This is a genomic window from Actinomadura napierensis, assembly GCF_039529375.1.
Taxonomy (GTDB): Bacteria; Actinomycetota; Actinomycetes; order Streptosporangiales; family Streptosporangiaceae; genus Spirillospora; species Spirillospora napierensis.
Genome location: NZ_BAAAMR010000028.1, coordinates 1 through 95,031, shown reverse-complemented (window position 1 = coordinate 95,031; position 95,031 = coordinate 1). Strand labels below are relative to the sequence as shown.

General features: G+C 73.2%; 89 protein-coding genes. 26 read left to right on the top strand and 63 right to left on the bottom strand.

What is annotated here, in order from left to right; translation table 11 throughout:
* Positions 1-121: 121 nt before the first annotated feature.
* From ABD296_RS18020 to ABD296_RS18010, 3 genes are all read right to left on the bottom strand, one after another.
* Positions 122-640, bottom strand: a complete 519-nt coding sequence (locus tag ABD296_RS18020; RefSeq protein ID WP_344267959.1) for a hypothetical protein — start codon at positions 638-640, stop codon at positions 122-124.
* Between the two features lie 74 nt (positions 641-714).
* Positions 715-1,518, bottom strand: a complete 804-nt coding sequence (locus tag ABD296_RS18015; protein ID WP_344267957.1) for an ArsR/SmtB family transcription factor — start codon at positions 1,516-1,518, stop codon at positions 715-717.
* A 95-nt stretch (positions 1,519-1,613) separates the two neighbouring features.
* Positions 1,614-2,183 (bottom strand): TetR/AcrR family transcriptional regulator, encoded by a 570-nt coding sequence (locus tag ABD296_RS18010; protein ID WP_344267955.1) that lies wholly within the window; start codon positions 2,181-2,183, stop codon positions 1,614-1,616.
* A gap of 54 nt (positions 2,184-2,237) precedes the next feature.
* Between ABD296_RS18010 and ABD296_RS18005 the strand changes: the two genes are divergently transcribed.
* Positions 2,238-2,696 (top strand): nuclear transport factor 2 family protein, encoded by a 459-nt coding sequence (locus tag ABD296_RS18005; RefSeq protein WP_344267953.1) that lies wholly within the window; start codon positions 2,238-2,240, stop codon positions 2,694-2,696.
* Positions 2,697-2,806: 110 nt separating this feature from the next.
* On the opposite strand, the gene ABD296_RS18000 is transcribed toward ABD296_RS18005, so the two are convergent.
* Positions 2,807-3,370 carry a TetR family transcriptional regulator gene (locus ABD296_RS18000; protein ID WP_344267951.1) on the bottom strand — a complete coding sequence of 188 codons (564 nt, stop codon included), beginning with the start codon at positions 3,368-3,370 and terminating at the stop codon, positions 2,807-2,809.
* A gap of 94 nt (positions 3,371-3,464) precedes the next feature.
* Here ABD296_RS18000 and ABD296_RS17995 point away from each other — a divergent pair, with 94 nt between their 5' ends.
* Positions 3,465-4,343: an SDR family NAD(P)-dependent oxidoreductase gene (locus ABD296_RS17995; protein WP_344267950.1), complete on the top strand. Its 879-nt coding sequence runs from the start codon at positions 3,465-3,467 to the stop codon at positions 4,341-4,343.
* 81 nt (positions 4,344-4,424) lie between these two features.
* On the opposite strand, the gene ABD296_RS17990 is transcribed toward ABD296_RS17995, so the two are convergent.
* Positions 4,425-4,901: an Lrp/AsnC family transcriptional regulator gene (locus ABD296_RS17990; protein ID WP_344267948.1), complete on the bottom strand. Its 477-nt coding sequence runs from the start codon at positions 4,899-4,901 to the stop codon at positions 4,425-4,427.
* 137 nt (positions 4,902-5,038) lie between these two features.
* Between ABD296_RS17990 and ABD296_RS17985 the strand changes: the two genes are divergently transcribed.
* Together ABD296_RS17985 and ABD296_RS17980 are read left to right on the top strand one after the other, a co-directional pair.
* Positions 5,039-8,515 (top strand): indolepyruvate ferredoxin oxidoreductase family protein, encoded by a 3,477-nt coding sequence (locus ABD296_RS17985; RefSeq protein ID WP_344267947.1) that lies wholly within the window; start codon positions 5,039-5,041, stop codon positions 8,513-8,515.
* 143 nt (positions 8,516-8,658) lie between these two features.
* Positions 8,659-9,186 carry a hypothetical protein gene (locus ABD296_RS17980; protein ID WP_344267945.1) on the top strand — a complete coding sequence of 176 codons (528 nt, stop codon included), beginning with the start codon at positions 8,659-8,661 and terminating at the stop codon, positions 9,184-9,186.
* Between the two features lie 29 nt (positions 9,187-9,215).
* Here the strand turns inward: ABD296_RS17980 and rpmG are convergent, their stop codons facing one another.
* Together rpmG and ABD296_RS17970 are read right to left on the bottom strand one after the other, a co-directional pair.
* Complete coding sequence (rpmG, locus tag ABD296_RS17975; protein WP_190854668.1) at positions 9,216-9,380, bottom strand: 50S ribosomal protein L33; 165 nt, start codon at positions 9,378-9,380, stop codon at positions 9,216-9,218.
* Between the two features lie 64 nt (positions 9,381-9,444).
* A complete protein-coding gene (locus ABD296_RS17970) occupies positions 9,445-9,894 on the bottom strand; it encodes an HIT family protein (protein WP_344267940.1) in 450 nt (149 codons plus the stop codon).
* 68 nt (positions 9,895-9,962) lie between these two features.
* Here ABD296_RS17970 and ABD296_RS17965 point away from each other — a divergent pair, with 68 nt between their 5' ends.
* Entirely contained in the window at positions 9,963-10,406 is a 444-nt protein-coding gene (locus ABD296_RS17965) for a MarR family winged helix-turn-helix transcriptional regulator (protein ID WP_344267938.1), read from the top strand.
* An 8-nt stretch (positions 10,407-10,414) separates the two neighbouring features.
* Here ABD296_RS17965 and ABD296_RS17960 read toward each other — a convergent pair whose 3' ends face one another.
* Positions 10,415-10,648: a DUF3040 domain-containing protein gene (locus tag ABD296_RS17960; protein WP_344267936.1), complete on the bottom strand. Its 234-nt coding sequence runs from the start codon at positions 10,646-10,648 to the stop codon at positions 10,415-10,417.
* 350 nt (positions 10,649-10,998) lie between these two features.
* On the bottom strand, positions 10,999-12,420 hold the full coding sequence (locus ABD296_RS17955) for an MFS transporter (protein ID WP_344267934.1): 1,422 nt from the start codon (positions 12,418-12,420) through the stop codon (positions 10,999-11,001).
* A gap of 67 nt (positions 12,421-12,487) precedes the next feature.
* Here ABD296_RS17955 and ABD296_RS17950 point away from each other — a divergent pair, with 67 nt between their 5' ends.
* Entirely contained in the window at positions 12,488-13,003 is a 516-nt protein-coding gene (locus ABD296_RS17950) for a winged helix-turn-helix transcriptional regulator (RefSeq protein WP_344267932.1), read from the top strand.
* Positions 13,004-13,022: 19 nt separating this feature from the next.
* On the opposite strand, the gene ABD296_RS17945 is transcribed toward ABD296_RS17950, so the two are convergent.
* The 14 genes from ABD296_RS17945 to ABD296_RS17880 form a co-directional block, all read right to left on the bottom strand.
* Entirely contained in the window at positions 13,023-13,715 is a 693-nt protein-coding gene (locus ABD296_RS17945; RefSeq protein WP_344267930.1) for a GTP-binding protein, read from the bottom strand.
* A complete protein-coding gene (locus ABD296_RS50595; RefSeq protein ID WP_407061484.1) occupies positions 13,696-14,298 on the bottom strand; it encodes a DUF742 domain-containing protein in 603 nt (200 codons plus the stop codon). The genes ABD296_RS17945 and ABD296_RS50595 overlap by 20 nt, the downstream gene beginning before the upstream one ends.
* A gap of 6 nt (positions 14,299-14,304) precedes the next feature.
* A complete protein-coding gene (locus ABD296_RS17935; RefSeq protein ID WP_344267926.1) occupies positions 14,305-14,724 on the bottom strand; it encodes a roadblock/LC7 domain-containing protein in 420 nt (139 codons plus the stop codon).
* On the bottom strand, positions 14,721-17,435 hold the full coding sequence (locus tag ABD296_RS17930) for a sensor histidine kinase (RefSeq protein ID WP_344267924.1): 2,715 nt from the start codon (positions 17,433-17,435) through the stop codon (positions 14,721-14,723). Before ABD296_RS17930 ends, ABD296_RS17935 begins: the two co-directional genes overlap by 4 nt.
* Before the next feature lie 150 nt (positions 17,436-17,585).
* Positions 17,586-17,933, bottom strand: coding sequence for a hypothetical protein (locus tag ABD296_RS17925; protein ID WP_344267922.1), 348 nt, complete (start codon positions 17,931-17,933; stop codon positions 17,586-17,588).
* A 116-nt stretch (positions 17,934-18,049) separates the two neighbouring features.
* Positions 18,050-18,562, bottom strand: a complete 513-nt coding sequence (locus tag ABD296_RS17920) for an ATP-binding protein (RefSeq protein ID WP_344267920.1) — start codon at positions 18,560-18,562, stop codon at positions 18,050-18,052.
* Positions 18,563-18,766: 204 nt separating this feature from the next.
* Complete coding sequence (locus ABD296_RS17915) at positions 18,767-19,348, bottom strand: PadR family transcriptional regulator (RefSeq protein WP_344267918.1); 582 nt, start codon at positions 19,346-19,348, stop codon at positions 18,767-18,769.
* Between the two features lie 59 nt (positions 19,349-19,407).
* Complete coding sequence (locus tag ABD296_RS17910; protein WP_344267916.1) at positions 19,408-21,231, bottom strand: fatty acyl-AMP ligase; 1,824 nt, start codon at positions 21,229-21,231, stop codon at positions 19,408-19,410.
* Positions 21,232-21,237: 6 nt separating this feature from the next.
* Entirely contained in the window at positions 21,238-22,986 is a 1,749-nt protein-coding gene (locus ABD296_RS17905; RefSeq protein WP_344267914.1) for an acyl-CoA dehydrogenase family protein, read from the bottom strand.
* Between the two features lie 113 nt (positions 22,987-23,099).
* Positions 23,100-23,513, bottom strand: coding sequence for a nuclear transport factor 2 family protein (locus ABD296_RS17900; RefSeq protein ID WP_344267912.1), 414 nt, complete (start codon positions 23,511-23,513; stop codon positions 23,100-23,102).
* 14 nt (positions 23,514-23,527) lie between these two features.
* On the bottom strand, positions 23,528-24,364 hold the full coding sequence (locus ABD296_RS17895; RefSeq protein WP_344267910.1) for an SGNH/GDSL hydrolase family protein: 837 nt from the start codon (positions 24,362-24,364) through the stop codon (positions 23,528-23,530).
* A gap of 44 nt (positions 24,365-24,408) precedes the next feature.
* Positions 24,409-25,032 carry an SGNH/GDSL hydrolase family protein gene (locus ABD296_RS17890; RefSeq protein WP_344267908.1) on the bottom strand — a complete coding sequence of 208 codons (624 nt, stop codon included), beginning with the start codon at positions 25,030-25,032 and terminating at the stop codon, positions 24,409-24,411.
* Positions 25,032-25,250, bottom strand: a complete 219-nt coding sequence (locus ABD296_RS17885) for an acyl carrier protein (RefSeq protein ID WP_344267906.1) — start codon at positions 25,248-25,250, stop codon at positions 25,032-25,034. The genes ABD296_RS17890 and ABD296_RS17885 overlap by 1 nt, the downstream gene beginning before the upstream one ends.
* Before the next feature lie 427 nt (positions 25,251-25,677).
* Positions 25,678-26,709 carry a sulfotransferase family protein gene (locus ABD296_RS17880; protein WP_344267904.1) on the bottom strand — a complete coding sequence of 344 codons (1,032 nt, stop codon included), beginning with the start codon at positions 26,707-26,709 and terminating at the stop codon, positions 25,678-25,680.
* 490 nt (positions 26,710-27,199) lie between these two features.
* On the opposite strand from ABD296_RS17880, the gene ABD296_RS17875 reads away from it, so the two are divergent.
* The 3 genes from ABD296_RS17875 (at position 27,200) to ABD296_RS17865 (ending at position 34,987) form a co-directional block, all read left to right on the top strand.
* On the top strand, positions 27,200-28,012 hold the full coding sequence (locus tag ABD296_RS17875; RefSeq protein WP_344267902.1) for a hypothetical protein: 813 nt from the start codon (positions 27,200-27,202) through the stop codon (positions 28,010-28,012).
* Between the two features lie 50 nt (positions 28,013-28,062).
* The gene (locus ABD296_RS17870; protein WP_344267900.1) at positions 28,063-30,084 is read left to right on the top strand and encodes a flotillin family protein; all 2,022 of its coding nucleotides are present in this window, start codon (positions 28,063-28,065) and stop codon (positions 30,082-30,084) included.
* A gap of 94 nt (positions 30,085-30,178) precedes the next feature.
* Entirely contained in the window at positions 30,179-34,987 is a 4,809-nt protein-coding gene (locus ABD296_RS17865; RefSeq protein WP_344267898.1) for a DNA repair ATPase, read from the top strand.
* A gap of 31 nt (positions 34,988-35,018) precedes the next feature.
* On the opposite strand, the gene ABD296_RS17860 is transcribed toward ABD296_RS17865, so the two are convergent.
* From ABD296_RS17860 to ABD296_RS17830, 7 genes are all read right to left on the bottom strand, one after another.
* Positions 35,019-39,530 (bottom strand): nSTAND1 domain-containing NTPase, encoded by a 4,512-nt coding sequence (locus tag ABD296_RS17860; RefSeq protein WP_344267896.1) that lies wholly within the window; start codon positions 39,528-39,530, stop codon positions 35,019-35,021.
* 4 nt (positions 39,531-39,534) lie between these two features.
* Positions 39,535-39,834 carry a trypco2 family protein gene (locus tag ABD296_RS17855; RefSeq protein WP_344267894.1) on the bottom strand — a complete coding sequence of 100 codons (300 nt, stop codon included), beginning with the start codon at positions 39,832-39,834 and terminating at the stop codon, positions 39,535-39,537.
* Positions 39,835-39,871: 37 nt separating this feature from the next.
* The gene (locus ABD296_RS17850) at positions 39,872-40,849 is read right to left on the bottom strand and encodes a TauD/TfdA family dioxygenase (protein WP_344267892.1); all 978 of its coding nucleotides are present in this window, start codon (positions 40,847-40,849) and stop codon (positions 39,872-39,874) included.
* Positions 40,850-41,379: 530 nt separating this feature from the next.
* Positions 41,380-41,541 (bottom strand): hypothetical protein, encoded by a 162-nt coding sequence (locus ABD296_RS17845; RefSeq protein ID WP_344267890.1) that lies wholly within the window; start codon positions 41,539-41,541, stop codon positions 41,380-41,382.
* A 1-nt stretch (position 41,542) separates the two neighbouring features.
* Positions 41,543-42,421 (bottom strand): hypothetical protein, encoded by an 879-nt coding sequence (locus ABD296_RS17840; RefSeq protein WP_344267888.1) that lies wholly within the window; start codon positions 42,419-42,421, stop codon positions 41,543-41,545.
* The gene (locus ABD296_RS17835; RefSeq protein WP_344267886.1) at positions 42,409-43,227 is read right to left on the bottom strand and encodes a DUF6084 family protein; all 819 of its coding nucleotides are present in this window, start codon (positions 43,225-43,227) and stop codon (positions 42,409-42,411) included. Before ABD296_RS17835 ends, ABD296_RS17840 begins: the two co-directional genes overlap by 13 nt.
* A gap of 469 nt (positions 43,228-43,696) precedes the next feature.
* Positions 43,697-44,389 carry an SDR family oxidoreductase gene (locus tag ABD296_RS17830; protein ID WP_344267885.1) on the bottom strand — a complete coding sequence of 231 codons (693 nt, stop codon included), beginning with the start codon at positions 44,387-44,389 and terminating at the stop codon, positions 43,697-43,699.
* A gap of 159 nt (positions 44,390-44,548) precedes the next feature.
* On the opposite strand from ABD296_RS17830, the gene ABD296_RS17825 reads away from it, so the two are divergent.
* Positions 44,549-45,481, top strand: a complete 933-nt coding sequence (locus tag ABD296_RS17825) for a helix-turn-helix transcriptional regulator (protein ID WP_344267884.1) — start codon at positions 44,549-44,551, stop codon at positions 45,479-45,481.
* Between the two features lie 86 nt (positions 45,482-45,567).
* On the opposite strand, the gene ABD296_RS17820 is transcribed toward ABD296_RS17825, so the two are convergent.
* On the bottom strand, positions 45,568-46,149 hold the full coding sequence (locus ABD296_RS17820; RefSeq protein WP_344267882.1) for a TetR/AcrR family transcriptional regulator: 582 nt from the start codon (positions 46,147-46,149) through the stop codon (positions 45,568-45,570).
* Positions 46,150-46,261: 112 nt separating this feature from the next.
* On the opposite strand from ABD296_RS17820, the gene ABD296_RS17815 reads away from it, so the two are divergent.
* Entirely contained in the window at positions 46,262-47,197 is a 936-nt protein-coding gene (locus tag ABD296_RS17815; protein WP_344267880.1) for an NADP-dependent oxidoreductase, read from the top strand.
* Between the two features lie 32 nt (positions 47,198-47,229).
* Here the strand turns inward: ABD296_RS17815 and ABD296_RS17810 are convergent, their stop codons facing one another.
* The gene (locus ABD296_RS17810) at positions 47,230-47,655 is read right to left on the bottom strand and encodes a cupin domain-containing protein (protein ID WP_344267878.1); all 426 of its coding nucleotides are present in this window, start codon (positions 47,653-47,655) and stop codon (positions 47,230-47,232) included.
* 371 nt (positions 47,656-48,026) lie between these two features.
* Here ABD296_RS17810 and ABD296_RS17805 point away from each other — a divergent pair, with 371 nt between their 5' ends.
* Complete coding sequence (locus ABD296_RS17805; protein WP_344267876.1) at positions 48,027-48,689, top strand: Uma2 family endonuclease; 663 nt, start codon at positions 48,027-48,029, stop codon at positions 48,687-48,689.
* On the opposite strand, the gene ABD296_RS50590 is transcribed toward ABD296_RS17805, so the two are convergent.
* From ABD296_RS50590 to ABD296_RS17790, 4 genes are all read right to left on the bottom strand, one after another.
* Positions 48,667-48,789 (bottom strand): hypothetical protein, encoded by a 123-nt coding sequence (locus ABD296_RS50590; RefSeq protein ID WP_407061485.1) that lies wholly within the window; start codon positions 48,787-48,789, stop codon positions 48,667-48,669. The genes ABD296_RS17805 and ABD296_RS50590 overlap by 23 nt on opposite strands.
* Positions 48,790-48,813: 24 nt before the next feature.
* Positions 48,814-49,368, bottom strand: a complete 555-nt coding sequence (locus ABD296_RS17800) for a TetR/AcrR family transcriptional regulator (protein WP_344267874.1) — start codon at positions 49,366-49,368, stop codon at positions 48,814-48,816.
* The gene (locus ABD296_RS17795) at positions 49,365-50,171 is read right to left on the bottom strand and encodes an alpha/beta fold hydrolase (RefSeq protein ID WP_344267872.1); all 807 of its coding nucleotides are present in this window, start codon (positions 50,169-50,171) and stop codon (positions 49,365-49,367) included. The genes ABD296_RS17800 and ABD296_RS17795 overlap by 4 nt, the downstream gene beginning before the upstream one ends.
* A 170-nt stretch (positions 50,172-50,341) precedes the next feature.
* On the bottom strand, positions 50,342-50,725 hold the full coding sequence (locus tag ABD296_RS17790) for a hypothetical protein (RefSeq protein ID WP_344267870.1): 384 nt from the start codon (positions 50,723-50,725) through the stop codon (positions 50,342-50,344).
* A gap of 98 nt (positions 50,726-50,823) precedes the next feature.
* Between ABD296_RS17790 and ABD296_RS17785 the strand changes: the two genes are divergently transcribed.
* A complete protein-coding gene (locus tag ABD296_RS17785; RefSeq protein WP_344267868.1) occupies positions 50,824-51,441 on the top strand; it encodes a TetR/AcrR family transcriptional regulator in 618 nt (205 codons plus the stop codon).
* Positions 51,442-51,687: 246 nt separating this feature from the next.
* On the opposite strand, the gene ABD296_RS17780 is transcribed toward ABD296_RS17785, so the two are convergent.
* The 3 genes from ABD296_RS17780 to ABD296_RS17770 all read right to left on the bottom strand — a co-directional run bounded on the left by ABD296_RS17780 (position 51,688) and on the right by ABD296_RS17770 (position 53,142).
* On the bottom strand, positions 51,688-51,951 hold the full coding sequence (locus ABD296_RS17780) for a DUF397 domain-containing protein (protein WP_344267866.1): 264 nt from the start codon (positions 51,949-51,951) through the stop codon (positions 51,688-51,690).
* A gap of 202 nt (positions 51,952-52,153) precedes the next feature.
* The gene (locus tag ABD296_RS17775) at positions 52,154-52,351 is read right to left on the bottom strand and encodes a DUF397 domain-containing protein (protein WP_344267864.1); all 198 of its coding nucleotides are present in this window, start codon (positions 52,349-52,351) and stop codon (positions 52,154-52,156) included.
* The gene (locus ABD296_RS17770; RefSeq protein WP_344267862.1) at positions 52,342-53,142 is read right to left on the bottom strand and encodes a helix-turn-helix domain-containing protein; all 801 of its coding nucleotides are present in this window, start codon (positions 53,140-53,142) and stop codon (positions 52,342-52,344) included. Before ABD296_RS17770 ends, ABD296_RS17775 begins: the two co-directional genes overlap by 10 nt.
* Before the next feature lie 138 nt (positions 53,143-53,280).
* Between ABD296_RS17770 and ABD296_RS17765 the strand changes: the two genes are divergently transcribed.
* A complete protein-coding gene (locus ABD296_RS17765) occupies positions 53,281-53,676 on the top strand; it encodes an ATP-binding protein (RefSeq protein ID WP_344267860.1) in 396 nt (131 codons plus the stop codon).
* A gap of 185 nt (positions 53,677-53,861) precedes the next feature.
* Positions 53,862-55,475, top strand: a complete 1,614-nt coding sequence (locus ABD296_RS17760; protein ID WP_344267858.1) for a CehA/McbA family metallohydrolase — start codon at positions 53,862-53,864, stop codon at positions 55,473-55,475.
* A 48-nt stretch (positions 55,476-55,523) separates the two neighbouring features.
* Here the strand turns inward: ABD296_RS17760 and ABD296_RS17755 are convergent, their stop codons facing one another.
* The 10 genes from ABD296_RS17755 to ABD296_RS17710 form a co-directional block, all read right to left on the bottom strand.
* Positions 55,524-57,674 (bottom strand): acyl-CoA dehydrogenase, encoded by a 2,151-nt coding sequence (locus ABD296_RS17755; protein WP_344267856.1) that lies wholly within the window; start codon positions 57,672-57,674, stop codon positions 55,524-55,526.
* Between the two features lie 102 nt (positions 57,675-57,776).
* Complete coding sequence (locus ABD296_RS17750; RefSeq protein ID WP_344267854.1) at positions 57,777-58,463, bottom strand: YoaK family protein; 687 nt, start codon at positions 58,461-58,463, stop codon at positions 57,777-57,779.
* Between the two features lie 38 nt (positions 58,464-58,501).
* On the bottom strand, positions 58,502-59,719 hold the full coding sequence (locus ABD296_RS17745; protein ID WP_344267852.1) for an AI-2E family transporter: 1,218 nt from the start codon (positions 59,717-59,719) through the stop codon (positions 58,502-58,504).
* Positions 59,720-59,785: 66 nt separating this feature from the next.
* Positions 59,786-60,625: an ABC transporter permease gene (locus ABD296_RS17740; protein WP_344267850.1), complete on the bottom strand. Its 840-nt coding sequence runs from the start codon at positions 60,623-60,625 to the stop codon at positions 59,786-59,788.
* The gene (locus ABD296_RS17735; RefSeq protein ID WP_344267849.1) at positions 60,622-61,614 is read right to left on the bottom strand and encodes an ATP-binding cassette domain-containing protein; all 993 of its coding nucleotides are present in this window, start codon (positions 61,612-61,614) and stop codon (positions 60,622-60,624) included. Before ABD296_RS17735 ends, ABD296_RS17740 begins: the two co-directional genes overlap by 4 nt.
* A complete protein-coding gene (locus ABD296_RS17730; RefSeq protein ID WP_344267847.1) occupies positions 61,611-62,162 on the bottom strand; it encodes a MauE/DoxX family redox-associated membrane protein in 552 nt (183 codons plus the stop codon). The genes ABD296_RS17735 and ABD296_RS17730 overlap by 4 nt, the downstream gene beginning before the upstream one ends.
* Positions 62,159-62,593: a lasso peptide biosynthesis B2 protein gene (locus tag ABD296_RS17725; protein ID WP_344267845.1), complete on the bottom strand. Its 435-nt coding sequence runs from the start codon at positions 62,591-62,593 to the stop codon at positions 62,159-62,161. Before ABD296_RS17725 ends, ABD296_RS17730 begins: the two co-directional genes overlap by 4 nt.
* Positions 62,590-62,859, bottom strand: coding sequence for a lasso peptide biosynthesis PqqD family chaperone (locus ABD296_RS17720; RefSeq protein WP_344267843.1), 270 nt, complete (start codon positions 62,857-62,859; stop codon positions 62,590-62,592). Before ABD296_RS17720 ends, ABD296_RS17725 begins: the two co-directional genes overlap by 4 nt.
* A 14-nt stretch (positions 62,860-62,873) precedes the next feature.
* Entirely contained in the window at positions 62,874-64,670 is a 1,797-nt protein-coding gene (locus ABD296_RS17715) for an asparagine synthase-related protein (RefSeq protein WP_344267841.1), read from the bottom strand.
* A gap of 86 nt (positions 64,671-64,756) precedes the next feature.
* On the bottom strand, positions 64,757-64,882 hold the full coding sequence (locus ABD296_RS17710) for a lasso RiPP family leader peptide-containing protein (protein ID WP_151544399.1): 126 nt from the start codon (positions 64,880-64,882) through the stop codon (positions 64,757-64,759).
* A 183-nt stretch (positions 64,883-65,065) separates the two neighbouring features.
* On the opposite strand from ABD296_RS17710, the gene ABD296_RS17705 reads away from it, so the two are divergent.
* A complete protein-coding gene (locus ABD296_RS17705; RefSeq protein ID WP_344267837.1) occupies positions 65,066-66,079 on the top strand; it encodes an LLM class flavin-dependent oxidoreductase in 1,014 nt (337 codons plus the stop codon).
* 4 nt (positions 66,080-66,083) lie between these two features.
* Here the strand turns inward: ABD296_RS17705 and ABD296_RS17700 are convergent, their stop codons facing one another.
* Positions 66,084-66,857 (bottom strand): AfsR/SARP family transcriptional regulator, encoded by a 774-nt coding sequence (locus tag ABD296_RS17700; RefSeq protein ID WP_344267835.1) that lies wholly within the window; start codon positions 66,855-66,857, stop codon positions 66,084-66,086.
* Between the two features lie 334 nt (positions 66,858-67,191).
* Here ABD296_RS17700 and ABD296_RS17695 point away from each other — a divergent pair, with 334 nt between their 5' ends.
* Positions 67,192-67,818: a helix-turn-helix transcriptional regulator gene (locus ABD296_RS17695; protein ID WP_344267834.1), complete on the top strand. Its 627-nt coding sequence runs from the start codon at positions 67,192-67,194 to the stop codon at positions 67,816-67,818.
* Between the two features lie 211 nt (positions 67,819-68,029).
* A complete protein-coding gene (locus ABD296_RS17690; RefSeq protein WP_344267833.1) occupies positions 68,030-69,478 on the top strand; it encodes an LCP family protein in 1,449 nt (482 codons plus the stop codon).
* On the opposite strand, the gene ABD296_RS17685 is transcribed toward ABD296_RS17690, so the two are convergent.
* Together ABD296_RS17685 and ABD296_RS17680 are read right to left on the bottom strand one after the other, a co-directional pair.
* Positions 69,479-70,918 carry a sensor histidine kinase gene (locus ABD296_RS17685; protein WP_344267831.1) on the bottom strand — a complete coding sequence of 480 codons (1,440 nt, stop codon included), beginning with the start codon at positions 70,916-70,918 and terminating at the stop codon, positions 69,479-69,481.
* Positions 70,915-71,658 carry a response regulator transcription factor gene (locus ABD296_RS17680; protein WP_344267829.1) on the bottom strand — a complete coding sequence of 248 codons (744 nt, stop codon included), beginning with the start codon at positions 71,656-71,658 and terminating at the stop codon, positions 70,915-70,917. The genes ABD296_RS17685 and ABD296_RS17680 overlap by 4 nt, the downstream gene beginning before the upstream one ends.
* A 115-nt stretch (positions 71,659-71,773) precedes the next feature.
* Here ABD296_RS17680 and ABD296_RS17675 point away from each other — a divergent pair, with 115 nt between their 5' ends.
* The 3 genes from ABD296_RS17675 to ABD296_RS17665 are packed head-to-tail and all read left to right on the top strand — an operon-like array spanning position 71,774 to position 74,360.
* Positions 71,774-73,132, top strand: coding sequence for a ferredoxin reductase family protein (locus ABD296_RS17675; protein WP_344267827.1), 1,359 nt, complete (start codon positions 71,774-71,776; stop codon positions 73,130-73,132).
* Positions 73,133-73,144: 12 nt separating this feature from the next.
* Positions 73,145-73,600, top strand: a complete 456-nt coding sequence (locus ABD296_RS17670) for an FMN-binding protein (protein ID WP_344267825.1) — start codon at positions 73,145-73,147, stop codon at positions 73,598-73,600.
* Positions 73,593-74,360 (top strand): FAD:protein FMN transferase, encoded by a 768-nt coding sequence (locus ABD296_RS17665; RefSeq protein WP_344267823.1) that lies wholly within the window; start codon positions 73,593-73,595, stop codon positions 74,358-74,360. The genes ABD296_RS17670 and ABD296_RS17665 overlap by 8 nt, the downstream gene beginning before the upstream one ends.
* 19 nt (positions 74,361-74,379) lie before the next feature.
* On the opposite strand, the gene ABD296_RS17660 is transcribed toward ABD296_RS17665, so the two are convergent.
* From ABD296_RS17660 to ABD296_RS17640, 5 genes are all read right to left on the bottom strand, one after another.
* Positions 74,380-75,747: a glycosyltransferase family 4 protein gene (locus ABD296_RS17660; RefSeq protein WP_344267821.1), complete on the bottom strand. Its 1,368-nt coding sequence runs from the start codon at positions 75,745-75,747 to the stop codon at positions 74,380-74,382.
* A gap of 145 nt (positions 75,748-75,892) precedes the next feature.
* Complete coding sequence (locus tag ABD296_RS17655; protein WP_344267819.1) at positions 75,893-76,828, bottom strand: formylglycine-generating enzyme family protein; 936 nt, start codon at positions 76,826-76,828, stop codon at positions 75,893-75,895.
* The gene (locus ABD296_RS17650; RefSeq protein ID WP_344267817.1) at positions 76,825-78,186 is read right to left on the bottom strand and encodes an MFS transporter; all 1,362 of its coding nucleotides are present in this window, start codon (positions 78,184-78,186) and stop codon (positions 76,825-76,827) included. Before ABD296_RS17650 ends, ABD296_RS17655 begins: the two co-directional genes overlap by 4 nt.
* A gap of 62 nt (positions 78,187-78,248) precedes the next feature.
* Positions 78,249-80,015, bottom strand: coding sequence for a sulfatase (locus tag ABD296_RS17645; protein WP_344267815.1), 1,767 nt, complete (start codon positions 80,013-80,015; stop codon positions 78,249-78,251).
* Positions 80,012-80,587 (bottom strand): PadR family transcriptional regulator, encoded by a 576-nt coding sequence (locus ABD296_RS17640; protein ID WP_344267813.1) that lies wholly within the window; start codon positions 80,585-80,587, stop codon positions 80,012-80,014. The genes ABD296_RS17645 and ABD296_RS17640 overlap by 4 nt, the downstream gene beginning before the upstream one ends.
* A gap of 210 nt (positions 80,588-80,797) precedes the next feature.
* Between ABD296_RS17640 and ABD296_RS17635 the strand changes: the two genes are divergently transcribed.
* Entirely contained in the window at positions 80,798-82,102 is a 1,305-nt protein-coding gene (locus ABD296_RS17635) for an HD-GYP domain-containing protein (protein WP_344267811.1), read from the top strand.
* Here the strand turns inward: ABD296_RS17635 and ABD296_RS17630 are convergent.
* A complete protein-coding gene (locus ABD296_RS17630; protein WP_344267809.1) occupies positions 82,093-82,704 on the bottom strand; it encodes a TetR/AcrR family transcriptional regulator in 612 nt (203 codons plus the stop codon). The two genes, ABD296_RS17635 and ABD296_RS17630, sit on opposite strands and share 10 nt — an antisense overlap.
* Positions 82,705-82,822: 118 nt before the next feature.
* Here ABD296_RS17630 and ABD296_RS17625 point away from each other — a divergent pair, with 118 nt between their 5' ends.
* Together ABD296_RS17625 and ABD296_RS17620 are read left to right on the top strand one after the other, a co-directional pair.
* The gene (locus tag ABD296_RS17625) at positions 82,823-84,226 is read left to right on the top strand and encodes an MFS transporter (protein WP_344267807.1); all 1,404 of its coding nucleotides are present in this window, start codon (positions 82,823-82,825) and stop codon (positions 84,224-84,226) included.
* A gap of 94 nt (positions 84,227-84,320) precedes the next feature.
* Positions 84,321-84,446, top strand: coding sequence for a hypothetical protein (locus ABD296_RS17620; RefSeq protein WP_344267805.1), 126 nt, complete (start codon positions 84,321-84,323; stop codon positions 84,444-84,446).
* 45 nt (positions 84,447-84,491) lie between these two features.
* Here the strand turns inward: ABD296_RS17620 and ABD296_RS17615 are convergent, their stop codons facing one another.
* Positions 84,492-87,752 carry an FAD-binding and (Fe-S)-binding domain-containing protein gene (locus ABD296_RS17615; RefSeq protein ID WP_344267803.1) on the bottom strand — a complete coding sequence of 1,087 codons (3,261 nt, stop codon included), beginning with the start codon at positions 87,750-87,752 and terminating at the stop codon, positions 84,492-84,494.
* A gap of 50 nt (positions 87,753-87,802) precedes the next feature.
* Positions 87,803-88,924: an enolase C-terminal domain-like protein gene (locus tag ABD296_RS17610; protein WP_344267801.1), complete on the bottom strand. Its 1,122-nt coding sequence runs from the start codon at positions 88,922-88,924 to the stop codon at positions 87,803-87,805.
* 166 nt (positions 88,925-89,090) lie between these two features.
* Here ABD296_RS17610 and ABD296_RS17605 point away from each other — a divergent pair, with 166 nt between their 5' ends.
* A complete protein-coding gene (locus ABD296_RS17605) occupies positions 89,091-90,893 on the top strand; it encodes a thiamine pyrophosphate-requiring protein (protein WP_344267800.1) in 1,803 nt (600 codons plus the stop codon).
* A 69-nt stretch (positions 90,894-90,962) separates the two neighbouring features.
* Here the strand turns inward: ABD296_RS17605 and ABD296_RS17600 are convergent, their stop codons facing one another.
* The 3 genes from ABD296_RS17600 to ABD296_RS17590 form a co-directional block, all read right to left on the bottom strand.
* Positions 90,963-91,601 (bottom strand): class F sortase, encoded by a 639-nt coding sequence (locus ABD296_RS17600; protein ID WP_344267798.1) that lies wholly within the window; start codon positions 91,599-91,601, stop codon positions 90,963-90,965.
* Entirely contained in the window at positions 91,598-92,434 is an 837-nt protein-coding gene (locus tag ABD296_RS17595) for a hypothetical protein (protein ID WP_344267796.1), read from the bottom strand. Before ABD296_RS17595 ends, ABD296_RS17600 begins: the two co-directional genes overlap by 4 nt.
* A 105-nt stretch (positions 92,435-92,539) precedes the next feature.
* Positions 92,540-93,853 (bottom strand): ABC1 kinase family protein, encoded by a 1,314-nt coding sequence (locus ABD296_RS17590; RefSeq protein WP_344267795.1) that lies wholly within the window; start codon positions 93,851-93,853, stop codon positions 92,540-92,542.
* 133 nt (positions 93,854-93,986) lie between these two features.
* Here ABD296_RS17590 and ABD296_RS17585 point away from each other — a divergent pair.
* Positions 93,987-95,031 (top strand): sensor histidine kinase (locus tag ABD296_RS17585; RefSeq protein ID WP_344267794.1); only part of this gene is annotated, 1,045 nt, incomplete at its 3' end.

The following is a 95,031-nucleotide window of genomic DNA, read 5'->3' as shown; positions in this document are numbered from 1 at the left end:
GAAGCGACGCCGAAGGCGCCCTTGACTTTGGAGGGGCGGCCCCGTACGCAGCGCCGCCCCCACCGCCCCTTTAACCCCATGCACGATGGGCCATGGGCCCGATCCGCCGTGCGCCAGGAAATCAGACGCCCACCCGCTCTGGAAGCAGAGCAAGAAGTTGCGCGGCATGCCCAGGCAATTCGTTCTCCGCGAGACCAGTGATCAGGTCTCTCAGCGGTACAGGCTGATCGACCAGAAGCGTGTTGTTGGAAACGAGCAAGGTAGGCACCGGCGTGTCCAGTTCGCTTTCGCTCAGCATCGGCCCAGCGAGTGCACAGAGGGCTTCCCCTTGCAGACGGGCGCGATCGCGGAGCCCTGCGTTGCCACCGGCGAGGGCGATGGCGCGGTCGATCGTCCAGTTGTCCTGGGCTATGCGGTTGTCATACGTCGGGTTCGCCCCCGCAGCGACGGCGGCAATGGCGGCGATGGTGGTGGCGTTGACGATCGTGACGTGCGCCAGGATCTGATCGGCGTTCCATTCCCCAGACGGCGGGACGGCGTCGGGCGCGGTGTCGGCCACAGTGGCAGCGGCGTCCAGCAGCGACCGATAGGCGTCCCGAAGCGGCGTGGTATCCATCTTCTTCTTTCTGCAGTCGTACACGGACCGCCAAGTGAAGGCGCTGAGCGAGGGCACCAGACGAAGGCACCAGACGAAGACGCGAGGAAACCCGACGATCAGGTGTGCGCGGGAGACATCTCCCAGGGCGCCTGCGGGAGGACCTCGCCGGTCTCCAGCAGCGACTTGAGGTTCGCCACCACGGCCGGCCAACCGCTCGAGATGCCATTGAGCATCTCCTGGTTGGGCAGGTTCTCATGGGTCACGGTGAGGCGGACGATGTCCTGGTGGGGCTCGACGAGGAACGTCACGACCGACGGTTCCCTCGTCCCCTCGACCTCCGGGGCGTCCTCGAAGGTGATGACCAGCCGCGTCGGAGGCTCCGTCTCGAGCACCCGGCCGACGACGTCGACGACGCCTGATCCGTCCGCGCGCCGGTGTTCCCAAGTCGAGCCCTGCTGCCAGTCCGAGACGTTCGCGTGGCCCCAGTAGCGCGCCGTCAGGTCCGCGTCCGTCAGGGCCCGCCACACCTGCTCCGCGCTCGCATGGATGTAGGTGACGTAGACGTAGCTCGGTACAGAACTGGTTGTGTCGGTCATGGCGTACTCCTCTGCCCGGTTCTTGATGGCACTGAGCGCTTGCAGGCGCGGCTTGTCGAACTCCGAGATCCAGCGCTCCTCGATCTCGTGGATCGGCGCGGGATTGAGGTAGTGCAGCCGTTCCCGTCCGCGCCGCACGACGGTCACGAGCTCGGCCCGCACGAGGACGTCCAGATGCTGCGTCGCCGACTGGCGCGCCATGTCCAGGCGGTCGCACAGCTCCCTCAGCGTCTGGCCGTTCTGCTCGCGCAGCCGGTCGAGCAGGAGCCGCCGGGTGGGATCGGCGAGCGCCCTGAAGGCCGCGTCCATCGCTTCGAAGCTCACACGACCCATTATGCAGGTAAATGCCTGCCTATTGTCAAACACGGCATCCACCTGGCACTTCAGGACGAGTTGAGGCCGCGCCGGGGCCTCGAGAACTACTCCCCGGCCCTCGTGATGGCGCGGACGGCGGGGCGGAGGATCTCGGCGATGCGGTCCGGGTCGGCGTCGGCCAGGTGGTCGAGCTTGATGAGATGGCGGCCCATGACGACCCCGATGAGCGCGGCGGTGACCACGGCGGCCCGCAGGTCGCCCTCGTCGTCGGGGATGGCCTCGCCGATCCGGTCCTTGTAGGTGCGGGAGGCGGACCGGAATTCGCGGGCGGCCTCCGGATGGGTGAGCATCGACCGCAGCAGGGCCAGCGACTCGACCGGCTCCTCGACCAGCGACTCGCGCAGGTGCGCGAGGAGTTGCTCGGCGATATCGCCGGCAGTGCCACCGGGCATCGGCGGCGCACCTGGCTCGATCGCCCGCGCGAAGAGCTTCTCCTTGCTGCCGAAGTAGTGCATGACCAGGCCAGGGTCCACCTGCGCGGCGGAGGCGACCGCACGGATGGTGGTCCGGTCGTAGCCGGATTCGGCGAACAGCCTGCGGGCCTGCCCGAGGATCCGGGCCTCGGTGCGGCGCCGCTGCTCCGCTCGGGACGTGGGCGCCGCCGGATCGCTCATCCGATCATTCTACGGACGTTGACCGGGACGGCCGGTTCGTTCTACGTTCGTTGAATGACTCATAGAACAGATGTTGAACGAACCGACGGACGGAAGGACCCGCTGGAGGTGCTGGAGCTGCGGCGGAGGCTGTTGATCGCCCGCGACATGGAAGGGTTCGCGGATCTGTTCACGGACGACGCAGTGATCGAGGTGCCGTTCGCGGGCGGCGGGATGCCCACCCGGCTGGCTGGCCGGGACGCGATCCGGGAGTTCTCCGTCCGCTCCGGATCCCTGCCGGTGGAGATCTCCGACCTGCACGTCCGCCACTTCCACCGGACCACCGATCCCGAGGTCGTGATCGTGGAACTCACGACGGTCGGGCGCATCGTCGCCACCGGCGAGCGGTTCGAGGTGCCGTGCATCCAGGTCTTCCGGATCAAGGACGGCCGGATCGCGCTGTTCCGCGACTACGTCGACACCGGCCTCCTTCCGGACCTGACCCCAACCGAGGACCGCCGCCCCGCGTCGTAACCACCCCCCGCACCCCCCGCACACCACAGCCCCCGCACACCACACCCATCACACCCACCCCGCGCACCACACACCACACCCACCGCAGGCACGTGAAAGCGAGCCACGCCTCAGGTCAGGAGGGCGGCCACCGCGTCGACGACGAGCCGCCGGCGCCGGGCCGGCGAGTCGTCCTCCATGAGCGCCACGAACTCGGGCATGCTCCCGCTCCACAGGCTGGACAGGTGGATGACGAGGCCGAGGAGTTCGGGGGCGGAGAAGCGGTCGGGAAGGGTGCCGTCGGCCTGGGCGGCGGCGATGGCCTGGACCTTCGCGGTGTTGCTGGCCAGGACGGCGGGTAGAAGGTCGGACGAACCGGCGCGTTCCAGGCGGTACCAGGTCGCGATGCGCTGCACCCAGGGGCGCTTCCGGTAGGAGTCGTAGAGGCGGCCCGCGTACTCGGGGAGGTTCGCGGCGTCGATGGGGACGTCGTCGAGCGTCTCTTGGACCATGGCGTCGAAGACGGCGTCGAACAGGCCGTCCTTGCTGCCGAAGTAGTGGTAGATCTGCGCCTTGTTGCTGCGGGCGGCGGCCGCTATCCGGTCGACGCGGGCTCCGGCGATGCCGTGCGCGGCGAACTCCTGCCGTGCCGCGTCCAGCAGCCGTCGCCGCGTGGCGTCCGCGTCCCGTGCCATGTACCGCACCCTATCAACTAACCGTTCAGTTGACATCCGCGCCGACCTGAGGTTCCCTTGAACTAATCAACCAGTTAGTTAGTAGGAGTCGATCATGTCCACCGCACCCACCCTCTCCTTCCTGATCACCGGAGCCTCTCGCGGTCTCGGCCGCGAGATCACCCAGGTCGCGCTTGAGGGCGGCCACCGGGTCGTCGCCGGGGTCCGCACCCCCTCCGCGCTGGACGACCTCGTCGCCGAGCACGGCGACCGGCTCGCGGTCGTGCCGCTCGACGTGACCGACGGGCAGGCCGCCGAGGCCGCCGTGCGGACGGCGGTGTCGCGGTTCGGCCGGCTGGACGTGCTGGTCAACAACGCCGGTTACGCCAACGTCGCCGCGATCGAGGACACCGACTTCGACGACTTCCGCGCCCAGGTCGACACCAACCTTTTCGGGATGGTGCGGATGACACAGGCGGCGCTGCCGGTGATGCGCGAGCAGCGGGCCGGACGGATCGTCCAGATCTCCTCGGTGGGCGGCCGGCTCGCCACCCCGGGGCTGGCGGCCTACCAGTCCGCGAAGTGGGCCGTCGGCGGGTTCTCCTCGGTGCTCGCCGCCGAGGTCGCGCCGCTGGGCATCAAGGTGACCGTGTTGGAGCCCGGGGGGATGCGCACCGATTGGGCGGGATCGTCCATGCGCATCGACCCGGTGCGTCCCGAATACGCCGAGACCGTCGGAGCGATGGCGGCCCGGCACGGCGACGGCAGCGTCACGTCGGCCAGCGATCCCGCCAAGGTCGCCCGGCTCGTGCTCGACGTCGTCGCGCTGGACGACCCGCCGCTGCGCCTGCTCGCCGGCGTGGACGCCTACACCTACGCGACCGCGGCGGGGCGCGCCCTGCTCGCCGAGGACGAGCGGTGGCGCGGGCTCAGCGAGTCGACGACCGCGGACGAGGCGACCGCCGCCCACCTCGACCCGCTAGGACGCAGCTGATCGACGGCGCTCAGCAGGCATAGCTGATCCGCCCGAACACGGCTGATCCGCTGGTCCGCTGGTCCGCGGCTGATCGGCGGCTCAGCGGGCGCGGCGTTCCTCGTCCTCCAGGAGCGGGCCGAGCCGGAACGGGACCTGCTCGGTGAGGACGATCGAGGTCGTGCTGCGGCGGACGCCGGGGCAGGCCAGGATCGAGTCGATCACCTCGTGCAACTGCTTGCCGTTCGGCGCGACCGCGCGCACCAGCAGGTCGCCCTGGCCGGTGATGCCGAGGACCTCCAGCACGCGCGGGATGGCGGCGAGCGCCTGGGCGGCCTCCCGGAGCCGGCCCTGCGCGACCTCCAGGGTGACGAACGCGGTGAGCTCGAAGCCCAGCGCGCCGAGATCGACCTCCCGGCCGCGGTGCCCGATGACGCCGTCCCGTTCCAGCCGTTCGACGCGGGCGTGCGCGGTGTTGCGGGCGATGCCGAGCTTGGCGGCCAGCTCGGTGATGCCGATGCGGGGCTGGTCGACCAGCCGGCGCAGGATCTGGATGTCGAGGAGTGCGACACGCGTCACAACGCTCACCTCCGGCGGGTAACCCGGTTCTGACTTGAGCAATCCGCTCAATTATGGCGCTGCCATCTTGCACCTCGCTCAGTACAACGTGCTGAATGTGGCTGAACAGCCCGACCGCCGGGAGAGGGGCACGCACCATGACCAGTACCTCGACGTCCGCGCTCCGCGACCGCCTGGAGCTGGAGCGGGGCCGGATCGCGCTGGGCGGCATCCAGGCGCTGGTCCGGCTGCTGCTCGACCAGCGGCGCGCGGACGCCCGGCGCGGCTGGACGACCGCCGGGTTCGTGTCCGGCTACCGGGGATCGCCGCTCGGCGGGCTCGACCAGCAGCTGATGCGCGAGGCGAAGCTCCTGGACGGCCACGACATCCGGTTCATCCCGGGCGTGAACGAGGAGCTGGCGGCCACGGCGGTGTACGGGTCGCAGCTGGTCGACCACCTGCCGGACCCGCGCTACCAGGGCGTCTTCGGCCTCTGGTACGGCAAGGCCCCCGGCGTGGACCGCTCGCTGGACGCGTTCAAGCACGCGAACTGGCTCGGCACGTCCGAGCGCGGTGGGGTGCTCGCGGTGGTGGGCGACGACCCGTCCTGCAAATCCTCGACGCTGCCGTCGGCGACGGAGGGCGCGCTCGCCGAGGCGTTCATGCCGGTGCTGGCGCCGGGGTCGATCACCGATGTGCTGCGGCTCGGCCGGCACGGGTTCGAGATGTCGCGGTTCAGCGGTGCGTGGACGGGGTTCAAGCTCGTCACGGACGTCGCCGACTCGCTGGAAGTCGTGGAGGTCGCTCCCGTCCCGGACCCGATCGTCCCCGAACTGGAGTGGCGCGGCCGCCCCTGGAAGCCGACCCGGCGCCCCGGCGTCGACCTGAAGGACACGACCTCGCTCGAAGCGGAAGTCCTGCACGGGCGGCTGCGCGCCGCGACGGCGTACGCGTCGGCGAACGGCCTCGACGTCATCGAAGGCGCGACCGGGGAAGCGGCCATCGGCCTCGTCGCGTCCGGGCGCACCTACCTTGAGCTGCGCGAAGCCCTCGACCGGCTCGGCCTGGACGACGAGGCGCTCGCCCGGCGCGGCGTCCGGCTGCTCAAGCTCGCCCTGATCCACCCGCTCGACCCGGCGCGGCTCCGCGAGTTCGCCGCCGGCCTCCGCGAGATCGTCGTTGTGGAGGAGAAGCGCGCGTTCGTCGAGACGCAGATCCGCGACCTGCTGTACGACGCGCCGCAGCGGCCCGCCGTGCTCGGCAAGAACGGCCCGGACGGCGCGCCGCTCGTCCCCGCCGACGGCGGCCTCACCGCCGACCGGATCGTCAAGGCGATCGCCCGGCTCCTCGCGGACCGCGTCGGCGAGGAGCACGTCGACCTGCGCGACCCCGCGCTGCGCCCCCGCAAGCCCGCGATCAACCTCCTCGCGCCCGCCCGCACCCCGTACTTCTGCTCCGGCTGCCCGCACAACCGGTCGACGGTCGTCCCGGACGGGTCAATGGCGGCGAGCGGCATCGGCTGCCATGTCATGACCGTCTTCCAGGACCGCAGCATCGGCACCTCCCAGATGGGCGGCGAGGGCGCGATGTGGGTCGGCGCGGCGCCGTTCACCGGCACCGAGCACATGTTCCAGAACCTCGGCGACGGGACGTTCTTCCACTCCGGCAGCCTCGCGATCCGGCAGGCGGTCGCCGCCGGCACGAACATCACCTTCAAGCTGCTCTACAACGCGGCCGTCGCGATGACCGGCGGGCAGGACGCCGACGGCGGCACCGACCCCGCGTCCATCACCCGGATGCTGCACGCCGAGGGCGTCGCGAAGATCGTCGTCGTGGCGGACGACCCGTCCCGCTACCCGCGCCGGACGGACTGGGCGCCGGGCGTCCGGATCCGGCACCGCGACGACCTCGACGCCGTCCAGCGCGAACTGCGCGAGATCCCCGGCGTGACCGTCCTGCTCTATGACCAGGCATGCGCGGCCGAGACCCGGCGCAAGCGCAAGCGCGGCCTCGTCCCCGATCCGCAGACCCGCGTAATGATCAACGAGGCGGTCTGCGAGGGCTGCGGCGACTGCGGCACCAAGTCCAACTGCCTCAGCGTCGAGCCGGTCGAGACCGAGTTCGGCCGCAAGACGCAGATCAACCAGACGTCCTGCAACAAGGACTACTCCTGCGTGGACGGCGACTGCCCGTCGTTCGTCACCGTGATCCCCGGCGAGAAGAAGGCCGCGCCGTCACTGCCGAAGATCGGCGATCTGGAGGAGCCCGCGACTCGGCCGGACGCGGCGGACGTCCTGCTGGTCGGCATCGGCGGCACCGGCGTCGTCACCGTCAACCAGGTCCTCGCCACCGCCGCGCTGCTGGACGGCCGGCACGCCCGCGCGCTCGACCAGACCGGGCTCAGCCAGAAGGCCGGCGCGGTCGTCTCGCACCTGCGGATCGGTGACGCCCCGGCCGAGCGCCCCGGCATGATCGGGGACGGCGGCGCCGACGCCTACCTGGCCTTCGACGCGCTCGCCGCCACGTCCGAGCCCAACCTGCGCCGCTGCGCGCCCGGCCGCACCGCCGCCGTCGTGTCCACCAGCGAGGTCCCGACCGGCCGGATGATCACCGACGTGACCGCCTCGCTGCCGCCGAGCGCGTCGCTCGTCCGGCAGATCGCCGCCCGCACCGACGGCGCCCGGCTCGTCGCACTCGACGCCCTTGACCTGGCCGAACGCTGGTTCGGCAGCACGACCACCGCGAACTTCGTCGTCGTCGGCGCCGCCTACCAGTCCGGGCTGCTGCCGCTGTCGGCCCGCGCGGTCGAGGAGGCGCTCGCACTCAACGGCGTCCAGGTCGAGGCGAACGTGCAGGCGTTCCGGGCGGGCCGGCGGCTCGTCCTGGAGCCCGGCTGGGCCGAGCCGCCCGCGACCACGCCCGTCCAGCGGCCCCTCACCACGGACGCGCCCGCCGCGATGAACCTCGTCGACGCCTCAGGCGCGGACGACGAACTGGCCCGCGTGCTGCGGATCCGCGTCCCCGACCTCGCCGCCTACCAGGACCTCGCGCTCGCCAAGCGGTACCTGGACACGGTCCTGCGGGTCGCCGCCGCCGAACGGGACGCCGTCGCGTCCGGCCAGCGCCTCGCCGTCGCGGTCGCCCGCCACCTGCACAAGCTGATGGCCTACAAGGACGAGTACGAGGTCGCGCGCCTGCACCTCGACCCGGCGCTCATCCGCCAGGTCGAGGAGCAGTTCGGCGCGGGCGCCACCGTCCGGTACATGCTGCACCCGCCGCTGCTGCGCGCCATCGGCGTCGACCGCAAGATCGCACTCGGCCGGACGGCCCGCCCCGCCTTCCACGCCCTGCGCGCGATGCGCCGCCTGCGCGGGACCCCGTTCGACCCGTTCGGCGCCACCGCGCAGCGCCGCACCGAACGCCGCCTGGTCACCGAGTACCTCACGGTCGTGGACGAACTGGTCACCGGCCTCGACAAGGACAACCACGCCCTCGCCGTCGAGATCGCCGAGCTGCCCGACATGATCCGCGGCTACGAGCACGTCAAGACGGCCAACATCACCCGCTACCACGACGAACTGCGCAACCTCCTCGCCACCTGGCGCGCGGAGCAGCCGCTCGCCGTGCGCGGCTAGAGACCGACCGGCCGCGGCCCGCACCCCAACGACGTGGTGCGGACCGCGGCCGGTTCCCTCCCCCACGGCCGTCGAACCGCTGCGCGGGCGGGCGGCGTACTCCTCGACATGGAGCGGCCGGTGCCGCTCGACCGGGAGGACGCATGGCTGCCGAGTCGGCGGGGAGCGAATGGCGCGCCATCCTGCCGCGGAGGCGGCGCCGGTCCTCGTTCCTCTGGCTAACCTTCGCCGGTGTCGTGGCGACGATCGCCGCCGCCGGCACACTCGTCCTCGGGCTCGGCGACACGCTCACCGGCCCGGATCGCACGCGCGGCCGGCTCCTCCCCCTCCAGGCCGCCTCGCCCACCGCCTCCACGACGACGCATCCCACGCTCCGCACGGAGGCGGCCCCCGACCCGGTGCCGTCCGACCCGGTGCCGTCCGTGCCGCTCCGCCAGGCGCTGCTCCGGCTGCGGTTCGCGGTGGGTCAGGGCGTCGCCGCCGGGGACGTCCGCGCGGACGTGGGAATCGACCTCACCAACGTCATCCAGGGCATGCTCGCCCACCCGCACCCCGACGCCGACGTCCCCGCCCTCCAGCACAAGATCGGCACTCGGACCCGCGAAGGCGCGATCACCGCCCCCCGCGCGGCCGAACTCCGCCGCATCCTCGCCCGCACCGCCCCACCCTGACGGTCGCTCCGCGAGGACGCGGCGTCGGCTCAGCGCTCTTCGCGGTACAGCACGTGCGCGCGCTCGACCGGGTCGTACTTGCGCAGAACCAGCCGGTCAGGGTCGTTCCGGCGGTTCTTGCGGGTCACATAGGTGTGGCCGCTCCCCGCGGTCGACCGCAGCTTCACCACCGGCCGGACATCGTTTCGTGCCATCGTGAACCCCCTTCGTGGAAATCGACATCGATAACCGTTTCCTCCGGAGGATTAATCCCCAAGGTCACAGCCGGCCGCGAATCGCCAGAGCCAGCTCGTCCCGCCGGGCCTCGCTGAGATCGTCCTCCGGCGGACGTCCAAGAAGCGCGAACACCCGGGGTCCGCGCAGGTCGGCGGGCAGATCCTCCATGCGCGGGACGAGGTGGAAGTGGACGTGCGCGAACCCCTCGGCCTCGGCGAACTGCGCGACGTAGGTCTTGCGGCAGCCCGTGACGGCGTGCAGCGCCCGCGAGAGCTTCACCTGCCAGGTCCCCAGCGCGGCGGCCTCCGCGTCGGTCAACTCGGCGATGGCCGTGACGTGCCTGCGGGGCGCGAGCACGAGCCACCCGGGCGTACCGGTGCCGAACGCGTGCGACACCCGCCAATGCTCATCGAACGCGACGGCCTCGCGGGGCGGGAGCGAATCCATGCGGGAGTTGTGGTCGCAGACCATGCATCCGGCGTGGGGCACCATGCCAGCGATACTAGGGAGCCCGTCTTGTGGACGATCGGTCGGCCGGGGCGGGGTCATAAACTCGGTTTGTGGACGGGGGGTCGTTGAACGAGCTGAGCCAGGAGGACTTCGCGTCCCTGTTGGCCTTCCGGACGGGGCTGCGCCGCTACCTGCGGTGGAGCGAGACGCGCGTGCGGGAGGCGGGGCTGACGCCCGCGCAGCATCAGCTGCTGCTGGCGGTCAAGGGGCACGGACCGCGGGAGGCGCCGACGGTGGGCGAGCTGGCCGGGTACCTGCTGCTGCGGCACCACAGCACGGTGGAGCTGATCGACCGGGCGGAGCGGGCGGGCCTGGTGCGGCGCGGACGCGATCCCGAGGACAACCGGGTGATCCGGGTGTCGCTGACGTCCGAGGCCGACCGCGTGCTGGCGGAGCTGACGCGGCTGCACCTGGCGGAGCTGCGCAGTCTCGCGCCGATCCTGGACCGGCTGAGCGCCGAGCTGAAGCATCTGGAGGGCCCGCAGGCCGGGTAGCGCCCCGGCTACCGCGAGACGAGGGCGGCGATCACGCCGATCGCGACCATCCCGACGAGCAGCAGCGCCGTCATCAGCCAGCACGTCCACCGGCTCGGTTCCACGCGCTCGCGGCCGGGCGGCGTCTCGGCCTCCGTCAGCCGGTTGAACATCGTGAACAGCGCGGCGAGCTCGTGATCGTCCTTGCAGAGGCCCATCTCGATGACCGCGAGGACGCGGCTCTCGTGCAATGGCAGGCTCATCGGCCCCTCCAGCCACTCCGCTCGTTCACCCCGGGCTCCGCTTCGCGTCCACGGCGTGTCCCCCTTATGTAACCGGAACGGCCAAGATCTATCGCCTCGCGATAGGCCGGTTGCGGCATCGCGCGGCCAGCCGCCGCCGGGGAGCGCGTCGCCGGGGAAGCCGCGCACGGGATGGATCGAGCCGGAGTGGGCTGACACAGCACGATGGGCGTCCCGTCCGGACCGGAACGCCCATCATGTGTTGGGGCGGGGGACGAACCGGGCCGCAGGCGGTCCGGGTCAAGGCTTCGTCCGTACCCTCGTCTCGCCGATGTCAAGGGGTCAGCGAGATGGCTGTGTCAAGCAGGGGGTTAGGTGCGGGCGACCACTTCCTTCTCGGTGTCGGGGACGGGGGCGACAGGGCGGTGGCGGCGCGGGGTCATGCCGAGGGCGGCGATCGCGGCGATGACCATGAACGCGCCGACCACCAGCCAGGTGTGCACGTAGGCGCGGTGGGCGCCCGCGTAGCCGTGGGGGGTGCCGAGGACGGCGACGGTGAGGCTGACGCCGAGGACGGTGCCGATCTGCCGGCTCATGTTGACGACGGCGCTGCCCGTCGCGAACCGGTGGTCGGGGAGGTCCGCGGCGGCGGCCGACAGGATGGTGGGGAGGGCGAGGCCGACGCCGGTGCCGCCGACGAGCCAGCCGGGGAGCAGTTCGGAGGCGTAGGCGGGCTCCGCGCCGAGGCTGTTCGCGATCATGACGACGCCGAACGCGCAGAGCATGCAGCCGACGGCGGTGATCAGGCCGACCGGGACGCGGCGCGCGGCCATCTTCCCGGCGATCAGCGCCATGACCGGGACCATCAGCGGCCCGGGGGCGACACCGAGGCCGGTGCGCACCGGGGAGTAGTGCCAGACCTGCTGCATCCACAGCACGCCGAGCAGCAGGTACGCGGCGAAGGCGACGGTGAACAGCAGGATCGCGGCGTTCGACCAGGCGAAGGTGCGGACGCCCAGCAGCGCCGGCTCGATCACGGGCGCGGGGTGCCGGCGGGAGCGGGCCCAGAAGAAGCAGAGGGCGATCAGCGCCGCGCCCACCACGATCGCGGTGCGCTGCCCCGGCCAGTCGTTGATCTTCACCAGGCCGAGCGCGAGCAGCGCGATCGCGCCGGTCAGCACGGCGGCGCCGGGCAGGTCGGGGACGCGGGCCGCCGCGCCGTCCCGGCTGTCGGGCACGAACCGCAGCGCCAGGGCGATCGCGAGCAGGCCGATCGGGACGTTCACCTCGAACACCCAGCGCCAGGACGAGTCGACCAGCACCCCGCCGACGGCCGGCCCGGCGGCGGCGGCGAGCGCGGACGCGGCGGACCAGATCCGCACCGCGCCGGCGCGGCGTCCGGGCGGGAAGGCCGCCAGCAGCAGGCCGAGGCTGGTCGGGATGAGCGCCGCGGCGCCGGCGGCCTGGAGGACGCGGAAGCCGACCAGCCACCACAGCGACGGGGCCGCGGCGCAGGCCTGGGACGCGAGGGTGAACACGGTGAGGCCGAGGACGAGCCCGCCCTTGCGGCCGTAGCGGTCGGCGAGCCTGCCGAGCGGGACGAGCAGCGCCGCGAACACGATCGCGTAGCCGTTCAGCACCCAGGACAGGTCGGCCATGGACGTTCCGGCGAAGTCCCGGCCGATGTCGTCGAAGGCCACGTTGACGATGAACAGGTCGAGGCCCGCCATGAAGGAGGCGACGGAGAGCACCGCGAGCAGCAGCCCCGGGCGCACCTGACTTTGTTTCACCATAGTCAGGGACGCTAACCCCGCCGCCTGACTTTGGTCAAGCGAAGTCAGCAGGTTTATAGTGGGCGGCGTGACGATCACGCTTGAGGGGCATTTCGCCGACCGCGACACCTGGTCGATGCAGAACTGCCCGGTCGCGAGGACGCTCGCCGCGCTCGGCCCGCCGTCGGCGGTGCTGGTGCTCAGCGAGGCGTACTTCGGGACGAACCGGTTCGGCGACTTCGTGAAGAACCTCGAGATGACCGAGTCGGCCGTCACCGCGCGCCTGCGCCATCTGGTGAAGGCCGGGCTGCTCGTCCGCGAGCCCTACCAGGAGCCCGGCCAGCGCACCCGCTACGAGTACCACCTGACCAAGATGGGCCTCGACCTCGCGCCCACCCTCGTCAGCCTCATGGAGTGGGGCGAGACGTACCTGCCGGGCGACGAGGGCCGGCAGGTCGCGCTCCGGCACGCCGGCTGCGACGAGGCCGTGACCGCGCAGGTCCGCTGCTCCGCCGGCCACGACGTCGCCGTCGACGAGATCGTGATGGGTTCGCCGTCGGACCCGCCCGGCGGCGAACCCGCCTACCGCTCCCCGCCCGGATGAGGCGGGCCGAGCGGAGGCATCAGTTCTCCGCCCGGGCGGGTGTGGGCCAGGGCCGCGGGCCCGGCTCGGACGGGGCACGGGACGACCCCGCGCCGGCGATCCGCAGCGCGTGCTCCACCAGCGCCACCAGCACCTGCTTCGCCGACCCGTTGCGCCGCGCGTCGCACAGCAGCACGGGCACGTGCGGCTCGATGTCCAGGGCCGAGCGGATCTCCGGCGGCTCGTAGCGGTCGGCCTCGTCGAAGCAGTTCACCGCCACGACGAACGGCGTGCCCTTCTGCTCGAAGTAGTCGATGGAGGCGAAGCTCGCCATCAGCCGCCGCGTGTCGGCCAGGACGACCGCGCCGAGCGCGCCGCGCGACAGCTCGTTCCACATGAACCAGAACCGCTCCTGCCCGGGCGTGCCGAACAGGTAGATCGCGACGCCGTCGCGCAGCGTGATGCGGCCGAAGTCCATCGCCACCGTGGTGGTGGTCTTGGCGGCGACGCCGTCCAGGTCGTCGACGGCGGCGCCCGCGTCGGTCAGCGCCTCCTCGGTCCGCAGCGGGCGGATCTCGCTGACGGCGCCGACCAGGGTCGTCTTGCCGACCCCGAACCCGCCGGCGACCAGGATCTTCAACGCGACGCGGGGCCCGTCGTCCCGCTCGTCGTGCTCGGCGGCGTCGTCGAGCGGGCCGGGCGGGGGCGGGGGATCAGAGCGCGCGGAGTTCATCGAGCACCCTCCTGAGCAGGTTCGGGTCGTTGTGCGGCTGGACGGACGGGGTGGCGGGGGCCCAGCGCTGCACGCTCACCAGACCCGAGTCGACCAGGTCGCCGGCCAGCACCCGGATCACGCCGAACGGCAGGTCCAGGTCGGAGGCCAGGTCGGCCAGGGCGTGCGGGCGGCGGCACAGCGCGAGCAGCCGCCGCTGGTGCCGCGACAGCCGGCCGGGCTCGGCGGGCGGGCGGCCGGTCGCGACGAGGATCGCCACGATGTCGAGCGGCTCGCCGCGCGGCCGGGTCCGGCCGCCGGTCACCGCGTAGGGGCGGACGATGGGGCCGGCGGCGGCGTCGATCCACCGCTCCCGCCCGGGCACGCCGGAACCGCCCTGCACACCGGGCGCGCCCGGACCGCCGGAAGCGACCGGACCGCCGGAAGCGACCGGGTAACCGAAGCTGTCGGAGACCCCGGGGTCGCCGGGGAAGCCTGGACCGGCGGCGGGGGCACCGGGCCCGCGGGGGCCCGGGGGTCCGCCGGTCCCGGGGGTGCCGGGACCGGCGGGTCCCCGGGGGGCGCCGGGTGCGCTGGGGGTCATGGCGGCTCACCCGGATCCGGGCCCCGGGCCCGGCTGTCTCAGGCCGGTGGACAGCTGCTTGCCGACCCGTTTGACCAGCATCGTCATCTCGTAGGCGACCAGTCCCGCGTTCGCCCCGACCTCGCTGAGCAGCGCCAGGCAGCTGTTGGCGCCGGCCGGGACGACGAAGAACAGCCCCTTGTCCATCTCGACCATCGTCTGCCGGACCTCGCCGGAGTCCAGCTGCGGCCGGGCGCCGATCGCCAGGCTGTGGAACCCGGCGGCGAGCGCCGCGAGGTACTCCGAGTCCTCCCGGGCAACGCCCCGGGACATGCCCATGACCAGGCCGTCCCGCGACAGCACGACGACCTTGCGGACCTGCGGGACCCGGTCGACGAGATCGTCGAGCAGCCAGTTCAGCTCGTTGGTGACTCCCTGCCGGCTCATGCCTGCTCCCTGCTGTCGGGTCCCTCGTCCTCGTCCCGGCCGCGCAGCCACCCCGACTGGAGGGCGGCGAACAGGTCGCGGGACGCCTCCGCCGACCGCTCCTCCCAGGCGACGAGCGCGTCGTCGGGGTAGGGCGTCGCCGTTCGCGGCGTCGCCTGCGGGTCGGTGTCGCGCAGTTGCGGCGCCAGGTTTCCGCCGCGGACGCGGCGCGGCAGCGGAGCCCGCCCGCCGCCCGCGGGCACCTCGCCGAACGAGGCGGGCGCCTCGTACGCCTGCGTCCCGACGGGGTGCGATCCGTAGCCCGGTCCGGGCGAGCCCGGTGTCTCCAGGCGCCAGGCCTCGTGGAACGGCTGCGTCGCGTCCAGGGCCGGCGGTGTGCCGTAGGTCGGCGGCGTCTCGTATGGCGGCGTGTCGTACGGCGGCGCGTCCTCGTAGGGCGTCCGGGGCACGAAGTCCGGCGCGTCGTCGGACGGGACGTTGAACGCCACCGGGCTCTCGTACGGTTCGGGGACGTCCGGCGCCCGCGGCTCCGGTGGCGCCTCGACGTCGTACGGGGTCGGCGCGTTCAGCATCGCGGTGCCGTTCGCCGGGGCGCTCCCGGACCATGGGCTCGGCGCCCCGTTCCGCATGCCGTTCACCGCGCCGTTCGCGGGCATCGCGCCGTTGCCGTAGGCGGGCGCCGCCGCGGCGGGCGCGTCGTCCTCGTCGTCGGGCTGGTCGGCGTCGACGATCAGCTCGCGCGGGATCAGCACCACCGCGCTGACCCCTCCGTACAGCGAGGGCTGCAACGCGACCCTGATGCCGTGCCGGTGGGCGAGCCGCCCGACGACGAACAGCCCGAGCCGGTCGGTGACGGCCAGGTCGAACTCCGGCGGCTGCGACAGCCGCAGGTTCAGCGCGTCCAGTTCGGACTGGTCGAGGCCGATGCCGCGGTCGATGATGTCGACCGCGAAGCCGTTGGCGCCCATCTCGCCGCGCACCATCACCTCGGTCGGCGCGGGCGAGAACACCGTGGCGTTCTCGATCAGCTCGGCGAGCAGGTGCACGATGTCGGCGACGGCCTCGCCGATCACCGCGGCCTGCCCGGACATCACCACGACCTCGACGCGGGTGTAGTCCTCGACCTCGGAGATCGCCGAGCGGAGCACGTCCTCGACGTGCACGGGCCTGCTCCAGCCGCGGCCCGGCGACGTCCCGGACAGGATGACCAGGCCCTCGGCGTGCCGGCGCATGCGGGTGGTGAGGTGGTCGAGCCGGAACAGGTCCTCCAGCGCCTTCGGGTCGGAGGCGCCGCGCTCCATCTCGTCCAGCATCCGCAGCTGCCGGTGCAGCAGCGACTGGCTGCGCCAGGCGACGTTGAGGAACACCCGGCTGATGCCCTGCCGCAGGTAGGACTCGCGGACGGCGGTCTCGATCGCGGTGTGCTGGACGCGGGTGAAGGCGTCGCCGACCCGGGACACCTCCCGGCTCTTGCCGATGACCAGCGGCGGGGCCTCCGCCTCCACGTCCACCTCCTCGCCGCGCCGCAGCCGCGCCACCACCCGGGGCAGCCGGTTCGCGGCGAGGTCGATGGCGGCGCGCTGCAGCCCCCGCAGCTCGCGGGAGAGGCTGCGCGCGGCCAGCAGCGACAGGACGATCGACGCGATCACGGCGAGCAGCCCGAACCCGCCCGCGACGACCAGCCGCATGATGATGCGGTTGCCGATCGGCTTGGCCATGTCGTCCAGCGCCAGGCTCGCCTGGGTGACCCTCTGGTCCCACGCCTGCCCGAGCAGCTGCGTGGTGGCCGTCCAGTCGCCCGCCTCGGCGGGCAGCCGGTCGCCGCGCGCGTTCACGATCGCCGACTCGGCCGCGCGGTACCGCTGGAAACCGGCGGACTGGGCGAGCTGCTGCAGCGGCGCGCGGATGCTCGCGTTGAGGTCGGCGAGCCCGGCGTCGAACGCCTGCCGGCCCTGCGCCGCGAACTGGACGAACGCGGTGTGCTCGGCCGGGGTGGACCGGCCGCCCCGCGCCATCGCGGAGATGACCAGCGAGTCCTCCTTCAGCAGCGCGGCGCGCGCGTTGCCGAGGCTGATCAGCGCGCGGCCCTGGGTGAAGATGTTGACGTCGTCGACCGAGACGAAGCCGTTGAACACGGAGACGAGGTCGTCGAGGACGGTGCTGTAGGAGTTGATGAGGTCGAGCGGCTCGGTGCGGCCGGAGTCGGCCTTGGCCCGCAGTTGCGGCAGTTTCGCCAGTTCCCGGACGGCGGCGGTGAGCCGCTGCTTCGTCTCGGGCTTCGCGGCGTCCTGCGCGTCCTTGGACAGCGCCGACCTCTTGAAGGCGGCCTCGAGGCCGTCGACCCGGGCGCGCTGCTGCCCGAGCTTCTGCTTGTACTGCGGCTGCCGGGTGACCAGCGCGGCGACGCTCAGGGAACGTTCCGCCTGGAGCTGGCTCACCAGGGTGATGCCGGGCAGCCCGATCTTCTCGTAGGTGGTGGAGAAGTCGTACTTGTCGAACGCGTCGCCCAGCGTGATGTTCGCGGCGAACGCCCACAGGGCTATCAGCGAGACCAGCGGGACGAGCAGCAGCGCGGTGATGCGCATGCGGATCGGCCGCCGTCTCCTTCTGCCGGCGCCTCCCGTGCCGGCGCGTTCCGCGGCGAAGCCGTCGCCGTCTTCCTCCCGGGCCGGGGCCGCGTGCGGGGCCGTCGGCCGGCCTTCGGTGTCCATCGGATCACCCACTCGTCGGGGTCGGGCCTGGTCTCGGCCCGCTGCAGGGTTCGTTGAACTCGGGTCGGTGCGGGCGGGACGGGGCCCGTCCGGCGCGGGGCACGCCCCGCCGGGCACGGGCCGGGCTCCGCCGGGCGCGGCGCGGGCCGGTCACGGCCGCGCCTCGTCCATCGCCGCGCGGGCGACCAGCCCGCGCAGCCGCCCGGTGATCATCGCCACCGCCTCGGCATGGCCGCGGGCCGCCTTCTCCCGCGTGCTGTAGCGCCCGACGTCGGCGTGCATCGCGAGGTCGGACACGATCGTCTGCCAGAGCAGGGGCCTCCCGTTCGCCGCGAACCCGAGGTCGATCACGGTGAACCAGGTGGACACGACGACCACGACTCCGCCGACGCGGATGACGTCCTGGGCGAGCAGCCTCGCCCGCACGTCCAGCAGGAGCCGCTGGGCCTCGTCCGACGTGGCACGTATCCCATCCGACCGGTAGTACTCCACGGACATGGCAATCCCCATCGCCGCCGGTTCAGGCGTCCATCCGGCGCCGTCGCGCGCGGGGTCCCGCCGCGGGGGCGGCGGGGCGGCACCGCACGGCGCCGCGAGGTGAGCGGGTGCTCGGGTCAGTGCGCGTGGCGCTCGTCGTGCGGCCAGCCGCCCAGCTCGCACCAGACCGTCTTGCCGGAGGCGGTGAGGTCGGTGCCGTGCCGGTCGGCGATCGCCGCGACGAGGAACCAGCCGCGGCCGGTCTCCTCCATGAGGTCGACGGGCCTGTCGTGCGGCAGTGCGGCGCCCCGGTCGTGCACCTCGATCCGCAGCCGGGTGCCGGCCCGCAGCAGCCGCAGGCCCAGCAGCGAGCCGGGGTCGCCGGCCTGCCGGACGGCGCCCGTGACCAGCTCGGAGACCAGGACCTCGGCGTCGTCGCGGACGCGCTCGGCGCCGGCGGAGCCGAGGACGGCGCGGCCGAACGCGCGGGCCCGCGGGACCGACGCGCGCTCGGCGGGCAGCGTCAGCTCGCCGAGCAGGACGGGGTCCGGCCCCTCCATCGTGCTGAGGCCGTGCGGGTGGGCGGGGACGGAGTGGTGGGGGGTGGCCAGGGTGCTAGGCAACTCGATGGTGCGGTGTTCGCCCGACATGTGGAACGCCTCCTTGACTAAGGCGTGGCGGCCCGTCCCGGCCCGGCCTTGACACCTGGCCGGGGAGGTCGCTGGGGGTGAATACCCGTATCGCCGCCCGGGCTCCCCGGAGGGGGACCCCGCGCCTCCCGGCCCGTTTCACCGGGACGGGTGCGTGCGGCGGTACGGCGTGCGAAGGGGCCGGAGCCGTGCGGCGGACGCCGGTCACGGCGACTCGCCCCCTTCGGCGTGGGCGCCCGCCCGGGCGCGCAGCAGCCGGGCGGTGCTGGTGAACCACTCGTGGTGCTCCTGCTCGAACCGGCGGCCCCGCAGGCAGGTGAGGTAGGGGCCGATCGGCGTGGCGCTGCGCAGGAAGCTCTCCTCGTCCAGGTCGCCGCGCAGGCGTTCGAGCGTGCGCTCGAACAGCTCGACCTTCGCGGCGGACATGCGGGCGCGCTCCTCCAGTTGCGCGATCACCGCCTCCGCCGAGATGTGGTCGACGGCCTGCACCATGACCAGGATGTTCTCGCGGATGGTCCCGGGTTTCACCGGTGTGCTGGCGAAGCGCTCCAGCTCCTGCACGCCGGCCCCGGTGACGGTGTAGACGCGCTTGTTGGGGCGGTCCCGCTGGATGACCTGCCGTCCGCTGATCAAGCCGGCGGTCTCCAACCTCGACAGCTCGGAGTAGAGCTGCTGCGGAACGGCATGCCAGAAGTTGGAGACCGACAAATCAAAGATCTTGGCCAGCTGGTAGCCGCTGTACTCGCCGTCGAGCAATGCCGCCAGGACCGCGTGACGCAACGCCATCGGACTTCTCTCCCTGCTTGACTCAGGGTGATGCCCGACGTTATCAGACAACGACATGATTAGTCATGCTTTTGACTATGGTGAGTATGGACGAATTTCGCGGCGCCCGGTTCGAGGTCCGCGCCGAGCACCGCGACCTCGCCGTCCAGCAGCGCCTGCCGGGTCGGCCCACGCCGCAGCTTGCCGCTCGTCGTGCGGCGGACCGTGCCGCGCCCGGTCAGCACCACGCTGAGCGCGGGCAGCTCGTGCGCGCGGGCGACGGCGGCCTTGATGCGCCCCGCCAGCTCGTCCGGCGGCGTCCCCGCGGCGGCCCTGGTGCTGATCTCCTGGACGAGGACGACCTGCTCCCGGCCGTCCGCGGTCGCCGTGCCGTCGAGCACGAACGCGGCGCCGACCAGCGCGGCGGGGTGGGCCGCCTGCGCGGTCTCCTCGATGTCGTGGGCGTGGATGTTGCGCCCGTTGACGATGATCAGATCCTTGCTGCGGCCGGTGACGAACAGCTCGCCGCCGTCCACGAACCCGAGGTCGCCGGTGCGCAGGAAGGGGCCCTCGCCGCCCGCCGTGTACGCCTGGAACGTCGCCCGCGTCTCCACCGGGCTGTGCCAGTAGCCCGCGGCGACGCTGCCGCCCCGCACCCAGATCTCGCCCGCCCGCCCGTCCGGCAGCGGCTCCAGGCTCTCCGGGTCGACGATGCGGACGTCCAGGGTGACCGGCCGGCCGCTGCTGACCAGCCGCCGCACCGACCCCTCATCGGCGTCCTCGTCGCCGGCGGTGCCCTCGTCCTGCTCCACCGGCACGGCGCGGTCGCGGGTCAGCGCGGCGGCGTCGAAGTCGCGGATCACCGGGCCCGAGCCCCACGGCGCGGCGCTGATGAGCAGCGTCGCCTCCGCCATGCCGTAGCACGGCATCCACATCCGCGGTTCGAACCCGGCGGGCGCGAACCGCTCGTTCCACCTCTCCAGCGTCGCCGCGCGGACGGGCTCGGCGCCGTTCTTGACCGTCTGCAGAGACGACAGGTCCAGCGTCTCCAGCTGCCGGTCGGTGACGCGGCGCAGCGTCAGCTCGTACCCGAAGTTGGGCGCGACGATGATCGTCGCGCGGTGCCGGGTGACGAGCTCCAGCCACAGCACGGGCCGCTTGATGAAGGTGATCGGTGACGTCAGCACGTAGCGCATGCCGAGGTACAGCGGCTCCAGGAACTGGCCGACCAGCCCCATGTCGTGGAAGTGCGGCACCCAGCCGACGCCGATCGCCTCCGGCGACCCCTGGATGCGCCGCCTGATCTCCTCGGCGTTGTACACCAGGTTCCCGTGGGTGACCATCACGCCCTTCGGCTCGCTCGTCGAACCGGACGTGTACTGCAGGAAGGCGAGCGTGTCCGGGCCGAACTCCGGCATCGTCCAGGGGCCGGGGTCCTCGTCTTCGGCGGCCTCGGTGTCGAGGCACTGCACCTTCCCGGCGAGCCCCGCCTCCTTCAGCCACCCCTCGATCGACTCCAGGTGGGCGCCGTCGGTGAGGATCCAGGAGATGTCGGCGTCGGCGATGATCCGGCGGGTGCGGTCGAAGCGCCCGGCGTCCAGGACCGGGAGCGGCGCCGGGACGGCCACGACCCGCGCGTACAGGCAGCCGACGAACGCCGCGATGAACTCCAGGCCCTCCGGATACAGCAGCAGGACGGCCCGGTCCCGCAGCCCGCGCTCCTGCAGCCGGCGGGCCAGCGCCCCGGCCCGCCGATCGAGCCCGGCGAAGCCGAGGACGTCCTCCTTGTAGGAGCGTCCGGGGCCGGCCTCCTCGGTGACGAAGGTGAAATGCCGGCGGTCTCCGTGCGTCCGCACGTTCTCCCGGAAGTGCGAGACGAAGTCGGTGTGCATCTTCCCGTCCATCCGCCCTCACGCGTCCTCGGCCAGCGCCGGCAGCGTGAACCAGCGGCGTTCCCCGGAGTCCCGGAACACGGCCTCCTCGAACGCCGGCAGGAACTCCTCCGACAGGACGGTGTCGGGATGGATGCGCTGCAGCAGCCGTTGCAGGCACAGCACGAGCCACTGCCCGTCGGCGAACGCGCCGCCGAACTCGCGGTGGTTGTGCAGCCACGTGAGCATGCACGAGGACATCGCGTGCAGTTCGCAGTACCGGCGCGCCCGCATCAGCGCCGCGACCGACGTGGTGTCGCCCTCGTTCTCGCGGACTCCCAGGTCGACCTTGGCGCGCAGCGTGCCGATGCTCGACATCAGGTCCTTCAGCTCGGCCGCGACGCCGGGCGCCGCGTGCGCGTTCGCCGCCGCCAGCACCTCCTCGGCGATCGCCTCGAACCGCTGCCCGACCTCGTCGCGGCCCTCGTTGGTGAGCTGGAGGCGCCGCCCGTCCGGCTCCCAGGTCGGCGGGGTCCGCGTCCAGGAGAACAGGTCGGCGAGCAGCCCGTCCTCGCCGCCGGTCTCCTCCGGCGGCCGGGCCAGGAACGGCAGCTGGGCCGCGACGTTGGCGAGGTTGACGTGCGTGGTCCCCTCGAAGACGCTCGCGATCGCGTGGTCGCGCTGCAGCTTCTGGAACACCCCGTGCGCGACGCCCTCGCGCAGGTAGCCGCGCGCCGCCAGGACCGTTCCCATGCTCGCGACGACCTCCTCGCCCTGCACCGGGACGAAGTACTTCGCCATCGACGACCACAGGCTCAGCCGGCCCGGCGCGACCGTCAGGGCGCGCGCCACCGGGACCGCGAAGCACTCGGCGATCAGCAGGTCCAGGTGCGCCTTGAGCAGATGGTCGCGGATCACCGGTATCCGATAGATGTCGGCGCCGTAGAGGGTGCGGCGGTGCGCGTACTCCGTCGCGATCCGCACCACCGCGTCCATCGTCCCGACCGACAGCGCCGCGATCGCGGTCCGGGTGATCTGCAAGGTCTTCAGCGTCTGGACGAGCCCGGCGCCGCGCCGCCCGATCACGCAGTCCGCCGGCAGCCGCGCCCCGTCGAACGCCACGCCGCTGAGGTCGTGGCCGCGCAGCCCGACCGTCCGCACCGGCGGCAGCGTCGACCACGTGTCCGGGTCGAGGGCCTTCTTGTCGACCAGCAGCAGCGAGAAGTCCCGCGGCCCGGTCTTGGCGTAGGCCGTGACGAACCGGCCGCGGGTCGCGTTCCCGACCGGCCACTTCGTCCCGGTCAGCACCAGCTCGTCGCCCTTGCTCACCGCCTCGGACTCGCTCGCCATCACATCGCTGCCGTGGTCGGCCTCCGACACCCCGAAGCAGGCCAGGTCGCCGTTCAGCACGCCGTCCGCGACCGTCCGGCGCTGCCGCTCGCTCCCCCACAGCCACACCGGGTTCACCGCCAGCAGCCCCGACCCGTACATCACCGCGACCGTGACGCTGCGCCGCGAGATGCCGCGGGTGACGAAGAACAACTCCTCCAGCGTCGCCAGGCGCCCGCCCAGCCCGGCCGGCACCAGGTACTTCGGGAAACCCCAGGCCCGCACGGCGTCGACCGCGCCGGCCGGCAGCTCGTCGCGCTCCTCGGCCTCGACGATCGCCTTGTAGGAGAACGGCCCGGCCTCGTCGTCCATGGGATCGCCGAGAAAGCCGTCCAGGTCGGCTGCGATGCCGTGCGCCGGCGACAGGCCGGCGCGTGCGGGGACCATTCCGCTGTCCATCTTCCACTCCCTTTGGCTGGACGTATCGCGGCGACGCGCACCCTCACCGGCGGCGGCGCCGCCGGGTCAGTGCCTCCGGTGGGGGGCGGCCCCCCGCACCCCCCGGACCGGGCTCACGGGGTCGCCTCCCGCTCCTCCATCCGCCGGCCGACGGCGCGGGCGAGCGTCATCGCCGCGGGCAGCGGGCGGACCATGACCGTCAGCCCGGTCACCAGCCCGGTCTCCCCGAACCTGAGCAGGTCGAGGCCCTGCACGGCCTTGCCCATCACCCGCGCGCTGAACACCAGCGCCCGCGAGGGCGGCCGCGAGGGCCCGCCCGCCCCCTCGGGGCCGACGAGCTCGTCGGTGTACTCGAAGTCCTCGAAGACCTCCAGCAGCACGCCCAGCAGCGCGGCGACCGCGTCGCGGCCGTGGTAGGGCTTCACCATCACCGGGCTGAGGAACTCGATGCCGGGGTCCAGGGACCGCGTGATCGCGGCGAGGTCCTTGGCCTCCACCGCCGCCCGGAACGTTCCGGGAACCGTCACCTTCGCCGCTCCCTTCACCGCGCCGGCCTTCCCTGGGCGGGCGCGTCCCTGTCCGCCGTCCGCGACCGGACGGCGCCCGGCAAGCCGCCACCGCCCTGCACGGGCGAGGCGGCCCGGGCGAGGTCGCCCGCCCAGACGCGGTAGCCGGCGGCGGACGGGTGGAAGCCGTCGGCGGCGAACAGTGTGCGGTCCTCCGCGATCGCCTCGTCCATGGGGACGTGGACGGCCCCGGCTGCGTGCGCCGCCTCGCGCGTGACCCGGTCCATGGTGCGGGCGCGGGCGCCGAGCACCGTGCGCAGCGGGCGCGGCAGCGCCGGGAACCGGTGCACCGGCGGCATCCCCGCGACCAGCACCGCCGCGTCCCCGTACCCGCCGCGCAGCACCGCGACGAGGTCGGCGACGTCGTCCGCCCAGCGGCCGAGCGAGCGGCACCGGATCAGGTCATTGATCCCCACGGTGGCCACCACCAGGTCGGCGGGCCCGTGACCGCCCGCGCGACGGCGGACGAGCCGGGCCACCCGGCGCGCGTTCGCGCCGTTCTCCCCGGCGACCGACCAGGCCACGGCGCACCGCAGCCGCGCCGCCAGCGCCTCGGCGAGGAAGCCGGGCAGCGCCCGGGCGTGCTCGGCGGCGCCGACGCCGACGGCGGTGGACTCGCCGACCACCACCAGCCGGTACGCCGCTGCCGTACCGTGCCGCGGGCCGGGCACCAGGCCGCGCTCGGCGCCGGACGCGGGCTCCAGCCGGGGCGTGCGGCGCACCGTCCGCCACGCCTGGACGGCCAGCACCGGCGCGAGCGGCACCAGCGCCGGCGACTGCGGGACATGGGCGGGCGAGAATGGTCTCTTCATCGTCATCCCGACTCTTCGACTGCCCCCGAGACTGCCCTCGATCCTCAGATCGCGCGCTCGCCGAGCAGGCCGGCGGCGAGGTGCCCCATCACCTCCGCGACATAATCGTGCCCGGCCGGGCTCAGGTGGATTCCGTCGGCGCTCCACATCGCGGGGTCGGCAATTTTCGTCACCGTTTCCCGGGGTGGGAACGCCATTCCGAAGTCGCGCGCTGCGCGCTCCAGCTCGGCATTGAAGAAGGCGATGCGCTGCAGCACGCGCTGCTTGCGGAACTGCGAGATGAGGGACCGTTCGAGCAGCGGCGGGCGGGGCACCGGAATCGCCAGCGCGACCGCCCCGGCGCCGCGCGCCCAGCCGAACACCTCGTCCAGCCGGGCGCCCGCCGCGGGCCGCTCGAACCCGTTCAGCGCGTCGTTCATGCCGCAGCCGAGCATCACCAGCCGGGGCCGCGCCGCGCGGACGGCGGGCAGCTGGTCGCGCACCACGTCCTCGATGGTGGCGCCCGGGTCGGAGACGTTCAGCACGTCACCGGGGGGCACGCCGAGGCGGCGGGCGAGCCGGCCGGCCCAGCCGAGCCAGCCGCCCGCCGGGTCGGGGTCGTCCCGGCCCTCGGCCACGCTGTCGCCGAGCACCACCATCGCGGCGCCCGCGGCCGGCGGGCCGGCCATCACGCGACGAGGTCGAGGAGGTAGTCGGTGAGGGCGGCGACCGTCTCGCGGCGCCGCGCCTCGGCCACGTCCACCTCGACCTGCAGGTGGTCCTCGATGTCGCTGATGATGCTGATGGCGTACACCGAATCGACCCCGTAGCGGGCGAGTTCCACCGCCGGGTCGATATTTTCCACCGGCCTGTCGAGGTAGAAGGCTATCCGGTCAAGAAGCCACATCTGGAGCTCTTCGTGGGAAATTGTCTGCGATCCGCTCACCGCACTCCCCTTTTTGTCAGAGGATCTTGTGGACCAAACCCCGATGGCGCTCCAAGCTTGAGCACATGGCACGGTACAGGCATATGTTCGGCGTGTCACACAGCGGCTGTGAACTATCGGCCACGAGCATGTCACTTTTCCGTAAATTAAGTCAGCCGACCGGTAAAACGGAACCCTGATACCGGGGGGTAACAAGTTCCGTAAGGGGCCCATGACACCACCGTCATGCGGGTGCCGCCACGGCCGTCCCACCGGGCCGCCCGCCCCCCGCCCGCCGCCCCACGGCACGCCACCTGCACCGTTCCCCACGACCGCGCGCCCGCCACGGCACCGCGCCCCGCCCCGGACGGGCACGTTCCATGAGAATTTCGGACAACCGCCCTAGTGATCACTGATCGGGCGATACGGGAATGATCTCCACATCGCTGGCGGGACCGGTCAACAATGAACCGACGGGGTTGGGCTCGGTCCGGCGCTCCATCCGCTCGCGGACCGCCTGCGCGTGCTGCTTCCGCCAGCGGTGCACCGCCGTCCGCCGGAACCGCGCGAGGTGCGCCGCGTCCGGGCGCGCCCGGCCCGACAGCGCGTACCCGTGCCGCCGGAGGCGGCCCGCCAGGACGTGCTCGACCAGATCGGCCTCCCAGCCCTGCATCCGCTCCGCCCAGGCGCCGACGTTCCGCGAGTTGACGGCCTCGTGCGTCCGCAGGTGCCACTTGCGCTCCAGCGGGACCGTCCGGCGCGCGTGGTGGTGCGGCTCGGCCATCGCCTCGTCGTACTCCTCCCCGAGGAACCCGCAGAGGGCGGCCAGGGCCCGCTCCGGGTCGTCGACGAGGTCCTCGTAGCGCATCTCGTGGTAGGTGCCGGGGCCGAGCCGCCGCGCGAGCCGGCTCCCGGTGTCGACCGACTCCCGCCAGGTGAGCGCGGCCGAGTGGACGTCCCCGTCGTACCAGGGCATGCGGGCGAGCGAGCTGACCGCGTCGCGCCCGTCCCGGACCAGGTGGACGAACTGCGCGTCCGGGAACATCCGCAGCAGCATCGGAACCTTGCGGAAGTAGCTCGGCCGCTTGTCGCCCCACCGCGGCCTGCCGTGCTCGCGCGCGTAGCGGCGGAACACGGCCGCCAGCGCCGAGCCGAGCGTCGGCGGGCCCTGCACGATGTCGTCGACCACCGCGCCGGCGTCCAGCCCGAGGACCGCGAACTTCGTCCCCTCGCCGGTGGTGATCCACTCGCCGAGGGCCCGCCGGTTCTCCGCCCGCCGCAGGTCGCCGAAGCCGTGCCGCCGCGCGTAGGCGACGTGCACGAACCTGGTCTCGGACGGCACCGCCAGGCGGCGGTGCGAGTGCAGCATCTGCTGCAGCAGCGTCGTGCCGGAGCGCGGGCAGCCGAGGACGAAGACGGGCCGGTGGGGCTGGGTGGTCATGGCGGGTGAAAGTACGGCCGCCACCTGAATCCAGCCTCAGCCGAACCTCACGGTTCGCTGAAAGTGTCCGGCCGGTCGCCATGCGCGATGGACACATCATTACATACGCGTCCGGGCCCGGCGTCTCAACAAAAGACTTCCATGCCCCCGGAAACTGCGGTAAAGTAACCCCCGGTGTGCCGGGAAGTCTGGTCGGCGAGACAGGATAGGTCTCCGATCAGGAGGGTCATATGACTCCCCGGCATTTTTCTATGGCACCGCCTCCGGCGCCGCGACGATCGCCGCGCCGCACCCCGCCTCCTGCCCTCAGCGGCTCCCGGCTCCGCGCCGGCCTGACCGCCGCGACCTGGGCGGACTCCTTCCCGGACACATGACGGGCCGCATTCGGCGAGCCCGCCGAATGCGGAAGCGCATTTCCTTTCCTAACCGGTGACCGCATTCGGGCGGGCCGGGCCGTTAATGACGCCTCCAGGCGGGAGCGTGCACGCGAATGGATGAATTCGTCGACACCGCGCTCGGCTTCCCGACGGCGCTTTTCAGCTTCTCTCTGGTGGTGGTCGCCGCGTACTGGACGCTCGTCCTGCTCGGCGGCCTGGGGCACTTCCACGCCGGCACCGATGGCCATACGGGGGCCGGTGCCGGCGCGGGAGGCCACGTCCACGGAGGCGGCCATTTCCATGGCGGCGAGCATGCGGGCGGGCAGGTATACGGGCACGAGGGCGCGGGTTTCCACGACGGCGGCCACGACGCCGCCCACGGGGACGGGGCGTCCCGTGAGGACGGCCACGGGTCCGGCGGGCCGCTCGCCGCGATCGGCCTCGGCGGCGTGCCCGCCACCATCACGCTCTCGCTGCTCATCGCCCTGGCCTGGTTCGCGAGCCTGGCCGGATCGGTGCTGGCCGGCGGCGGCACGCCGGCCGCGCCGCTCGCGCTCGCCCTGCTGGCCGCGGCGCTCGCGGCGGCGTGGCTCGGGACGCGGCTCGCCGTCGTCCCGCTGCGCCGGGTGTTCCGCGCGGAGCCGGCGGCGTCGCTGCGCGACTTCGTCGGCCGCACCTGCGTCGTCCGCACCGGCCGGGTCGGCGTGGACTTCGGCCAGGCCGAGGTCACCGCCGACGACGGGTCGTCCGCCATCGTGCAGGTCCGCAGGCACGTGATGGACGTCCCGCCGGACGGCTCCCCCGGCTTCCCCGGCTTCCCCGGCGCGCCCGGGGTGCTCGCCGCCGGCAGCACCGCGCTCATCTTCGACTTCGATCCGGACGGCCAGTTCTTCTGGGTCATGCCCTACGACGACCCGGCCCTCTGATCCCCCGCATCCCCGCACTCCCACATCCCCTCCAGTAGACAGGGATCCCGATGGACGCCATCACGATCGGAGCGGGCGTGCTGATCGCGCTCGTGCTCCTCATCGCGCTCGGCATGGCCCTGATGACGACCCGGCTGTTCCGCAAGGTCGACCAGGGCAGCGCACTGATCATCTCCAAGCTGAAGAAGGTCGACGTCACCTTCACCGGCGCCGTCGTGCTGCCCGTCCTGCACAAGGCCGAGCCGATGGACATCTCGGTGAAGACGATCGAGATCGAGCGGACCGGCCGGGACGGGCTGATCTGCCGGGACAACATCCGCGCCGACATCCGCATCACGTTCTTCGTCCGGGTGAACAAGACCGTCGAGGACGTGATCAAGGTGGCGCAGGCGATCGGCACCGACCGCGCCAGCCACCAGGACACGCTGCAGGCGCTGTTCGCCGCGAAGTTCTCCGAGGCCCTCAAGACCGTCGGCAAGCACCTGGACTTCACCGACCTCTACACCCGCCGGCACGAGTTCCGCGACCACATCATCGAGCTCATCGGCACCGACCTGAACGGCTACAGCCTGGAGGACGCGGCGATCGACTACCTGGAGCAGACGCCGCTGCTGTCGCTGGACGAGTCCAACATCCTGGACGCGCAGGGCATCCGGAAGATCACCGAGCTGACCGCGATCGAGCACGTCCGGACCAACGAGTACACCCGCAACGAGGAGAAGGAGATCACCCGGCAGAACGTGGAGGCGCGCGAGGCGATCCTGGAGCTGGAGCGCCGCCAGGCGGACGCGGAGCTGCGGCAGCAGCGCGAGGTGGAGACCGTCCGGGCGCGCGAGAAGGCGGAGATCGAGCGGGTCCAGGCCGAGGAGCGGCTGCGCGCGCGGACCGCCGACATCCGCACCGACGAGCAGCTCGGCGTGCAGCAGGAGAACCGCAACCGCGAGGTGGCGGTGGCCGCGAAGAACAAGGAGCGGGTCATCGCGGTCGAGACCGAGCGGATCGAGAAGGACCGCCTGCTGGAGGTCATCGCCCGCGAGCGCGAGACGGAGCTGACCCGCATCGCGGCGAACAAGGAGATCGAGGCGGAGAAGCGGGACATCGCCGACGTGGTGCGCGAGCGCATCGCGGTGGAGCGGACCGTCGCCGAGCAGGAGGAGGCCATCAAGCGGGTGCGGGTGGTCGAGGAGGCCGAGCGGACCCGCCAGGCGGTGATCATCCAGGCCGAGGCGGAGGCGCAGGAGAGCCTGGTCAAGGACATCAAGGCGGCGGAGGCGGCGGAGGCCGCCGCGCAGCACCGCGCCCGCGAGCAGCTGACGATGGCCGAGTCGCGGCGGCAGGCGTCCGAGATGGACGCGCAGGCCAAGGTCCGGCTTGCCGAGGGCATCCGCGCCGAGGCGGCGGCGGAGGGCCTCGCGGAGGTCGAGGTCCGGGAGCGGGACGCGGCGGCGATCGAGAAGGTCGGCCGCGCGGAGGCGGCGGTCGCCGAGCGGAAGGCGCTGGCCGAGGCGTCCCGGATCCGGGAGGCGCTGAAGGCCGAGGCGGAGGGGCTGACCGACAAGGCGGCGGCGATGGCGGCGCTGGACGACGCGACGCGCCAGCACGAGGAGTACCGGCTGCGGCTGCAGGCGGAGAAGGACGTCCGGCTCGCCGGCATCGAGGTGCAGCGGCAGGTCGCCGAGGCGCAGGCCACGGTGCTCGCGGCGGGGCTGGAGCACGCCGACATCGACATCGTCGGCGGCGACAGCGCGTTCTTCGACAAGCTCGTCGGGTCGATCGCGCTCGGCAAGGGCGTGGACCGGTTCGTGGAGAACTCGCAGGTCGCGCAGGCGCTGGGCGGTTCGTGGCTGGACGGGACCGGCTCGTTCGGCGGCGACCTGACCCGGATGCTGACCTCGGTGGGCACCGGGGGCGTCCGGGACCTCACCCTCGCGGCGCTGCTGTCGCGGCTCGCCGCGTCCGGCGGCCCGAACGCACCGGCGATCAACGACCTCCTCGACACCGCCGAGCGCCTCGGCGTCGCGGACGCGCCGCTGACCGCCGCGAACGGCACCCCGCTGGCCCCGGCGACCTGACGTCGACTTGCGGCGTGTCGTCGTTATGCGGCGCCGCATAACGACGACACGCCGCAAGTGAACGAGTGTTCATGATGGAGAGCGGAGGGGACGCGTGAGCGGGCTCGACCAGGGGACGTACGAGGTGCTGCGGGCGCGGCTCGCGGAGCGGGCCGCGGAGACGGCGCGGCGGGCGGAGGCGCTGAACGCCCGCCGGCTGGAGGTGTTCGGCGGCGCCGAGCTGCGGCTGACCGGCACCGAGCAGGTCCGCACGGAGCGGGCGGGCGTGCCCCGCGACGTGGTCGCGCTCGGCGCGGTGATGCTGCTCGGCTGCAACGCGCCGGTCGCGGCGGGCGAGACGGCGGTCGAGGACGTGTTCTCGCTGCACCGGTTCGCGGACGGCGGCGGATTCGGGCCGGCGGGGCCGGACGCGGTGCCGGGACTGCTGGACGACCCGCGCTTCCGCCGCGACTTCGCCGGCATGTTCCGGTACTACCGGCAGGCGCGGCTGCTCCAGCTGCGGCTGGTGGACGGGCGGCTCCTCGCGGTGTTCCAGACCGGCCCGCAGCTGTCGGACGTGCGCGTCCTGCGCTGGCGGACGGCACCGGACGGCACCGTCGCCTACGAGGACAACCAGGGCGAGCGCGACCACGCGTTCCCGCCCGCGCACGATGTCGAGTGGATCGAGACGACCCGCGACGACCACGTCCGGGGACGGCACCCGCACATCTCGGTCGAGGGCGAGGTGTTCGTCGCCACGGTCGGCGGGTCGCTGACCGTCAAGATCGAGAACGACACCGGCACCGGCGGCGGCGTGTTCCGCGAGCCCGTGGACGAGCCGCTGCAGGCCCTCGCGGACGCCGACGTCCGGTACGCGCGGGTCGGCGCGCTGATCCTGCTGCGGATCCGGCCGTACAACGAGCCGGCGTGGCGGCATCTGGTGTTCAACGTCCGGACGAAGGAGGTCGTGCGGCTCGACGGGATCGAGCAGGCGTGCCGGCGGCTGCCCGACGACCACGGGATCGTCTTCCCGGGCGGCTACTGCCTGGACACCGGTGTGGTGAAGACGTTCGACACCGACGTCGCCGGGCTGGAGTACGAGCGGGTCGTCCGCTCCCCCAACGGCGAGGACGTCCTGTACGTGTTCCACTCGCGGGCGGACGGGCGGTCGCTGCTGCTGCCGTACAACGTGATCCGCAAGCGGGTCGCGGCGCCGATCACCTGCCACGGGTACTCGCTGTTCGGGGACGGGACGCTCGTGGTGCTGCGGGCGCTGTCCGCCGAGCCGGTCCGGGCGCACCCGATGCAGGTGTGGGCGACGCCGTTCGCGTCGGAGGAGCACGCCGCCGCGCAGCCCGTCGGCACGGGCCCGCTGGAGCGGGTCGGCAACGCCGACCTGGTCCGGGGCATCTCCGAGTGCCTGTCGATCACCCGGATGGTGGACGAGATGTCGCCGTCCGCGCGGGTGTTCGAGGCGCTGATCGCGGCGTGCACCCGCGCGTCCGACCTGTTCCACTGGCTCGCCGACGAGGAGCTGGGCGACCTCGCCGCGCCGCTCGCGGAGGTCCGCGCGACGGCCGGGCAGGTGCTGGACGAGTACGAGAAGGTCCGCGCGCTGACGGAGCAGGCGGCGGCCGCCGTGGACGAGGCCGGCGAGCAGGTCACCGCGCTGGTTCGGCGGGTGGGCACGGAGGCGCCCGCGACGGCGGACGGCTGGATCGCGCAGCTCGCCGAGATGCGCCGTGCGCTCGGCCGCCTCGAAACGCTCCGCGACCTGCGTTACGCCGACACCGCGCGCATCGACGAGCTGTCGGCCACGGTCGAGACGGAGCTGCACGGCCTCGGCGAACGCTCCGTCCGCTTCCTTCAGGAGGAGGACGCGTTCACCGGCTACCACGCCGAGGTGGAGCGCATCGCCGAGGCCGCCGGCGCCATCGCGACGGCCGCCGACGCGGTGCCGCTCGCCGATCTGCTCGACGCGCAGAACGAGGGCCTGGAGGTCGTCACCGAGGTCGTCGGCGACCTCGACATCACCGACGCGACCGCCCGCACCGCGATCCTGGAGCGCGTCGGCGAGGTCCTCGGCGGGCTCAACCGGGCCCGCGCCGTCCTGGACAACCGGCGCCGCGACCTGCTCGAACACGAGGGGCGCGCCGCGTTCGCCGCCGAGCTCGCGCTGCTCGACCAGGCCGTCGCGGGCGCGGTGTCCGGCGCGACCACCCCGGAGCGCTGCGACGAGCAGCTCGGCCGTTTGCTGCTGCGGCTGGAGACGCTGCAGGCGCGCTTCGCCGAGCTGGAGGAGTTCGTCTCCGAGCTGGAGACCAAGCGCACCGAGCTGTACGAGGCGTTCTCGTCCCGCAAGCAGACGCTGCTGGACGAGCGGACGCGCCGCGCCGCCCGGCTCGCCGAGTCCGCCGACCGGATCGTCACCGGGGTGCGGCGGCGGGCCGCGACGCTGGCCTCGCCCGACGAGGTCAACGCCTACTTCGCCACCGACGCGATGGTGGCCCGGCTCCGCGCGATCGCCGGCGAGCTGCGGGACCTCGGCGACGACGTCCGCGCCGAGGAGCTGGACGGGCGGGTGAAGGCGGCCCGGCAGGAGGCGGCGCGGGCGCTGCGCGACCGGCTCGACCTGTACGGCGACGGCGGCGCGACGATCCGGCTCGGCCGGCATCGGTTCGCGGTGAACACCCGCCCGATCGAGCTGACGCTCGTCCCGCACGACGGCGGGCTCGCGTTCACGATCACCGGGACCGGCTACCGTGCACCGGTCCGCGACGAGGCGTTCGCCGCGACCCGGGAGCTGTGGAGCCAAACCCTCGTCTCGGAGACACCGGAGACGTACCGCGCCGAGTACCTCGCCACGTCGGTCCTCGCGTCCCGCCCGGCGGCCGAACTGCGGGACGCCGACCTGCTGCGGGTGGTGCGGGAGGCGGCGGCCGACCGCTACGACGAGGGCTACGAGCGGGGCGTCCACGACCACGACGCCGCCCGCATCCTGGACGTGCTGCTAAGCCTGTACGCCGACGCGGGCCTGCTGCGCTACCCGTCCGCCGCCCGCGCCGCAGCCCAGCTGTTCTGGACGCACGGCCCCGACGCGTCCGCCCGCACCACCTGGACGACCCGCGCCCGCTCCCTGGTCCGGGCCCGCCGCGCCTTCGGCCCCGCGGGCGCGCTGGCCGACCTGACCGCCGAGCTGGCGGCGTCCGTCGAGGACTTCGCCGCGCGCGCCGGCCTGCCCGCGCCGGACGGCCGGCTGACCGCCGAGTACCTGGTCGAGGAGCTGACCACCGCGCCGGACGGCTTCGTCACCAGCACCGGCGCCCGCGAGCTGCTGAAGTCGTTCGGCCCGCACCTGCCCGGCCTGGAGGAGGACCTGCGCGCCCTCGGCGGCGACCTCGCCGCGCGCCACCAGCTCGCCGCGGCCTGGCTCGGCTCGCACCTCGCCGCCGACCCGGCCGCCGATCCGGCCGACCTGCCCGAGGCCGTCGCGACCCTGCTCTGCCCGTCCGCCCGCTACGACTCGCCCTCCGCGCTGACCGCCACCGTCGACGACCTGCTCGGCGCCCACCCCCGCATCACCGACCGCCGCCTGGACCTGCGCCTGGACGACATCCTCGCCCGCACGCACCGGTTCCGGACCGAGCGCGTCCCCGCGTTCCGCGCCTACCAGCGCAAGCGCAACGACCTCGTCGCCGCCGAGTCCCGGCGCCTCGGCCTCGCCGGCCTGAAGCCCCGGACGATGAGCGCGTTCGTCCGCAACCGCCTCGTCGACGAGGTCTACCTCCCGCTCATCGGCGACAACCTCGCCAAGCAGCTCGGCGCCACCGGCGACGGCAGGCGCACCGACCAGATGGGCCTGCTCCTGCTCGTCTCGCCGCCCGGCTACGGCAAGACCACCCTGATGGAGTACGTCGCCGACCGCCTCGGCCTCGCCCTCGTCAAGATCGACGGACCGGCGCTCGGGCACGACGTCACCTCCCTCGACCCGGCGAAGGCCCCCAACGCCACCGCCGCCCGCGAGGTCGAGAAGATCGACTTCGCCTTCGAGATGGGCGACAACGTCCTGCTCTACCTGGACGACGTGCAGCACACCTCGCCGGAGTTCCTGCAGAAGTTCATCCCGCTCTGCGACGCCCAGCGCCGGATCGAGGGCGCCGCCCGCGCGTACGACCTGCGCGGCAAGCGCTTCGCCGTCTGCATGGCCGGCAACCCCTACACCGAGTCGGGCCGACGCTTCCAGATCCCCGACATGCTCGCCAACCGCGCCGACGTGTGGAACCTCGGCGACGTCCTGTCCGGCAAGGACGAGCTGTTCGCGCTCAGCTACATCGAGAACGCGCTGACGTCCAACCCGGTGCTCGCGCCGCTCACCGGCCGCGACCGCGGCGACGTCGAGCTCCTCGTCCGGCTGGCGTCCGGGGACCGGGGCGTCCGCCCGGACCGCCTCTCCCACCCCTACTCGCAGGCGGAACTCGACCAGGTCCTGTCCGTCATGGCCAAGCTCCGGCACGTCCAGCGGGTCGTCCTGACGGTGAACCGCGCCTACATCGCCTCGGCCGCGCAGGACGACGCGTCCCGCACCGAGCCGCCGTTCCGCCTCCAGGGCTCCTACCGCGACATGAACAAACTGGCCGAGCGCATCCTCCCGGTCATGAACGCCGACGAACTCGAGACCCTCATCGACGACCACTACCGGGCCGAAGCGCAGACGCTCACCACCGGCGCCGAGGCCAACCTGCTGAAACTCGCCGAACTCCGCGGCGTCCTCACCCCGGAGCAGCAGGCCCGCTGGACGCAGATCAAGGCCGCGTACGTCCGCGACCGGACCCTCGCCGGGCACCAGGACGACCCGTCCGTGGGCGCCCTCCTCCACGTCGCCGACCAGCTCGCCGCGATGGAGAAGACCCTCCGCACCCGCTGACCACGCGCCTTCGGCACCGGCGGGCCGGGGCTCACACGGCGAGGTCCGCGACGCGCCGCCGCAGCGCCGCGTGGACGTCCCGGGGACTGGTCGGCCAGATCCGCACGGCGCCGTCCTCGCAGCCGCTGACCAGCCGGTCCCCGTCGGGGCTGAACGCCACCGCCCAGACCGCCCCGGGATGCGGGTAGGTGACGAGAAGGTCGGCTCCGTCCGCGAAGTTCCACAGCCGGACGGCCCCGTCGCGGCTGCCCGTGGCGAGGTGGGTGCGGGCCGGGCTGAACCGCGCCGCGTGGGACTCGCCGGTGGCGAGCTTGCGGATCATCCGCTCGTCGTGGACGTCCCACAGACGGGCGGTCCCGTCGCCGCTCGACGTCAGCAGGAACCGTCCGCTGCGGCTCCAGTCGACCGCGTGCAGCGGCGCGGTGTGCGCGGAGAGCCGGGCCGGTTCGCCGTCCGAGCCGGGGCGCCACAGGCGTGCGTCCGTCTGCCAGTCGGCCACGGCGACCTGCTCGCCGGTCGGGCTCCACGCCGCGTCCTCGACGAGCTGCCGGCCCGCAAGGCGGGCACGCTCCCGCAGGTCGTCGGTCGACCACACGACCGCGGAGCCGTCGTGGGACGTGGATACCAGCAGCTGCCCGTCCGGACTCCACCGCACCGCCGTGACGCGGTCGCGGTGCCCCTGCACGGACACCTCCAGCGCGAGCGTGCCGGCGTCGCGGATGGCCACCATGCCGTCCAGGCCGCCGATGGCCAGGGCGCGGCCGCCCGGGCTCCAGGCGACGGCGGCGGCGTCGGAGAGCAGCTCGACCGGGGCGTCCTCGCCGGCGGCGTCCCAGATCCGCACCAGGCCGTCCTGCCCGGCGGAGGCGATGCGGCGCCCGCCGGGCTCCCAGGCGACGTCGAGCACGCGGCCGCCGTGCCGGCCGGCGACCACCGGCACGAATCCGCCCTCGACGCCGGCGACGCGGGCGGTGGCGTCCTCGCTGCCGGACAGCAGCAGGCGGCCGTCGGGGCTCCACGCCACGCCCGACGCCCAGCCGACGTGCCCGGGGAGCGTGTCGACGGTCTGCCCGAGATCGAAGTCGAGGACCCGCACCGTGCCGTCCTCCCCGCACACGGCCGCTCGCCGCCCGGCCGGCGACCAGGCCACGCCGTAGAGCGGCGTGGCCGAGACCGGCCAGCGGCGCGTCAGCGTGAACCGTTCGCCGTCCCACAGGCAGACGCCGCCGTCCTCACCGGCGGTCAGGATCTCCGATCCGTCACCGCTCCAGGCGACCGCGGGCACCGGCCCGTCGTGCGCCCGCAACGTCGAGACGCGTTCGCCGCCGTCCACCTCCCAGACCGCGGCCGTGTGGTCATAGCTCCCGGTGCAGATCCGGTCGCCGGCCGGGTGCCACTCGGCCGAGCGCACCCAGTCGGTATGGCCTTCCAGCACGCGGACGGTCGCGCCGGAGGCGGCGTCCCAGATCCGGGCGGTGCGGTCCGGGCTGCCGGTCGCCACCAGCCGGCCGTCGGGGCTCCACCGCACCGACGACACCCACTCAGTGTGGCCGTGCAGCGTGCCGAGCGCCCGCCTGCCCTCGACGTCCCAGACCCGGGCGGTCCCGTCCCATCCGCCGCTGACCAGCCGGGCGCCGGAACCGTCGAAGTCGAGGGAGGTGACGCTGTCCTGGCCGGCCTCGATCACCGCCAGCAGCCGCCCCCGGACGGCGTCCCACAGCCGGATCGTGCGGTCGTAGCCGGCGGTGGCGGCGCGCCGCCCGTCGGGATGCCAGGCCACCGCCGAGAGCCGGTCGGAATGCCCCCGCAGGATCCGGCGGATCTTCGCCTCGCTGAACACCCTGAACATGGCCCGCTGCACGAGCGGGATGTCCCCGCCGTCGTCCGCGGCCTGCAACGCGAGCCCGAGCGCCGTCTCCGGCGCGGCCTCGAGCTCGAAGACGGCCTGCCCGGCGCGCGCGAGGGTCCGGTCGGACTGCTCGCGCGCCGCCGCGGTGTCCTGCGCGACCCGGCTGGAGGTCAGGAAGACGTCCTCCAGGCGGCTCAGCAGCCCGTGGTTGCGGGTGGCCCAGTCGCCCGCCGCGGCCAGGCGGAGCCCCCGGTACAGGTAGCTGTCCTCGCGCCCGTGGTCGTCCCACTCCTGCGCGGCCTCGGTGAGCAGCCGGTGCGTCCGCAGGTCCGCCGCGTCCTGCTGGAGCCAGTCGGCGAGCGTCGCCCAGTTGTCGATCAGCGCCTCGTGCACGATCTCCACGGAGCCGCGGTCGGCGGCGACCAGCCGGGCGTCGCGGTGCGACAGCCTGACGATCACCTGCTCGACCTCCCGGGCGTCGGCGGCCACGAGGTCGAGCTCGTGCCGGGCGACGCGCCGCCGCGTGTAGGTGCCGTCGCGGACCGCGACGAGCCGGAGGAACATGAGCCGGGCGAGTTCCCGCTGGCGGTCGTCGAGCGAGGCGTAGGTGTCGTCGGCGAGCCGGTTCAGCGCTCCGCCGATCCCGCCGACGGCGTCGTAGTCGGCATGGGTGAGCCAGACGCCGCGGCGGCGGCGCCACAGCGCCGCGAGCGCGGTCTGCAGCAGCGGGAGCGCGCCGGGACGCCCGCGCATCTCCGCCAGCACGCGGTCGACGAGGCCGCGCTCGAACAGCGCGCCCACGTGCTGCGCCGGCATCAGCATCGCCTCGCGCAGCGACGGCTCGTCCAGCGGCCCGAGCAGCAGCTGGCCCGCCGCGAGCAGCTCGCGCAGCTCGGCGAAGGCCAGGCAGTGCTGGACGAAGTCGGCGCGCAGGGTGACGACCACCCGGATCTCGCCGGCGAGGACCTCGGCCGCCCGGTGCAGGCTCTGCACGAAGCGCAGCTGCGGGTCGACGTCCCCGCGGTGCCTCGGCTTGAGGGTGAACAGCTCCTCGAACTGGTCGACGATGAGCAGCAGCCGGTCGGTCCGGTCGTCGGCGGCGACGAGATCGTGGACGAGCTTGGCGAGCTCGTCCGGGTCGCTCAGCATCCGCCGTTCGAGCTCGGCGGCGGTGCCGGGGGCGGTGCCCGCTCCTCCCGCGCCCATGAGTTCGGCGAGCCGGGTGGCCACCGCGCGCACCGGCCACGGTCCGGGGACGATGGCGGCCACCCGCGTCCGCGGCCCCGCCCGGGGTACCAGCCCCGCCATCACCAGCGACGACTTGCCGGAGCCGGAGGCGCCGACGACCGCGGTGAACGGCGAGCGCCGCACCTGCTCGGCGAGCGCCGCGGTCTCCTCCGAGCGGCCGAAGAACAGCGGCGCCTCGCCGGCGGTGAAGGCCCGCAGGCTCGGGAACGGCGCGGGCTCGTCGGGCAGGGTCGTCCGCGGCCGCGGTGGCGCGAAGCCCTCGACGGTGGAGACCAGCTCGGTGGCCGTGGCCGGCTCGGACGGCCCGGCGCGCAGGTCGACGGCGAGTTGCCGTGACAGGAACGCGGGCAGCAGCCCCGTGGAGGCGCCGGGCAGCAGGACCGGTACGACGCGCAGGTTGCTGCGGCGACGGGTGGCGTATTCGACGGCGGCCTGGATGCCGGCGGCCCGGCGGGAGGTGACGCCGGCCGGTCCGACGAGGACGGCGACCGTCTCCGTCCGGTCCAGCGCGGCCCCGATCGGGTCGGAGGCCGCCGCGTCGCCGTCCGGGGCGTCGGAGACCGCCGCGTCGCCGAGCGGTCTGATGCTGTGCCGCAGCAGCATCCGCGCGACCAGTTCGGCGGAGGCGTCGTCGCCGTCCTCGTAGGAGAGGAAGACCGTCCGCGACGGCGGGGGCGGCGACTGCTGCGCGGCCGCCGCGTCGAGGGGCTCGCCGAGGACGTCGACGAGCAGGTCGGCCTTCGCCGGAAGGCCGGTCAGCTCCCGCAACCGGTCGAGCCGCTCGAGATCGAGCGCCGCGAGCCAGCCGTCGACCCGGGTCGCGGTGAGCACCCCGAGGCCGTCGGAGCGGTGGTGGCGGGAGATCAGCCCGATGAGCACGCCGCGGGCGAACACGGCGGCTCCGGACATGCCCTCCCAGGGGGAGGCGTCCGGGTCCGGGTCGCGCTCCGGCGGGTCGACCCGGATCTCCAGCGTGCCTTCGCGCCGATGCGACAGCGCCGCGATGGTGCCCCGGACGTGGCTCGAATCGCGGAACCAGCCGCCGGCGCGGTACCGCAGCTTGTGTCTCGGGAAGCCGACGGCGGAGCAGGACAGCACGGTGTCGATGTCGTCGACCCAGCCGAAGCGGACCGGGTCCGGCGGGCCCGCGGACGGGTCCGCCGGCGGCCAGTGCCCTTCGAGGACCGCGACGTCGACGCCCTCGTCGGACCAGGCGACCGTCGCCGCGCCGCCGACCTGGTCCTTCCGGTCGGGGTCGAAGAGGACCTCCACCTGCGCGGCCCCGGCGACGACGTGGGCGGCGGTGAGGACCACCGTCTCCGATATCCGGTACCCGGATCCGCGCCACGCGGACCCGTCCTCCAGGGCCACGATGATCATGGCCGCCCGGTGCGGGTCGAGCCGGTGCCCGGGAGCCCGCTCCGGACGCCGGCTCGTCGGGGGCATGCCGCTACCGCTCGTCCGCGCGTTCCCGGCCGGAGACGTACGGCGGGGCGGCGGAGCCGGCCTTCCGCGGGGTGAGCGACAGCTTGATCCGCTGCAGCGAAGTCGAGGCCAGCCGTCCGTCGGTCTCCAGGTCGACGACCCAGAACCGGACCTTCGCCTTCGCCTCGCCGGCCTTCTCCACGCCGACGCTGACCTCCAGCTCGATCGGGCCGAGCTCGAACTGCAGCCCCTCGCCGGGCGCGTCCCGCATCGCCTCGTTGAGCTCCGAGCGCAGGTCGCGGATCAGCTCTCTCAGTTCGATCATGGCGGCGTCACCTGGGGATCGGGATGCGTGGGATCGCTCATGCTAGCCGGTCGACGTCGACGACCCGGGCGCCCGCGCCGGCGCGGCAGGCCGCGGAGCCGCGCAGGTCCCGGCCGGCCTTGACGCGCAGGAGCCAGCGGTCGGTGCCGTCGTATCGCGGCCGGAACGCCGGACGGCCGTGCACCGCGCGGTGGTTGTCGAGGAAGTACAGGTCGCCGGGACGGGCGGTGAACGGCCGCAGGACGGCGTCGAGGGCGGCGCCCAGCACGGCCAGCGCCTCCGCCGCGGTGTCCGCACCGGGCGCCGGCGACATGTAGACCGAGTCGGCGCTGAGGTAGGGCCGGTCGGCGGGACCGTACAGCACGGGCGCGTATTCGATCCGTCCCTCCGTCCCGAGTCGCGGCATGCCGAACAACGGCCGGCGGAGCATCTCCTCCACGGCCGGGTCGAGCACCAGGTCGTCGACGAGCCCGACGGTGGTCGGCACCTTGTCCGGGTTCCGGAGGCAGACGAACGCGAGGTGGTCGGGGCGGAGCCGGAACCCCGCCTCCTCGGTGTGCCAGGCCAGTTCCCGTGTGCTGCTGGTGGCGCTGACGTGCTCCTCGGTGCCGCGGACCGGCACGATGTGGTTGACCAGATGCCCGTCCTGCACCGTGGACAGGGCGAACGCGTCGCCGATGAGCGACGCCGCCAGGACCAGCAGCAGCTGATGGCGGTAGGTCGCGTCCGATCGGCCGGACGCCCCGCGCCACGCCTCCTGCCAGTCCGGTGGGGTGGGCCCCAAGGCGTCATCGCGCACCGGCCAGCCCTCGACCACGAACAACGGCCGCTCGCGGCTCCGGCACGAAGCGAGGAAGGTCCGCAACCGCAACGGCAGGCGATGCGCGATGACCTCGGCCTCCCGCAGGAAGGCCGCGTCGTCCACCGCCCCGTGCCGCGCGGTCACCTCCGTGAGAAGCAGGTCGATCTCTTCGATCTCGCTGTCCCGCAACGTGAGACGGTCGACTCCGGTCACTTCCCTCCCCGGCGAAGAAGTCCTGGCGGCACGGGCCGTGCCACGGGGAACGGGACCGGTTCTCAGCGGACCGGAGGCGGCGGAGGCGGCGGAGGGGGCGGGGCGGGCCGCGGAGTCGTCGGAGCGGGAGGCGCCGGCCGCGGAGGAGGCTGTGGAGGAAACCGCATCGTCCGTCCCCGCGTCGGCGCATCCGGCCCTGCGGTCGTCATGGGCGTCCCGGGGGACGTCTCGTCGCTCGGCATCGCGCGTTCTCCTTGCTCGGTCCCCGTCGGCGGTCCCCGTCGGCCCCGAATGGTCCTCGCGCTCCTCGAAAATGGAGTCGCGTAACCGCCCTATCGTGTGCGCGCCGAGCCGTAACGTCAATGATGCAGGCCGATACCGTTCTCGTTCCGGTCCGCACCAGGAGTCGCTGAGTTCTCAGGACACCGCATATTTCACTGGCGGTTCGTGCGCGGGCCGGCGGACGGCGGCGCCGACGCTCCGGCATGAAGAAAGGCGCGCCCGAAATCCGGGCGCGCCTTTTCCCTGAGTCAGTCCTGCTCGGACCTGGCGCGGCGCATCAGCGCCGGCATCTGCTTGACCAGGATCGCGGCCATGGCGGCCGCCACCATCCCGACCATCAGCCGGGCCGCCATGGCCCGCATGGTGCCCTGCTTGCGCATGCCCGGCTGCCGCATGTTCTGCTTCCTCATTTCAACTCCTTCCCGTTCCGGTCGTGGCGCGGTCCGTGCCGCGCTGGTCGCCGGACGACAGCGCGGCCAGCAACCGGTCGAGACCGGCGCCGCCGAACAGGTCGGCCGGAGTATGCGGGGCCACCTGCGGCCAGTCGTACAGGACGATCGGCGCGGCGAGCATCGTGCCGTGGCCGCCCTGCGGGCCCGCCAGGACCGGCCAGAGGCCGTCGCTGCGGCACGCCGCCGCCGCGTCCGCCAGATGCCCGGGCGGGTCGGACGGCGAGACGAACGCACCGCCGGACGCGTCGGCGACGAGGTGCGCGCAGAGCATCGCCGTGGCGTGCGCCTCGTCGCGGTCGGCGGCGGTGCCGGTGTTGACGACCACGGCGCGCAGCCGGACGGCTCCGCACCCGGCCTGCTCGGCCGACAGCACGACCGTCCCGGACACCCGCTCCCAGATCCGGACGATCCAGGCCGTGCCGTCGATCGGCTCCTCGGCGAGGCCCGCGGCGATCGCGACGGGGACGCGCACGGGCGAGCGCAGCAGCCGCGCCACGCTCAGCCGGCCGCTGGTGATCTCCTGCTCGCGGGCCTCCGGCCGCGTCCGGTACGTGCCGGATCCGGCGCGCAGCTCCTGCACCGGGGCGTCGCCGTCCATCACCTGCCGGTGCACCGCGTGCAGGAACCGCAGCGTGAACTCCACGTTCGCGTCCGGCTCGGTCTCCATGAGGAATTCGGCGGAGATCGTCCAGCGGTCGCCGGACCGCTCCGCCTCGTCCTTGGGATGGACGCCGCCGATCGTCCAGCGCCGTTCCCGCCGCGGCGCCGAAGCCCGGTAAGGCCACAGCAGATGGCCTTCGTAAAGGACGGTTTCGGCGATCGCCCTCACGGGGTCCATGGCCCGCTCTCCTCGGGCCGCATCGCCATTTCCGCGCTCAATGCGACGTCGCGCAGGGCCGGGCCGGTGTCGTTCAGTGATTCCAGCCGCGCGACGTCGTCCAAGCGGGCCGCGGTTTCCGGCTCGTCCGTGGGGCCGTGCAGGGATTCCGCGGTGCGGAGCAGTTCGTCCACGGTGTCGTCGAAGGAGGTGTGCGCGCGGCGCGCCCGGTAGGCGGCCAGGCGGTCGAAGCGGTCCTCGTCCAGGCGCAGCCATCGCACGGCGCCGTAGTAGCGGTCGACGAGGCTCCGCCACCGCGCGACCGGAAGCTCGCCGGTCGCCCGGTGCCGGCACGGGATCTGCGCGGTGCGCAGCACGCCGTCCTCGCCCGGGTAGAAGACCGTCCCGTCGAAGGCGAGGTCGAGCGGGACGGCGCCGCCGTTCAGGGCGCGCAGGTACTGGTCGGCGGCGGCCTGCATGTCGTGGCCGCAGGGCAGCGCGACCGTCACCTCGGTCCCGCCGCGGAACGTCGGGACGGTCACGCCGATCCGCGCCCAGGTCAGCCCGCCCGCCGGATCGTCCGGCAGGGCGGACGGCCCGATCACGCGGATCAGCCGGGCGCGTTCGGCCTCGTCATGGCGGCGCCGCCCCGTCGCGATCGTCACCGTCGTGGTGAGCAGGACGCATTGGACGGGCCCGCCGTCGGGGCGGCGCAGTCCGATGCGCAGGTTGAGCGTGGGCGCCGCCGCGAACGGCTCGGGCTCGATGCCGAGCAGTTCCAGCGCCAGTTCCGGGACCGCGTTCGGGCGGGCGTCGCGCGCGTTCACGCGGGCCCCGCGCCGCATTCGCCGGCTGTGGTCATGGCCTTCCCCCAGAGATCATCGACCAATTCGGCCTGCCCGCCGGGATTCGCTCGCAAACACCGCCGGAAAACCCCTTCCGGGCAATTCCATGGTTGCGTAAAGCGGGTGCTCCTCCGGGGAAGATCCGGGCGGTGCGGCCCTTGCCGCCAAGCGAACCCAACCGACGGGAAAGCGCCCGAATGGGGGTGCGATATCGGGCTGCTTGCCCGATATGCGAGCGCCGGGCGCCCGGCCGGCGAGCGGAAGATTTTCCGCAGCCATGCCGGACCCGGACCCGTCCGCCACCTTGTTCTTCCTGCCGCTCGGTGACGAGCGCAACGCACGCGGCGGCACGGCATGGGCGTCATCCCGCGGAGCCCGCTCGCCCCCGCCGCCCCCGCTGACCGACCGGCATGGCGCCCCCGCAGCCCCGGCGGCGCAGCGGCCCCCGGCTTCAGACGGGCTGGCCGATGGGGCGGATGGTCAGGGTGTTGAGGTCGACGCCCGCCGGCTGGTCGAGGGCGTAGCAGACGGCGTCGGCGACGGGCTGGGGAGGCAGGGCGAAGGAGGGCGCGCCGGCGTCCTGCCAGAAGGGCGTGTCGATCATGCCGGGGTTGACGAGGGTGACGCCGATGCCGCGGGTCGTGGCGTGCATGCGCAGGTTCTCGGCGAGGCCGGTGGCGGCCCACTTGGTGGCCGAGTAGAGATTGCCGGGAGAGTTCTTCAGCCCGGCGACGCTGCCGATGAGCACCAGCCGCCCGCCGGTGGCCTCGAGGTGGGGCAGGGCGGCGTGCGCCAGCAGGGCGGGCCCGAGGACGTTGGTGAGGACCATCGGCGCCCACGACGTCGGGTCGCCGGCCCCGATGGAGTCACCGGTCATGAATCCGGCGTTCGCCACGGCGGCATCCAGCGCGCCGAAGTGCTCCACGGTGCGGGCCACGGCGGACTCGGCGGCCTCCCAGTCGGCCGCGTCCGCGATCATGCCGAGCAGCCGGTCGGGGTGGCCGGTCTCGTCCAGGAAGGCCTTCAGCTTGGTCTCGTCGCGGCCGGTGACGGCCACGCGGTGGCCGCGGTCGAGCAGCGATCGCGCGGTGTGCGCTCCGATACCGCTGGTCGCGCCGGTGATCAGTACGGTCTTGGTCGCCATGTCATGCTCCTGGGATGTGGGTGGCGGACGGCGGCGAAGGAGTGCCGTCCGGAGTGCCGATCCCACGAAACCGCTGCCGTCAGGGGCGAACAAGGTCGCGTTTATGGGGGGTATAAACACGACCCCCTTTGGTCGCCGGCCCATAGGTACCGTGGACGAATGGAGTCTCCACCCGAGAGCCGCGCCGGCGATCGCACCGACAACCGCTCGGACATCCGCAACTTCCTCGCGAGCCGGCGCGCCAGGCTCACCCCGGAGCGGGTCGGGCTGCCCACGACCGGACGGCGCCGGGTTCCGGGACTGCGTCGCGAGGAGGTCGCGGCGCTCGCCGGCGTGAGCACCGAGTGGTACACGCGGCTGGAGAGGGGCCACATCGGCGGCGTGTCCGAGGACGTGCTGGAAGCGGTCGCCCAGGCATTGCTCCTCAACGAGGACGAGCGCATCTACCTGTTCGATCTCGCCAGAGCGGCTCGCCCCGCCCGCCGCGCGGCGCACCGCCGCCGCAAGGACATCGAGATCCCGCCATCCGTCCAGTGGATGGTCGACTCCATGACCATGGCCCCCGCCTTCGTGCGCAGCGGCCGCTTGGACATCGTCGCGAGCAACGCGCTGTGCAGGGCTCTTTACTCACCGATGTTCGACAGCGACACCACCGCCGATCGGGGCTGCGCCAACTTCCCCCGCTATTTCTTCCTCGACCCCGGCTCTTCCGATTTCTTCGTCGACTGGGAGGAAGGCGCGAAGGCCACGGTCGCCGTGCTCCGCGCCGAAGCAGGACGCGAGCCCCACGACCGGGCCCTGCGTGAGCTCGTCGGCGAACTGTCCACGCTCAGCCCCGAGTTCCGCACCATGTGGGCCAGCCACGACGTCCGGATCCACCACGAGGGCGTCAAGCGGCTGGACCATCCCGAGGTCGGCCGCCTGGAGCTGGCCTTCCGCTCCCTGGACCTGCCCCTGGCCCAGCGGGCCGTACACGACCTGACCGTCTACGCGGCCGAGCCGGGCACCCCCTCGGAGGACCGCCTCAAACTCCTCGCCAGCTGGACGGCACCTCACCCCTCGGCCACGGACCCGATCCGCCCGCCCCGCTGACCCGGCACGTTCCGGTCCGGTGACAGGACCGGGTCGGCCCGGACCAGTGGCGGGACGGCCGCCGCCGGCGTGCTTCAGGTGTGCGGTCAGGCCGGCCGGGCGGCGGGCCGGAGGCCGTCCATCAGGAGGTCCAGCAGGCGATCGGCCCTGGCTTCATGCCGGGGCCGGGGGGCCACGGTGAAGATGCCGATGAGGGACGCGGCGATGTCCTCTGCGGTGACGTCGGAGCGCAGGTCGCCCGCCGCGCGGCCGGCGTCGAGGATCGTGGTGATGGCCGCCAGTAGCTCGGTCCGGGTCCGCGCATGGGCGATCTCGCCCGACTCGATCATGGCGAGCAGCGTGTCGAGCATGCCGTTCTTGGTCGCGATCCAGTCTCCGAACAGGTCCGTCCAGCGCCGCATCGCCGCAGCCGGGGGCAGCCGGCCGAGCAGCTCGCGGGCGCCGGCCGTGAGCCGCACGACCTGGTCCCGGTAGACCGCGTCGACCAGCGACTCGCGGGTCGGGAAGTGCCGGTAGAGCGTGGCGATGCCGACCCCGGCCTCGCGGGCGATCGCGCGCATCGGCGGCTCGGTGTCGGCCGACGCGAAGACGCGGGCCGCCACCGCGAGCAGCTGCTCGCGGTTGCGGGCCGCGTCCGCCCGTGGCGCGCGAACTCCTCCGTCAGCCAAAACGGATCACGTTCCGTTTGCGCTAGAGTGGCTCATGTAAACGGAGCATAGTCCGTTTCAGTGTCCCTCGTCCTCGCGGAAGCGGGCGAGCATGCAGTCATGGAGCGATCAGATGCCGGTGAACACGAGCAGGGCGGTCCGACTCGACTCCTTCGGCGGCCCCGAAGTCCTGAACGTCCGCCGGGTGCCCGCGCCGCAAGCCGGCCCGGGGCAGATCCGCGTGCGGGTCACCGCGGCCGGACTGAACCCGATGGACTGGATCATGACCGCCGACGCGGACACCGCCGCCGGGTTCGGCCTGAGCCTGCCGGCCGGGTTCGGAACCGACTACGCGGGAGTGGTGGACCAGGTCGGTGACGGGGTGACCGGGTTCGCGCCCGGCGACCGGGTATTCGGCGGCGCCCTGTCCCGCGCGGTCGCCGACTTCGTGGTGGTGGACGCGGCCGGGGGCACTGCGGCGAACGAGGCGCACCAGACCCCCGACGGCATCGACGACCGCACCGCCGCCACCCTCACGATCGCGGGCCGCACGGCCGCCGCCGCCCTCGCCGTCGTCGGCCCCGGCCCGGACGACACGGTGCTGATCGGCGGCGCGGCGGGCGGGGTCGGGGTGTTCGCGGTCCAACTGGCCCGGCTCGCCGGCGCGCGGGTGATCGGGACGGGATCGGCGGCATCGTCCGATTTCCTGCGCGGCCTCGGGGCCGAGCCGGTCGACTACGGCGACGGCCTGGCCGACCGGGTCCGGGCCCTCGCTCCGGGCGGTGTCACCGCCGCCGTCGACCTGCACGGGACGGAAACGGTGCACGCCGCAAGGGAACTCGGCGTCCCGGACGCCCGCATCTGCACCATCGCCGCGCAGGTCGACGGCGTGTCACCCGCCAATGGCGCGAACGCCGTTCCCGGCGCCCTGGAAGAGATCGCCCGCCTGGTCGCGGCGGGCCGGCTCCGGGTGCCCATCGCGGCGGGCTTCCCGGTCGAGCAGATCCGCCCCGCGGCCGAGCTCCAGGCCGGCCGGCACGTGAAAGGCAAGGTCGTCATCGACCTCTAGACCAGCACCGGCGACTGCGAGAGCACTACTAGTCAGGTGTCTGCCGGGTCGCCGGGCGGGTGCTGGAGGAACCACTCCACGATGCCCGGCATCCGCGGCTCGAAGGCCCCGGGTACGGAGATGTTGAGCGCCCCTGCCCGCTCGCCGCTGCGGTTCTGGAAATCGTGGGGAGTGCCGCCGGGAGCCACCACGAACGATCCCTTGGGCGCGTCGATCCAGCGGTCTCCGACGAGGAAGGTCATCGTGCCGTCGAGGACGTAGAAGACGTCGTCCTCCGGATGGGTGTGGGCCCCCGGTCCCGTGGTGTGCGGCTCAAGCCACCATTCCGAGATCGAATAGCGGTCGGCCGTCTCCGTCCCGTCCGCCTTGAACACCGCGTTGATGCGCCCCATGTCGTAGTGGCGCCCCTCACCGGGCGCACGGTGGACGGGGAGCCGCTCGTCTGAGTCCGTCTTCATACCTGGACGGTAAGCGCCCGAGGCCGGCCAGGTCTTGGACGAATGGGAACCCGGCCGCCTTGATCTGTCATTCGTGGAGGAACTGCGCGAGCGCCGCCCGGATCTCGGGTCGGTGGCCGCCCGCGCCCAGTTCGAGGATCGCGGCCTCCACGACGGCGCTGTTCCACAGCGAGGTTGACGCTCATGCCGGCCAGGCCCGTCCGTTCCGCCAGGAGGCCACCGGGCCCGAGCCGCGCGAGATCGTGCGCCACACCCGGCGGCGCACCAGGCACCGGCCGCCGCGGGCGACGACGACCGGACCGCCACCCCGCCCTCCCCCACCAGCGTCCGCAACACCCGCCACGACGGCAGCCCCACGCCTGCCGGTGGCCATGACGGAGCCCGAGAAATGCGCTGAAGGTAACCTGGTCGAGTACCCGCACCCACCTGGACCGGAGGCACGACGAGCCATGCACGCGCTGACTCTCCCATTGCCGTCCGGTGACACCTGGACTCGTGCAGACTATGAGGCTCTGCCCGAAGACCTTCCGGTGCGGTTGAGCCTGGTTCACGGGGAACTTGTTGTGAACCCACGTCCCCGCCCGATCCGCCAGCGCATCGCGCGGCGTTTGGCGGCTCGAATCGAAGACGCCGCTCCCGATGCCTGGCAGGTCGACACCGACGTGGACGTCCTCTTGGACGACGACGAGCTGGAGCCGGTCGAGATCGCCCCTGACATCGTCGTGTACTCCGCTGACCACGACGTCTACCAGCGTCCCATCCCCGCCGATCTGATCACTCTCGTCGTCGAGGTGGTGTCGCCGTCCACCAAGCGCAAGGACCGGCGGATACAACCGGCCCTGTACGCGGAGGCGCAGATCCGTCACTACTGGCGGGTGGAGACCGACCAGACCGCACCGGCTTTCGCCGTCTACACCTATGAGCTGGACGACGCCACCGGCGGATATGTGGCGACCGGCGTGCACCATGACCGGATCACCGCGACCTTGCCGTTCGACCTCGACATCGACCTCAAGGCCGTCCACGAACGCTGAGGACCGCCCAGCGAGTGGCGAGAGCGAAGTTCACGGCGGTGCGTAGGGCCGCGCGGGCGACCAGCAGGACGGGGCCGTCCGGGTCCTTGCTGCCCCGCACCGCCACCGCATCCGCCTTGATCTGTTATTCGTGGAGGAACTGCGCGAGCGCCGCCCGGATCTCGGGTCGGTGGCCGCCCGCGCCCAGTTCGAGGATGGCGGCCTCCACGACGGCGCTGTTCCACATGGCCGCGCTCGGCCCGGGGTGCGCCCAGCCCATGGCGGTGAAGTCGGGGCTGGTCTGCTGGATGACCAGCTTGTTGCGGGACGCGATCGCCTCGATGATCGCGGGCTCGACGCGGGCCTCCAGGAGCAGGGCCCGGACGCCGCGGTGGCTCAGGCATTGGTCGAGGTAGGCGTTCGCGGCCGCGAGGAGCCTGTCCCGGCCCGGCGCCATTCCCGCGATCGTCTCCGCGATCTCGGCGAACGTGCGGTCGTGGAACTCGGTGTGCAGCGCGAGCAGGAATTCCGACCGGTCGCGGAAGTGGTGGAAGAAGGTGCCCTTGGCCACGCCCGCCTCGGTGACGATGAGGTTGACGCTCATGCCGGCCAGACCCGTCCGTTCCGCCAGGGTCAGGCCCGCGGCGATGAGCTGCCTGCGGGTGGCCGCCGCGCGCTGCTGCCGGATGCCGGTGCTCACTGCGCGCTCCCGGCGGTCGCCACCGATTCCAGGAAAGGCAGGATCAGGTCCAGGAACCCGTCCGGGTCGGAGGCGAAGGCCACGTGCCCGGTGTTGAGGGTCCGCAGGTCCGCGCCGGGTATCGCCTCCTGCGTCCGGCGTGCGGCGGACAGGGGGAGGACGATGTCCCGCGCCCCCCATGCCAGCAGCACGGGAACGCCGAGCCGGGGCCCCTCGGTCCGCAGGTCGTAGGACGGATCGGCGATGCTCCGCCACAGCGCGGCGGAGACGGCGGCGCCCGTCCTGCTGCGCGCCCGGTCCTGGACCCGGCGGGTGATGGCGCGGAGCCGGTCGCTGTCCGGTTTCATGTACCGGGGAACGAGCCGGGGGAACACCGCCCGGTTGACGGCCGGGACGCCCAGCAGGCGGGCCGCGAGCCGGGGGACCTTGACGAAACCGCCGGCATTGACCAGGACGAGCCCGGCGACCCGGTCCGGGTGTTCCAACGCGAGCCTGGCCGCGGCGTACCCGCCGACCGAGTTGCCGACGAACACGGCCCGCTCGAGATCCAGCTCGGCGGCGAAATCGGCGAGGACGCCGGCCAGCAGCGGCGCGGTCACCGACTGCGGCCCGGCGGGCATCTCGGAGCTGCCGTGGCCCGGCCAGTCCACGGCCAGTACCCGGTGGCCGGCGTCCGCGAGCGGTCCGGCGACGGCGTCGAAGTCGGTGTGGTCGTGCAGGCTGGCGTGCAGCAGGACGACCGGCCGGCCGCTTCCCTGCTCGGCATAGAACACCCGTCCCGCTCTGGTCTGGACGAAAGGCATCGCTGACCCCCACTCAGTGACCGACCGGTCGGTCAGCCTAATCCGCAGGCTAACTCCCACCCCTGTCGAAGGCAACCCCCGGGTCGGCAGAGCCCATCGGCCCGCTCGACACGCCATCACGGTGTGGCTGGGCCATCCGGCCGGGCCGCTCAGCCGCCTTGCCGCCGGATTCAGGCCCGAGTCATCCAGTACGCGACGACCAGGACTACGGCCAGGCCGCCGTCCCATCCGATCGTCGCGGCGGCCTCGGCGGCGCCGCCGCGTGCCAGATAGACGGCGGCGGTCAGGGCCAGCGCCGCCTTGTCGGCGATCAGGAGCGCCCACACCGCGCCGTGCACTCGCGGCCGCACCGCCAGCAGGACGAACAGCCCGGCGCACAGGAACAGCCCGTACATCCGCCAGGTCTGCACGACCAGCACCGTGTCATCGGCCCGGGTGACGTCGGAGATGGCCGAGACGGCGGCGGCCAGCGCCGACACGGCCGCCAGCCAGGTGAGTACGCGGCCGGCAGTTCCCAATCGGGACGAGACGGCGGCGGGCATCGAAGAATCCATGATCAGCTCCCGTATGCGATACTTTGTCGCGTTAGCGCGCAGTGTGGCACGCCTGGAATACCTAACGCAACGAGTTGTCGCATTGGATCTGAGGAGCCATGTCCCAACCACGGCCCGGAGGACGCACCGCACGCACCCGCACCGCCGTGCTCGAAGCGACCATCGACCAGCTGACCGAGGCCGGATACGCGGGGCTCAGCGTCGACGCCGTCGCCCGCCGCGCGGGCGTCCACAAGGCGACGCTCTACCGCCGATGGGGCACTGCCGACGGCCTCCTGCTCGACGCGCTGACGCTCTTCGCCGACCGGTCCGTGGCCATGCCCGACACCGGCACCCTCGACGGCGACCTGCGTGACATCGCCCGCTCCGCCCTCGCGATCCTCACCGACCGCGCCGGACAGGCGCTGATCCGCGCGGTGGTGTCGGCCGGCCACGACAACCAGGTCGCCCAGGTCATCCGCGCCTTCTGGACCCGGCACAACACGATGGTCGCCCGCGTCGTCGAGCAGGCCGCCGACCGTGGTGAACTCCCCGCCGGCACCGAGCCCGCCGACGTGGCACGCGCCATCGGCGCTCCCCTGTACATGCGCCTGCTCGTCACTGCCGAGCCCCTCGACACCGCGGCCGCCGACCAGTCCGCCGCCGCTGTGGCCGCCGCCGCCCGCGCCGGCGTCTTCGCCCGCCCCTCGGCCCACGACGCCGAGTCTCCGGCCTGACGGCCCGCGCCCAACCCGGAACCGTCCTGCGGGCAGGCCGTGCCGGGCCGGCCGACGTACGGGCTCGGGACCACACCGGGATCGAACACGTGATGCACCACGTCGCATACGACTCCCACCCAACTGCGGACCCGCCTTCATCGGCACCCCGGAAGAACTCGCGGCTCACGAGGAGGGGTAAACGACAAGTCGGTGTCCCCGCCATGACTCAGTCTTGTGGGAGGCAGGGGAACAGTTGTAGACCGGTCAGCGAGTGCTGAGGGCAGAGTTCACCGCATTGCGCAGGGCCGCGCGGGTGACCAGCAGGACGGGCCCGTCCGAGTCCTTGCTGTCCCGCACCGCCACGGCGTCCGCAACCGCCCCGGCCGCGTCCGCCAACTCGACGCACTCAGCCGCGTTGGAGCCGCTGTGCGTGCTCTTTCGCCAAGAGAGTTCCGCCAGCTCGATGCAGTTGCCGCCATTGGGGCCGCTGTAACTGCTCTTACGCCAGTGGGCGCTTTTCAGGGACATGGTTTCAGTGTCGAACGCGGGGACGCGGCTGTCACGGGTCCGGGCTCACACCGAGAGGCGTCCAGCGTCCGAAGGAAGGTGCAGACCGTCACGGCAAGGCGACGGACGCCCTCCGTGGTACGCGGCGGGCCGACCAGAGGTTAGGCGGACGGCCCGCCGCGACTCAGCCTTGCGGGAGGCGGGGGGAACGATTGTGGAGCGGTCAGTGAGTACTGAGGGCGGAGTTCACGGCGCTGCGCAGGGCCGCGCGGGTGACCAGCAGGACGGGGCCGTCCGGGTCCTTGCTGTCCCGCACCGCCACCGCGTCCGCCGCCCCGGCCGCATCCGCCAACTCGACGCACTCGCCGCCGTTGTTCAAGCTTCGCGTCGACTTTCGCCATGCCAGGTTGCTCAAGTCCATCGTTCTTTGGCCACCTTCCTTATGAGGTCCCGCGACATGTCCCCTGGGAGAGTCCTGTTTCGGAGGTCGACCAGAACGCGTGAGACCGCTGCCAAGTCTGCGGGGTCGTCAGTCGTGAGCCCTCGAATAGCCGTCTCCACGTAGGCTACTCGGCTCATGTCGGCCATCGTAGCCACGATGAAGCTGCTGCCGTTTCCACCGTGCTCGCCACTGCTCAGGACGACCTGCACGGTGACGTTGGGCAGCTCGCTGAGGGACAGGAGGTGATCGAGTTGCTCTCTCATCGTCTCCGCGGTACCGACTGGCCGGTAGAGAGTCTGCTCATCGACCAGGAAGGTGACCGCTGGAGCATTCTCCCTGACGAGGATCTTCTGCCGTTCGAGCCGGGTGGCGATGGCCTCCTCGTTGCCGTCGAGAATGGCGGCCACGTATGACGGTGATTGCGCGAGCCCGGCTACCACGCTCAATTGGTAGCAGGTCAGTTCGATCGCATCGGCCTCTATCTGCGGCCAGTCGAACCAGATGGGAACCGGGTGGCCGTCCTTGTTGAGGTCCTCCCAGAGACTAATGAGTGCGCCACCAGCTTCAAGGTAGTCGTCCACGATCTCGACGAAGGCCCGGGTGGCGCGCCTCTTGCCTGCCTCGATCTTGCTGACCTGGGGTGCGCTGACCTTGGTCAGGTGAGCGATGGTCTCCTGCTTGACCTTCTTGACCTCCCGCATTCGCCGCATCTGGCGACCGAATGCGACGAGGGCCGGGGACTCGCTTGGACGCTGCCGACGACGTGGCATCACTACCTGCCTCTCGGGGGCACATGTCGACCAGGGGGTCTGACATGCCAGCTCTTGCCAAACATGCCAGGCACGCTGACTATAACGCGCAAGTAGCGCACTGTGTGGCTGATAGCACACACAGTGAGGAGAAGGATCATGGGTGAGGCGGCGCGGCGTGAGAACGAGATGGTGGTGAAGCACGACCTCACGGTTGTTGCGGAGGTGCGGCGGTTCGTGCGGCTGGTCACCGGTCAGTGGGGCATGGACGACTTCGTGCCGTGCCTGGTGGCCAGCGAGCTCGTCACCAACGCGCTGCGGTACGCCTCGGCGTCGGACGACGATGTGACGTTCCGGATCGGGCGGGCCGAGGACGGCGCGCTGTGGATGGAGGTCCAGGACGCGACGTGCGACCTGCCGTGCATCCAGCGGGCCGACACGATCAGCGAGGCCGGACGGGGCCTGTTCATCGTCGATCAGTTCACCCGCTGCTGGGGCGTACGGCCGGTCGCCGGCAGCGCGGGCAAGGTCGTCTTCGCGGTCCTCAACCCCTGAGCGCGCGTCCTGCTTCGTTGGCTTGCGGCGAGTCGTCGTTAAACGGCTGCTCATAACGACGACTCGCCGCAAGTCAACGAAGCGCAGTCGTCACGTCGGCGACAGCGGCGGGAAATCGGTTGATCATCTGGGCTTCGGCGAGGCGGCCGAGCATTCAGGGGTTTCCCCGATCGGTGAGGATGGCCATGTGCCTTGATGGACGATGCGAGCGGCACGCCGCCGCGCTGCCGGCCGGCGACGGCGCGCACACCCTGGACCGGCGGCGGCTGCTGATGGCGGCCGCGACCGGAGCGGCGCTGACGCTCGTCCCCGTCTCCTTCCCCCGGGCGCGCGCCGCCACAGGACCCGCGGCCCCCGGCGGCGGATCCGGCGAGGAGGTCAGCCGCACCGTGACCGGGCACCTGGAGACCGGCGCCGCCGACTTCGTGTACCTGCCCGTCGAGGTACCGAAGGGCGTGCGGAAGATCGCCGTCGAGTACTCCTACGACAGGCCGGCCGTCCCGGCGGGCACGCCCGGCAACTCCTGCGACATCGGGATCTTCGACCAGCGCGGCGTCAAGTTGGGCGGGAAGGGCTTCCGCGGCTGGTCCGGCGGCTTCCGCACCTCGTTCGAGATCAGCGCCGCGGAGGCCACGCCCGGCTATCTCCCCGGCCCGATCGGGGCCGGGACGTGGAACATCGTCCTCGGCCCGTACCAGGTCGCGCCGCAGGGCATGGACTACCAGGTCAAGATCACTCTGACGTACGGCAGGGGCGGCGCACCGTTCAAGCCGAACTACCCGCCCACCAAGGCGAAGGGACGGGGGCGCGCCTGGTACCGGGGCGACGGCCACCTGCACACCGTCCACTCCGACGGCCGGCGGCTCCCGTCCGAGGTGGCGGCCGGGGCACGGGCGGCCGGGCTCGACTTCATGGTCTCCACCGACCACAACACCTCCTCGTCCCACGGCGTCTGGGGCGAGTTCGCCGGGGACGACCTGCTCATCATCACCGGCGAGGAGGTCACCACCCGCAACGGGCACTGGCTGGCGCTCGGCCTGCCCGCCGGCGAGTGGATCGACTGGCGCTACCGCGCCCGGGACGACGGCTTCGCCCGGTTCGCCCGCCAGGTGCGCCGCTCCGGCGGCGCCGTCGTGCCCGCCCACCCGTACTGCCCCTACGTCGCCTGCCAGTGGAAGTTCGGCTACGCCGACGCCGACGCGGTCGAGGTGTGGAACGGCCCGTGGACCTATGACGACGAGTCCGCGGTCGACACGTGGGACGCCAGGCTCGGCGAGGCGGTGCGGACGGGCAAGGGCTGGCTGCCCGCGATGGGCAACAGCGACGCGCACAGCGAACCGCAGGTCATCGGGCTGCCGCACACCGTCGTGCACGCCGACGAGCTGAGCACCGCCGCCGTCCTGGACGGGATCCGCGCCGGGCGCAGCTGGATCGCCGAGTCGTCGTCGGTGGACCTGGCGTTCACCGCGACCGCCGGAGGGCGGGAGGCGGGCATCGCGGACACGCTCACCGCGAAGGCCGACGCCCCCGTCGACGTGCGGCTGGAGGTGTCCGGCGTGCCGAACGGGACCGTCCGGTTCGTCACCGACGAGGGCCAGATGCACCAGGAGTCGCTCCCGGCCTCCGGGAAGGGCACCGTGGTCTGGCGGACGACGACGTCGCTCGCGGCGTACGTGCGGGCGGAGGTCCGCCACCCGATGGCCGACGGCGGCCCCGGCAAGGGCAACACGATGGGGCCGGCCCTGGTCTGGGGCCCGATGGCCGCGCTCACCAATCCGATCTTCCTCAAGCGCGCCTGAAAGCCCCGTGCCGGGGGTTCCGGTCCGGCCGGAACCCCCGGGCCGCAGTCACTTGTTGAGCGGGTCGCGGGGGAGGCGGAGGATGCGCTCGGCGATCTGATTGCGGGTGATCTCGGACGTGCCGCCGGCGATGGACATGCCGCGCGAGCCGAGGCGCATGCGGCCGGCGAACGCGGCCAGGCCCTCGTCGAAGACCAGGTCGGGCCCGGCGAAGGCGGACAGCAGGCCGGCGGTGGCGTGGCCGTGCTCGGCGAGGACGAGCTTGGTGATGTTGCCCTCGGGGCCGGGCTCGCCGCCGGCGACGGCCCGCTCGGCGCTGCGCAGGTTGAGCAGGCGCAGGGCCTGGGCCTCGGCCTCGTGGGCGCCGACGCGTTCGGCGGCGGCGGGGACGCGGTCCGGGTGCTCGGTGCACAGTTCGACGAGGTCGGGCAGCTGGTAGGAGCCGCCGACGCCGCCGCCGATGCTGACGCGCTCGTTGCCGAGGGTGGCGCGGGCGACGGTCCAGCCCTGGTTCGGGGTGCCGACGACGTCGGAGTCGGGGACGAAGACGTCGGACAGGAACACCTCGTTGAACTCCGAGTCGCCGGTGATCTGGCGGAGCGGGCGGACCTCGACGCCGGGGTGCTCCATGTCGATGACCATCATCGTGACGCCGGCGTGCTTGGGGGCGTCGGGGTCGGTGCGGACGGTCGCGAAGCCCCAGCGGCAGTAGTGGGCGCCGCTCGTCCAGACCTTCTGGCCGTTGACGATCCAGCCGCCATCGGTCTTGACGGCGCGGGTCCTCACGGACGCGGCGTCCGAGCCGGCCTCGGGCTCGCTGAACAGCTGGCACCAGACGTCCTCGCCGAGCAGGGCGGGCCGCACCCAGCGGTCGATCTGCTCCTGGGTGCCGTGCTGGATCAGGGTGAGGATGTTCCAGCTGGTGATGCCGTACTGCGGGCGCTTGACCCCGGCGGCCCTGAACTCCTCGTCGATGACGAGCTGGACCGCGGCGGGGGCCGCCAGGCCCCAGGGCTTCGGCCAGTGCGGCTGGACGTAGCCGGTCTCGATGAGCCGGACGCGCTGCTCCTCCTTGGGCAGCGCGGCGATCTCGCGGGCCAGCTCGCGGATCTTCGCGCGCTCGGCCTCGGCCTCCGGCGGCAGGTCGAGGGTGGCGGTGCGGGCGACGCCGGCGGCGCGCAGCCGGGTGACGTCGCGGGCGGCGGCCTCCGGGTCGACGACCGCCTCGATGGCGGCGGCGCGGCGCATCAGCAGGTGGGCGTCGTGCTCCCAGGTGAAGCCGATGCCGCCGTGCACCTGGATGTTCAGCCCGGAGTCGTCGAGGAAGGCCGGGACGGCGAGGGCGGCGGCGACGGCGGCGGCCAGCTCGAACTGGTCGGCCGGTCCGGACGCGGCGCGCGCCGCGTCCCACACGGCGGCGGTGCCGAGCTCGGCGGCCACCAGCATGTTCGCGCAGTGGTGCTTGACGGCTTGGAACGTGCCGATCGTGCGGCCGAACTGCTGCCGGACCTTGGCGTACTCGGTGGCGGACTCGACGCATTCGAGCGCGCCGCCGACCGCCTCGGCGGAGTACAGGGTGCGGGCGAGGGCGACGGCGTGGCCGGCGGCGCCCTCGATGACCTCGGCGGACGCGCCGTCGAGGCGGACGCGGGCGCTGCGGCGGGACGGGTCGAGGTTCGCCGGCACTTCGACGGTGACGCCCGGGGCGTCCGCGCGGACGATCACGACATCGTCGCCGGCGACCAGGACCAGCAGGTCGGCGGGGCCGCCGCCGAGCACCACGGCCTGGCCGGACGCGGTGCCGCCGTCCACGGTGACCGAGCCGTCCAGCCCGAGGGCGGCAGGCGTCCCGCCCGAGGCCAGGCCCGGCAGCAGGCGGGCGCGCTGCTCGCCGGTGCCGCACGCGGCGATCACCGCGGACGCCGCCATGGTCGGGACGAGCGGGCCGGGCGCGGCGGCGCGGCCGAGCTCCTCCACGACGACGACCAGCTCGGGGAGCCCGTAGCCGCCGCCGTCGTGCTCCTCGGGCAGGTGCAGGCCGAGCAGGCCGAGGCCGGCGAACTCCTTCCAGAACGCGGGGAGGGTCTCCTCACCGGCCTCCAGCAGCGCCCGGTTCGCGGCGCGCGCGTCGTGGTCGCGCAGGAACGCGCGCGCCGTCCGCGCCAGTTCGCGATGCTCCTCGCTGATGGCGATCGCCATGGGTCCTCCCTGGGTGTTCCGCGCCGGCGGCGCATGTCGGGGTGCGCTCAGCTAATAATTGCTCGCTTACACCCCGTCCTGTCCACCGGCCCCCCGCGGACGTCATCCCCGTCCGGCCGCGTCCGCCGGCGGGAGGACGGACGCCGCGGGCACGAGCACCGCCAGCACGGCCAGCGGGATGAGCACCGCCCTGGCTCCCTCGTGCTTGAAGACGAAGGCGGCGGCCAGCGCGCCGAGCAGGAAGAAGACGATGACGAGCGCCTGCAGGACATGGCCCAGGCGGCTCTGGTTCGGCAACCGGTCCCCGTGCAGGCGGGTGCTCAGGCCGACGGTGAACGACATGATCGTCCCGGTGATGAAGACGGTCGTCACGCCGGACACCCCGAGCCGCGTGACCGCCGCGCCCTGCAGCCCCATGGCCACGCCCGCCAGCGCGATGTAGCCGTATCTCGGCGCGCCGTGCGCCGGTCCGCCGTGCGCCTCCCACCAGAGGTACCAGGCGGCGAGCGGCAGCAGTTCCAGCGCGAGGCAGGAGGCGAGGAGCCGCCGTCCGGACGGGAACAGGCCGCCGGCGACCGCGCCCGCGACGAAGGCGCCGAGCGCGCAGGCCGACCGCAGCGCGGCGGCGGTCTTCCCCGTGGCGATGCCGATGCCGAGCAGTGCCGTGTTGCCGGTCATGTTCGCCGTGAAGACGTGCCCGAGGCCCAGGTAGCTGACGACGTCCACGGCGGCGGCGACCACGGCCAGGCCGGGAAGGATGACGGCCTGCCTGGCCGCTGGGAAAGCCATGCCCCCGCATTACCCGGCGCGCGCGGCCCGATGCGGGATCAGTCGCCGGTCCGGTCGGCGGGGCCGTCGCCGGGCTCGCCGGCCTTCCGGTCCTCGCCGGACGGGCGGGTCGGCTCGTCCTCGCCGGACGGGCGGGGCGGCTCGCCGGGGTCGGTGGCGGCGGCCACCTCCGGGGGCAGGTCCTCGGGCGGGTCGCGCAGCGCGGGCCAGGCCCGGTAGATGACCGCCACGACCGGCACCGCGACGGCCGCGCCGGGGATCCCGCCGACGATGCCGCCCACGCTGATCGCCAGGATGATCGCGAGGGGGTGCAGCCGGACGAGCCGGCCGACCAGCAGCGGCTGCAGCAGGTGGCTCTCGGCCTGATGCTCGACGATCAGCACGCCGAGGAAGATCAGCGCGATGACGCCGCCCTTGGCGGCGAACGCGACCGCGACCGCGAGCGCGCCGCCGACCAGGATGCCGACGATCGGGATGAAGCTGCCCAGGAAGATGACGACGGCGAGCGGCGCGACCAGCGGGACGCCGAGGGCCGCCAGCACCACCGCCAGCACCACCGCGTGGATGGCGGCGACCATGACGGTCCCGTGCACGTACTGCGACAGCGTCTCCCAGGCGGCGCGTCCGGCGCGGTCGATGCGGACGCGGTAGCGGCCCGTCCCGCCGATCAGCCAGGCCCAGATCCGGGCGCCGTCCTTGAGCAGGAAGAACGTGATGAACAGCATCAGCACGAGGGCGGCGAGCACCTCGATGGTGACCGCGCCCGCCTGCACCGCGGTGTTCGCCAGCTTGCCGCGCCGCTTCTCCAGGTAGTTGACGCCCTGGTCGATGGAGTCCTGGATCTGGGAGTGCTTGACGTGCAGCGGGCCGGTCTCCAGCCAGTGCTGCAGGGACTGCGCGGTGGACTGCACCTCGTCGGCGAGCTTGGGGAACTCGGAGTTCGCCTGGATGCCGACGAAGGTGCCGATCCCGCCGAGCACCGCCAGCGCGAGCAGCATCGTGATCCAGGTGGCGGCCAGGGCCGGCAGCCCGGCCCGTTCGAGCCGGGCGGTGAGGGGGCGCAGCAGCGCGCAGAAGAACAGCGCGATCGCGCACGGCAGGAAGACGATCTTCAGCGTGCCGATGATCCAGACCACGCCGTAGCCGACCGCGCCGATGGCGATCAGCCGCCAGGACCAGGCCGCCGCCGCGCGCAGCAGGGGCGGGGCCGGCGGCGAGGGCGCCGCCGCGGACCGCCGGTGTCGATCGTCGCTCATCCGCGTCCATCCGCAGGGACGCCCCTCTTCTCCCCCACGCAAGGCACTCTATGCGTCCGGCCCGCGTCAGGTGCGGCGCTGGAACCCCTTGATCGCGATCGCGGCGGCGACGGCGCCGACCGCCCCGCTGACCGCCAGCGCGGTGACGGCGTCGGCGAGCGCGGGGCCGCCGAGCGCGAGGGCGCGGGCCGCCTTGATCCCGTAGGTGGCGGGGTTGGCGCGGACGACCGCGCGCAGCCAGCCGGGCAGGGCGCCCACCGGGACGAACGCGTTCGACGCGAAGACCAGCGGGAACGTCGCCAGGCCCGCGACGCTCTGCACCAGTTCGGTGTTGCGGATCCAGCACGCGATGGCGATGAAGATCCAGCCGAGGCAGCAGCCGACGGCGAGCGCGAGCGCGGCGGCGCCGAGCGCGCCGAGCGGCCCGCCGGCCGGCCGGAACCCGAGCAGCGCCGCCGCGAGGACGAGCAGCAGCAGCTGCTGGAGGGCGCAGCGGACGGTGTCGGCGACGCTGCGGGCGAGCAGCACCGATCCGGGCCAGATCGGCATCGAGCGGAACCGGGCGATGATCCCGCCGCGCATCTCCTGGGTGAGCCCGACGGCGGTGTTCAGCGCGGCCTGCATCGCCGACGTCACCATGATCGCCGGGACGAGGAAGTCGACATAGCGGACGCCCGCCGGGAAGCCGGGCGCCCGCGCGACGCCGCCGAACAGCTGGCTGAACATGCCCAGCATCAGCAGCGGGCCCAGCATGCTGGCGACGACGAGCCGCGGGTCGAGGACGAGCGCGCGCAGCGACCGCCCGGTGAGGACCCGCAACTGCGTCCCGATCCCGGCGTCCTGCGCGGCGGGCAGCCGGGCGCCCGTGCAGGCGGGCGCGTCCGCGACCCGGTCTTCGACCGTCATGGCGCCTCCGCGCGGGCGGCCGGCGCCGCCGCGCGGGCGGCCGGCCCGATCAGCGACAGGTACACGTCGTCGAGGGTCGGGGCCGTCACCGTCAGCTCGTAGTCGCCGCTGACCTGCGCGTCCAGCGTCCGCGCGACGACCGCGAGATCGCGCGGGCCGGTCAGCGGGGCGTCGAGGACGCCGCCGCGCGGGGCGTATTCGGGGCCGAGCCCCTCGGTCCGCAGCGCGCGGGCGGCGCCCCGCACGGCGGCCGGGCCGGGGAGCCGCGCGGGGGCGGTGCGCCCGCCGACGCGGGCCTGGAGGTCTGGTGGCGCGCCGGTCGCGACGACGCGGCCGTCGGCGAGCACCGCGATGGTGTCGGCGAGCCGGTCCGCCTCGTCCAGGTACTGGGTGGTGAGCACGACGGTCGTCCCGCCGCGGACGAGGTCCTCGACGATCGCCCAGGTGGCGAGGCGGGCGGCGGGGTCCAGGCCGGTGGTGGGCTCGTCCAGGAACAGCACCTCGGGACGGCCCGTCATGCCGGCCGCGAGGTCGAGGCGGCGCCGCATCCCGCCCGAGTAGCCGCGCACCGGCCGGTCGGCGGCGCCGGTCAGGTCGAACATCTCCAGCAGCTCGGCGGCGCGGTGGAGTGCGGCGCGCCGGCCCGCGCCGCGCAGCCGGGCGACCAGCACGAGGTTGTCGCGCCCGGAGATCTGCTCGTCGACGGCGGCGAACTGCCCGGTCAGCGCGATCCGGCGGCGCACCTCGCGGCCCTGCCGGACGACGTCGTACCCGGCGACGCGGGCGGTGCCCTCGGTGGGCCGGCACAGCGTCGCGAGCACGTTGATCAGTGTGGTCTTGCCCGCGCCGTTGTGGCCGAGCAGCCCGAGCACCGAGCCGGGCCGCGCGGCGACCGTCACCCCGTCCAGCGCCCGCACGGGCCCGAACCACTTCCCGATGCCGGCGGCCTCGATCGCGTACTCGCCCGTCCGCGCGGGCACGGCGGTCACCCGGGGTTCCGCGCGGGCGCGAGCAGCCGCCTCATCAGCGCCGACACGAGCCGGTCGTACCAGCGGGCGAACCCCCACGCCGCGAGGGCGCCGGCGGCGACCGCCACGGCCGCCGCGACGGGACGCCCCGCCGGGACGGGCGCGCCCGCGAGGGCGCCGGGCAGCGCGGCGGCGAGCAGCAGCAGGTTCCGGACGATCATCGCCTGCCCCATCACCGCGCCCTTCGAGCCGAAGCAGCGGCATTCGGCGAGCACGCCGCCGTGCACGGCGCGGACGGCGATGCCGATGAACAGCACGAGCAGCGCGGACGCCAGCGCGAACCCGGCGCGGGCCGCCGGCGGCAGCGCCAGCAGCACCACGACCGTCCCCTCCCCCGCGACGACCAGCGCGCCCGCCGGGACGGCGGTCCGCTCCGGCAGGACCGCCAGCCGCCGGATCGACTCCGCGAACCCGCGGAACCGGGTCGCGCTGCGCGCCTTCCCCACGAACGCGGCGGCGAACACGGCCAGGGTCAGCGCCCGGCAGCCGAGCAGGACCAGGCCCGTCATCGGTCCGCCTGCCCGCTGCCGGGCGCCGCGACCACCATCGTCTTGGCGAACGCCAGCACCTCGGCGCGCTCCCCGACCGGTTCGCCACCCGCCTCGACCCACGCGTGCGCGCGGAACGGCTCCGTGCGGACGCCGGTGCACCAGTCCGGCCACGTCCCGCCCGCCCGGCACACCAGCACCGTCGCGAGCGAGCGCTGCAGGCAGCCCTGCCCGGCGCACTGCACGCTCACCGTCACCACCGCCTGCCGCGCCGCGAACGCCTGCCCGACCGACGCGGGCCGCGCGCCGCGCCGCAGGAAGCCCAGGACGCGGCGCAGCCGGCGCGGCGGCAGCTTCGCGATCAGCCGGGCGGCGCCCACCGCGGCGCGCGCCCCCGCCCTGCGCCGCAGCGTCAGCCGGACGGACGGTTCCAGCGCGACCGGGATCGTCACGGCGCCATCACCTCGGCGTCGCGGAGCGACCGGACGAACGCGCCCACGTCCGCGGTGACCCGCTCGGCCGCGTCCGGGTGCCGTTCCCGCAGCTCGCGGACGGCGTCGTCGACGGTGCCGCCGTCCAGCAGCAGCCGGATCACGGTGGTGCCGGTCGCGTTCAGCGCCCAGTAGCGGCCGGTGCGCTCGTCCAGCAGCACCGTGCCGTGCTCGGTCTCGGTCATCGTCACATGGGGCGACAGCGACGCCCCGGGAGTCACGGGCATCTCGGGCCTCCGGTTCATCGGGCCGGGACCGGGCGGCGCTCGACGGCGCGCAGCCAGGTCTCGCAGGCGAACGTGCTGATCAGCGGCATCAGGGTCAGGGACGAGGGCGGGAGCCTCTCCAGCGTGGCGCGCAGCGCGGCGGCGTCGACGAGGCCGAGGCGCGCCAGCCGCATGTCGTCGCCGCACAAGCCGAGCAGCGCGGCGCGGTGCCGGCGCAGGCTCTCGTAGGCCTCCGCGCTGTACTCCGACTTCGTGGCCCGCCCGAGGATCCGCGCGGGAACGATGCCGGCCATCGCGGTCGACAGGGCGGGCTTGTAGCGGTCGGGCATCGTGGTGTCCTGAAGCCGGATGGCGAGCGCGGCCTCGATGACCCGGTCGTCCACGAACGGGGCGTGCCAGGCCACCCCCTCGCGCGAGGTGAGGCGGTCGACGCGGCGGATCGTGTCGCCGCAGAGCCGGGCGTCCTGGAGGGCGGCGTGCTGCCCGCGCAGCGGCGCGAGCGGCTCCACGCCGGACGCCCCGACCCGCCGTAACAGGGTCCGCGCGGCGCCGGCGGCGTCGCCGGTCGCCCAGGCAGGCAGCCGGTAGGCGATCCCCCAGCCGAACGCGGGCGCGCCGCCGACCTCGCGGACCGGGTCGGTGAGCGCGCCGGCCGACGCAGCGAGCCACGTCCCGAACGTGTCGCGGTTCAGCAGCGCCCGCACCGCCGGGAGCAGCGGCCACCGGTACATCGCCCGGTACGCGCGCAAGTGCCGGACGGCGCGGCCGCGCCGCGTCCGCAGCAGCGTGTGCAGGTTGAGCGGGTTGCCGAGGAACAGCTCGTCGCCGCCGTGGCCGGTCAGGTGGCCGGCGGAGCCGGCGGCGGCGACGCGGCGGGCCAGGTGCGTGAGCCGCGCACGGGTCCGGATCCAGGCGAACGGCCCCTCGACGTCAGGCTCCGGCTCGGCGATGCCGTCGAACCATGTCGGGGCGGTGTCGCGGGTCAGCACCAGATGCTCGGCGGACGGCAGTTCCTCGGCGGCGAGGCCCGCCCAGTGCCGGTCCTCGTCGGCGCGGTCGACCGCCTCCCAGCGGGTGGTGACGAGCCGGTCGGCCTCGTCGGCCGCGAGGAAGCACAGGCTGGTGGAGTCCATCCCGCCGGACAGGTCCGCGCTGACCGTCTTGACGTCCCGGGCCCGGACGGCGACGGCGTCGCGCAGCGCGTGCCGGACGCGGCGCGCCCCGTCGGCCAGCGGCAGGTGCGGCTCCGGCGGCGTCCACCACCGGACCGGGCGGCTCCGCCCGTCGGCGCCGATGTCGAGGTAGCACCCGGCGGGGACCGCCTCGACGCCCGTCCACAGCGGCGTCTCGCCGATCGGCCACGGCGCCCACGGCGCCACGAGCCGGGCCGCGAGCAGCTCCTCGTCCACCCGGTGATCGCCCGGCAGGGACATCGGCGCGTCCGCCGCGACCGTCACCCCGCCGAACGAGGTGTGGAAGACCTGGCGCGCGGTGGAGACGCTGCCCTGCACGCGGACGTGCCCGTCGATGGACGCGACGAGGTGGAAGCTCCCGGCGAGCCGCCCGCACAGCGCGTCCAGATCGCGCACCGAGCGGACGCGGGCGAGGACGCGCTCCAGCTCGTCCGGCGTCGTGTCGGCGGGCCCGAAGATCGCGACGCGGCTGCGCCCGGCGGCGGCGTGCACGACGCTCCCGTCGTCCCAGCGCCCGACGATCCACGGGCGGCCCGACGCGTGCGCCAGCCGGCGCGCCGCCGGAAGCCCGGCCGCGGACGCCGCGGCGGTGTCCGGAAGAACGCGGAACTCCACCATTGCCCTTTCCCTTTCACCAGTCGTGCCGGCGCCGGGCGGAACCGGCGCCGGCACGGCCATTCCGAGCTGACAGACCGGCGCGGGCGTCAGCAGAGCATGACGCACGACCAGTCGTTCTCGAAGCCCCAGCTCGGCCGGCCGAGGGTCAGCTCGGCGAAGCCGCCGACCTCCATCAGCGCGGGCGGCTCGTAAGCCGCGACCTTCTGCTGCATGAAAACACCCTCCTTGCGAACCGGGGCGGCCCCGGCTGGGCCTCCCCGCTGCACCACCACATTAGGAGGGCGGTCATTTCACTTGCCTTGCAGTTGCCTTCCAGAGCGACCGCGGAGTATTGAGCTCCCCGGCCTGCGGCGGGAGTATCTGCGGGGCAGGGGAATCGATCGGAGGAGCCGGCGATGAGCATTGTTTCCATTCTCGACACCGCGCCCGTGTGGCAGGGGTCGTCGCCGTCGCGGGCGCTGCGCGAATCGCTGCGGACGGCACCGGAGGCCGAGCGGATGGGGTACCACCGGTACTGGGTCGCCGAGCACCACAACGCCCCGTTCATCGCCAGCTGCGCGCCGCCGGTGCTGGTCGCGCGGCTCGCCGCCGCCACGTCCCGGATCAGGGTCGGCTCCGGCGGCGTCATGCTGCCCAACCATCCGCCGCTGGTCGTCGCCGAGCAGTTCGGGACGCTGGAGGCGCTGAGCCCCGGCCGCATCGACCTCGGCGTCGGCCGCTCCCCCGGCACCGACATGAGCACGGCGCAGGCGCTGCGCCGGGTCAGCAGCCCGCCCGGGTCGCAGGCGTACCGCGACCAGGTCCGCGAGCTGGTCCGGCTGCTGTCGCCGCGGCCCGGCGACCCGGTCGTCGCGGTCCCGGCGGCGGGCGGCGCGCCGGACGTGTGGCTGCTCGGATCCAGCGTCGACAACGCCCGGTTCGCCGGCGAGCTCGGGCTGCCGTTCGCGTTCGCGCATCACATCCGCCCGCACAACGCCGCACCGGCGCTGCGCGCCTACCGCGACGCGTTCCGGCCGTCCGCGGCGTTCCCCGAACCGCGCACACTGCTCGCCGCGTCGGTCATCGTCGCCGATTCCACCGCGCACGCCGAATGGCTCGCCGGACCGTCCAGGGTGATCGTCGCCCAATCCCTGAAGGGCGTCCGGAACGGGCCGAACGTCACGCCGGAGGACGCCGCGAAAATGCACTGGACGGCCGAGGAAGACGCGGTCCTGCGCGAGCGCATGGCCCACCATGTGATCGGCGACCCGGAAACCGTCCGGGAACGCCTGGACGAACTGCTCAAGCAGACCGAAGCCGACGAACTCATGGTGCTGACCCTCGTCCACGACTACGACGAACGACTTCGCTCCTACGAACTACTGGCCAAGACACTGCTCGCCGAAACAATGGCAGCAGATATTTGCTGAGCGGTCACAGCGAGAGGACCGAACGGTCGTCGCGCAGGATCGCCATCTGCAGGCGGCGCAGTTCGAGGTCGGGGTCGACGCCGAATTCGTCGCGCAGCTGCGAGCTGACCTTCCGGTACGCCGCGAGCGCCTCGACCCGGCGGCCCGACCGCGACAGCGCCAGCATCAGCTGCCACCAGAACCGCTCCCGGAACGGGTACCGGTCGGTCAGCGCGCGCAGCTCCCCCACCATCCCGTCGTGCTCGCCGAGCGCCAGCCCGACCTCGCAGCGCCGCTCCACCGCCCGCAGGTACTCCTCGGTCAGCCGCGGCACCTCGGTCTGCTGCAGCGCGTCGGACCGGACGTTCGCCAGGACCGGCCCGCGCCACAGCGCCAGCGCCTCCCCCAGCATCGCCGACTGGGCGCCGACGTCGCCGCGCTCGCCGGCCACGGCGGCCTCCCGCGTCAGCGCCCGGAAGCGCAGCAGGTCCAGCTGGCCCGGCCCGAGGTCCAGCACGTAGCCGCCGGACGAGGTGGCCAGCAGCGCCGCCGAGCCGGGCGAGTGCCGGTCGAGCCACTGCCGCAGCCGTGACACGCAGGAGTACAGCGCGCCGCGCGGCCGGTCGGGCAGCCGGTCGCCCCACATGTGGTCCAGCAGGTGCTCGACCGGGACGACCTGCCCCGCGTTCAGCGCCAGCGCGGCGAGCAGCACCCGCTGGCCGCCCTTCGGCAGTTCCGCCCGCCGCCCGTCCACCGCCGCCTCCAGCGGCCCGAGGACCTTGAAACCGACCCCGCTCATGTGGCTCCCCCCTGCATCCGTACGGCTGCATCGGCAGTACCGCTCAGTTTGCGCAGAGTCGGGACGCCTGTCATGACGGTCGTTCGGGGGTCATGGCCTCCGCCTGCCGCCGGGCGGCCGGCGTCACCGGGGCGCCAAAGGAAACTCTCTATGACGGAACGGTCTCTCTCAGTAAGATCGAGGGGTTGTCGCTCCCCCGCGAAACCCGCCCTGACGCACGCCCCCGGTACGAGCACGCCCTCCGCAAGCACGCCCCCGGCCCCGGTCCCGGCACGAGCACGCACGCCCCGACCAGCACGCCCCCCGCCCGAACAGAGGTCGAACCCGCACCCCGATGGCTCCCACCCGCCGAGTCACCGTCGCCGTCGTCGACGACCACGATGTGGTGCTGTCCGGCGTCCGCGCCTGGATCGACGGCGACCCGCGCCCCGTCGAGATCGTCGACACCGCCACCAGCATCGACGGCCTGGACCCGCGGCTCGCCGCCGACGTCCTGGTCATCGACCCGCGGGTCGGCGGCGAGCCGGCCTTCGAGCGGATCGCCGAGCTCGCCGCGGCCGGCCACCGCATCGTGGTCTTCTCCCAGCACGCGGAGGGCGACCTCGCCCGCCGGGCCGAGCTGGCGGGCGCCCGCGCGTTCGTGCGCAAGGAGTCCGCGGAGGGCCGGCGGCGGCTCGTCGACGCCATCCTCGCCGCGGCCGGCGACGCCCCGGCACCGCCCGGCACGGGGACGGCGGCGCCCTGCCGCCCGCAGTTCTCCGACCAGGAGCTGCGGACGATGCGGCTGTGGCTCGGCGGCCTCACCCGCGCCGCCGTCGCCCGCCAGATGGGCATCAGCGAGCACACCGTGAAGCAGTACCTGCAGCGTGCGCGGGAGAAGTACGCCAGGGCGGGGCGCGACGCGTCCAACCGGATCGCGCTGTACCGCGAGGCGCGCCGCGACGGCCTGCTCGACGACTGACCCGGCCTCCGCAGGCCCCCGGCGCGAGGGGCTTCCCGGGGCTCTCCGCCGGTCCGGGCGGCGTCCGGGCCGCGTCCGGGCCGTGGTGACGCAGCGCAGTCGTCCCGGCCGACCTCGTGAGCATCGTTCCGTGTGGGGTGAGGGTAGAGGATACTGTCGGCTGAGTCACGTGTTTGAGCAAGGTTCGATTGAGCGCGGTGGCCGCTGACCGGTGCTCACGATTCAGACGGAGTCGCTGGAGCCGATGAGCAGCAACCCGACGTACCTCGACTACGCGGACGAGGTGGAACCCGCCCCCGATCCGGCGCCGCGCCGGCGCGGCAGGCGGGTGCTGAAGTGGTTCGCGATCGCCACCGCCGTGGTCGTCGTCGCCGCCGGCGCCACCGGTTACGGGTTCTACTGGCAGCTGCAGCACAACATCGACCACGAGGACACCGACAAGCTGATCGGCGGCAAGCGCCCGCCGAAGCTGAACAGCGCGCTGAACATCCTGATGCTCGGCACCGACAGCCGCGCCGGCGCCAACGCCAAGTACGGGCGCGGCATGAAGAACGACCCGCCGCGGTCGGACACGATGATCCTGCTGCACCTGTCGCCGGGCGGGAAGCAGGCGACGGGCATCAGCTTCCCGCGCGACCTCATGGTGCCGATCCCGGCGTGCCGGCGGACCGACGGCACGTCCTCCCCGGCGGCGACGGTCGGGATGATCAACAGTTCGTTCACCAACGGCGGCGCGTCCTGCACGGTCAAGACGATCGAGAACCTCACCCACATCAAGATCGACCACTTCATGCAGGTCGACTTCACCAGCTTCAAGGCCGTCACCGAGGCGGTCGGCGGCGTGGAGGTCTGCCTGCCGCAGGACGTGAACGACAAGGACTCCAAGCTCCACCTGACCAAGGGCAAGCACACCATCCAGGGCGAGACGGCGCTGGCCTACGTCCGCGACCGGCACGGCCTCGGCGACGAGTCGGACCTGCAGCGGATCAAGCGGCAGCAGCAGTTCATGGGGTCGCTGGCGAACAAGGTGCTGAGCGCCGGGACGCTGACCGACCCGAAGAAGGTGTACGACCTGGCCGAGGCCGGCACCAAGTCGCTGACCACCGACAAGGGCCTCGACCTCGGCACGATGGTGAAGATCGCGCGGAGCATGCACGGCCTCACCGCCGGCAAGCTGGACTTCGTCACCATCCCCGTGGCCGCGTACGCGCCCGACCCGAACCGGGTGGCGCTGCTCCAGCCGGACGCCGGCCGGTTCTTCACCGCGATCCGCCAGGACCAGTCCGTCGAGGCCGCGGCGAAGAAGACCGCGGCGCCGGTGAGCGTGCGGCTCTACGACGCCACCGGCCGGTCGAGCACGGCGGCGAAGGTCGCCAAGCAGCTCAAGGCGCAGGGCTTCCAGATCGTCGGGACCGAGACCATGAAGACCCGCCGGACGACGGGCGTGTACTACGCGCAGGGCTCCCAGCCGCAGGCCGCGGCGCTCGCCGCCGTTGTCCCGGGCGCGAAGAAGGCCCTGTACCCCAAGGCCGGGCCGGGGGTCGTCAACCTCGTCCTCGGCACCTCCTTCACCGCGGTGAAGGAGAAGAAGAAGGCGGGCATCCCGACGCTCGAAGGCGAGATCCACGCCGACGGCGACATCTGCGGCACGGGAACCTGATCAGGCGGCTGGCAGGGTGATGCGGAACGTCGACCCGCCGGTCAGCTCCGCCCGGCCGCCGTGGGCGGCGGCCACCGCCCGGACGATCGCCAGCCCGAGGCCGGTGCCGCCGGCCGCGCGGGAGCGGCCGTGGCCGGCCCGCACGAACCGGTCGAAGATCTCGTCGCGGATCTCCGCCGGGACGCCCGGCCCGTCGTCCTCGACCTCCAGCACCACCTCGGAGCCGCCCTGCCCCGGGACGTCGCGCCGGGCGAGCCGGACGGTGACGTGCGTGCCGGACGGGGTGTGGGTGCGGGCGTTGGCGAGCAGGTTGGCCAGCAGCTGGTGCAGGCGGCGGCCGTCCCCGGTGACCGTGACCGGCTCCTCGGGCAGCACCATCTCCCAGCGGTGATCGGGTCCGGCGGCGCGGGCGTCACTCGTGGCGTCCAGGACGAGCCGGGTCAGGTCGACCGGCGCGGACTCCAGCGGGCGCCCCGCGTCCAGCCGCGCGAGCAGCAGCAGGTCGTCGACCAGCTCGGTCATCCGCACGGACTCGGCCTCGATCCGGCCGAGCGCGTGCCGGACGTCCGCCGGGACGCCGTCGCGGGTGCGCAGCGCCAGCTCGGCGTGGCCGCGGATCGCGGCGACCGGAGTACGCAGCTCGTGGCTGGCGTCCGCGGCGAAGGTGCGCAGCCGCTCCTCGCTCGCGTGCCGCCGGGCGAGCGCGCTCTCCACGTGCCCGAGCATCCGGTTCAGCGCGGCGCCGACCCGCCCCACCTCGGTGTCCGGGTCGGTGTCGGGGACGCGGTCGGGCATCGCGACCTCGCCGCTGGCCAGCGGCAGCTCCGTCACGCGGGACGCGGTGGCGGCGACGCGGCGCAGCGGTCGCAGCGCGAGCCGCACCCAGGCCGCCGCCGCGATCCCCGCCGCGAGCAGCACGGCGGCGAACACGGTCAGCTCCACCCGCTCCAGCCGGTGCACGGCGTCGGTGACGGGCCGCAGCGGCAGCCCGGTGACCAGCACGTCGCCGTCGTCGCCGCGGACGGCCGCCATCCGGTAGCCGCCGAGCGCCGACAGGTCCACGTCGTGGCCCTTCCCGTCGGGCGGCAGCGCGGCCAGCGCGCGGACGTCGCCGGAGGTCAGCGGCACCTGCTCGACGTTCTGGCCGCGCACGACCGCGGCCCGGGTCACCTGCCCCTGGAACAGCCGCGCGCCGCACGTCCCGGACGCCTGCCCGCGCGAGTCGGGCCGGTTGTCGGCGTCGGGGTGGCGCTCGTGCTCCAGCAGGCTGGCCGGGAAGTGCCCGCCGGCCAGGGTGAGCTGCTGGTCGATCCGGCCGACCAGGAACCGGTCGAGCGCGGCGGTGGTGGCGACGCCGACCGCGAGGCAGCTGAGCGCCAGCAGGACCACCAGCCCCGCCGTCAGCCGGGCCCGCAGCGTCCGGACGCGCGGCACCCTCACGAGAGCCCCGGCGGCTTCAGCACGTACCCGACGCCCCGGACGGTATGGATCATCGGCGCCCGGCCCGCGTCGATCTTCTTGCGCAGGTAGCTGATGTACAGCTCGACCACGTGCGCCTGGCCGCCGAAGTCGTAGTCCCACACGCGGTCGAGGATCTGCGCCTTGGACAGCACCCGGCGCGGGTTGCGCATCAGGAACCGCAGCAGCTCGAACTCGGTCGGGGTCAGCTCGACGATCTCCCCGTCCCGGGTGACCTCGCGGGCCTCCTCGTCCATCGCCAGGCCGCCGACGGTCAGCAGCCCGGCCGTGCCCGACTGCCGGGTCATCCCGGCGCGGCGCAGCAGGCCGCGCAGCCGGGCGAGGACCTCCTCCAGGCTGAACGGCTTGGTGACGTAGTCGTCGCCGCCGGCGGTGATCCCGGCGATGCGGTCCTCGACGGCGTCGCGCGCGGTCAGGAACAGCACGCAGACGTCGGGAGCGCCGGCGCGCAGCCGCTTCAGCACCTCCAGGCCGCCGATGTCGGGCAGCATCACGTCCAGGACGACGGCGTCCGGGCGGAACTCGCGGGCCACGGCGAGGGCGCCGGCGCCGTCCCCGGCGGTGCGCACCGACCAGCCCTCGGACGCCAGCACGCGCGACAGCACCTCGGCGAGGTCGGGTTCGTCGTCGACGACGAGGACGCGGACCGGCGTCCCGTCGGCCCGGCGCAGTCCGGCGCCCGCGGGTTCGGGAGTGCTCATGATGGGGCCCAGCCTCCCTTCCCAACCTCTGCGTTTCCTCAGAGAAACCTCTCAGTACGCCTGTTCCCCCACGGATCAGAAGAACCTCAGAAACTGCGTTGGCAGGGTGACCGGCATGACCACGACCAGGCATGACATCGGGCGGATCGCCCCGCCCGCCCCGCGCCCGGCATGGCGCGTCCCCTCCTCGTGGCCGCAGGTGCTGATCTACGCCGGCGCGGTGGCCGTGCTGCTCATGTGGTGGCACGGCACCCGGTCGGTCACCGGGCTGGACGGCTGGCTGACCGAGGCGGGCCGCGTCACCGGGCTGATGGCGGGCTACGGCTGCGCGGTGCTGGTCGCGCTGATGGCCCGGATCCCGGCGCTCGAACGCGGCGTCGGCACCGACCGGCTGGCGCGCTGGCACGCGATGGGCGGCCGGTACACGGTGTGCCTCGCCTGCGCGCACGCGCTGCTGATCATCTGGGGCTACGCGGTGACGTCGCGCACCGACGTCGTGCACCAGACGGTCACGATCGTCTTCGACTACCCCGAGATGATCAAGGGGACGCTCGGATTCCTGCTGCTGGTCGGCGTCGGGGTCACCTCGGCGCGGGCCGCGCGCCGCCGGCTGCGCTACGAGACGTGGTACTACCTGCACTTCGCCACCTACCTGGCGATCTACCTGGCGTTCTGGCACGCGCTGGCCGACGGCGCCCAGTTCGCGGGGACGACCTGGGCGAAGGCCGCCTGGTACGCGCTGTACGGCGGCGTCGCGGTGGTGCTGGTGTTCTTCCGGTTCGTGATGCCGGTGGTCCGGGGGCTGCGGCACGATCTGCGGGTCGCCGCCGTCCACGCCGAGGCGCCGGGCGTCGTGTCGATCTACATGACCGGGCGGCACCTGGACGAGTTCGGCGCCCGCCCCGGCCAGTTCTTCCGGTGGCGGTTCCTCGCCTCCGGACTGTGGTGGGCGGCGAACCCGTACTCGCTGTCGGAGCCCGTCCGGGGCGGCCGGATGCGGATCACCGTGAAGGCGGCCGGGGACCACAGCGCCGCGCTTTTCCGGCTGCGTCCCGGCACGCGGGTGTGGGCGGAAGGCCCGTACGGCGGGTTCACCGGGACGCGCCCGCACCACGACCGCGCGCTGCTGCTGGCGGGCGGCGTCGGCATCACTCCGCTGCGGGCGCTGTTCGAGACGCTGCCGGGCGACGTCGTCCTCCTCTACAAGGCGCGGCGCCCGGAAGACCTGGCGCTGCGGGACGAGCTGGACGCGATCGCCGCCGCGCGGGGCGCCCGGGTGCACTACTTCGTGAGCGAGCCGGCCGGCTACTCGCTGCCGCTGACCGGAGGAGCGCTGCACGGCCTCGTGCCCGACATCCGGCACCGGGACGTCTACCTGTGCGGGCCGTCCGGGATGACCGACGCCGCGCTCGCGGCGCTGAAGCAGGCGGGCGTGCGGCGCCGCCACATCCGTCACGAGTCGTTCGAGTTCTGAGGGGGCCGTTCCGTGCGCAGAGCCTTGATCACCACCGGTTCGACCGTGGCGGGCATCGTCCTGCTGCTGTCGTTCAAGCCGCACCACAGCACCACCGCGAAGGCGGCGGCCGCCACACCGCAGACCACCGGGACGGCGGCCCCGGCGCCGTCCTCGGCGCCGTCGTCCTCCACCACGGCCGGCGGGAAGGCGAGCGGCACCTACAAGGGCAACGTGATCGACACCCGGTGGGGCCCCGTGCAGGTCGAGATCACGATGGCGAAGGGCAAGCTCACCGCGGTCAAGGTGGTCCAGGTGCCGACGGAGAACCCCCGCGACCGAGAGATCAACCAGTTCGCCGTGCCGCAGCTCACCCAGGAGGCGCTCACGGCGGGCAACGCACGCATCGACTCCGTCTCCGGCGCCACCTACACCAGCGAGGGCTACATCCAGTCCCTGCAGAGCGCACTGGACGCCGCCCATGCGTGAGTCCGTGCACCACGTCGAGCACGTCATGGGGACGGTGTTCTCCTTCGACATCCGCTCGCCCCGCACCCCGGAGATCACCGTGGCGCTCGCGCAGGCCGTCGCCTGGCTGCACCGCGTGGACCGCGTCTTCTCCACCTACCGCGCGGACAGCCAGGTCAGCCGCCTCGCACGCGGCGAGATCGTCCTCGGCGAGTGCGACCCCGAGGTGGCCGAAGTGCTCGCCATGTGCGAGGAGACGGAGCGGGACACCGGCGGGGCGTTCAGTGCGGCGCCCGCCGGGCGGCTCGACCCGAGCGGGCTGGTGAAGGGCTGGGCGATCGAGCGGGCGTCCACGATCCTCCACGACGCCGGAGCCCGCGACCACTGCGTGAACGGCGGCGGTGACGTCCAGGCGCGCGGCGAGGCGGCCCCCGGCGAGCCCTGGCGGATCGGGCTCGCCGACCCGGCGGACCCCGGCGCGCTGGTCGCCGTGGTGGCCGGGACCGACCTCGCCGTGGCGACCTCGGGCACCGCCGAACGCGGCCACCACATCGTCGACCCCCGCACCGGGCGGCCCGCCGCCGCGCTGGCGTCGCTCACTCTCGTGGGCCGGCACCTCACCGAGGTCGACGCCCTCGCCACCGCCGCGTTCGTCATGGGCGGCGCCGCGCGCGACTGGGCGTCGGCGCGTCCCGGCGTCGAGGCGTTCGCCATCGGCTGCGACCGGACCCGCTGGTGGACGCCCGGCTTCGAACGGCTCGCGCTGCTGCCGACGGGATAGGCCGGGCGGCGGGCCGCCGTCAGAGCAGCCCGGCCTCCTTCTCCGGGACGCGGCGCCGCGCGGTCCGGCGCGCCGGGGCGGGGCGCACCAGGTCGTCGAGCAGAGCGTCCCATTCGGCGCCGACCGCCTCCGGCGAGTAGCGGGCCATCGCGCCCACGGCCTGCTCCCCGAGCCGGGCGCGCAGCCCCGGGTCGTCGATCATCCGGCCGATCGCCGCCGCCAGCGCCGCCACGTCCCCGCCCTTGACCAGCAGCCCGTCGACGCCGTCGGTGAGCAGCTCGCGGGGGCCGGTCGGGCAGTCGAACGACACCACGGCGAGGCCCTTGCTCATCGCCTCCATCAGCGCCAGCGGCAGCCCCTCGTACCGGGAGCTGAGCACGAAGATCGACGCCCGGGACATCGCGGTGCCCATGTCGCCCGTCCGGCCCATCAGGAACGCGCCGGCCGACAGCCCCCGCCGGTCGATCCGGCGCTGCAGCCGCTGCCGCCACGGCCCGCCGCCGTAGATCCGCAGCGTCCAGCCGGGATGCTCCGCCGCGACCTGCTGCCAGGCGTCCAGCAGCAGGTCGAAGCCCTTCTGCCGGACGAGCCGCCCGGCGGCCAGCACGGTCTGCGCGGCGGGGTCGACGGGCCCGCCGTCCAGCTCGGGCAGCGCGTTCGGGATGCACACGAGGCGCCGCGCGTCCGGCAGCTCGCGGCGGTAGCCGGCCAGGTCGGTCGCGGTCAGCGTGACCACCGCGTCGAGCCGGCCGTAGCGGCGCAGTACGCGGTCGCGCACGTCGGGCCGGTGGCTGCCGAGGTTCATGTGCTCCTGGCCGATCGTGCGCACCTCCGGTGGCGCGAACACCGCCGCCGCGAGGTTCAGGCTCGGCCGGGTGGTGATCAGCAGGCCGGTGCGCAGCGAGCGCAGGAACCGGATCAGGACCAGGTCGGTCCAGAGCGAGCAGCGCCGGTAGGACGGCTCGCCGATCGGGACGAGCAGGCTCGGCAGCCGCGACAGCACCCGGCGGGCGAGGCCGCGCACGCCGCCGGGCGGCTCGACCCGGTCGTCCAGGCAGGACAGCCGGACCCCGTCCGGGATCGCGAAGCTCGGCCGGCGCAGCTCCCGGATCAGCCCGACGACCTCGACCTCGCGCTGCCGCGCGAGCTGCCCCGCGCAGTTCAGCACGGTGCGGACCGTGCCGCCCGTCCCGTACGCGTGCTGCACCAGGAAGACCACCTTCCGGGCCGTCGCGGCCGGTGCGCGGCGCGCCCGCCGCCGGTTCGCCGGCCGCAACAGCAGCAGCGCCAGCGGCTCCAGCATGGCGGACAGCGCCCGCACGGCCGTCCTGCCGCCCCATCGCACCGCGCGCCGCAGGACGTTCCCGCGCCCACCCGACCCGATCACGACATCAGCCCCCCAACACGGCGACGCCCCGGGCCTCGCCCCGATCGACCTACTACTGCCTACGTAGTTAATACATGCCCCGGCGACCGGGGCCGCACCCAGGCATTACCCCGTTTGCCCGGGAACGTGCCACGCCCGGCAGAGCTCACAGTGCGACCGTGCGGAACCCGCAGTTCCCGGTGGACGAATCGGGGGTGTTGGCCGTGCGCGCCGCGACCCGGTAGCGGTTGCAGTACGACTCGTGGCACAGGTACGAGCCGCCGCGCGTCACCCGCGCCGTCCCGTGCTCGGGGCCCTGCGGGTCGTGCTTCGGGGACGCGCGGTAGTAGGTGGGCGAGAACCAGTCGGCGCACCACTCCCACACGTTCCCGCTCGTCTCGTAGAGGCCGAGGTCGTTCGGGGGGAAGCCGCGGACGGGGCAGGTCGTGAGGTACCCGTCGGCGAGGGTGTTGCGGGCGGGGAACGTCCCGTTCCAGATGTTGGCGCGGTGCTCGCCGCCGGGCGTCAGCTCGTCCCCCCACGGGTAGCGGAGGCCGGCGTGGCCGCCGCGCGAGGCGTACTCGAACTCGGCCTCGGTCGGCAGCCGCCGCCCCGCCCACCGGCAGTAGGCGAGGGCGTCGTTGTGCGAGACGTGCACGACCGGGTGGTCGCCGAGGCCGGCGAGGTCGGAGCCGGGACCGCCGGGATGCGCCCAGTCGGCGCCCCGCACCTCCAGCCACCACGGCGCGGACGGCGCCCGGCCGAGGACGTCGCGCGGGTCCGCGGCGACCGCGAGGTGGAAGACGGCGGACGTGCCGAACCGCTCGGCCTCCGTCCGGTATCCGGTGGCGGCCGCGAACGCGGCGAACATGTCGTTGGTGACGGTGGTGGCGTCGATGCGGAACGGGGCGAGCACCACGGCGTGGACGGGCCCCTCGCCGTCCGGCCCGTACCCCTCGCCGAACGCGTCGCCCATCAGGAACTCGCCGCCGGGCAGCGCGACCTCGTCGTGCGCCACCCGCCGCGACCCCGCCGCGACCTCCTCCGACTCCGACGCGGCCGTCTCGCCGGACGGCGTCCGTTGCGGCTGGCAGCAGCTCATGGGGCCTTCCCCGCCTCGCGTTCGCCGAGCATCGCGTCCAGGCGGGCCATGTCGCGCGGATAGGTGCGGTACAGGGCCCCGCAGTAGACGCCGTTCACCAGCATGAGGATTCCAGGAATCCACAGCATCACGTTCTTCAGTCCCACCGCGTCGATCAGCAGGCCGGCGCCGAGGTTGAAGGCGATGAACGCGAGGGCCTCGAACACCGAGAGCATCAGCGCGAACGCCGCGCCGCGCAGTTCCGGCGGCACGACGGCCATGACGATGGGCCGGTTCACGCCCGGGTTGATCCCCTGCATGAGCCCCATCACCGCCCAGAAGGCGGCGAACACGCCGATGGAATGCCAGTCGACCTGCATACCGACGAGGGCCGTGGCGGCGAATCCGAACTGGGCGGCCTGCAGGACGATGACGCGCCCCTTGCCCGGCATCCGGGCGTGCAGGCCATCGGTCACCAGCCCGCCCGCGATCGTCCCCACGAGGTAGCCGATCCCTAGCGGCAGCACCACGACGGACGCGGTCGCGGTGCTGAATCCGTACGTCTTGACCAGGAACAGCACACCGTAGGTGGTGACCAGCAGGTGACCGGAGATGAGCCGCTGCCCGAGCATCAGGACGAACGTGGGGATCGCCGCCAGGCTCCGCAGCTTGGCCGGGGTGAGCTTCGCGTCGGCCTCGCGCTGCTCCGCCGTCCGCCGGCGCAGCGCGGGCTCGCTCGCTCCCACGCCCGGGTCCTGGAAGCCGACGGCGACGAACAGCACGGCCGCGAGCCCGAGGGCGCCGGAGGCGTAGAACCCGATCCGCCAGCCGCCCTCGAACCGGGACAGCTGCCCGAGCAGGGGACCGAGCACCGCCGCCACGACCGCCAGGGCGCCGAAGGTGTAGCCGCTCGCCCGCCCCCGCGCCCGCGCGTCGAACAGGTCCGCGGTGATCTCGGTGACGACCGGCAGGGACGCGGCGGCGAACACCGCCACGAGCGACCAGAGCAGGAGCAGCTGGACGAAGTTCTGCGCGAGCCCCGTCACCGCCGATCCGGCCGCGACGAAGGCCGTGGAGACGATGAGCACGCCCTTGCGGCCGGTGCGGTGCGCGAGCCACGTCCACAGCGGGCCGAACAGGATGCCGATCGCCTTGCTCACCGACGTCAGCACGCCGAGCGCGCTCGGCGGGAGCGCCAGCGCGTCGATGATGACGGGGGCGAGCGTGGTGAGGACGGAGCCCTCGTTGTTGTCGGCCCAGAGCGTGCCGGTGATCGCGGCCAGCCGCCGCCAGCGGCGGGGGACGGCGACACTGCCGGACGCCCGGTCGGAGACCGGATCGGAGGAGGTGGCGGGGACCCTTCTGCCGTCGGTGGGCATGCGGAATCCTCCTGGGGCTCGGGCTCGCGCGGCGGCGAGCGCTTCGGGGGCGGGAGCGAGGATCAGAGGGCGGCGAGGTCGTCGTCGATCGCCTGGAGGAGACCGGAGCCGAACGCGGGGTTGACGGTGGCGAGCCGCACCAGCGGGGTGTCGCCGAGCATCCTCGTCAGCCGCTCCGGCAGGACGCCGATGTGGCGTTCCAGGACGGGACGCGTCGCCGGGTCGTCCAGGAGCCTCCGCAGCGGCGAGTTCACCGACGGCCACTCGGAACGGAAGTCCGCCGCCCTGGGCACGGGGCGCCGCGACGCCTCCGCCTGGGGAAGCTGGCGCCGCACCTGGAGATGGGACGCGTCGGCGGGGCCGTCCAGAGGCAGGCCGAGCCGTTCGTACTGGGAGGCGGGGGCGTCGGTGGCGCGCATCAGGCCGAGGAGGAGCCCGATCATCCGGAGTTCCTGCTCGTCGTCCACGATCGGGTTCTGCTGGTCGGGGTCGGTCTCCAGGTCGAACAGCAGCGTCCCGAACGCGTACGAACTCCCCCATGCCGAGCCCGGGACGCGCATCACCGGCGCGCCCTGCGTGAAGGGCAGCGGGCCGAGCAGCTCCGCATCGGCCAGCTCGGACGGGGCGAAGCGGGCGTTCATGTGCGTCGGCATGAGGGTGTGCTCGTCGATCGGCGTGTTGGCCGGGGACGCGCTGGCCCGCATGTAGACGTACCGGCCGTCGGTGACGTTGACGTGCCCGCCGAACGAGCCGAACAGCCCGGCCCCGCGGAGCGGCTCGTCCCGCGCCACGGCGGGCGCGAGGGAGCGGCCCTGCATGCGGGGCGTGGCGTCCACGCCGAAGAAGTCCAGCAGCGTGGGGCCGAAGTCGATGGTCTGGACGAGGGCGCCGCGCCGCTCCCCCGCCGCGTCCGCCGAACGCGGATCCCACACGAACAGGGGCGTGTGCGCGGTCTCGTCGTACCAGGGCTGGACGTTCTTGCCCCACCAGCCGTGCTCGCCGAGCAGGAAGCCGTGGTCGGTGCAGACCATCAGGAGGGTGTCGTCCCACATCGAGTGCTCGTCCATGAAGTCGAGCACCCGCCCCAGGGACGCGTCGCACATCGTCAGCAGCGCGGCGTACTCGTCCCGCGCGTGCCGGACGACCTCGGGGTCCTCGTCCACCCGCTTGTAGTCCGGCCAGTCGAAATGGGGGCCGTCGTAGTCAGGGTCGTAGTGCTTCTTGTGGTCCGCGTAGGAGAAGAAGGGCTCGTGCGGGTCGAAGCACTCGATCTGCAGGAACCAGTCGTCCTGGTCGGCGTTCGTGGCGAGGAACTCCAGCCCGGCGTCGAACGTACGGGTCTGCGGGTGGTCGGCCTGGTCCTGCAGGTAGGTGCGGTTGATCCAGTCCTGCCGCCACAGTTTGTGCCGCATCATCCGGGGGCCGTCCGGGATCTCCGGATCCGCGACGTGACCTTTCCATGCGTCGCCCTCCTGGCCCCGGAAGAACTCGTAGGTGCTGAAGCGGTTGTGGTAGGTGGCGCCGCCGTCCTCCCAGTAGTGCTGGTGGTCGGTGACCAGGTGGGTGTGGACGCCGGCGTCCTTCAGCATCTCCGGGACCGAGTCGTCGAACGGCTCCAGCGGGCCCCACGAGCGGTGGAGGAAGTTGTAGCGGCCGGTGTGCATCTCGCGGCGCGCCGGCATGCACGGCAGGCTCCCGGCGTAGCAGTTGTCGAACGACACCGTCCGCCCGGCCAGCCGGGCGAAGTTCGGCGCGTGCACCCAGTCGCAGCCGTAGGGCGGCAGGAACCGCCGGTTGAGGCTGTCGAACAGCACCATGACCGCCTTCACGACGCGTCCTCCCAGCCGTCCGCCCCCATCGCGGCCTCCATCCTGCGCAGCCAGTCGATCCAGGTGTCGACCGCCGCCATGCCGTGCCGGTGCAGCTCCTCGCCGACGAACCGGAGGCGGCCGGCGTCCACCCCGGGCTCCAGCCCGGCGGGAACGCCGCGGTCGCGCCCCCGGTTGCGCGCGACCTGCCCCACCCGGAACTCCAGCTCCTGCCTGACCAGCGCGAGCGCCCGCGGGGCGTCGAGCATCGAGGTGAACAGCAGCCGGCAGGTGAACTCCGGGGCCTGGAACCGCTTCGGCGGGTCGTAGGCGGACCCGATCCGGCGCCGCAGCCGCCCGCCGCCCGCCGCGGTGAGCCGGTAGACCTTCGCGTCCGGGCCGCCGCCGCGCCCGTTCTCCACGTCGAACTCGATCAGCCCGTCGACCTGCATCCGGTTGAGCTCGCGGTAGATCTGGCTGGGATGGCGGTCCAGGCCGAGGAACTGGCCCTCGCTGTCCAGCCACTTCTTGATCTCGTAGCCGCTCATGCGGCGCATGGCCAGCAATCCCAGCAGGGGCAACTCGAGCTTCACGCTCACTCCTCCACTTGGCACTAGGTGCATTTGCATCTAGTGCAGGTGAGGATAAGACGTCTCGCCCGCTTCGTCCAGAGCACGACTCGGGGCAAGCCGGACCGGGCGGCGGGCGGCGGCCCGGTCCGCCCCACGCGGGAGCCAAGGTGGCGTATGCTTTTGGTGATCGAGTGACCACGTACAGTGATCGCGAACTCTCCGGGAGACGGCATGCCTGGACTGCCCCGCGCCGCCTGGCTCTACGTCTGCGCCGTCGTCGCCCTGGCGGCGGTCCTGATCGGCGCCTCGTCCCCGGGGGACGTCGACCCGCGCGTGCTGGTGGCGCTGGTGGCCCTGTTCGTCATGTGCGACTCGCTGCCGGCCCGGCTGACCGTGAAGCGGGCCCGGATGTCGCTCGGCTTCGCGGTGAGCCTGGCGTCGGTGGTGCTGCTCGGCCCGGTCGGCGCCGCCCTGGTCGGGCTGAGCGCGGTGGGCACCGGGCAGCGCAAGGTCGCCCTGGTCAAGCGGCTGTTCAACGGCGCGCAGTTCGCGGTCGGCGGGTACGCCGCCGGCGCGGTGTTCGGCGCGCTGGGCGGGGCCCGCTTCGAGCCGGGGCAGGCCGGCTGGGTGTGGGACGTGCTGGGCCCGTTCGTCGGAGCGCTGCTGACGTTCGTGCTGGTCAACCTCGTCCTGATGTCGGGTGCGCTGCTGCTCAGCGGCGAGTCCGACCTCGGCGAGATGGCGCGCGACAGCGGCCAGCTCGCCGGGGTGTGCGTCGGGTACGGCATGTACGGGCTGCTGATCGCGGGCCTGTGGGCCGACCTCGGCCCGCTGGTCGCGGTGCTGGTCCTGCTGCCGCTGTTCGTCGCGCGGTGGGCGCTGGAGCAGACGTTCGGGCAGCGGCGCGCCTACGACGCGACGCTCGCGGCGCTGTGCCAGGCGGTCGAGACCAAGGACCCGGCCACCCGCGGGCACTCCGAGCGGGTGTCGCGCGGCGCGGTGATGATCGCGCGGCAGATCGGGATGCGCCCGGAACGGGTGGAGGCCATCCGGTACGCGGGCATGCTGCACGACATCGGCAAGATCGGGGTGCCGACGAAGATCCTCCGCAAGGAGGACCGCCTCACCGACGAGGAGTTCGCGGCCGTCCAGCTGCACCCGATGCGCGGGCTGGAGATCGTCCGGGAGATCGGGTTCCTGGACGAGGCGCTCGCCGGGATCCTGCACCACCACGAGAAGATGGACGGCCGCGGCTACCCGATGGGCCTGGTCGGCGACGAGATCCCCGAGTTCGCCCGGGTGATCGGGGTGGCGGACGCGTTCGACGTGATGACCTCGGCCCGTCCCTACAAGGGGCCGATGCCGGTCGCCGACGCCGAGCAGGAGCTGCGCCGCAGCGCGGGCAGCCACTTCGACCCGGTGATGGTGGAGGCGTTCCTGCGCGCGCTGGAGGCGCACGGCTGGGAGCCGCAGCGCGAGCACCGCTTCGACACGGCCGCCGGGAACGCGCCGGCCGCCGACCCGCGTCAGGTGTAGAGGGCGGCGACGGCGTCCGCGACGCGGGCGCGCGCGGCCTGCGGGGACGTGACGCCGATCAGGACGTAGTAGGCGAGGCCCTCGGCGAGCGCGACGAGCGCCGGCGCCGCCTCGCCGGGGTCGACGCCCGGGGCCAGCGCGCCGTCCCGCTCCTCCTTGCGCAGCAGGCCGGCGATCTGCCCGTGGAAGCGGGCGTAGTCGGCGCGCATGCGGTCCGCGATGGCGTCGTCGGCGAGGGCGAGCGCGGTGAACGACTGGCGCACCCGCATGTGCGCCTCGGTCTCCGCGTCGCGGGCGATCAGCTCGGTCAGCACGACGGTGAGCACCGTGCGCGGCGGCGCGGCGTCGAGGTCGGCGCCCGCCCCCTCCCTGATCCGGGCGCTGCTCAGCTCGTTGCCGCGCTCGAACGCCGCCTCGATGAGCTGCCGTTTCGCCGGGAAGTAGTGCTGGACGCGGCCCGCCGAGACCCCGGCGCGGGCCGCGACCTCGGCCAGCGACACCGCCTGCACGCCGCCGTCGGCGACGACCGCGAGGACCGCGTCGGCGATCTCCCGGCGCCGCTCCTCGTGCCGGGCTCCGGGGCCGCGGGTGCGCCGGTCCATCGGCCGCTCCTTGCTTTCCGATGCGATCACACTGGATTGACCGCCGAGTCTAGCGGCAGTAGCGTGGCGGCAGACAAACCAAGTCGTTCGCATTGATTTGCTCCGAGGGGAGGGTGCGTTGACGTCGTGGGAGTTGGCGGGCGCGCGGGTCCGGCCGGCGCCGGCCGGGCTCGTCCTCGCGCTCGCCTGCGCCGCCCAGTTCATGGTCGTGCTGGACGTGTCGGTGGTGAACGTCGCGCTGCCCGCGATCCAGTCCGCGCTCGGCTTCGGCGACGCCGGCCTGCCGTGGGTCGCGGGCGCCTACACGCTGGCGTTCGCGGGCTTCCTGCTGTCCGGCGGCCGGCTCGCCGACCTGCGCGGAGCGGGCCGTGTGTTCACCGCCGGGATCGCGCTGTTCTCGGTGGCGAGCCTGGCCGGCGGGCTGGCCGCCGACCCGGGCCTGCTGATCGCCGCACGGGCGGGGCAGGGCCTCGGCGCGGCGGTGCTCGCCCCCGCGACCCTGACGATCCTCACCACGCGCTTCCCCGAGGGGCCGCGCCGGACGCGCGCCCTCGCGACCTGGACGGCGGTGAGCCTGGCGGGCGGCGCGGCCGGCAACCTCGTCGGCGGCGCCCTGGCCGACCTGTTCTCCTGGCGCGCGATCCTGCTGGTCAACGTGCCGATCGGGGCGGTCGCGATCGTCCTGGCGCGGCGGCTGCCGGCCGGGGAGCGGCGGGCCGGGCGGCTCCACCTGCCCGGCGCCGCGTCCGCGACGGCCGGGCTGGCCCTGCTCGCCTACGGCCTCATGCAGGCCGGCCCGCGCGGCTGGGACGACCCGGTGACCGCCGGCGCGCTCGCGGCGTCCGTCGCGCTGCTCGCGGCGTTCGCGCTGGTCGAGACGCGGCGGGCCGCCGTCCCGCTGCTCCCGCCGCGCCTGCTCCGGCTGCGCGCGGTGTCGGCCGGGAACGCGATCATGTTGCTGACCGGCGCCTGCTTCCAGGTGCCGATGTGGTACTTCCTCACCCTCTACATGCAGGACGTCCTGCAGCTGTCGGCGCTGCGCACCGGGCTCGGGTTCCTCCCGCACACCCTGCTCACGATGATCGTCGGATTGCGCGTCACGCCGTGGCTCATGCGCCGGCTGGACGACCGGACGCTGATCGCCGCCGGGGCGCTGATCGCCGCGGGCGGGTTCCTCTGGCAGAGCACGGCGACCGCCGCGAGCGGGTACGCCGGCGGCGTGCTCGGTCCCGCCGTGCTGATGTCGGCCGGCGGCGGACTGCTCAACACGCCGCTGACCACGACCGTGACCTCGGGCGTCCCCGCGGCGGACGCGGGCGCCGCGTCCGGGCTGATGAACACCGCGAAGCAGGCGGGCGGCGCGCTCGGCCTCGCCGCGCTGACCGCCGCCACCGCCGGCCACGGCGGCACCGCCCGCGCTCTCGCCGGCGCCTGCGGCCACGCGTTTCTGATCATGGCGGTGACGCTGGGGGCCGTGGCGGTGCTGTCCCTCACGCTCCCCGCGCGGCGCGACGCCGCCTGACGCCGAGTTTGCCCATCTCAGGGCATAGACCCGATCTCCCCGGAGAAGTCGTCATTGACGCGACTACATGGTCTTCGACGGAACGGGGGCGAGCGTGAACGCCAAACGCAGGCGGAGTTCGGCGGGACCCTACTGGCCCATGCTGGTGGGGCTGATCGCGACCGGCTTCCTGCTCTACGTGTGGGTGTGGGCGTCGACGCAGGGCGGGCCGCCCTTCTGACGGATCCCGCGCCCTCGGCCCGGACCCGGACGGCCCGCCATGCACTCAGCCCATGCCGGGCCATCCCCGCCTGGACGCGACCAGCCGCGTGACCGTGCCGCGGGCCCGCTCCATCGGCGTCATCCGGCGCGGGCGCAGCGCCCGGTACGCCGCATACGTCCCGGCGGCACCGAGCGCGGCGGCGCCCGCTCCGGCGCCGAGTGTGAAGCCGACGCGGGCGGCACGCCTGCCGAGCGGCGGCGCCGGCTTGCGGTTGCTTCCGGCCTTCTCCGGCTTGCCGGTGACCGGACGGTTCCCCTGCTCGCGCGCGAGCCGCATGAGCTGGGCGATGTGCAGTGCCTGCCGCCCGGTCTTCGCGTCCTCGATCTGCGTCTTGCAGGAGAAGCCGTTCGCCACGATCGCCGTGCTGTCGTCGGCGTCGCGGACGGCGGGCAGCAGCGCCTGCTCGCCGCAGTCCATCGAGATGTCGTACTTGCCGTTCTCGAAGCCCCACGAGCCGGCCAGGCCGCAGCAGCCGCCCGAGAGGCTCTCGGTCTCCAGCCCCATCTGCTCGAGGATCTTCTGCTCGCTGTCCACGCCGCCGGTCGCCCGGTGGTGGCAGTGCCCCCACAGCAGCGCCTTGCCGCCGCCGCTCAGCTTCGGCGGCGCGATGTCGTACTGGTAGAAGAACTCGGCGAAATGGTGGGAGTTCCTGGCGAGCCGCTTGGCGTCGTCGTCATGCGGCAGCAGCTTGGTCAGCTCGTCCTTGAAGACCGCCAGGCAGCTCGGCTCCATGCCGACGACCGGCGTCCCGGCGCGGACGTGCGGGCGCAGCACGTCCAGCACGTTGTGCAGGTACCGCTCGGCCGTGTCGAGGAAGCCGTAGTCGTAGAGGGGACGGCCGCAGCACACGTGCCCCTCCGGCATGATCACCTGCCAGCCCGCCGCCTCGATCGCCTCCACGCAGGCCACGCCGACGTCGGTGTGGAGGTGGTTGTTGAAGGTGTCGGGGAACAGCACGACCGGCCGGCCGTGCGGGTTCGCGGTGCCGCCGCGCTCGGCGAACCACCGCTGCAGCGTCATCGGCGCGAAGCGCGGCAGCGGGCGGTGCCGGTCGATGCCGCCGGCCAGCTTCGCCAGCCGCGCCAGCCCCGGCGTGTGGGTCGCGAGGTTCGCGATCTCCGGCATGCGGGACGCGAGCCGGGCGGCCTGGTCGATGAAGCCGAACGCGTAGGCGTAGCGCGGGCGCCACCGCCGCGCCGACTTGTAGTGGTGGTACAGGAACTCCGACTTGTAGGTCGGCATGTCCACGTTGACCGGGCAGTCGCTGGTGCAGCCCTTGCACGCCAGGCACAGGTCGAGGGACTCGGCGACCTCCTTGGACTGCCAGCCGTCGGTGATCGCCTCGCCCTGCAGCATCTCGAACAGCAGCCGGGCCCGGCCGCGCGTGGTGTGCTTCTCCTCGCGGGTGACCTGGTAGCTCGGGCACATCGTGGTGGACGCCTGCGGGACGCGGCACTTGCCGACGCCGACGCAGCGCAGCGCGGCGTGCGCGAAGTCGCCGCCGTCCTCGGTGTAGGCGAACTTCACCTCCGGGCGCGGCGGGTTGTAGCCGGTGCCGAGCTTGAGGTTCTCGTCCATCTTGTAGGCGTCGACGACCTTGCCGGGATTCATCTTGGCGTCCGGGTCCCAGATGCGCTTGAACTCGCGCATCGCCTGGATCAGCTCCGGGCCGAACTGCTTCTCCAGCAGCTCGCCGCGCTGCTGCCCGTCGCCGTGCTCGCCGGACACCGACCCGCCGTAGGAGGTGACGAGGTCCGCGGCGTCCTCCATGAACGCGCGGTAGGTGGCCAGGCCGTCGGCGGTGCGCAGGTCGAAGCTCATCCGCGAGTGGATGCAGCCCTGCGCGAGGTGCCCGTACATGGCGCCGTCGATGCCGTGCTGGTCCATCACCTTGCGGAGCGCCCGCACGTACTCGCCGGTCTTGGACGGCGGGACGGCCGAGTCCTCCCAGCCGGGCCAGTGGTCCTTGCCGGGCGGGAACGCGGTGGAGCCGAGGCCGGCCTCGCGGATCGTCCACAGGTCCTGGCTGGTGCCGCCCTCCTGCTCGCTCTTCTTCAGCAGGACGCGGTCGCGGTCATAGCCCTTCTCCTCCACCAGCCATTGCACGAACCGCTCCGCCTGCCCGACCGACTCCTCCTCGGTGTCGGCGCCGAACTGGACCAGCAGCCACGCGCCGCCCCCCTGCCGGGGCAGCTCCTCGAGGTCGGACAGGTTCTTGTCCTGCATCTGCTGGTCGTTGATCAGCTTGCGGTCGAGCGCCTCCAGCCCGATCGGGCGGAACTTCTCGATCATCTCGCCGGTGTGCTCGGCGGCGTCCGCGAGGTCCTCGTACTCGACCACGACCAGCGTGCGCTCCAGCATCGCCGGGGTGAGCAGCAGGACGGCCTGCAGCGCGGTCGCGCAGGTGCTCTCGGTGCCGACCAGGGCGCGCGCGACGTTGAAGCCCCGCTCCGGCAGCAGCTCGTCCAGGTTGAACCCGGAGACGCGGCGCGGCACCTCCTCCACCGACTTGAAGCCCGCGCGGATCGCGTCGGCGTAGCGGTCGCGCAGGTCGCGCAGCGCCGCGTAGATCTCGCCCTTGCGGCCGCCCGCCGCGATGATGTCGTCGAGCTGGTCCTCCTCGTTGACGCCCACCCAGAACCGGTCGCCGCCGTAGGTGACGACCTCCAGCGCGTGGACGTTGTCGGACGTCCGCGGGCCCGGCCCGTACAGCTGCGACTGCACCGAGTGGATGCCGCAGGAGTTGTTGCCGATGTTGCCGCCGATCACGCACCGCGAGTGCGAGGACGGGTCCGGCCCGAACACCAGCCCCGCCTTCTCGCCGGTATGCCGGTTCAGCTCCTCGTTGATGACGCCGGGCTCGCAGGTGACGCGGCCGTTCTTCTCGTCCAGCTCGCCGATGCGGGTGAGGTACTTGGAGTGGTCGATCACGACCGCGTAGTTGACCGTCTCGCCGGACAGGCTCGTCCCGCCGCCCCGGTTCAGCACCGGCGCGCCGTACTCCTTGCAGATCCGGTGGACGGCCACCACGTCGTCCAGCGTCTTCGGGACGACGACGCCGATCGGGACCTGCCGGTAGTTCGAGGCGTCGTTGGCGTACAGCGCGCGGGCCCCGTCGTCGAAGCGGACCTCGCCGTCGACGGCCTTCTCCAGCTCCTTCGCCAGCCTCCCGACCGCGATGACCTGGCTGCCACGCGGCGGCCCGGGCATCGAGGGAACCGTCTTCGCCGGCACCTGCATGGTCGCGGACCGCGTGCGTGCCATCTGCGTCGTCCTCGCTTTCGTCGTTCGTTGGCCGGGGGGGCGGGTGGGGCTCAGCCGCCGTGCACCCGGTACTTGCCGGCGTCCGCCCACTTGACGTCCAGGCCGAGGCCGGGACGGTCGGCGGCGGGCCGCAGCGCGCCGCCCTCGGGGCTGAGCGTTCCGTCGAAGACCAGGTGCTCGAAGCGCACGTGGTCGTGGAAGTACTCCAGGTGGCGCAGCCTTTCGACGGCGCAGAACGCGTGCGCCGACACGGCCGGGGCGCAGTGCGCCGACAGGCCGATCTGCCGGACCGCGGAAAGGCCCGCGACCTGCAGCAGCCCGGTGACGCCGCCGCAGCGGGTGACGTCGGCCTGCAGGCAGTCGACGGACGGGCCGTCCAGCAGGTCCGCGAAGTCCTTCAGCACGAACCCGTACTCGCCGGCGGCGACCTCCAGCCGTCCCGGCCCGTGCTCGCGGACGAGCCGCAGGCCCTCGGTGTCGTCGGAGCTGACCGGCTCCTCGAACCAGCGCACGTCCCATTCCTCGGCCAGCCGGCGCGCCCAGTACAGGGCGTCCTTGCGGGTCAGCGCGCCGTTGGAGTCGACGTACAGGTCGGGGCCGCGGCCGATCGCCTCGCGGACGGCGGTGAGCCGGCGCGGGTCGTCCTCCTGGGAGCGGGAGATCTTCAGCTTGACGCGCGGGATGCCCTGCTCCACCCAGCCGGCGAGCTGCCCGGTGAGCCGGTCGAGCGGGTAGTTGGTGAACCCGCCGCTGCCGTACACCGGGACGTGGTCGTGGAAGCTCGGCAGCACCTGGAACAGCGGCCGGTCCAGCAGCCGGGCCTTCAGGTCCCACAGCGCGATGTCGACCGCCGACACCGCCATGGCGCCGACGCCGGGGCGGCCGGCGTTGCGGATCGCGGCGAACATCCGGTGCCACGCGGCGGCCGGGGCGAGCGCGTCCGCGCCCTTCACCAGGGAGGCGAACTTCGACTCGATGAGCGTCGCCACGGCGGTGCTGCCGTAGGTGTAGCCGATCCCGGTCCGCCCGCCCGCGCTCGCCTCGACCAGCACCATGGTCGTCGACTCCCAGCGCAGGGTGCCGTCCTCCTCGGCGCCGTCCGGACCGTCCGTCGGCAGCTCGAAGGCGTGGACCGCGATGCCGTCGACGGGGATCCCGCTTCCCGTGCTCATCGCCGCTCCCCCTCTCGTCTGCCTCTAAGTACCGCCGGAGGCGGCGGCGAAACGATCCGGCCGTCCGGAAGGCGCTCCCTGTTTGCCTTCCCCTTCCTCGGGGACGTGGCGAGTGGACGACACGCGCATCGACCGACATCCGATCGACCGACATCTGGGAGAGATCATGGGGCAGCAGGTAGCCGACTACGTGCTCGAGCGGCTGCGCGAATGGGGCATCGAGCGGGTCTTCGGATACCCGGGCGACGGCATCAACGGGATGCTCGGCGCGTTCGACCGCGCCAAGGGCCATCCGGAGTTCATCCAGACCCGGCACGAGGAGATGGCCGCCTTCATGGCCTGCGCCCACGCCAAGTTCACCGGCGAGGTCGGGGTGTGCACCGCGACGTCCGGGCCGGGCGCGATCCACCTGCTGAACGGCCTGTACGACGCCAAGCTCGACCACCAGCCCGTCGTCGCGATCATCGGCCAGCAGAAGCGGCTGTCCCAGGGCACGCACTACCAGCAGGAAGTGGCGCTGGAGAACCTGTTCGCGGACGTGTCGGAGTTCGTGCAGATCTGCATGGCGCCCGGGCAGGTCCGGCACGTCATCGACCGCGCGTTCAAGACGGCGCTGACGACCCGCAGCGTCGCCACGATCATCATCCCGGAGGACATCCAGGAGAGCGAGGCCGTCCCGTCGCCGCCGAAGGAGCACGGCTCGGTCTACTCCAGCGTCGGCTGGAGCCAGCCGCGGATGCTGCCCAACAAGGAGGAGCTGCGCAAGGCAGCCGACATCCTCAACGAGGGCAAGAAGGTCGCGATGCTGATCGGGCAGGGCGCGGCCAACGCGGAGGCGGAGGTCATCGAGACCGCCGAGCTGCTCGGCGCGGGCATCGCCAAGGCGCTGCTCGGCCGCGAGGTCGTCCCGGACGACCTGCCGTTCGTCACCGGCCCGATCGGGCTGCTCGGCTCCAAGGCCAGCGACGAGATGATCATGAACTGCGACGTGCTGTTCATGATCGGGACCAGCTTCCCCTACGCCGAGTGGCTACCGGACGAGGGCAGCTGCAAGGGCGTCGAGATCGACATCGACGGACGGATGATCGGCATCCGCTATCCCATGGACGCCCACGTCGTCGGCGACGCCAAGGAGACGCTCAAGGAGCTCATCCCGCTGCTGAACCGCAAGAAGGACCACTCCTGGCGCGACCAGATCGAGGAGAACGTCCGCACCTGGAACACGGTGATGGAGAAGCGGGCGAAGCAGTCCTTCGGCGGGAAGATCAACCCGCAGGCGGTCGCGCACGAGCTGTCCCCGCTGCTGCCGGACGGCTCGATCCTCACCGCCGACTCCGGCTCGGCCACCAACTGGTGGGCCCGGCACATCAAGCTCCGCGACGGCATGCGGGCCTCGCTGTCGGGCACGCTCGCGACGATGGGGCCCGGCGTCCCGTACGCGATCGCGGCCCGGTTCGCCTACCCGGACCGTCCGGTGATCTGCTTCGTCGGCGACGGCGCGTTCCAGATGAACGGCATGAACGAGATGCTCACCGTCAAGCGGTACGCCGACCGGATGGCGGGCTCCCCGCCGCTGATCTTCTGCGTGTTCAACAACCAGGACCTCAACCAGGTCACCTGGGAGCAGCGCGCGATGGGCGGCGACCCCAAGTACCCCGGCTCGCAGACGATCCCCGACTTCCCGTACGCCAAGTACGCCGAGCTGGCGGGGCTGAAGGGCATCTACTGCGACGAGCCGAAGAAGGTCACCGACGCCTGGAAGCAGGCGCTGTCCAGCGACCGCCCGGTCGTGCTGGAGTTCGTGGTGGACAACGAGATCGCCCCGATCCCGCCGCACATCATGAGCGACCAGGCCAAGAAGGCCGTGAAGGCCGGCATCAAGGACCCGCAGAAGTTCGGCATCGCCGAGCGCGGCTTCCGGCAGAAGCTCACCGACATGTACGAGAACCTCCCGGGCCGCAAGCACTGACCGCCCGAGCCCGTCGAGTTGCGGCGTGTCGTCGTTATGGCTCGTGCCATAACGACGACACGCCGCAACTCAATGAAGGGTGGCGAGGTGGGCGAAGGCGACTGTGTTGTCTCGGTAGTGGCGGGTGGTGCGGTCGAACTCGCCGCCGCAGGTGATGAGCCGTAGGGACGGGCCGGGCGTGTCGGCGTAGACCGCCCTTGTCGGGAAGGCGTCCTTGGGGAACCGGCGGACGGCGTCGACGGTGAACACCGCGGTCGTGCCGTCCGCGCGCCGCACCAGGACGCGCCCGCCGGGCCGCAGCCGCCCCAGCCGGAAGAACACCGACGGTCCTGCGGCGGAGTCGAGGTGCCCCTCGATGACCGCGGTGCCTTCCTCCCCCGGCGTGACGGAACCGGTGTACCAGGCGGGCTCGTCCTCGTGCGGGGGCTGCAGGGTGCCGTCGGGGCGCAGGCCGGCGCGGGCGACGCGGGCGTGGACGCCGAGCGCCGGGATCGTGAGCCGGGTGGGCGGCGCGGCGGGCAGCGCGGGTGCGCCGGCCGGGCCCGGCTTCTTCGGCGGAGCCCAGGTGCGCGGCGTGGCCGGCGCCTGCGGTGCCGGGTCGCGGTGCCCGATGACCGTCGTCGTCACGGCGGCGATCCCGCAGGTGGCCGCCGCCAGACCCAAGACCAGGGCCTGACGGTCGCCGCGCGCTACTGCAATGATCTTCATGCGGGCCGGTACGCCGCCCGGTCCCGCCGCCGGACGAGCAGGACGCGCGCCAGCGCCCCGGCGCCCGCGAGGCCCGCGCCCGTACCGAACAGCCACGCGCCCGTCGCGTGATCGGTGACCGCGGTGGTGCCGGCGCCCGCTCCGGCACCACCCACCGGCATGGCCTTGAGCACACCGCACAGCGCGGGCGAGGTCACGGCCAGCGGCAGCGACGGCACCAGCTCGCTCTTCTCCTTCTGCGCCTTGCGGCTCAGCGTCTTCGGGTCGTCCCCGCGCACCACCACGACCGCGATGCCCTTGCGCAGCGACGCCACGGCGGCCGGGCTCAGGGTGATGGTCCGCCGGTAGTGCACGCTCGGCCCCTTCGGGGCGATCGTCAGGTCGGTGCCCGCCTGCGGGGTCACGCCGCCCCGCACCGACAGGGTCGTCTGGATCGGGCCGTAGGACGGCTGCCCCTCAACCGTGCTGACCACGCCGTCGCCGTTCTTGTCGGCGGACATCCCCGGGCACATGCCCCGGGCACCGCCGTGGATGTGCTGGAGGTGCGGATACGGCTTGCCGTTGAGCTTCCCGGCCAGCCCGGAGTAGTGCTCGGTGATGGTCGCGGTGGCGCCGCGCAGCCGCAGCCTCAGCCACCCCGACCCGGTCTGGTGGTTCAGCGGACGCAGCTTCGCCTGGTAGGTGACGGTGCCCGCCGCGGCCGGGTCCGATGCGGCCGACGACGCCGCGGCGGATGACGCGGCGGCCGGTACCGCCAGCGCCAGGCCCACCGCACCGCCGGCCACCAGCGCCACCGTCCCGACACGCGACCGTTCCGAGCCTCTTCTCCGCATTCCTGCCCTTTCCTCCGTGCCGCGCATCGCTCGCTTTCCGCAAGGTGACTGCCCTGGCGGAAATCGCACTAATGCGCGCCCGGCGCACGGGTAGGGCAAAATCCGCTACGGCCGTCCGGCGGTCTGCGTCTCCTCGATCCAGTGGAGGGCTTCGGCCTGGAAAGGGACCTCGGCTTCGAGCTGGCAGAGCACGCCGATCCCGACGCCGAGGGCGCGCTGGGCGTGCACGGCACCGGGCGGGAACGCCATGCTGAGCCCCACCGGCATCGACGCGGTAATGCCCTTCAGCGCGTCCCGCAGGTAGGCCGCGTCGAACCGGAACGTCTCGGCGAACGCGGGCGCGCCCGAGCGCAGGAACAGCTCCCGCAGCCGCGCCTCGTCGGCCCGCACGTCCGGACGCAGGAAGCCCGCGCGGCGGAGGGCGTCGGCCATGCCGGCGCCGGGGTCGAGGGCGGCGAGGTGGACGTCCATCCACCGCTCCAACGGCGTCGGGGCGCCCGGCCGATGGCGGTAGACCGCGCCGAAGTCCAGGACGCCGAGGCGGCCGTCGTCGAGCAGCCGGAAGTTGCCCGGGTGCGGATCGCCGTGCATCATCCCGGCGCGGGCGATGGCGGAGAACATCAGCCGGGTGAGCAGCAGGCCCGCCCGGTCGCGTTCCGGTTGCCCGCCCGCCTCGATGACGTGCGCGAGGGGCGCCCCGCCGATCCACTCCGACACCAGGACCCGGCCGCGCTGCAGCAGCACGTCCGGGACGGCGAAGTCGGGATCGTCCAGGTAGGCGGCCCGGAACCCGCGTTGGGCCGCGGCCTCCGCGGTGTAGTCGAGTTCCTCGGCGAGCCGGTCCATCAGCTCGGTGGCGAGGGCGCGGCCGTCCAGCTCCGGCGTCAGCATCGCGGTGAACATCCGCATCGCGAGGACGACGGCGTCGCGGTCGCCGAGCAGCTCGTCCCGCGCGTCCGGGTACTGGATCTTCACCGCGACGTCCCCGCCGCCGTCGGCCCACCGCGCCCGGTGCACCTGGCCGAGGGACGCGGCGGCGGCCGTGTCCATGTCGAACGAGGCGAACAGCTCGCGCCAGCCGGGGCCCACGTCCTCGCCCATGACGCGCTCCACCGTCTCGGCGGGCTCCGGGCGGACGGACTCCTGCAGCGCCGCCAGCCGCCCCCGGTACACCGCCGACACCTTCGGCGGCATCACCGTCTCGTAGACCGACAGGACCTGGCCGAACTTCAGCACCCCGCCGCGCAGCCCGCCGAGCACCTCGACGAGCTGGTCCGCGGTGCGTTCGTGCAGGTCGAGCGCGGACTCGTCGGTCAGCCGGCCGAGCGCCCGCAGGCCGCCCGCCCACGCGAGCCGGCGCGCGGCGCCGAGCGGCACCGCCGACAGCCGCGCCATCCTGGAGATCGATCGCATCCTCATGCCGCCAGCGTCACCGCCGCGCGCCCGCCGCCGCATCGGACGGCGGTCGCCGATCCGGCTATGACCGCGGTCGTGGTGCCACTGCGACCGCGGGCCGATGACGGGCCGCCACGCGCTCCTTAGGATCGACGCCATGCGACGGGTCAGGGCCTTCTTCCTCGGCAACCCGCCGCCGTGGCCCGTGCTGCGCTTCTTCGGCTGCGTGGGCGTCGCATGGGCCCTGCTCGCCGTCGCCCTGTCGCCCTCCCCCGCCGCCCGGACCGTGGTGGTCGCCGCCTACATCGCTTTGTGGGCGTACCAGGCGGCGCTGCCGTGGCGCATCCCGTCCGTTCTCGTGCCGTGGACGGTCCTCGGCGTGCTTCTGCTGCTCGCCGCGGCGCCGTCCGCGAGCGATCTCGGAGGCTTCCGGCCTTTCCCGTTCGCCGAGGGCTCCTACGCCGACGGCGCGCTCGCCGTCGCGACCGCCCCGGCCTGGGCGCACCTCGCGATCCTCGCGCGGACCCGCGACCTCGCCTGGTGCGCCCCCGCCGCGCTCGCCGTCGCCCCCGCCCGCCACCTGGCCGCCGGTGGGCTGCCGCTGTGGCCCGCCTGGCTGCTGTGGGGCACCGGGTTCCTGCTGCTCGGGCTGGCCTTCCGGCTGCACGCCGCGCTGTACGAGGCGCGGCTGCGGCTCGACCGGGAGGCCGTCGCCGAGGAGCGCCGCAAGATCGCCCGCGAGGTGCACGACCTCGTCGGGCACGGCCTCGGCGTCGTGCTGCTGAACATCGGCGCGGCCCGGCTCGCCACCGCGCGCGGTGACGCGCCCGCCGCACTCGCCGCGCTGGAGGAGGCCGAGCGGGTCGGGCGGCGCGGGGTCCGGGACGTCCACCAGGGCCTCGTGCTGCTGCGCGACCCGGCCCCGGCGGACCGCCCGATCGCCCCGCCGCCGCCCACCGCCGAGGACATCGCCGCGCTCGTCGCCGAGCTGCGCGCCGGCGGGCTGGCCGTGGACCTCAGCACGCGCGGCGACCTGGCGTCCGTCGACCCGGCGGTCGGGCTGGCGCTGTACCGCGTCGTGCAGGAGGCGCTGGCGAACACCGCCCGGCACGCGCCCGGCTCATCCGCCGCGGTCGCCGTCGGCGGTGACGGCCCGCTCGCGCTGGTCACCGTCACCGACGACGGCGCCCCGCCCGGCGCGG

What these genes read in the sequence shown, in the direction of transcription:
- ABD296_RS18010 (WP_344267955.1), bottom strand. Translation starts at nt 2,183, where the DNA reads ATGAGCGATCCGGCGGCGCCCACGTCCCGAGCGGAGCAGCGGCGCCGC.
- ABD296_RS18005 (WP_344267953.1), top strand. Translation starts at nt 2,238, where the DNA reads ATGACTCATAGAACAGATGTTGAACGAACCGACGGACGGAAGGACCCG.
- ABD296_RS18000 (WP_344267951.1), bottom strand. Translation starts at nt 3,370, where the DNA reads ATGGCACGGGACGCGGACGCCACGCGGCGACGGCTGCTGGACGCGGCA.
- ABD296_RS17995 (WP_344267950.1), top strand. Translation starts at nt 3,465, where the DNA reads ATGTCCACCGCACCCACCCTCTCCTTCCTGATCACCGGAGCCTCTCGC.
- ABD296_RS17985 (WP_344267947.1), top strand. Translation starts at nt 5,039, where the DNA reads ATGACCAGTACCTCGACGTCCGCGCTCCGCGACCGCCTGGAGCTGGAG.
- ABD296_RS17980 (WP_344267945.1), top strand. Translation starts at nt 8,659, where the DNA reads ATGGCTGCCGAGTCGGCGGGGAGCGAATGGCGCGCCATCCTGCCGCGG.
- rpmG (WP_190854668.1), bottom strand. Translation starts at nt 9,380, where the DNA reads ATGGCACGAAACGATGTCCGGCCGGTGGTGAAGCTGCGGTCGACCGCG.
- ABD296_RS17970 (WP_344267940.1), bottom strand. Translation starts at nt 9,894, where the DNA reads ATGGTGCCCCACGCCGGATGCATGGTCTGCGACCACAACTCCCGCATG.
- ABD296_RS17960 (WP_344267936.1), bottom strand. Translation starts at nt 10,648, where the DNA reads ATGAGCCTGCCATTGCACGAGAGCCGCGTCCTCGCGGTCATCGAGATG.
- ABD296_RS17955 (WP_344267934.1), bottom strand. Translation starts at nt 12,420, where the DNA reads ATGGTGAAACAAAGTCAGGTGCGCCCGGGGCTGCTGCTCGCGGTGCTC.
- ABD296_RS17945 (WP_344267930.1), bottom strand. Translation starts at nt 13,715, where the DNA reads ATGAACTCCGCGCGCTCTGATCCCCCGCCCCCGCCCGGCCCGCTCGAC.
- ABD296_RS50595 (WP_407061484.1), bottom strand. Translation starts at nt 14,298, where the DNA reads ATGACCCCCAGCGCACCCGGCGCCCCCCGGGGACCCGCCGGTCCCGGC.
- ABD296_RS17935 (WP_344267926.1), bottom strand. Translation starts at nt 14,724, where the DNA reads ATGAGCCGGCAGGGAGTCACCAACGAGCTGAACTGGCTGCTCGACGAT.
- ABD296_RS17930 (WP_344267924.1), bottom strand. Translation starts at nt 17,435, where the DNA reads ATGGACACCGAAGGCCGGCCGACGGCCCCGCACGCGGCCCCGGCCCGG.
- ABD296_RS17925 (WP_344267922.1), bottom strand. Translation starts at nt 17,933, where the DNA reads ATGTCCGTGGAGTACTACCGGTCGGATGGGATACGTGCCACGTCGGAC.
- ABD296_RS17920 (WP_344267920.1), bottom strand. Translation starts at nt 18,562, where the DNA reads ATGTCGGGCGAACACCGCACCATCGAGTTGCCTAGCACCCTGGCCACC.
- ABD296_RS17915 (WP_344267918.1), bottom strand. Translation starts at nt 19,348, where the DNA reads ATGGCGTTGCGTCACGCGGTCCTGGCGGCATTGCTCGACGGCGAGTAC.
- ABD296_RS17910 (WP_344267916.1), bottom strand. Translation starts at nt 21,231, where the DNA reads ATGGACGGGAAGATGCACACCGACTTCGTCTCGCACTTCCGGGAGAAC.
- ABD296_RS17905 (WP_344267914.1), bottom strand. Translation starts at nt 22,986, where the DNA reads ATGGACAGCGGAATGGTCCCCGCACGCGCCGGCCTGTCGCCGGCGCAC.
- ABD296_RS17895 (WP_344267910.1), bottom strand. Translation starts at nt 24,364, where the DNA reads ATGAAGAGACCATTCTCGCCCGCCCATGTCCCGCAGTCGCCGGCGCTG.
- ABD296_RS17890 (WP_344267908.1), bottom strand. Translation starts at nt 25,032, where the DNA reads ATGGCCGGCCCGCCGGCCGCGGGCGCCGCGATGGTGGTGCTCGGCGAC.
- ABD296_RS17885 (WP_344267906.1), bottom strand. Translation starts at nt 25,250, where the DNA reads ATGTGGCTTCTTGACCGGATAGCCTTCTACCTCGACAGGCCGGTGGAA.
- ABD296_RS17880 (WP_344267904.1), bottom strand. Translation starts at nt 26,709, where the DNA reads ATGACCACCCAGCCCCACCGGCCCGTCTTCGTCCTCGGCTGCCCGCGC.
- ABD296_RS17875 (WP_344267902.1), top strand. Translation starts at nt 27,200, where the DNA reads ATGGATGAATTCGTCGACACCGCGCTCGGCTTCCCGACGGCGCTTTTC.
- ABD296_RS17870 (WP_344267900.1), top strand. Translation starts at nt 28,063, where the DNA reads ATGGACGCCATCACGATCGGAGCGGGCGTGCTGATCGCGCTCGTGCTC.
- ABD296_RS17860 (WP_344267896.1), bottom strand. Translation starts at nt 39,530, where the DNA reads ATGCCCCCGACGAGCCGGCGTCCGGAGCGGGCTCCCGGGCACCGGCTC.
- ABD296_RS17855 (WP_344267894.1), bottom strand. Translation starts at nt 39,834, where the DNA reads ATGATCGAACTGAGAGAGCTGATCCGCGACCTGCGCTCGGAGCTCAAC.
- ABD296_RS17845 (WP_344267890.1), bottom strand. Translation starts at nt 41,541, where the DNA reads ATGAGGAAGCAGAACATGCGGCAGCCGGGCATGCGCAAGCAGGGCACC.
- ABD296_RS17840 (WP_344267888.1), bottom strand. Translation starts at nt 42,421, where the DNA reads ATGGACCCCGTGAGGGCGATCGCCGAAACCGTCCTTTACGAAGGCCAT.
- ABD296_RS17830 (WP_344267885.1), bottom strand. Translation starts at nt 44,389, where the DNA reads ATGGCGACCAAGACCGTACTGATCACCGGCGCGACCAGCGGTATCGGA.
- ABD296_RS17825 (WP_344267884.1), top strand. Translation starts at nt 44,549, where the DNA reads ATGGAGTCTCCACCCGAGAGCCGCGCCGGCGATCGCACCGACAACCGC.
- ABD296_RS17815 (WP_344267880.1), top strand. Translation starts at nt 46,262, where the DNA reads ATGCCGGTGAACACGAGCAGGGCGGTCCGACTCGACTCCTTCGGCGGC.
- ABD296_RS17810 (WP_344267878.1), bottom strand. Translation starts at nt 47,655, where the DNA reads ATGAAGACGGACTCAGACGAGCGGCTCCCCGTCCACCGTGCGCCCGGT.
- ABD296_RS17805 (WP_344267876.1), top strand. Translation starts at nt 48,027, where the DNA reads ATGACGGAGCCCGAGAAATGCGCTGAAGGTAACCTGGTCGAGTACCCG.
- ABD296_RS17795 (WP_344267872.1), bottom strand. Translation starts at nt 50,171, where the DNA reads ATGCCTTTCGTCCAGACCAGAGCGGGACGGGTGTTCTATGCCGAGCAG.
- ABD296_RS17790 (WP_344267870.1), bottom strand. Translation starts at nt 50,725, where the DNA reads ATGGATTCTTCGATGCCCGCCGCCGTCTCGTCCCGATTGGGAACTGCC.
- ABD296_RS17785 (WP_344267868.1), top strand. Translation starts at nt 50,824, where the DNA reads ATGTCCCAACCACGGCCCGGAGGACGCACCGCACGCACCCGCACCGCC.
- ABD296_RS17780 (WP_344267866.1), bottom strand. Translation starts at nt 51,951, where the DNA reads ATGTCCCTGAAAAGCGCCCACTGGCGTAAGAGCAGTTACAGCGGCCCC.
- ABD296_RS17775 (WP_344267864.1), bottom strand. Translation starts at nt 52,351, where the DNA reads ATGGACTTGAGCAACCTGGCATGGCGAAAGTCGACGCGAAGCTTGAAC.
- ABD296_RS17770 (WP_344267862.1), bottom strand. Translation starts at nt 53,142, where the DNA reads ATGCCACGTCGTCGGCAGCGTCCAAGCGAGTCCCCGGCCCTCGTCGCA.
- ABD296_RS17765 (WP_344267860.1), top strand. Translation starts at nt 53,281, where the DNA reads ATGGGTGAGGCGGCGCGGCGTGAGAACGAGATGGTGGTGAAGCACGAC.
- ABD296_RS17760 (WP_344267858.1), top strand. Translation starts at nt 53,862, where the DNA reads ATGTGCCTTGATGGACGATGCGAGCGGCACGCCGCCGCGCTGCCGGCC.
- ABD296_RS17755 (WP_344267856.1), bottom strand. Translation starts at nt 57,674, where the DNA reads ATGGCGATCGCCATCAGCGAGGAGCATCGCGAACTGGCGCGGACGGCG.
- ABD296_RS17750 (WP_344267854.1), bottom strand. Translation starts at nt 58,463, where the DNA reads ATGGCTTTCCCAGCGGCCAGGCAGGCCGTCATCCTTCCCGGCCTGGCC.
- ABD296_RS17745 (WP_344267852.1), bottom strand. Translation starts at nt 59,719, where the DNA reads ATGAGCGACGATCGACACCGGCGGTCCGCGGCGGCGCCCTCGCCGCCG.
- ABD296_RS17740 (WP_344267850.1), bottom strand. Translation starts at nt 60,625, where the DNA reads ATGACGGTCGAAGACCGGGTCGCGGACGCGCCCGCCTGCACGGGCGCC.
- ABD296_RS17730 (WP_344267847.1), bottom strand. Translation starts at nt 62,162, where the DNA reads ATGACGGGCCTGGTCCTGCTCGGCTGCCGGGCGCTGACCCTGGCCGTG.
- ABD296_RS17720 (WP_344267843.1), bottom strand. Translation starts at nt 62,859, where the DNA reads ATGCCCGTGACTCCCGGGGCGTCGCTGTCGCCCCATGTGACGATGACC.
- ABD296_RS17715 (WP_344267841.1), bottom strand. Translation starts at nt 64,670, where the DNA reads ATGGTGGAGTTCCGCGTTCTTCCGGACACCGCCGCGGCGTCCGCGGCC.
- ABD296_RS17710 (WP_151544399.1), bottom strand. Translation starts at nt 64,882, where the DNA reads ATGCAGCAGAAGGTCGCGGCTTACGAGCCGCCCGCGCTGATGGAGGTC.
- ABD296_RS17705 (WP_344267837.1), top strand. Translation starts at nt 65,066, where the DNA reads ATGAGCATTGTTTCCATTCTCGACACCGCGCCCGTGTGGCAGGGGTCG.
- ABD296_RS17700 (WP_344267835.1), bottom strand. Translation starts at nt 66,857, where the DNA reads ATGAGCGGGGTCGGTTTCAAGGTCCTCGGGCCGCTGGAGGCGGCGGTG.
- ABD296_RS17695 (WP_344267834.1), top strand. Translation starts at nt 67,192, where the DNA reads ATGGCTCCCACCCGCCGAGTCACCGTCGCCGTCGTCGACGACCACGAT.
- ABD296_RS17680 (WP_344267829.1), bottom strand. Translation starts at nt 71,658, where the DNA reads ATGAGCACTCCCGAACCCGCGGGCGCCGGACTGCGCCGGGCCGACGGG.
- ABD296_RS17675 (WP_344267827.1), top strand. Translation starts at nt 71,774, where the DNA reads ATGACCACGACCAGGCATGACATCGGGCGGATCGCCCCGCCCGCCCCG.
- ABD296_RS17665 (WP_344267823.1), top strand. Translation starts at nt 73,593, where the DNA reads ATGCGTGAGTCCGTGCACCACGTCGAGCACGTCATGGGGACGGTGTTC.
- ABD296_RS17655 (WP_344267819.1), bottom strand. Translation starts at nt 76,828, where the DNA reads ATGAGCTGCTGCCAGCCGCAACGGACGCCGTCCGGCGAGACGGCCGCG.
- ABD296_RS17650 (WP_344267817.1), bottom strand. Translation starts at nt 78,186, where the DNA reads ATGCCCACCGACGGCAGAAGGGTCCCCGCCACCTCCTCCGATCCGGTC.
- ABD296_RS17635 (WP_344267811.1), top strand. Translation starts at nt 80,798, where the DNA reads ATGCCTGGACTGCCCCGCGCCGCCTGGCTCTACGTCTGCGCCGTCGTC.
- ABD296_RS17630 (WP_344267809.1), bottom strand. Translation starts at nt 82,704, where the DNA reads ATGGACCGGCGCACCCGCGGCCCCGGAGCCCGGCACGAGGAGCGGCGC.
- ABD296_RS17615 (WP_344267803.1), bottom strand. Translation starts at nt 87,752, where the DNA reads ATGGCACGCACGCGGTCCGCGACCATGCAGGTGCCGGCGAAGACGGTT.
- ABD296_RS17610 (WP_344267801.1), bottom strand. Translation starts at nt 88,924, where the DNA reads ATGAGCACGGGAAGCGGGATCCCCGTCGACGGCATCGCGGTCCACGCC.
- ABD296_RS17605 (WP_344267800.1), top strand. Translation starts at nt 89,091, where the DNA reads ATGGGGCAGCAGGTAGCCGACTACGTGCTCGAGCGGCTGCGCGAATGG.
- ABD296_RS17600 (WP_344267798.1), bottom strand. Translation starts at nt 91,601, where the DNA reads ATGAAGATCATTGCAGTAGCGCGCGGCGACCGTCAGGCCCTGGTCTTG.
- ABD296_RS17595 (WP_344267796.1), bottom strand. Translation starts at nt 92,434, where the DNA reads ATGCGGAGAAGAGGCTCGGAACGGTCGCGTGTCGGGACGGTGGCGCTG.
- ABD296_RS17590 (WP_344267795.1), bottom strand. Translation starts at nt 93,853, where the DNA reads ATGAGGATGCGATCGATCTCCAGGATGGCGCGGCTGTCGGCGGTGCCG.